Source organism: Litorimonas taeanensis, assembly GCF_003634015.1.
Lineage (GTDB): Bacteria > Pseudomonadota > Alphaproteobacteria > Caulobacterales > Maricaulaceae > Litorimonas > Litorimonas taeanensis.
The window spans coordinates 855,991-971,333 of the sequence record NZ_RBII01000002.1; the positions used below are offsets into that span (position 1 = coordinate 855,991).

102 protein-coding genes, 1 tRNA gene and 1 pseudogene (2 of these 104 only partly in view) are annotated in these 115,343 nt (G+C 48.1%); 55 read left to right on the plus strand and 49 right to left on the minus strand.

Annotated features, from left to right (window positions below; all coding sequences use genetic code 11):
* Both DES40_RS12030 and purE read right to left on the minus strand, forming a co-directional pair.
* Nucleotides 1–620: the 5' portion of a 5-(carboxyamino)imidazole ribonucleotide synthase gene (locus DES40_RS12030; RefSeq protein WP_121102495.1), read on the minus strand. Its footprint begins 454 nt before the window's first position; 620 of the gene's 1,074 nt are visible here — the first part of the coding sequence; the start codon lies at nt 618–620; the stop codon falls past the left edge of the window.
* A gap of 2 nt (nt 621–622) precedes the next feature.
* Nucleotides 623–1,132 carry a 5-(carboxyamino)imidazole ribonucleotide mutase gene (gene purE, locus DES40_RS12035; RefSeq protein ID WP_121102497.1) on the minus strand — a complete coding sequence of 170 codons (510 nt, stop codon included), beginning with the start codon at nt 1,130–1,132 and terminating at the stop codon, nt 623–625.
* Nucleotides 1,133–1,343: 211 nt separating this feature from the next.
* Here purE and DES40_RS12040 point away from each other — a divergent pair, with 211 nt between their 5' ends.
* Complete coding sequence (locus DES40_RS12040) at nt 1,344–1,979, plus strand: GGDEF domain-containing protein (RefSeq protein WP_121102499.1); 636 nt, start codon at nt 1,344–1,346, stop codon at nt 1,977–1,979.
* A 70-nt stretch (nt 1,980–2,049) separates the two neighbouring features.
* On the opposite strand, the gene DES40_RS12045 is transcribed toward DES40_RS12040, so the two are convergent.
* Entirely contained in the window at nt 2,050–2,304 is a 255-nt protein-coding gene (locus DES40_RS12045; RefSeq protein WP_121102501.1) for a YdcH family protein, read from the minus strand.
* Between the two features lie 136 nt (nt 2,305–2,440).
* On the opposite strand from DES40_RS12045, the gene DES40_RS12050 reads away from it, so the two are divergent.
* Together DES40_RS12050 and DES40_RS12055 are read left to right on the plus strand one after the other, a co-directional pair.
* Complete coding sequence (locus DES40_RS12050; RefSeq protein ID WP_121102503.1) at nt 2,441–2,605, plus strand: YdcH family protein; 165 nt, start codon at nt 2,441–2,443, stop codon at nt 2,603–2,605.
* 110 nt (nt 2,606–2,715) lie between these two features.
* Nucleotides 2,716–3,522, plus strand: a complete 807-nt coding sequence (locus tag DES40_RS12055) for an SDR family NAD(P)-dependent oxidoreductase (protein ID WP_121102505.1) — start codon at nt 2,716–2,718, stop codon at nt 3,520–3,522.
* A 52-nt stretch (nt 3,523–3,574) separates the two neighbouring features.
* On the opposite strand, the gene DES40_RS12060 is transcribed toward DES40_RS12055, so the two are convergent.
* Genes DES40_RS12060 through DES40_RS12090 form a run of 7 tightly spaced genes read right to left on the minus strand, consistent with a single transcriptional unit; the run spans nt 3,575 to nt 10,996 of the window.
* A complete protein-coding gene (locus DES40_RS12060; RefSeq protein WP_121102507.1) occupies nt 3,575–4,258 on the minus strand; it encodes a DUF1523 family protein in 684 nt (227 codons plus the stop codon).
* Between the two features lie 26 nt (nt 4,259–4,284).
* Complete coding sequence (locus DES40_RS12065; RefSeq protein WP_121102509.1) at nt 4,285–4,551, minus strand: hypothetical protein; 267 nt, start codon at nt 4,549–4,551, stop codon at nt 4,285–4,287.
* Nucleotides 4,551–6,059, minus strand: a complete 1,509-nt coding sequence (locus DES40_RS12070) for a DUF6638 family protein (protein ID WP_233345613.1) — start codon at nt 6,057–6,059, stop codon at nt 4,551–4,553. Before DES40_RS12070 ends, DES40_RS12065 begins: the two co-directional genes overlap by 1 nt.
* Nucleotides 6,056–6,817, minus strand: coding sequence for a hypothetical protein (locus tag DES40_RS12075; protein ID WP_121102511.1), 762 nt, complete (start codon nt 6,815–6,817; stop codon nt 6,056–6,058). The genes DES40_RS12070 and DES40_RS12075 overlap by 4 nt, the downstream gene beginning before the upstream one ends.
* On the minus strand, nt 6,810–8,765 hold the full coding sequence (locus DES40_RS12080; RefSeq protein ID WP_121102513.1) for an ATP-binding protein: 1,956 nt from the start codon (nt 8,763–8,765) through the stop codon (nt 6,810–6,812). The genes DES40_RS12075 and DES40_RS12080 overlap by 8 nt, the downstream gene beginning before the upstream one ends.
* 8 nt (nt 8,766–8,773) lie before the next feature.
* A complete protein-coding gene (locus DES40_RS12085) occupies nt 8,774–9,919 on the minus strand; it encodes a hypothetical protein (protein ID WP_121102515.1) in 1,146 nt (381 codons plus the stop codon).
* Nucleotides 9,920–10,996, minus strand: a complete 1,077-nt coding sequence (locus DES40_RS12090) for a coiled-coil domain-containing protein (RefSeq protein ID WP_121102517.1) — start codon at nt 10,994–10,996, stop codon at nt 9,920–9,922.
* A gap of 239 nt (nt 10,997–11,235) precedes the next feature.
* Here DES40_RS12090 and DES40_RS12095 point away from each other — a divergent pair, with 239 nt between their 5' ends.
* Nucleotides 11,236–11,910 (plus strand): glutathione S-transferase family protein, encoded by a 675-nt coding sequence (locus DES40_RS12095; RefSeq protein ID WP_121102519.1) that lies wholly within the window; start codon nt 11,236–11,238, stop codon nt 11,908–11,910.
* Here DES40_RS12095 and ybaK read toward each other — a convergent pair.
* From ybaK to aroA, 3 genes are read right to left on the minus strand one after another with little or no spacing between them, the layout of a single operon-like run.
* Entirely contained in the window at nt 11,907–12,374 is a 468-nt protein-coding gene (gene ybaK / locus DES40_RS12100) for a Cys-tRNA(Pro) deacylase (protein WP_121102521.1), read from the minus strand. The genes DES40_RS12095 and ybaK overlap by 4 nt on opposite strands.
* On the minus strand, nt 12,371–13,036 hold the full coding sequence (cmk, locus tag DES40_RS12105; RefSeq protein ID WP_121102523.1) for a (d)CMP kinase: 666 nt from the start codon (nt 13,034–13,036) through the stop codon (nt 12,371–12,373). Before cmk ends, ybaK begins: the two co-directional genes overlap by 4 nt.
* Before the next feature lie 8 nt (nt 13,037–13,044).
* Nucleotides 13,045–14,433: a 3-phosphoshikimate 1-carboxyvinyltransferase gene (gene aroA / locus DES40_RS12110; protein WP_121102525.1), complete on the minus strand. Its 1,389-nt coding sequence runs from the start codon at nt 14,431–14,433 to the stop codon at nt 13,045–13,047.
* 178 nt (nt 14,434–14,611) lie between these two features.
* On the opposite strand from aroA, the gene DES40_RS12115 reads away from it, so the two are divergent.
* Nucleotides 14,612–15,070, plus strand: a complete 459-nt coding sequence (locus DES40_RS12115; protein ID WP_121102527.1) for an FYDLN acid domain-containing protein — start codon at nt 14,612–14,614, stop codon at nt 15,068–15,070.
* Nucleotides 15,071–15,164: 94 nt separating this feature from the next.
* Nucleotides 15,165–15,240, plus strand: a tRNA-Ala gene (locus DES40_RS12120).
* Between the two features lie 76 nt (nt 15,241–15,316).
* Here DES40_RS12120 and DES40_RS12125 read toward each other — a convergent pair.
* The 3 genes from DES40_RS12125 to DES40_RS12135 all read right to left on the minus strand — a co-directional run bounded on the left by DES40_RS12125 (nt 15,317) and on the right by DES40_RS12135 (nt 19,213).
* Nucleotides 15,317–16,642, minus strand: a complete 1,326-nt coding sequence (locus tag DES40_RS12125) for an alkaline phosphatase PhoX (protein ID WP_121102529.1) — start codon at nt 16,640–16,642, stop codon at nt 15,317–15,319.
* 34 nt (nt 16,643–16,676) lie between these two features.
* The gene (locus DES40_RS12130) at nt 16,677–18,848 is read right to left on the minus strand and encodes a S46 family peptidase (protein WP_121102975.1); all 2,172 of its coding nucleotides are present in this window, start codon (nt 18,846–18,848) and stop codon (nt 16,677–16,679) included.
* Between the two features lie 113 nt (nt 18,849–18,961).
* Nucleotides 18,962–19,213, minus strand: coding sequence for a hypothetical protein (locus tag DES40_RS12135; protein WP_121102531.1), 252 nt, complete (start codon nt 19,211–19,213; stop codon nt 18,962–18,964).
* 201 nt (nt 19,214–19,414) lie between these two features.
* Between DES40_RS12135 and DES40_RS12140 the strand changes: the two genes are divergently transcribed.
* Genes DES40_RS12140 through DES40_RS12155 form a run of 4 tightly spaced genes read left to right on the plus strand, consistent with a single transcriptional unit; the run spans nt 19,415 to nt 27,595 of the window.
* Nucleotides 19,415–23,050: a TonB-dependent receptor gene (locus DES40_RS12140; protein ID WP_121102533.1), complete on the plus strand. Its 3,636-nt coding sequence runs from the start codon at nt 19,415–19,417 to the stop codon at nt 23,048–23,050.
* Nucleotides 23,051–23,083: 33 nt separating this feature from the next.
* Complete coding sequence (locus DES40_RS12145) at nt 23,084–23,614, plus strand: RNA polymerase sigma factor (protein WP_121102535.1); 531 nt, start codon at nt 23,084–23,086, stop codon at nt 23,612–23,614.
* A complete protein-coding gene (locus DES40_RS12150) occupies nt 23,611–24,708 on the plus strand; it encodes a FecR family protein (protein ID WP_121102536.1) in 1,098 nt (365 codons plus the stop codon). The genes DES40_RS12145 and DES40_RS12150 overlap by 4 nt, the downstream gene beginning before the upstream one ends.
* A gap of 1 nt (nt 24,709) precedes the next feature.
* Nucleotides 24,710–27,595, plus strand: a complete 2,886-nt coding sequence (locus tag DES40_RS12155; protein WP_170144985.1) for a M16 family metallopeptidase — start codon at nt 24,710–24,712, stop codon at nt 27,593–27,595.
* A 56-nt stretch (nt 27,596–27,651) separates the two neighbouring features.
* Here DES40_RS12155 and DES40_RS12160 read toward each other — a convergent pair whose 3' ends face one another.
* Together DES40_RS12160 and DES40_RS12165 are read right to left on the minus strand one after the other, a co-directional pair.
* Nucleotides 27,652–28,815: an AGE family epimerase/isomerase gene (locus tag DES40_RS12160; RefSeq protein ID WP_121102540.1), complete on the minus strand. Its 1,164-nt coding sequence runs from the start codon at nt 28,813–28,815 to the stop codon at nt 27,652–27,654.
* Nucleotides 28,815–29,897 carry a mannose-1-phosphate guanylyltransferase/mannose-6-phosphate isomerase gene (locus DES40_RS12165; protein WP_147405908.1) on the minus strand — a complete coding sequence of 361 codons (1,083 nt, stop codon included), beginning with the start codon at nt 29,895–29,897 and terminating at the stop codon, nt 28,815–28,817. Before DES40_RS12165 ends, DES40_RS12160 begins: the two co-directional genes overlap by 1 nt.
* Nucleotides 29,898–30,165: 268 nt before the next feature.
* Between DES40_RS12165 and DES40_RS12170 the strand changes: the two genes are divergently transcribed.
* Together DES40_RS12170 and DES40_RS12175 are read left to right on the plus strand one after the other, a co-directional pair.
* Nucleotides 30,166–30,966 (plus strand): metallophosphoesterase family protein, encoded by an 801-nt coding sequence (locus DES40_RS12170; RefSeq protein ID WP_121102544.1) that lies wholly within the window; start codon nt 30,166–30,168, stop codon nt 30,964–30,966.
* Nucleotides 30,967–30,972: 6 nt separating this feature from the next.
* Nucleotides 30,973–31,890 (plus strand): diacylglycerol/lipid kinase family protein, encoded by a 918-nt coding sequence (locus tag DES40_RS12175; protein WP_121102546.1) that lies wholly within the window; start codon nt 30,973–30,975, stop codon nt 31,888–31,890.
* Nucleotides 31,891–31,947: 57 nt separating this feature from the next.
* Here DES40_RS12175 and DES40_RS12180 read toward each other — a convergent pair whose 3' ends face one another.
* Nucleotides 31,948–32,817, minus strand: a complete 870-nt coding sequence (locus DES40_RS12180) for a DUF4198 domain-containing protein (RefSeq protein WP_121102548.1) — start codon at nt 32,815–32,817, stop codon at nt 31,948–31,950.
* A gap of 308 nt (nt 32,818–33,125) precedes the next feature.
* Between DES40_RS12180 and DES40_RS12185 the strand changes: the two genes are divergently transcribed.
* Together DES40_RS12185 and DES40_RS12190 are read left to right on the plus strand one after the other, a co-directional pair.
* Complete coding sequence (locus DES40_RS12185; protein WP_147405909.1) at nt 33,126–33,560, plus strand: hypothetical protein; 435 nt, start codon at nt 33,126–33,128, stop codon at nt 33,558–33,560.
* Complete coding sequence (locus DES40_RS12190) at nt 33,557–34,291, plus strand: anti-sigma factor (protein WP_121102553.1); 735 nt, start codon at nt 33,557–33,559, stop codon at nt 34,289–34,291. The genes DES40_RS12185 and DES40_RS12190 overlap by 4 nt, the downstream gene beginning before the upstream one ends.
* Nucleotides 34,292–34,310: 19 nt before the next feature.
* Here DES40_RS12190 and DES40_RS12195 read toward each other — a convergent pair whose 3' ends face one another.
* The gene (locus tag DES40_RS12195; RefSeq protein WP_233345617.1) at nt 34,311–34,886 is read right to left on the minus strand and encodes an RNA polymerase sigma factor; all 576 of its coding nucleotides are present in this window, start codon (nt 34,884–34,886) and stop codon (nt 34,311–34,313) included.
* Between the two features lie 203 nt (nt 34,887–35,089).
* Between DES40_RS12195 and DES40_RS12200 the strand changes: the two genes are divergently transcribed.
* Together DES40_RS12200 and DES40_RS13305 are read left to right on the plus strand one after the other, a co-directional pair.
* A complete protein-coding gene (locus DES40_RS12200) occupies nt 35,090–36,634 on the plus strand; it encodes a DUF4331 domain-containing protein (RefSeq protein WP_121102978.1) in 1,545 nt (514 codons plus the stop codon).
* 12 nt (nt 36,635–36,646) lie between these two features.
* Nucleotides 36,647–36,961: a hypothetical protein gene (locus tag DES40_RS13305; RefSeq protein ID WP_199288137.1), complete on the plus strand. Its 315-nt coding sequence runs from the start codon at nt 36,647–36,649 to the stop codon at nt 36,959–36,961.
* A 101-nt stretch (nt 36,962–37,062) separates the two neighbouring features.
* Here DES40_RS13305 and DES40_RS12210 read toward each other — a convergent pair whose 3' ends face one another.
* From DES40_RS12210 to DES40_RS12225, 4 genes are all read right to left on the minus strand, one after another.
* Nucleotides 37,063–37,596 carry a hypothetical protein gene (locus DES40_RS12210; RefSeq protein WP_147405910.1) on the minus strand — a complete coding sequence of 178 codons (534 nt, stop codon included), beginning with the start codon at nt 37,594–37,596 and terminating at the stop codon, nt 37,063–37,065.
* 232 nt (nt 37,597–37,828) lie between these two features.
* Nucleotides 37,829–39,616 (minus strand): YadA-like family protein, encoded by a 1,788-nt coding sequence (locus tag DES40_RS12215; protein ID WP_121102560.1) that lies wholly within the window; start codon nt 39,614–39,616, stop codon nt 37,829–37,831.
* A 106-nt stretch (nt 39,617–39,722) separates the two neighbouring features.
* On the minus strand, nt 39,723–43,946 hold the full coding sequence (locus DES40_RS12220) for a translocation/assembly module TamB domain-containing protein (protein WP_121102562.1): 4,224 nt from the start codon (nt 43,944–43,946) through the stop codon (nt 39,723–39,725).
* On the minus strand, nt 43,946–45,748 hold the full coding sequence (locus tag DES40_RS12225; protein ID WP_121102565.1) for an autotransporter assembly complex protein TamA: 1,803 nt from the start codon (nt 45,746–45,748) through the stop codon (nt 43,946–43,948). Before DES40_RS12225 ends, DES40_RS12220 begins: the two co-directional genes overlap by 1 nt.
* A 794-nt stretch (nt 45,749–46,542) precedes the next feature.
* Between DES40_RS12225 and DES40_RS12230 the strand changes: the two genes are divergently transcribed.
* Together DES40_RS12230 and DES40_RS12235 are read left to right on the plus strand one after the other, a co-directional pair.
* A complete protein-coding gene (locus tag DES40_RS12230; RefSeq protein ID WP_121102567.1) occupies nt 46,543–48,180 on the plus strand; it encodes a SulP family inorganic anion transporter in 1,638 nt (545 codons plus the stop codon).
* A 95-nt stretch (nt 48,181–48,275) separates the two neighbouring features.
* Entirely contained in the window at nt 48,276–49,157 is an 882-nt protein-coding gene (locus DES40_RS12235; RefSeq protein ID WP_121102569.1) for a dienelactone hydrolase family protein, read from the plus strand.
* 110 nt (nt 49,158–49,267) lie between these two features.
* On the opposite strand, the gene DES40_RS13270 is transcribed toward DES40_RS12235, so the two are convergent.
* Both DES40_RS13270 and mnmA read right to left on the minus strand, forming a co-directional pair.
* Nucleotides 49,268–49,444, minus strand: coding sequence for a hypothetical protein (locus DES40_RS13270; RefSeq protein ID WP_170144986.1), 177 nt, complete (start codon nt 49,442–49,444; stop codon nt 49,268–49,270).
* Nucleotides 49,445–49,555: 111 nt separating this feature from the next.
* Nucleotides 49,556–50,734: a tRNA 2-thiouridine(34) synthase MnmA gene (gene mnmA / locus DES40_RS12240; RefSeq protein ID WP_407656794.1), complete on the minus strand. Its 1,179-nt coding sequence runs from the start codon at nt 50,732–50,734 to the stop codon at nt 49,556–49,558.
* Between the two features lie 287 nt (nt 50,735–51,021).
* On the opposite strand from mnmA, the gene sciP reads away from it, so the two are divergent.
* Nucleotides 51,022–51,294, plus strand: a complete 273-nt coding sequence (gene sciP, locus DES40_RS12245; protein ID WP_121102571.1) for a CtrA inhibitor SciP — start codon at nt 51,022–51,024, stop codon at nt 51,292–51,294.
* Between the two features lie 178 nt (nt 51,295–51,472).
* Here sciP and DES40_RS12250 read toward each other — a convergent pair whose 3' ends face one another.
* On the minus strand, nt 51,473–51,832 hold the full coding sequence (locus DES40_RS12250; RefSeq protein WP_121102573.1) for a response regulator: 360 nt from the start codon (nt 51,830–51,832) through the stop codon (nt 51,473–51,475).
* 173 nt (nt 51,833–52,005) lie between these two features.
* Here DES40_RS12250 and DES40_RS12255 point away from each other — a divergent pair, with 173 nt between their 5' ends.
* The 3 genes from DES40_RS12255 (at nt 52,006) to DES40_RS12265 (ending at nt 54,443) form a co-directional block, all read left to right on the plus strand.
* Nucleotides 52,006–52,884, plus strand: coding sequence for an N-formylglutamate amidohydrolase (locus tag DES40_RS12255; protein WP_121102574.1), 879 nt, complete (start codon nt 52,006–52,008; stop codon nt 52,882–52,884).
* 259 nt (nt 52,885–53,143) lie between these two features.
* Nucleotides 53,144–53,548: a helix-turn-helix domain-containing protein gene (locus DES40_RS12260; protein WP_121102576.1), complete on the plus strand. Its 405-nt coding sequence runs from the start codon at nt 53,144–53,146 to the stop codon at nt 53,546–53,548.
* Between the two features lie 40 nt (nt 53,549–53,588).
* Entirely contained in the window at nt 53,589–54,443 is an 855-nt protein-coding gene (locus DES40_RS12265; protein ID WP_121102578.1) for an inositol monophosphatase family protein, read from the plus strand.
* Between the two features lie 22 nt (nt 54,444–54,465).
* On the opposite strand, the gene DES40_RS12270 is transcribed toward DES40_RS12265, so the two are convergent.
* From DES40_RS12270 to DES40_RS12280, 3 genes are all read right to left on the minus strand, one after another.
* Complete coding sequence (locus tag DES40_RS12270; protein ID WP_121102580.1) at nt 54,466–55,473, minus strand: alpha/beta fold hydrolase; 1,008 nt, start codon at nt 55,471–55,473, stop codon at nt 54,466–54,468.
* A gap of 1 nt (nt 55,474) precedes the next feature.
* The gene (locus tag DES40_RS12275) at nt 55,475–55,768 is read right to left on the minus strand and encodes an SCP2 sterol-binding domain-containing protein (protein ID WP_121102582.1); all 294 of its coding nucleotides are present in this window, start codon (nt 55,766–55,768) and stop codon (nt 55,475–55,477) included.
* 109 nt (nt 55,769–55,877) lie between these two features.
* Nucleotides 55,878–56,753, minus strand: coding sequence for a class I SAM-dependent methyltransferase (locus DES40_RS12280; protein ID WP_121102982.1), 876 nt, complete (start codon nt 56,751–56,753; stop codon nt 55,878–55,880).
* Between the two features lie 236 nt (nt 56,754–56,989).
* Here DES40_RS12280 and DES40_RS12285 point away from each other — a divergent pair, with 236 nt between their 5' ends.
* Entirely contained in the window at nt 56,990–57,469 is a 480-nt protein-coding gene (locus DES40_RS12285; protein ID WP_121102584.1) for an Hsp20 family protein, read from the plus strand.
* A gap of 71 nt (nt 57,470–57,540) precedes the next feature.
* On the opposite strand, the gene DES40_RS12290 is transcribed toward DES40_RS12285, so the two are convergent.
* Nucleotides 57,541–58,584 (minus strand): 2-dehydropantoate 2-reductase, encoded by a 1,044-nt coding sequence (locus DES40_RS12290; RefSeq protein WP_121102586.1) that lies wholly within the window; start codon nt 58,582–58,584, stop codon nt 57,541–57,543.
* Nucleotides 58,585–58,668: 84 nt separating this feature from the next.
* Between DES40_RS12290 and DES40_RS12295 the strand changes: the two genes are divergently transcribed.
* Entirely contained in the window at nt 58,669–59,487 is an 819-nt protein-coding gene (locus DES40_RS12295; protein ID WP_170144987.1) for a thioesterase family protein, read from the plus strand.
* A gap of 12 nt (nt 59,488–59,499) precedes the next feature.
* Here DES40_RS12295 and DES40_RS12300 read toward each other — a convergent pair whose 3' ends face one another.
* From DES40_RS12300 to DES40_RS12335, 8 genes are all read right to left on the minus strand, one after another.
* The gene (locus tag DES40_RS12300) at nt 59,500–59,877 is read right to left on the minus strand and encodes a hypothetical protein (protein ID WP_121102591.1); all 378 of its coding nucleotides are present in this window, start codon (nt 59,875–59,877) and stop codon (nt 59,500–59,502) included.
* Between the two features lie 13 nt (nt 59,878–59,890).
* Nucleotides 59,891–60,448, minus strand: a complete 558-nt coding sequence (locus tag DES40_RS12305) for a sigma-70 family RNA polymerase sigma factor (protein WP_121102594.1) — start codon at nt 60,446–60,448, stop codon at nt 59,891–59,893.
* A gap of 1 nt (nt 60,449) precedes the next feature.
* Nucleotides 60,450–61,145 carry an EF-hand domain-containing protein gene (locus DES40_RS12310; protein WP_170144988.1) on the minus strand — a complete coding sequence of 232 codons (696 nt, stop codon included), beginning with the start codon at nt 61,143–61,145 and terminating at the stop codon, nt 60,450–60,452.
* 91 nt (nt 61,146–61,236) lie between these two features.
* Nucleotides 61,237–61,941 (minus strand): MinD/ParA family ATP-binding protein, encoded by a 705-nt coding sequence (locus tag DES40_RS12315; protein ID WP_121102598.1) that lies wholly within the window; start codon nt 61,939–61,941, stop codon nt 61,237–61,239.
* Between the two features lie 133 nt (nt 61,942–62,074).
* On the minus strand, nt 62,075–62,539 hold the full coding sequence (locus tag DES40_RS12320; protein WP_121102600.1) for a MaoC family dehydratase: 465 nt from the start codon (nt 62,537–62,539) through the stop codon (nt 62,075–62,077).
* Nucleotides 62,539–63,708 (minus strand): isovaleryl-CoA dehydrogenase, encoded by a 1,170-nt coding sequence (locus DES40_RS12325; RefSeq protein WP_121102602.1) that lies wholly within the window; start codon nt 63,706–63,708, stop codon nt 62,539–62,541. Before DES40_RS12325 ends, DES40_RS12320 begins: the two co-directional genes overlap by 1 nt.
* Nucleotides 63,708–65,588: an acetyl-CoA carboxylase biotin carboxylase subunit gene (locus tag DES40_RS12330; RefSeq protein ID WP_121102604.1), complete on the minus strand. Its 1,881-nt coding sequence runs from the start codon at nt 65,586–65,588 to the stop codon at nt 63,708–63,710. The genes DES40_RS12325 and DES40_RS12330 overlap by 1 nt, the downstream gene beginning before the upstream one ends.
* Entirely contained in the window at nt 65,588–67,174 is a 1,587-nt protein-coding gene (locus DES40_RS12335) for a carboxyl transferase domain-containing protein (RefSeq protein WP_121102606.1), read from the minus strand. Before DES40_RS12335 ends, DES40_RS12330 begins: the two co-directional genes overlap by 1 nt.
* Nucleotides 67,175–67,252: 78 nt before the next feature.
* Between DES40_RS12335 and DES40_RS12340 the strand changes: the two genes are divergently transcribed.
* Genes DES40_RS12340 through DES40_RS12360 form a run of 6 tightly spaced genes read left to right on the plus strand, consistent with a single transcriptional unit; the run spans nt 67,253 to nt 71,391 of the window.
* Complete coding sequence (locus DES40_RS12340; protein ID WP_170144989.1) at nt 67,253–67,864, plus strand: TetR/AcrR family transcriptional regulator; 612 nt, start codon at nt 67,253–67,255, stop codon at nt 67,862–67,864.
* Entirely contained in the window at nt 67,861–68,556 is a 696-nt protein-coding gene (locus tag DES40_RS12345; protein ID WP_121102610.1) for a CoA transferase subunit A, read from the plus strand. The genes DES40_RS12340 and DES40_RS12345 overlap by 4 nt, the downstream gene beginning before the upstream one ends.
* A 1-nt stretch (nt 68,557) precedes the next feature.
* Nucleotides 68,558–69,211, plus strand: coding sequence for a CoA transferase subunit B (locus DES40_RS12350; protein ID WP_121102612.1), 654 nt, complete (start codon nt 68,558–68,560; stop codon nt 69,209–69,211).
* Nucleotides 69,212–69,221: 10 nt separating this feature from the next.
* Nucleotides 69,222–69,380: a hypothetical protein gene (locus DES40_RS13275; RefSeq protein ID WP_170144990.1), complete on the plus strand. Its 159-nt coding sequence runs from the start codon at nt 69,222–69,224 to the stop codon at nt 69,378–69,380.
* 2 nt (nt 69,381–69,382) lie between these two features.
* On the plus strand, nt 69,383–70,573 hold the full coding sequence (locus DES40_RS12355) for a thiolase family protein (protein ID WP_121102614.1): 1,191 nt from the start codon (nt 69,383–69,385) through the stop codon (nt 70,571–70,573).
* 8 nt (nt 70,574–70,581) lie between these two features.
* Nucleotides 70,582–71,391, plus strand: coding sequence for an HpcH/HpaI aldolase/citrate lyase family protein (locus tag DES40_RS12360; protein WP_121102616.1), 810 nt, complete (start codon nt 70,582–70,584; stop codon nt 71,389–71,391).
* Between the two features lie 6 nt (nt 71,392–71,397).
* Here DES40_RS12360 and DES40_RS12365 read toward each other — a convergent pair whose 3' ends face one another.
* A complete protein-coding gene (locus DES40_RS12365) occupies nt 71,398–71,859 on the minus strand; it encodes a MarR family winged helix-turn-helix transcriptional regulator (RefSeq protein ID WP_121102617.1) in 462 nt (153 codons plus the stop codon).
* Nucleotides 71,860–71,947: 88 nt separating this feature from the next.
* Between DES40_RS12365 and hppD the strand changes: the two genes are divergently transcribed.
* The 5 genes from hppD to DES40_RS12390 are packed head-to-tail and all read left to right on the plus strand — an operon-like array spanning nt 71,948 to nt 76,173.
* Nucleotides 71,948–73,042: a 4-hydroxyphenylpyruvate dioxygenase gene (hppD, locus tag DES40_RS12370; RefSeq protein ID WP_121102619.1), complete on the plus strand. Its 1,095-nt coding sequence runs from the start codon at nt 71,948–71,950 to the stop codon at nt 73,040–73,042.
* Nucleotides 73,042–73,590 carry a VOC family protein gene (locus tag DES40_RS12375; protein WP_121102621.1) on the plus strand — a complete coding sequence of 183 codons (549 nt, stop codon included), beginning with the start codon at nt 73,042–73,044 and terminating at the stop codon, nt 73,588–73,590. Before hppD ends, DES40_RS12375 begins: the two co-directional genes overlap by 1 nt.
* Nucleotides 73,591–73,605: 15 nt before the next feature.
* Nucleotides 73,606–74,619 carry a fumarylacetoacetate hydrolase family protein gene (locus DES40_RS12380; protein ID WP_121102623.1) on the plus strand — a complete coding sequence of 338 codons (1,014 nt, stop codon included), beginning with the start codon at nt 73,606–73,608 and terminating at the stop codon, nt 74,617–74,619.
* A gap of 3 nt (nt 74,620–74,622) precedes the next feature.
* On the plus strand, nt 74,623–75,261 hold the full coding sequence (gene maiA / locus DES40_RS12385; protein WP_233345622.1) for a maleylacetoacetate isomerase: 639 nt from the start codon (nt 74,623–74,625) through the stop codon (nt 75,259–75,261).
* A gap of 54 nt (nt 75,262–75,315) precedes the next feature.
* Nucleotides 75,316–76,173 (plus strand): DMT family transporter, encoded by an 858-nt coding sequence (locus DES40_RS12390; protein ID WP_121102625.1) that lies wholly within the window; start codon nt 75,316–75,318, stop codon nt 76,171–76,173.
* Here DES40_RS12390 and DES40_RS12395 read toward each other — a convergent pair.
* Both DES40_RS12395 and DES40_RS12400 read right to left on the minus strand, forming a co-directional pair.
* Complete coding sequence (locus tag DES40_RS12395) at nt 76,170–77,594, minus strand: NAD(P)/FAD-dependent oxidoreductase (protein WP_121102627.1); 1,425 nt, start codon at nt 77,592–77,594, stop codon at nt 76,170–76,172. The genes DES40_RS12390 and DES40_RS12395 overlap by 4 nt on opposite strands.
* A 128-nt stretch (nt 77,595–77,722) precedes the next feature.
* Nucleotides 77,723–78,628: an ATP-grasp domain-containing protein gene (locus DES40_RS12400; RefSeq protein WP_121102629.1), complete on the minus strand. Its 906-nt coding sequence runs from the start codon at nt 78,626–78,628 to the stop codon at nt 77,723–77,725.
* A gap of 35 nt (nt 78,629–78,663) precedes the next feature.
* Here DES40_RS12400 and DES40_RS12405 point away from each other — a divergent pair, with 35 nt between their 5' ends.
* From DES40_RS12405 to DES40_RS12415, 3 genes are all read left to right on the plus strand, one after another.
* A complete protein-coding gene (locus DES40_RS12405) occupies nt 78,664–79,713 on the plus strand; it encodes an adenosine kinase (RefSeq protein ID WP_233345624.1) in 1,050 nt (349 codons plus the stop codon).
* Between the two features lie 185 nt (nt 79,714–79,898).
* Nucleotides 79,899–80,552, plus strand: coding sequence for a LolA family protein (locus tag DES40_RS12410; protein ID WP_121102630.1), 654 nt, complete (start codon nt 79,899–79,901; stop codon nt 80,550–80,552).
* A 71-nt stretch (nt 80,553–80,623) separates the two neighbouring features.
* Nucleotides 80,624–82,048, plus strand: a complete 1,425-nt coding sequence (locus tag DES40_RS12415; protein WP_121102632.1) for a cryptochrome/photolyase family protein — start codon at nt 80,624–80,626, stop codon at nt 82,046–82,048.
* A gap of 10 nt (nt 82,049–82,058) precedes the next feature.
* Here the strand turns inward: DES40_RS12415 and DES40_RS12420 are convergent, their stop codons facing one another.
* Nucleotides 82,059–83,396: a metal-dependent hydrolase family protein gene (locus DES40_RS12420; RefSeq protein ID WP_121102634.1), complete on the minus strand. Its 1,338-nt coding sequence runs from the start codon at nt 83,394–83,396 to the stop codon at nt 82,059–82,061.
* 84 nt (nt 83,397–83,480) lie between these two features.
* The gene (gene purD, locus DES40_RS12425; protein WP_121102636.1) at nt 83,481–84,749 is read right to left on the minus strand and encodes a phosphoribosylamine--glycine ligase; all 1,269 of its coding nucleotides are present in this window, start codon (nt 84,747–84,749) and stop codon (nt 83,481–83,483) included.
* Nucleotides 84,750–84,820: 71 nt separating this feature from the next.
* Between purD and xseA the strand changes: the two genes are divergently transcribed.
* The 4 genes from xseA to DES40_RS12445 all read left to right on the plus strand — a co-directional run bounded on the left by xseA (nt 84,821) and on the right by DES40_RS12445 (nt 92,283).
* Nucleotides 84,821–86,293 carry an exodeoxyribonuclease VII large subunit gene (xseA, locus tag DES40_RS12430; RefSeq protein WP_121102638.1) on the plus strand — a complete coding sequence of 491 codons (1,473 nt, stop codon included), beginning with the start codon at nt 84,821–84,823 and terminating at the stop codon, nt 86,291–86,293.
* Between the two features lie 284 nt (nt 86,294–86,577).
* Nucleotides 86,578–87,717, plus strand: a complete 1,140-nt coding sequence (locus tag DES40_RS12435) for an efflux RND transporter periplasmic adaptor subunit (RefSeq protein WP_170144991.1) — start codon at nt 86,578–86,580, stop codon at nt 87,715–87,717.
* 3 nt (nt 87,718–87,720) lie between these two features.
* Entirely contained in the window at nt 87,721–90,885 is a 3,165-nt protein-coding gene (locus tag DES40_RS12440) for an efflux RND transporter permease subunit (protein WP_121102642.1), read from the plus strand.
* A gap of 3 nt (nt 90,886–90,888) precedes the next feature.
* On the plus strand, nt 90,889–92,283 hold the full coding sequence (locus tag DES40_RS12445) for an efflux transporter outer membrane subunit (protein ID WP_121102644.1): 1,395 nt from the start codon (nt 90,889–90,891) through the stop codon (nt 92,281–92,283).
* Between the two features lie 263 nt (nt 92,284–92,546).
* Here the strand turns inward: DES40_RS12445 and DES40_RS12450 are convergent, their stop codons facing one another.
* The 3 genes from DES40_RS12450 to DES40_RS12460 form a co-directional block, all read right to left on the minus strand.
* Nucleotides 92,547–93,410 carry a DUF4437 domain-containing protein gene (locus tag DES40_RS12450; RefSeq protein WP_121102646.1) on the minus strand — a complete coding sequence of 288 codons (864 nt, stop codon included), beginning with the start codon at nt 93,408–93,410 and terminating at the stop codon, nt 92,547–92,549.
* 17 nt (nt 93,411–93,427) lie between these two features.
* Nucleotides 93,428–94,417 (minus strand): zinc-dependent alcohol dehydrogenase family protein, encoded by a 990-nt coding sequence (locus DES40_RS12455; RefSeq protein ID WP_121102648.1) that lies wholly within the window; start codon nt 94,415–94,417, stop codon nt 93,428–93,430.
* A gap of 104 nt (nt 94,418–94,521) precedes the next feature.
* Nucleotides 94,522–95,424, minus strand: a complete 903-nt coding sequence (locus tag DES40_RS12460) for a LysR family transcriptional regulator (protein ID WP_121102650.1) — start codon at nt 95,422–95,424, stop codon at nt 94,522–94,524.
* A gap of 125 nt (nt 95,425–95,549) precedes the next feature.
* Here DES40_RS12460 and DES40_RS12465 point away from each other — a divergent pair, with 125 nt between their 5' ends.
* From DES40_RS12465 to DES40_RS12485, 5 genes are all read left to right on the plus strand, one after another.
* A complete protein-coding gene (locus tag DES40_RS12465; RefSeq protein ID WP_121102652.1) occupies nt 95,550–96,332 on the plus strand; it encodes a CmcJ/NvfI family oxidoreductase in 783 nt (260 codons plus the stop codon).
* A gap of 21 nt (nt 96,333–96,353) precedes the next feature.
* Nucleotides 96,354–97,268 (plus strand): phytanoyl-CoA dioxygenase family protein, encoded by a 915-nt coding sequence (locus DES40_RS12470; protein ID WP_121102654.1) that lies wholly within the window; start codon nt 96,354–96,356, stop codon nt 97,266–97,268.
* Between the two features lie 44 nt (nt 97,269–97,312).
* On the plus strand, nt 97,313–98,110 hold the full coding sequence (locus tag DES40_RS12475; protein WP_121102988.1) for an SDR family NAD(P)-dependent oxidoreductase: 798 nt from the start codon (nt 97,313–97,315) through the stop codon (nt 98,108–98,110).
* 109 nt (nt 98,111–98,219) lie between these two features.
* Entirely contained in the window at nt 98,220–99,065 is an 846-nt protein-coding gene (locus tag DES40_RS12480) for an enoyl-CoA hydratase/isomerase family protein (protein ID WP_121102656.1), read from the plus strand.
* A 332-nt stretch (nt 99,066–99,397) separates the two neighbouring features.
* Nucleotides 99,398–102,538: a PAN/Apple domain-containing protein gene (locus DES40_RS12485; RefSeq protein ID WP_121102658.1), complete on the plus strand. Its 3,141-nt coding sequence runs from the start codon at nt 99,398–99,400 to the stop codon at nt 102,536–102,538.
* A 143-nt stretch (nt 102,539–102,681) separates the two neighbouring features.
* Here DES40_RS12485 and DES40_RS12490 read toward each other — a convergent pair whose 3' ends face one another.
* Entirely contained in the window at nt 102,682–103,275 is a 594-nt protein-coding gene (locus tag DES40_RS12490; protein ID WP_121102990.1) for a TetR/AcrR family transcriptional regulator, read from the minus strand.
* 132 nt (nt 103,276–103,407) lie between these two features.
* Between DES40_RS12490 and DES40_RS12495 the strand changes: the two genes are divergently transcribed.
* Nucleotides 103,408–103,929 carry a YkgB family protein gene (locus tag DES40_RS12495; protein WP_121102660.1) on the plus strand — a complete coding sequence of 174 codons (522 nt, stop codon included), beginning with the start codon at nt 103,408–103,410 and terminating at the stop codon, nt 103,927–103,929.
* A 787-nt stretch (nt 103,930–104,716) separates the two neighbouring features.
* On the opposite strand, the pseudogene DES40_RS12505 reads toward DES40_RS12495, so the two are convergent.
* Nucleotides 104,717–105,418 (minus strand): annotated as a pseudogene (locus DES40_RS12505) (IS6 family transposase).
* 517 nt (nt 105,419–105,935) lie between these two features.
* Between DES40_RS12505 and DES40_RS12510 the strand changes: the two are divergent.
* The 7 genes from DES40_RS12510 to DES40_RS12540 all read left to right on the plus strand — a co-directional run.
* Nucleotides 105,936–107,069 (plus strand): site-specific integrase, encoded by a 1,134-nt coding sequence (locus tag DES40_RS12510; RefSeq protein ID WP_121102664.1) that lies wholly within the window; start codon nt 105,936–105,938, stop codon nt 107,067–107,069.
* A gap of 243 nt (nt 107,070–107,312) precedes the next feature.
* Nucleotides 107,313–107,969 (plus strand): HEPN domain-containing protein, encoded by a 657-nt coding sequence (locus DES40_RS12515; protein ID WP_121102991.1) that lies wholly within the window; start codon nt 107,313–107,315, stop codon nt 107,967–107,969.
* A 52-nt stretch (nt 107,970–108,021) separates the two neighbouring features.
* Complete coding sequence (locus DES40_RS12520) at nt 108,022–111,288, plus strand: helicase-related protein (protein ID WP_121102666.1); 3,267 nt, start codon at nt 108,022–108,024, stop codon at nt 111,286–111,288.
* Nucleotides 111,289–111,939: a DUF4391 domain-containing protein gene (locus DES40_RS12525; protein ID WP_147405911.1), complete on the plus strand. Its 651-nt coding sequence runs from the start codon at nt 111,289–111,291 to the stop codon at nt 111,937–111,939.
* A gap of 280 nt (nt 111,940–112,219) precedes the next feature.
* Complete coding sequence (locus tag DES40_RS12530; RefSeq protein WP_147405912.1) at nt 112,220–112,873, plus strand: hypothetical protein; 654 nt, start codon at nt 112,220–112,222, stop codon at nt 112,871–112,873.
* A gap of 9 nt (nt 112,874–112,882) precedes the next feature.
* Entirely contained in the window at nt 112,883–114,760 is a 1,878-nt protein-coding gene (locus DES40_RS12535; protein WP_233345628.1) for a site-specific DNA-methyltransferase, read from the plus strand.
* A 5-nt stretch (nt 114,761–114,765) separates the two neighbouring features.
* On the plus strand, nt 114,766–115,343 hold the 5' portion of the coding sequence (locus DES40_RS12540) for a type III restriction-modification system endonuclease (protein ID WP_121102671.1). 2,545 nt of this gene lie beyond the right edge of the window; 578 of the gene's 3,123 nt are visible here — the first part of the coding sequence; its start codon is at nt 114,766–114,768; the stop codon falls past the right edge of the window.

Consider the following 115,343-nt stretch of genomic DNA (forward strand, 5'->3'; position numbering starts at 1 on the left):
GATTGCCCCGCTTTACCGCGAGCGCAAATAACAGAGACTTCGCGTTCAAAAGGAATGAACGCTTCGGCAATAAGAGCTTTATCACCTAGTTGCGCCCAAGCCGCGTCTATGTCTTCTTGTGATTTAATGATAATTTGCCCTTTTCCATCATAGCCAAATCGGCGTGTTTTGACCACGCAGGCGCCGTTGATGGATTGCATAAAGCGTTTGATATCATCCGGAGATTTAATGTCTTCGAAAGGAGCCACAGCGACGCCGGCTTTCTCTGAGATAAACCGTTTCTCGCTCAGGCGGTCTTGGGCCACGTCCAAACAAGATGCGCTTGGAGACAAAGGTTTAAGGCTTTGGGCGAGGGCGGCTGTTTGGGCGGGAATATTTTCAAACTCATAGGTCAATGCATCGCAAGACTTTGCAAAGCGGGTAATGGCCGCTTCATCGGTATAATCGCCTGTGGTGAACTCTGTTGCGACCTGTGCAGCCGGGCTATCGGGTCCTGTCGGGGCATAAATATGCGTGTTCAATCCTAAACGCGCGGCGGCCAAGGCTAACATACGGCCGAGTTGGCCGCTCCCAAAAATGCCTATGGTTGAACCTGGGGCGAGGGGAAAGGGCGCTGTCATGATTAGTCTTTTTTATCCGATCCAAGAGGGTCAAGGCCGACAGAGGCTGTTTGCTCTGCGCGCCATGTCTCTAGTCTCTCAGCGAGGGCGCTGTCTTCTAGAGCCAAAATAGAGACGGCAAGTAGTCCTGCATTTTTGGCGCCGGCCTTACCGATGGCGAGTGTGCCGACGGGGACGCCGCCTGGCATTTGCGCAATGGATAAAAGACTGTCCATCCCAGAGAGCGCCGCGCTTTGCACAGGCACGCCTAAAACAGGCAGGCGCGTCAAAGACGCCACCATGCCGGGGAGGTGCGCTGCGCCGCCCGCGCCAGCTATAATCACTTTATGCCCTTTATCGGCTGCGGTTTTTGCGAATTCAAAAAGCCGTTCAGGCGTACGATGGGCGGAAACCACACTGGCTTCATAAGGGACGCCTAATGTGTCTAATATGCTAGCGGCATGCTCCATTGTCGGCCAATCAGAGGTCGACCCCATAATTATGGCGATAGGCGGTATAGTTTCGCGAGTCATGCTTTGGCCTTCCCAAATATGAAGCAGGAAAGCATGGGCTTTTAGACTAAGCTGGGGTGAAATCCAATATGAATCTGGTGGGATTCTCGGCAGATGATTTCCGCGCAGTTCTGTGCCGAGGCATAGCGGTACTGAAAAACCCGTGCGCTATTTCCCGTTTCTTAACTCTCGGCCCCTATACAACGCGATGTGGGGATGTTGGGGAATATAAATGAAGTTGAAATCGGTCTCTCAGGCCTTAAATCAAGGGGGTGATCGCCTATCTGATCACCAAAGCGTAATGGCGACCCGTTTAGCGCAGGAAAACCGTAATCTTTCTAATGAGATTGCGCGTCTTCGCTTTAAAGTATTGGAGCTTGAACAAGCGGCCGATAGCGACCCCTTATTGCCTGTCTATAATCGCCGTGCTTTTATGCGCGAAATGTCGCGCGCTCAGACCATGACGACCCGTTATAATATCATCAGCTCTGTCATCTTTTTCGATCTCAATGGGTTTAAGGCCATTAATGATAATCATGGCCATGCGGTAGGAGATTATCTTTTAAAGCAAGTCAGCGCCGTTTTGACTGAAGGCGTTCGCGATTGCGATATGGTTGCGCGTCTTGGTGGAGATGAATTTGGAGTTTTATTGTTCAAATCGGACATAGATATTGCCGCTGCAAAAGCCGCCGCTTTATCTTGCCGAATAGCTGAACAAGTCGTGGAAACCGAACGAGACAATGTGAGCGTCACTGCGGCTTGGGGCGTGGCCAAATGTGACCCGGACGAAGAAATTGACGAGGTTTTAGACCGCGCCGACCGAGAGATGTATAAGGCAAAAGCGGTTCAAAAAATCGCGCGCGGATAAAGGGTATTCCCTTTTGCCTCCACTTTGTTTTGGAATTGTGCGGTCGTTACCCCAGAGGAAACACGACTATTTAGGCGATAATGTCCGGCGTTAATTGATTTTCCAGATAAACAATTTGATCCTTCATAGAGAGTTTTATCTTTTTCATACGCCGTATCTTCAGAACGTCAGAGACGCCTGTTTCGATAAGCGCATCGATTTCAAGATCCACACGCCTGTGTTCAAGTCGTAATTTTTCCAGCAAAGCCTCTAATTCTTCGCGGCTTGGCTCGGCGGCCTCATCATTGGCCACATTTGGCAAATCGCTGGAGTGATCATCAGACATATATAACCTTTAATCAGATTGACCTCTCTATCATATTAACAGAGCTTAAGGGATGATGGCAGAATAAACTAGGACTCACGTTAATTATTATGGTATATATTCATTGTCTATAACTCACTCACTATAGGAGATGTGAATGGCATTATCTGCGCATTTAGAACAATTAACTTCAAAACACGCTTCATTAGAGCAAAAAATACAAAATGAAATGCGAAGTCCGCTGCCAGATCAATTCCGAATATCACAACTCAAAAAAGAAAAATTACACCTCAAAGAAGAGCTCTTGTCAAAACAGTCATAGCTTTCCTAGATTTTAAATCTTTAAACCGTTAAGCAAGCCCGTTCACGGATAGTTATCAGCGATAGTTATCTGAGAGCGGGTTTTTATTTAGATTAGGCAGAAAGTTTTCCATGTCAGATCAAGTTTTTATTGTCACGGGAGCGGCGCGCGGCATTGGCTATGCCTGCGCCCAAAGATTAGTCAAAGACGGCCATAAGGTTGTTTTGGCGGATATGGACACAGATCAAGGTTATCGCGCAGGCGAGGAGCTCGCGGCGGGTACCGACAAAGCTGTTTTTGTTGAATGTGATGTATCTAATAAATTAGAAGTACATAATTTGATTGCCGAAACCCTTGGGGCCTTTGGCCGTATTGATGGGTTAGTTAATAATGCGGGGATAGCAGTCAAAGGCGGCGCTCTTGATATGAGCGTCGAAGATTTTGATCGGAACTTAGCGGTGAATTTGCGCGGGGCTTTCTTAGTCTCAAAAGCGGTCGCAAAATATATGGTCAAAGAAATAGAAGCCAGAGATGATAGATCTCGGTTGACCGACCGCCCTTATGGCATCGTCAATATGTCGTCGATTAATGATACCGTCGCGATACCAGACTACATCGCCTATACCGTATCCAAAGGCGGGTTGTTGCAAATGACCCGCGCTATGGCGCTGGAGCTTGCGCCTTATGGTATTCGTGTGAACGCGATTGGCCCTGGTTCAGTAAAAACAGATATGCTGGCGGGCGTGGTCGGCGATGATAATGCGATGGATAAAATTCGTTCCCGTACGCCGCTTGGCCGCGTTGCCCAGCCTGATGAAATCGCCAGTGTCGCCGCATTCTTGCTCTCAGAAGATGCAAGCTATGTGACGGGGCAATGTATCTATGTCGATGGCGGGCGCTTGGCGCTTAACTATATGATGGAAGATAAACCCATTTAATTATTCAGCGCCTAAACCTGATAGTGTCTAAACACGATCATCCCTGTGAGCGTTAGGCTTTTGGCTTGGTGGTACCGAAAAGCTTACGCCAAAACCGGCCAATAGCCGAGCCTTGCTTGGCGAGACTATCACCCGCCGCATCCGCATGTTCACTGACGGTTTTGGCGGCTTCGCTAAGTTCTTCTTCGATTTTATCCGTAATTGGGTCGACATTCTTTGTCTTCCAGCGATTGATAACGCGCCAAATCGAAAACAGGATAAAGGCGAGGAGGCTGAGAAAGACGATGTTAAACCATGGAATTAAAAACACATCCGGCCCGCTCACCTTTTTAATCGAAGTGGCATTCGGGAATATTGAAAAGAGTTTGATGCGCCATCCATAATGGCGAACTGCCACCCATTGCTCGTCTTGTTTTGCCAGAGATTGTGCCTGTGCGTTGAGATCGCCGCTATCGAATTTGAAATAAAATGGGAATGACCATTCTGTGTCTTCATTACGATAAACCCGCGCCTTGCCATTGGCGCGTTCGGCATTGATAAAGCGGACATCGCGCGTGGCCTCGCGGTTCGTGCCGGCATCGGGTCTATCCCAAAAAGGCGAGCCTTTGGAAATATCCATCCGTTTTACATCTGTACCGTTAATTTTGACAATATCGCGCGACGGCAAGAAATAATTCAGCATAGTCGCGATGAGGATAAAGGCCACAAAGGCAAAGAACCATTTAACCGCTTTCATAACACGCTCCTATACTGTGTAATGCGTTACCCATATTGCGCCAGCCATATCAGCACAATGGCGATAGCGAAGGGTATGAGATAAACCCCTAAAATAAGTTTGGGACGAAGCGAACGGTTATATTTGCGTAGGCCGTCTTCGATGAAGTCTTCTTGGGATTCTGTTTTATTGTCTTGCTTATATTCAAGTCGCAGCTTTTGGGTTTGACGCATATTGGCAGTGACAACCAAAAGCGCATAGACGGCGCTGAGAACCGCGAAAATAATAACGATATTACGGATCCAACCGACCATTAATCCCTCTTATTCTTTTTCTTTCGATATGATTTTTTTCGGTAGTCCTTGTAAAGGACACGAAAGTCATCATTCTCAGATTGATTTTCTCTCAGGCGCGACAGCCGTTCATCGGCATAGGCTTCGCCCCAAGGGCTTTTAAAGGGTTTCTTTTCTTTGGACTTTGGACGGCTTTTCTGGCTTGGCTTCGCTGCGGGTTTGGCCGGAGTTGGCAAGGGAGTGGGTTCGGGTTCAACCATCATCGGCTCATCACCAAACAGGGCCTCACGCGCGCCGACCTTATCCATGACATATTCATCGGAGAGAAAGCTAACGACATAGTCTTTCTTTGCGTCTGACCATGTACGATAGGTCTGATAGAATAAATTCTTATGGCAAATATAAAGCTGACGGAAATCCAGACGCGAAAGATCAGAGAGCATCATATTCACAAGGTCTCTGTCTTTGTGCTGGCTAGAGCGCAGCGCATAGAAAAAGGCGGGATGGTCAGGTTTTAATTTTGGAACGCGGCCGCCCATACTGGCCCAGCGCCAGACTTCCATCAGGCCATGATATTCTGCGGGCATGGAATCGGCAAAGCGGCGCTCTAGCAAGCGCACATTCTGGCGCGTTAATCCCGCAAGGTTATGCCCCTGCGCGGCGGCAGTGCTGATGATAATGAAATCAATTTTCTGTTTGATGATGGCGGCGGTGCTTTGATTTTGGGCTTGGACAATTAATTGCGTGAGGCCTTCATCGCGTAGGAAATTGGCAATGGCTTCGCGGTCATCAAAGGTCAGGATTTGGTCGATTAGAATATCCTCTAATCCCTCGACCTTTTCACGCGCGATAAGGGTTGGTGTGCTGGCATCGCGAAAGACATAAATTCCGCCAAAATGGCTCGTGTAATAATTGCCTTGGCGATAGGTTTTACTGTCCAGCTTGACGGGGTTGCGGTGAATATTCCCTGTGCGTTTGGCTAGTTCTATCATGTCCGCAATAAGAACATCATCCCACCACGCATCGTCTTGGGTCATGAATTGGTCGATTTTTTCGCCCAGATGATTGGCCTCGGCGACATGTTCTTGGATGGTGTCAGCCTCAATTTCGATCTGGTTGATTTGCAAAAGGTCAGATGGGGACGAAATATCAAAGACAGAATTCATCAACTCCCCTGCCACGGCTTCGCGCGCGGTCAGGGCGAAAAGCTGATCTTCATTCTCTTCGATATATTCGCGGATGATAGAGCGAGAGGTCGAAAAATTAGATTGCAATAAAGGCGCGGTCTTTTGATCTGTCGTCAGAAGGATAAACATCTGATTACAGCCCTTGGGATTCAGATAAAGGTCATCGCCCAGCTCATCCCCAATCTCAGGGGAATAACCCGCAATATCAATATGGAATTCCGTCAGGGCCGTTTCTTTGTCAATCAAATGCTTAAGCGCGCGATTATACCGCTCCACCAAAGCCGGCGACGTCACCGCCACCAAATTGCCAAACATAAGGCCAGCTTTAACGAGACGCATCATGATTGTATCTCACTAGTTGACTTTTCCCATATGATTTCATTTCGCAAAGCATCATTTAAGGCTTTCGCGAGTTTTTCAATTTGATGTTCGTTTATCACTTCTTCATACTTCGCTCTCGAACCTTTTACTAAATCATCACAAATCTCTTTCGCTAACTGACTACACTTAAACCAGCTTTTTGGTCTTGTAGGGTCATCAACCACCCATCCGTTTTCAACCATATTCATTATCGTTCTTTCAACACTAATTATGGCATTGGTGTAATGGGACGTGTGGGTATCCAATGAAAGGTTCTCTTTTGTTAAAAAGGTGACCCTTTTAAGTTCAGTTTCATTACCCTGCTGTTTGACTAGTAGAAACCTATCGAAAGCAACCTCAGGCAATTCTTTTAATAATGATTTTAGTTTCGCGTTTATTGTTTCATCTGTCTCCTTTGTCTTTCTATCTTCGTCTTGATTTGCAAGAAAAAGTGTCTGTTTTTCCAAGGTCGTTCTCGTACGTTCAAGTTCTTCTCGTTGCAGGGCGAGTTCCTTCGATTGCAGGAGAACTGTTGTAATTATCCAAAGAAAAGCCAAGCTACCTGCTAATCCAGCAAGAGTATCGCCCTTTTCATTTGGTGGCGATTGTAAAAAGGCAGCAAAATTGGATATACATATCCCATTCGGCTCACAGTATTTCGTAAAGCCAATGGCAACCGTAACAGCAGTCAACAATATGGTAAGTAAAATGGCTAGCCCGATTATCGCTCTACTACTCACTCCTTACCCCCAAATACCGCTTCTTCGCTTCCTCCTGGCGGCCATAATCGCGCACCATATTTTCGATGGCGATTTCGTCGCTCTTATCGGCGTAGCGGAATTCTGAGTCCGCATAGCGGTTAATTTCTTGGATGAGCATTTCGACCGTGATGGGCTGGGCCATATCGGCGATCATTTTCTTTTTCGTGTCGTAATCTTTGGACAGGAATAAATCCGTGTTTTCCATCCACTCATCAGGCAGTTCAAAATCCATAGCGCGGACTTTTACGGCGTCGGTAATGTTTTTAATCGCGCGGCCTGTGAACCGCGCATCCGCCATTTGAATGCCTTTGAGGTAAGTGCCGATTTTTGCAATCGTGTCGAGCTTGCCAATCTCTTTGGACACTTTGTCGAACACTTCTATCAAGCCGTCTTCTTTGGGTCGGGAATAGCTGTCATAGCTCGCGGCGACGGCTTTTTTAATTTGCTGGGCTTCAAATAATTTATGATTACCGACAGGGATGTCGTGGTTCTTACCCATCAATAAATGCAGAATATCAATATAGTCTTCGCGCGTTTGGGGCCCGTCGACAAGGAACCTTGCCCCCGCCCGTTGCCGCAGCGCATCGTCTACATTTTCGGGGTAATTAGAAAACATGCCAAAGGTACAATTGCCGCGCACAACGGTATTGGCGCCCGCAAAACTTTCCATCAACACGGCCGTAATTTCAAGTTGCCCCGCAGAAGATTGCCTGTCCCCGCGTTTCCCTGCGAGCTGATCAATATCATCAATCGTGCCAAATCCGATAACATTCGGGTCAATAACATTATTGATAAAGGCCTTGGCGTTTTGTGCGGATTTCCCCTGATAGCTATCAATGGAATCGGTGGAGAGGTTTTGGAAGCGGAATGGATAGCCTGCATTATTGCAATATTCCGACACCATCCCCGCCATCATTTGGATAAGGGTCGTCTTGCCCGTTCCCGGCGCGCCGTCGCCCATAAAGGTAAAGATAAATCCGCCCAGTTCGGCAAAGGGATTTAGTTTACGCTCAAAATCATAGGCCATGAGCATTTTGGACAGTTTCATCGCTTGGTATTTGGCGATGTGATTGCCGACGACTTCATTCGGCTTTTTAAATGTCATCGTTAGTTTTGTGCTTTTCCCGCGAGAGAAAGGCGCGAAACCATTAATGTCAAAATCATCCGCTTCGACGCGGTAACTCACCGAGGTAAAGGGTTTCAGGCGCGGCATATTAGAGGCGCGCAGCGCCGTTTTATCCATAAGCTTTTCAAGAAAGGCCGTCACAATGGGGACGAGCTTGTCTTCTTCGTCGCCAAACAAGGCGATGTCTTGATCAAGCTCCCAGAGCGCGCCCGTGAGGGCGAGCTGCGGATTATCCGTGAGGACTTCTTCGACTTCGCCGATTTCGACATTTAAATCCGCCCCGTCAGCATGGGCCGAGGAGAGCAGATGGCTCGCCATATTGGCAAAGACATGCACACTTATAACCGCAGAGGCGGCCAGACCTTCGCTGAATTCGCTTTTCTTTCCTGCCGATAAATTCCCGCCGAGATTATCTTTCTTCAGCGCCGACAGCCCTGTTTGGTCACTATATTGATCTGACACGACCATAGCGGTTGCAAGAGAGCGGCGCAGCGCGTGGACCACATTGGCCTGTTTCGGCGTGACGAGGGCGTCGCCTTCATCTGCGGCATAGATACGGTCAATAAGGTGCACGCCGTCAGGGCGGGCTGTGGACTGCGTCACAAGGCCTGGCGTTGTTGAGCGAAAGCGGCGACGCGTCCCGATACCCGGAGAGCGCTCGCTCGACGCAGAGAGTTTTGTGTCCTGTTTTTTCGCGAGGCGCGGCGTATGGTCAAACCCGCTAAGAAGCGCCTCAGCCGCGCTATATTTTTCGCGGATTTGGGCCTCTTTCAACGCCATTAAATTTCCGGAATCAGACATAGACTTCCCTAATTATAACTCAGTATTTTTTTATTATGCCCGACAACATATTTACGCGTGTTCCTGAAATGCGCGGCTTGCTTTTCTTCGAGAACTTGGAAGGCAGGATGCGGCAGGATAAGCGAGCGCTGTGTATCGGTTGCGCCTGATTCCTTGCCGGCTGGCCCCGCATCTAATTTATAAACTTGGCGCTCGGATTTTTTGAAAATCCCTGTTTTCTCTTGCACTGTGTCCTCAGATAAAAGCGATTCAACGGTCCAAGCCAGCGCCCAGTCTTCGCCTGCTTCGCCGTGGGCTTCGGACAATACATCTCGGATAGGGCCATGTTGTTCTGTATAGGCGTGGCTATACATCGGCCCTAAATGAAAGCGCCGCAAAAGCTTGGGGTGCAAAGAGTCAAAATCAGAATCAAACCCTTTTGCAATCGTCAAAAGCTTTAGGCTCGAAACCGCTTGCGCCATCAGATGTGACTGCACTTGGGGCCATCGCCGTTCATCATGGACGAGAGCGCGCGAGGCTGTATCTTCGAGTTCCATTAAATACACGGCCGGTAGGTTGGTTTGGCTGTCATAGGCCGCCCAATGCACCAGATACCGCCGCCGTCCGCCATTTTTTCCATCCCGCATTTCTTTGCCGACCCAGACAAGCTGCGGATGATTTTGCGTCAGGAATAGATTTTCTTGATCCAAATATTCGTAATAGAGCCGCTGACTCATGGCATATTGTAGCGGGGTCGGTGAAGATTTTTCGGTCAAAATATGTGTGACCATATCTTTCTTCAAACGCTCTTGTGTTGGCAAAGATTTCAGATGCTTCTTGGCCTGAGTCGCGTCAGACGCCATTTGCATCAGCTCTTGAAAGATCGGAAAACCGCTCTCAGTTTTGTCGATGCTCATAGAGGCGCTTTCGCGGTCTCCAATACGGTGCGTCATCAGGAATTTATAAGATAGCGCTGTGAAAGTATTCGTGAGCGCCCCCAGATAGCCCGCCAAAATACGGGCTTCTGCGGTCGTGATAAGTTTTTCTTTATTCGATAACGCCGCGACCTCTGACAGATGCATCATGATGCGCTCGAACTTGGCGAAATATCGCCGTGTCGCCCGAGCGCTATCAAGGGCTTTGTGGTCGTATTGTAGCTGGTCGATGACCGTCATCTATTGACCATAAGCATTGGCATCGTGCTTCTCGACAATTTTTTCAAACCGCCGGGCAAAGCGCTCATCGGCCTTGGCTTTTTCTTCCAAAACCTTACGGGCGAACACAATGTGATCTTCATGCGCTTCCATCATTTCAGCCATTTTATTATTGGTCGCCGCACCGATAGCCGACATAGCGACTTGGGCTTCTTTATCTGTGGCCACACCAATCTCGTTTATTTTATGAGCCACATCTTGCTGCTGTGCTGTTTTCAAAGATTTCGACAAGGCATCATAAAGGATAACACGTTGCTTTGTGTCGGTCTGTAGCTTGTTAATCAGCACCATTTGTGTGGCAGCTTGGTTTTGCAAACTATCGACCCAGGTTTTACCCTTTTCAATATAGCGTTCTAGCGTTTGCGACTCGGCCAGCTTGACCTGCTCTTGTTGGGCCAGCTCGTTATATTGTGCATTAATATTGGCAAGCTCGGATTCGATCTTGGCGCGCTTTCTAGGGCCTGTTTCAACGGATAGTTTGTTCTCAAGTTCAATAATCTGAGGGTCTAAAGCCAGCAAATCGACTTTAATTTGCTCTAGCGCGCTAACGGCGGCTTCACGATTAGTGAGGGTCACGCCAAGATTGGCTTGCACTTGGTCTTTGTGCATTTGCAATTGGTTTAGCTGGTCTTGGAGCATGGTCTGGATCGTGTTGGATTTGGAAATCAGATCCTGCAGCTTATCTTCAATCGAGGCGGTGCGAATACGCTCGGACCGTAAAGACTCGGCGCGCTGTTTAGAGAATATGCCGATAAATTTTTCCCAACCTGTACGGTCGCGCATTTTATCAAAATCTTTGGAAAAGCCAGCGGTCACATCATCAAGCCCTAGGATAAGCTCGGCGATATTCGCGTTCATTGTGTCGGCATGTGCATGCACATCATCTAATGAGGCATTTTCAATGTCGATTGTGATATCAGAGCCCATTTCCATTTTCTGGCGGGCGCTCTCAATTTGTGATGACAAGGCCTGAATTTTTGCCTGTGCTTCGGCCACTTCTTTTTTAGACGTCTCTATTTGAGACTCAAAATTAGACATATACTCCCCTTTCGTTGAAAAACTTCTTCCCCTTAGACATAGGTGCGATTTCAGAAATTTCAATTAGAATCGTATCGAAATATCGTCGGTCTTATGGGGGTTTGCGGCGATTTCCCGTGGCGGCACACGGGAAAAGTCATCTCTTAAAAAAAGCAAAAAAATTGCTTTATTTGCGTTTTGAGAGACAGAATAATATTCGTCATTGACGCGGACGACCAGAATAAGGCACCTCTCACTCTATGATAACCGTTCACCATCTCGAATATTCACAATCCTTTCGGGTTCTTTGGCTGATGGAAGCGTTGGGCGTACCTTATACGCTTAAATTATATGCCCGAGACAAGACCACTAATCTGGCGCCCGCCGACTATAAGGCGATATCGCCTTTGGGGACGTCGCCTGTCATCACAATAGGGGATATGGCGCTCTCGGAAACAAATGCCATTATCGATTATATCTTGGATATGCATGATGATGGTCGCTTAAGGCCGGAAAAAGGCAATGCCGCCCGCGAAGATTATTTATTCTGGTATCACGCTTCCCAAGGCAGCCTTATGCCCATGCTCACCTTTGAGGCCGTTTTTGGTGTTTTAAAAAAACGTGTGCCCGCCTTATTGCGGCCGCTCATCAAAACGGTTTTGGGCAAAGCCGAAGACAGCTTTGTTAAGCCACGTCTGAAATTATTGATGGATAAGGCCGAAGCAGACCTTTCGCGTCATAAATGGTTCGCGGGCGATTCCCTTACGGCCGCCGATATTGTCATGAGCTATTGCATGGAATCGGCCAAGAGCCGCGGCTATGTGACGGAGGCTCATATCAATTGCCAAAGATGGCTAGATCAAATGCATAGTGATCCTGCCTATCAAGCCGCGATGGCTAAGGACGGAAAGTCAACGATGGTCTTTTCGCTTTAGGCCGTAAGCTCACTGAATTTTGCGTTTAGACATTGTGCCAAGGCTTCGGGGGGCATTTCTATTTCTAACCCCCTTTTTCCCCCGCTGATGAAAATTGTGCTGTGGTTTTGGGCGCTCTTATCAATCACAGTTTGCAATCGTTTTTTTTGTCCCAATGGGCTGACCCCGCCAAGAACATATCCTGTCATTCGCTCTACATCAGCCCCGTCAGCCATTTGTGCTTTTTTCACGCCGACAGATTTCGCAATGCGTTTCATGCTCAACATTTGCGAGACGGGTAAAATGGCTACGGCATAAGCGTCGCCGCTCAGAGACACGACCAAAGTTTTAAAGACTTGTTCTGGCGGGAGGTTGAGGGCGCTTGCGGCTTCTAGACCATAAGAGTCTGCCGCTGGGTCAGCCGCATATTCATGTAATGAAAAAGGAATTTTTCGGGCTGTTAAAAATTTAACGCCAGGTGTCATTGGCTTTGTCGTTGAATGACCGCCTCAATAATTTGACAGGCCCGGTCAAAGGCGTCTTCGACAGATAGGTCAGAGCTATCTAAAAAATGTGCGTCCTCGGCAGGTTTCAGCGGTGCGTCCTTGCGGCCCATATCGCGGCTGTCGCGTTCTTTTAATTGTGCCAAAACCGTTTTAAAGCTGATGTCTTCACCATAACCCACAAGTTCAGCATGGCGGCGAGCGGCGCGAATTTCAGCCTTGGCATCGACATAAAGCTTCACATCAGCATCAGGGCAAATAACGGTCCCGATATCGCGCCCGTCTAAAACTGCGCCTTGTTTGGCGAAGTCCCGCTGTAATTGAAAGAGAGCTTGTCTAACAACGGGATGCACAGCCACTTTGGAGGCCGCCGCGCCAATGCCGCCGCTTTTTAAAGTGGGGTCTGATAAAAAGCTATCAATGTCCATTTCGTTTAAGGCGCGCGCCGCTTTTTCGGCATCGACCGCTGAGTCAGGATCGCCCTTTGCGTCGATGACTAATTTGGCTGTTGCGCGGTAAAGCTTTCCCGTGTCGAGATAAGACAAGCCATAATGGGCGGCGAGGCGTTTGGCGAGCGTGCCTTTGCCAGAGGCAAAGGTGCCGTCAATGGCAATTACTTTGGGCTTTGCAGTCTTTAACGCCATGAAACGCCTTATAGAGCGTCTGCCGGGGGTGTGTAATCAATTATCGCGCCGAGTGTGTGCATAAGCGCGAAAAAACTTGGGAAGCTTGTGGCAATCATAGAGGCATCATCAATCGTCACGGGGTTTTCCGCGCCGAGACCTAAAATCAGTGCGCTCATGGCGATGCGGTGATCATGATGCGTTTTGACAATGCCGCCGCCTTTGACAAGTCCGCCGCCATTTCCTGTAACCGTCAGTCCGTCTTCGCGTTCAGCCACTTTGACTCCATTTGCCGAAAGTAGCGCGGCTGTGGCCGCGATGCGGTCGCTCTCTTTGACGCGTAGTTCTCCGATACCGTTCATGATTGTGGTGCCGCTGGCAAAGGCCGCCGCGACGGCCAAGATAGGATATTCATCAATCATAGAGGCTGCGCGGTTCTCTGGCACATTAATGCCAACCAATTTGGAATGTTTCACTTCGATATCTGCGATGGTTTCTCCGCCTGATTTGCGGAAGTTATCTGCGCGAAGGTAAGCGCCCATGGCGGTCAGGGCTTCGAACAAGCCCGTACGTGTTGGGTTCATCATAACATTTTCAATGATGATGCTTGACCCTGGCGTAATCAGCGCCGCAACGATTAAGAATGCCGCCGAGGATGGATCTCCGGGGACATTGATTTTTGCAGCCTTAAGCGGGGTAGGGCCGGTGACGCTTATGTGAGTCGCATCTTTGCGAGATTTTGTTTCAACCACGGCGCCAAATGCGCGAAGCATATTTTCTGTATGGTCACGGGTAAGGGTCGGTTCAACAACAGTGGTCGTGCCTTTAGTATTGATTCCCGCCAAAAGAATCGCAGATTTCACCTGAGCCGAGGCATGGGGCGGTGTGTATTCAATCGGGATTAAGGCGCCATTGCTTTTTAAGGTGACAGGCAATCGGCCTTCTTCGCCTTTGTCGGTTGTCCGAGCTTTGGCGGAAACGCCCATTTCCCGCAAGGGATTAAGGATACGGTTCATTGGCCGCGAGGAGAGCGAAGCATCCCCTGTGAAAGTTGCACTGAGCGGGTATCCGGCGGCGGCGCCCATGATAAGGCGTACACCTGTGCCCGCATTGCCGCAATCAATGTCAGTCTTTGGCGATTGCAAGCCTGACTTGCCAACGCCCTTAACAAACCATGTGCCGTCTTGTTCTGTAATCTCTGCGCCTAAGCCTCGCATCGCCCCGACGGTCGATAGGATGTCATCCCCCGTCAACAGACCTGTGACCTCGGTTGTGCCTTCTGCCATGGCGCCAAAAATGATCGAACGATGAGATATGGATTTGTCACCAGGGGCTCTGACTACCCCTGTTAAAGCGGCGCTTTTGACACTTTTTGCGGGGGGAGGTGTGCCGGCTGGCTGCTTTTTAGAACTGGACATATTTAAGGCCTGACACCCATTGAAGGTTGACTTGATTAAACCAGACGCTAAGACGCGGTTTGATTAGCGGGATGCGGGTTTTACAACGCCCATAAATTCACGCAACACAAAAAATATTTTCGCGCAGTACCTATTGAACAAAGTGTGCTTCGCGCCATTCGCAAAGGACGCGACCCATATGGCAAAGAAGGTTGACCTCGGCACAAAACGTGTATGCCCTGAATGTGAAGCTAAATTTTACGATTTAGGTAAAGACCCCGCGCTCTGTCCTATGTGTGGGACTGAAACCGCTTGGGACCAATTCAATGTTGTTCCAATCCTTCCTTCATCACAGCTCCCACCTGAGCCTAAAGACGATGATGACGATGATGAGGATGAAGACGCCAAAGCTGAGATCGATGAAGATGATATCGATGAAGAAGAAGAAGCGGCGAAAGAACTCGAGCTTGATGGCGACGATGTTCAAGTTATCGGCGGCGCAAAAGGCGGCGATGACGAACAGCCAGGCTATGACGGCTATTCAGAGGACGAAGACGAAGACGAAGATGCAGCTCTTGTTGCCGATGATGACGACAATGAAATGCCGCCGCCTGATGATGCGGATGACCTTGATGACGATGAAGAAATCGAAATCTAGTCTTTGTAAAATATGAACTTAAATTGTCAGGACGGCAAAAGTCGTCTTGACCGCTCCGGCGTCGGAGACTAAACCGCGCAAACTTATCCTGAAAGGGGCCTTAGCTCAGTTGGTAGAGCGCTTGCATGGCATGCAAGAGGTCAGGGGTTCGACTCCCCTAGGCTCCACCAGGGATTTTCCTTCAGACCACGTTCTATCCGTGACCTATTCCGTTCATCATTGGTTTCGACATTGACTGTAAGGCGTTTATGTGTGCCAAGGGCCCGTGATGGCTAATGTTCGTGTGGGGGCATAGGCATTGACAAAGAACCATTTTCCATCAGGCGAGAAACATCCCCCCGCGAGTTCAGATTGCATATGTAACCGTCCGAAATCATAGGGACGCCCCTCGGGTGTGATACCGCGAAGATGATTGTCAACAATATCGGTATATTGATCCTCGCAAATGACAAGATGGCCATTGGGCGCAACACAAAGATTGTCACCATAATTAAATTGGCTTTCGCTCTCGCTTTCAAAGAATAACTCTACCTTATCGGGCCCAAGGCCGCGTCCGGGCTGTAAGCAGAAGATTTGACCGAGTGTCTTTGCGCCGCCATTGGTTGAACAGAAATAGAGTGCATTTTCTCCCATATGTATGCCTTCACCGCGGGCAATCAGGGCAGCACCTTTGGCTTTGGCGCGCAGACGCAAGTCATCTTTTGGGGCTTCGACATTATCCAAATCAACCCAGCTGACGGTAAATTGTTTTCTGGCGGTCATGCTGATGGCGTCCCAATTACGAGTATCTGTAATCCCATCAATAACCATGGCTTGTAATTGGCCGCCTTTGGCGAGTTGTCCCGGGGTGTTAGGCTTGAAACGGTATAAAACGCCATCGTCCCTATCTTCGGTCATGTAAACAAAGCCTGTCTCGGGGTCGACGCAGGCAGCTTCGTGATTAAAGCGGCCCATCGCGCGCAGCGGCACAGCGTCTATCAGCCCTGTTGCATTGGCAGGAACGTCAAAGACCCAGCCGTGATTAAGGGCCAGTCCATCCCCGTATTTTTGGCCGGGCCCTGTGGGGGCTTCCTCACAGGTCAGCCAACTTTGCCAAGGCGTGATGCCGCCAGAACAATTGCGTATCGTCCCGCCAAGCGAGCGAAATTGCCGCTTTATCTCTAGGGTCGTGGCATCCAGAACTATGTTCGTCGTGCCGCCTGGCAAAATGGAGCCATTATGCGTGCCAAAGCCTTTTGCTATCGGCCCGCCGCTATCATCCGAAGCGACAAGCTCGTGATTGCGAATTAAGACAATCTCATTATTGCCGATATCGATACAGCCCATGCCATCGGCTTTATCAGGTACGGTGCCGCCGTCATCCATCGCATCGCCAAGGCTTGAAATTAAGCGATAGGAAAAACCTTCGGGCAAGTCGAGCAACCCTTTCGGGTCAGTTTTGAGGGGACCATAGCCTGCCATATTCAAGCGCTGTCCAGAGGGGGCAGAGCCGCGTAATGACACACAACCGCTCGCCATAAGCGCCGCAAATGCACTGCCGGTTGCGGCTAAAAACTGTCTACGATTTGACATGGTCTAGGGTCTCCTCAGTTATGTTTGCGCGGATTTATTTTACCGCGCGCCCACGGGCATTAACGATGTGCATTTCTTTCAAGAGGTGGTCTGCTTTGTCCACTTTCTCCATGACCCAGAGCATATAGCGGCTATCCACATGGATAGAGCGCGTTGTCCGTGGGTCGAAATCCCAATCTGAATTTACGCTTTCGATTGTTCCGTCAAAGAGCAAGCCAACCAATTCCCCGCGCGCGTTCAAGGTCGCAGACCCAGAATTACCGCCCGTAGAATCAAGGTCAGTCAGAAAGTTTACAGGAACAGAGTTGATAGACCCCAACGCATAGCGCCCATAATCTTTGGCCTGAATTAAATCCAGTTGTGATTGCGGCGAATTAAAGGGGTCTTCACCCGTATCTTTTTCAGTTATGCCTTGCAGCGTTGTAAAGGGGTCATAACGCATACCGTCTTTGGGCGAGCCGCCCAAAACATTGCCATAAGTCACACGCAATGTTGAGTTAGCATCAGGATAGGCTGTGAAACCTTGGTCCTTTTGCCATGCGATAATGGCTTCCATATATTTAGGCTGGAGCGCGGCGCGTCGACCCGCGCGGTCTTTGCTCTCGGCTTCCATGGCGCGTTCATGATCGTAAAGCGCCACAGCCAAACGCATGAAGGGGTCAGACTTTGCCTCTAGCGATGCAGGGGTGGCCTCCATCAGGCTGAGCCGCGTCTCAAGCTTGTCCAGATCAGAGCCAGAATAGTAACTGTCTAATTTCGCTGAGAGCGCGGCGTCGCTCATGCCATCGCGCAATCCCAAGGCCGTATCTAGGGCTTTGACGCGCTCGCTCGCGGGTTGCTCCAGATAACCTTTCAAGAACACCATCCATTCCGCTTTATCAACAGATGGGTCATAGCGGCGATCCATAGCCGTTAGCCCTTGTTTCATGCGGTCCATATCGCGTTCTTGATAACCGCTCTCACGTTCGGCGTCTGGTTTCTGGCGTTCATGAGAGAGACGATATAAACGCTGTGCGGTACCCAGTAATTGGGGCCTCGTGGCGTTATTATACCAATAGCTTGATCGTGCGGCCGTGGCGGTTTCCGCGCTTAAGGCATCAAGCTTCTCAATCGCTTCGGCATAGCCTGCATTAGGGGCCTTAGAGGCAATCCAATCATTCAGAGCAGCTTCGCGCTGCGCCCGGCGATCGACGAGGCCAACGCGGCGCGCGCCTTCAATTTGTCCGCCAAGGTTTTTATTAAAGTTATTGAGACCCGCAAGGCGCGATTCATATTTGATACGGGCATCACTTCCAGGTTCAGAAGCCTTATTAATCGCTCCAATCCAGTTATCCAGCAAGGTCTGCCAAGTTGGATATTGCCAATCAAATGTATTTTTCACTTCGGCCAAGCGCGTATAACGTGAGGTACTGCCCGGATAGCCTGCAACCATAACGAAATCTTCGTCATCCAACCCGCCGGCGGAAACTTTCAAATGATGTTCCGGAGAAAATGGGACGTTGTCTTCGCTATAATCTGCGGATTTTCCATCCGGAGATACATAAGCCCGATAAAAGGCAAAATCACCCGTGTGACGGGGCCACTGCCAGTTATCAATGTCGCCGCCATATTTACCGATCGGGCCCGCAGGGGCATATGTCAGACGAACATCTTTGATCTCTAGCTGTTTAATAAGCTTATATTGCAGGCCGCCATAGAAAGAGGCGACGCGGCATCGATGGCCCTCATCGGCTTCGCAGTCAGACACGAGGGATTTACGGTTGCTATCAATTGCAGCAAAGCGCGCTTCGCCAGATAAATCCTCTGAAAGCGCGCCGGTCACTTTGTTGGTGACGTCTGTTAAGTCGACGGTCACATAAATGCGAGACCCTGGCGCTGCGGGTAATTCTGCTTCGAGGTTTTCAGCCAGAAAACCATCCTCTAAATAATTTTGGGCTTCTGTCGAATTATACTGGATAGACCCATAAGCGCAGTGATGATTTGTCACCACGAGACCTTGGGGTGATACGAAAGAGGCTGTGCACCCCCCCAATGAAACAACAGCCCCCATTGGAAACCCAGTTAGATCAGAAATTTGATTAGGCTTCATTTTCAGGCCTTTAGCGCGAAGGTCTTTGGCAATTTCCGGTAATTGATCTGGTGTAAACATCCCCTCTACTGCGTTCGATGGTGAGGCCACCGCGAAGGCTAAAATCGTACTCGTCATTAAAATGTGTCGGGGGGAGGGTTTATACATATGGGTTTCCTTTATTTCCTTTTTCCTAGCTGGTCCTATGGGTTTCTTAGGACTGATTTTTAAAGCGTAATGTATTCATTTTCTTACGCGGCTGATATCAAGCTCTTGTATTGTTGATGTCTTGTCAATCCATCTTGCACGGGCAGACTATCGCTCGCATCCGAGCAGAGCGTCGCGGCTAGATTTTTCCAACCCTCTATATGTCGCACGGCTTTCTGGGCTTTTTCTGTGTAAGGGGGACCTTCTGATACAAGCTGGGTTCGCGAATGGGCTTTAGGGTACAGCTTTGATGTATCAAACGCCTCAGCCGGCAAAGAATGTGTAGAGGTCGTCATAGTCGAATATGTTATAAAATATCATTACAAACACAATAGGAAAAACAAAGGAATGTATAAAGTTTTTGCGACCATAGATTATCTGATGATGAATGAAAGATCGCGCCCAAATATGAAGCATGAAAAATAAAATCGATTATTATATGAGGAAAACTCTCTTGGCTGCGTCTTATAATATATAAGCGAAAAAAAGGGACACATATGACTTCAGTGAAAAATCGCTCACTAAAATCGGGCTTGATATGCGGGGCGGCATTATTTGTATTGGCTATGCCTGTTTATGCGCAACCTTCGGTGACTGTGCAAAAAGATTTAAGTGAAGTTTTGAATAATTTCGCAACGGAGTCCAATGTCGAAATTTTATTCTCTCCTGGCCTCGTAAAGAAACGTATTGCGGCAGAAGAGAGCTATACAGGGCAGCCAAGAGAGAGCCTGTCTAAAATCCTTTCGGGTACAGGTTTGTCATTTGAAGAACCAAGCCCTGATGTTTTTATTATCACAGAAGCGGCGACCCAACCGACTCCTAGACAGACAATCAAGGAATCGAAAACAGCAACTAAATCAGCAACGGTGACAAAAAGCGCCCAAGTTCAAGACGGCGGCGCTGAGCCAACTGTTGTCAGTACAGACGTCCCTTATCGTGTTGACTTGGAGGCCACGCCCGGCGTGATTTCAGGGCAAGTCAAAGACAGAATTTCAGGGCAGTCACTCGCAGGCGCGATTGTCTTGCTCGAAGGTTCGGGCCGAACAACGTCTACTGATAGCCGCGGATTTTACCGTTTCGCGACGGCGCCTGTGGGCGAGTATAAAATTTCAGTGAACTATTTGGGTTCAGAATTTCAAGCGCGTCAAATCGCTGTGCAGCCAGGTCAGGCGGTGACGCAAAATTTTTCATTGGGAAACGCCCTTGAAGAGTTGGTTGTGTATGGGAACCGCTCTTCACTACAGCAGGCTTTGAACCAACAGCGTTCAGCGTCTAACAGCTCTACAGTCGTTTCATCTGACCTTATGGGTAGTTTTCCTGCGGAGACAATTTCCGAAGCGCTGCGCCGCGTATCGGGCGTTACCTTTACCCGAGACGCAGAGTCAGGTGAGGGTGACCGTATCTCTGTTAGAGGGTTTAATTCGCAAGCCATTAACGTCCAGCTTAACGGCATTGATTTGCAAGGCACAGGTACAGACAGATCTATCGATCTGAGTGGTTTCTTGACGGATAATATTAAACAAGTCACCATTCAGAAATCACTCCTCCCAAGCCAAGAAGCCACAGGGTCTGGCGGACTGGTTGAAATTGAGACACGCTCTGGTCTTGATTATGGTGAGAAATATTTCAGTGTTGGCCTGGAGCGCGAACAAAGTTTCGCCGGAGGTTTTGGTGATGAATTTGAAATCAGCGGCACTGGGGCTTATCAACTGACGGATAATTTTGGCGTGTCGGCCACGGTGCAATATCGTGACACGAATGCGCAAAATTACGACCTTAATACTTTGCAGACCATCACGCCGGTTCTACCTGCGGGATTCACCTCTGCTTTCACTCTGCCCGAAAGTTTTAACTATCCTTTTGATGCAGCTATTGATCAGCCGCTTTACACGGGGGGAAATTATTTCTCGCGCGTGCGTGACGAATCAAACCTGACAATGTCTTTGAACTTTGCATATGACTGGGCTGATCATACACGTCTAAGATTGGATTTGCAGAACATTGAAAGCGATGCAGAATTTTCAACATCCAGAACAACAGCTAGCTATTTAACCTCGGCGACAGATATGCCTGTGCCAGAGCTTGGGGATGAAGTACGGCGCCGAACATATATTCGCGCATTCCGGCCAACGCTGGGGATAGCGGATACCGCTGAAAACCTAAAAAACCGCACGCTTAGCTTTCGCGGCGAAACAGATATAGATGATTGGGAATTCGATTATAAATTCGGCATTTCCAAAGTTGAAAAAGATAGACTCTCGATTTCATCGACTTTCCTCTCGGATATCAACAGCGATATTGATAATTTGGTCGACCCAAATTTTGCGATTTACACGCCGGATGATAATGCAGCGATGACTCCACGTTTAGTGGGCGGCGGTGTTGGTTTTGCTTCCAATGGCGCGCCGTTATTGAACTTATCAAGCGCAGGGCAAAGCTATCTCGTCGATCCTGCATCTTATTATATGACATTTGCAAGCTTGGCAGATGCCAAAGATACAACAGACAGCTATGTGCTAGAGCTTGATGCCCGCAAATATTTCAATAACAGCGTCTTGGATTATATAGAGGTTGGCGGAAAATATGATGACCGGAAGCGGTCAAATTCAGACGACGTCTTGTCGACGACAAACCTAACAAACTATCAAACTTACTCACGCATTATCGGCCGGAATACATATTTGGCGGATATCAATGCGAACGCTTTCGGTATCGGAGATTTATCTGATATCGGAGTAGCCGGTGCAGGGGTTCCCTTTATCACACCCGGCACCGGTTCGACTTTCATCGACGGTATAGCCAATCTTATTGAGGACGATCCGAACACGGCTGAGAATGAAGCGCGGTTTACTTTTACAGACCGCCGTGATGCGAGCCCTATCGATGTCGCCGGAGCGCAAAGCCCTGCGCTCATCACAGAAAAGATCTTTGCGGGTTATGTAGAAAGTAAGGCTATTGTCGGAGATTTTGAACTGGTTGGCGGCGTACGCTATCAGCGGGAAGAACGCACAGGCACAGCGATTTCCACGCCGTCAATTCGCCTCGACGAACCTGGGTTTAGCAATGTGCCACGCGAAACTTTCATTGCCGCTGGTTTGATTGATTTTGTGGATACAGCCAGCGTCCAAGAAACATGGACGCCCAGTGTGATTGCAAATTACCGCCCATCAGATGAGATGGTTGTCCGCGGCGCTTATTTCAGATCGACCGTGCATCCGGGGATTGAAAAAATCGCGCGTCCGCAAACTGTGCTTTTGGACCTGCGACCTGATTTTGCACGGGCTACAATTAGAGAGCCAAATCCCAATCTGGATCCTTCAACAACGGATAACTTTGACTTAGACTTCTCTTACTACTTCCAAGACAATCCTGGTCTTATTCGATTGGGCGTATTCTATAAAAAGATATCAAACAATTTTACCAGCACGCTCTTAGCGGATGAGGCAACAGGTGATGATTTAAGGCAACGGGTCTTGGATATTCTTTCGCCTTTGACAGCCATTGATCCCGCGCTGACGGCTCTGCCAGAGAATGCGGAATATTTCTTGCAACAACCGCGTAACGGTGAGGGCGGAGACATTTATGGTTTCGAAGCCGAACTTATTCGCCAGCTTGATTTCATGCCGCAATCTTGGCCGTCATTTATCGAAAACTTCAGCGTTTTGGGCAATGTAACCTATACGAAAAGCTCGTTCAACGAACTCGAATCGGCGCGCGATGATGACGGAAATATCTTTACCCTCACCTTGGAAGACCGTCCGATGATCGGCCAATCGGAATGGGCGGGTAATGCGTCATTGCGCTACGAAGATGGCCCTTTCTCGGGCAGCGTTATTTATACTTATCAATCAGCCTCAGCGACGAGCTATGATGAGTTTAACCTCAACGGTATCACTCCTGAATTTGATACGCTTGATTTACGGCTTTCTTATACGTTGCAAGCGAGTGGAAACCGTCCAATGATGGTCTTCTTCGCCGAAGGTGATGATTTGTTAACGAGCGCAGATGAAGCCGATATCCGCGCGGGTATTGGTTCTCAATTTGGCGATGGTGATGTGGATTATTTCTTCCCAACATCAAGGCAGTTTAATGGCGGCCGACGCTTTACGGTCGGGGCCCGCATGACATTTTAACTTTGATGGATATGCACCGGGGAAATAAATAGAATGAGTGGTGAGTCTGACAAATTAACACCAGAAAACAAACTCTCGATAGAGAGTTTGATTGGGGTTTATCAGCGCCCACTCTTGCGGTATTTTTTACGGCAAGGGTTGAGCGCCAGTGACTCTAATGATTGCGTTCAAGAGGTCTTTGCGCGCGTGATAAAGAAAGATGACCTTGAAGGGCTTAAAAACCCACAAGGATACATCTTCACCATCGCGAGCAATCTCCTTAAAGATCGTTCTCGTCGGCAACGCACGTCAAAGGCCGACAAACATCAAGATTCGAGTGACACACCAATATTTTGTGAGCGCCCATCACAAGATAGAATATTGGCAGGTCGCCAAGAACTTGAGCTTGTTAAAAAAGCCATTCTAGCAATGCCTCCCAAAACACAGAGCGTCTTTGTTCTGAATCGATTTGAGGGGCTGAAATATAGAGAAATCGCTGATGTGACAGGGATGTCTATCAGTTCTGTTGAAAAGCACATGATGTCTGCTTTGAAGCGATTAAATACTCTGAAGGAATTGCTATGACTTCGCAGACTTATAATCATTCGGATTTGAGTTATCCTGAAAACGATGCTTTTGCGGAAGCGGCGTATTGGTTCACAATATTGCAAAACGAAAATTGTGCCGAAGCCGAGCGCCGCGCCTTCTCTCTTTGGCTGTCTAAATCACCTTTGCATGAAGAAGCCTATGACCAAATGGTGATGCTTTATGAAGGCGCTGGTGCGCTGCAAGATGATGAAGATATTTTGGCCCTACGCCGAGAATATCTGGGCCTCGGTAAAACCAGAGCGCGCGTACACATCCTTAAACGGGCCTCTTTTGTCGTGGCCGCCATGGCGGCAATGTTCATTGCGATGATTGCGATTTGGCCTGACCTCTCGTCACACCTTCAACAAGACAATACAGAGCAATATGCAGACAAGCTAGAGCCCCAAGATCAACAGGCTGATACAAACAGCTTGTTGCTGACAACGGCCGTTGGAGAGCAATTAACGCGGACTCTGAATGACGGGTCTTTGATTGAGCTGAATACGGATAGCGAAGTTCGAGTGCATTTAAGCGCGGACCAACGCTCGATTTATCTCTTAAAGGGCCAAGCCGTCTTTAGTGTTGCACATGACGAAAGCCGACCTTTTGTTGTCTTTGCAGGATCGCGCCGCGTGACGGCCCTCGGGACATTATTCGAAGTCCGCCTCGATCTTGCCGATGCCCAAGTCACTTTGCTTGAAGGCAAGGTCAAAGTCGACGAAGTAAATCTGTCTGACAAAGCGCAGAAGAAACCAACAGCAAAACCTGTCGAGCTCTTACCCGGAGATAGATATCTGTCCGCGACCAATGAAATGACACGTGTCGATCCCACTCGAATTCAATCGGATTTAAGTTGGCGAAATGGACGTCATATCTTTGTCGATGAAAAGATATCAGTCATTGTTGCCGAATTAAATCGATATACAGAGAGAAAAATAATTATAAATGACCCCAAAATTGGAGACCTAAAGGCCAGTGCCAACTTCAAAATGGGGTCAACGCAATCTCTTTCTATGGCGCTTGAAGCCACCTTTAATCTGTCATTACGTAATGACACGACTGCCAATACTATCATTATTGATTGGAAATAATATGCCCCGTTTACACTCTATGCCGCGCCGTTTTATGACGGTCGTGGGCGCGCTCTCTATTGCCAGTTCACCGCTCGTATTGGCGGCCTGTACATCGCAAACAAATGAAGCCAGTTCTGTGCAAACCCAAGAGCAAAACGCCCTAAAGCCAGACCCTGCATTAGTCACGGGAACACTAGAAAACGGCGTTCGATATGCGGTTTTGCGAAACCAAACACCGCCCGGAACCGGGGCCTTACGGGTTCAATTCGAAACGGGTTCATTAAATGAAAAGCCAGGGACAGAAGGATTAGCGCATTACCTAGAGCATATGGCGTTTAACGGCTCAAAGAATGTGCCAGAGGGCGAAATGATTCAAATCCTTGAACGCCTAGGCTTAAGCTTTGGCGCCGACACGAATGCCAGTACGGGTCTTGATAGAACGGTTTACAAGCTCAATTTACCAAGCTTGGGCGAAGAGGTTTTGGACGCCGCCTTTATGTTGATGAAGGAAACAGCCCAAAACCTGACATTGGATCAAGATGCTATTGAGCGTGAATTAGGGATTATCCTTTCAGAAAAACGTACGCGGGATAGTGCGGCCTACCGCGCCTGGGAAGCGCGCTTGTCTTTTTTGGCAAAGGGAAGCGATCTGATTGACCGGTTGCCCATCGGTACAGAAGCGAGCTTGAACTCAATTAATTCTGATGATTTCAAAGCCTATTACAAAGAATATTATCACCCAGAAAAAACAATCGTGGCTTTCGTTGGTGACAAAGATCCTCAAGAAATTGTGGATTACATCAAGGCGACGTTTGGCGACTGGGCGGTCGATACAGCCCCCGGTAAAGACCGCCCAGCAAGCCCTGCAAAAATTCCGTCTGGCGACGTTATGTTTTATGCAGAAGAGGGTTTGCCAACGAATATAAGCCTCATGTCATTACGGCCTTATGAAAAAAGAGACGACACGCCGGCTCTTCGGAAGCAGCGCTTAATTGAAAGTTTAGCCACGGGCATGATGGGCTATAGAATGAGCGCGATTGCTGAGAAATCCGACCGCCCTTTCATCAATGCAGGCATGAGCAGAATGTCTAATTTTGAACTGACGGAAGGCATGTCATTTTCGGCCTATACACAAGCTGATAATTGGGAAACGGCCCTTGCCGGTATAGATTATGAACTCCGCAAAGTCCTGAAATATGGATTTAGCGAACAAGAGCTAAAGGCGCAGCTTGCCCGTGTTGAAAGCTCTTACAAAGCCATAGCCGAAGGGGCGGATACGCGCCCAACCACGGCGCGGCGCGGCGGTCTTATCGACCGGGTAATGTCCTCTTATGATAATGACAGAGTCTTTACGCATCCCCAGCAAGACCTTGAACGCTTTCTCGCTCAGAAGGACTCCATCACAGTAGAAGATGTCAATGCGGCTCTGCGAAACCAATGGGGTGATTTAGAGGATGTATCTGTATTTATGACGACAGAGACGCCCTTTGAAGACGCAGAATCTTTGATTCAACAAGCCTTAGAAAATAGCCGTTCTATCGAAGTGGCGGCGCCTGATGCATCAGATATGTCTGCGACAGAATTTGCCTATTCAGATTTTGGGCCAGCAGGCAAAATTACCTCTGATGTGTATAACGAAGCCGTCGATGCACATCTGATTAAATTTGAAAATAATGTGCGTTTGAACTTTAAACAAACGGATTATGAAGATGACCGTGTGCTCGTTCAGGTGAATTTTGGCGAGGGCAATATGTCCAGCCCGCGCAAAAATGAAGGCCTACGCCGAATGGCTTATGCCCTTATGTCCCAAAGCGGATTTGAAGCGCATAGTTTGTCTGAGACCAAGCAATTAATGGCGGGAAAATTAGTAAACCCAGCCGCGTTTAACTTCAGAGATGGCGGCGATAATTTCTTTATGACGTCTGTCACTGTGCCCGATGATTTCAGAGAGCAGTTAAATGTTTTCGCCGCAACGCTTACGGCGCCAGGCTTTCGCGAAGATGTGCGTACAAACCATATTGATAAATTAAAGGCATGGTATCCACGTCACGACACAACTGTTAGCGGCGTCATTTCAAGAGAGGTGCCGCGGATTATACGGTCAGGTGATACGCGTTTTGGATTTGATGATGAGGCCGATTTTTACTCCCCAACAACAGAGGAAGTAAAGTCTTGGATGTTGCCGCAACTTAAAGAGGGTTTAATTGAGATTACGATTGTTGGAGACATCACCAAAGAAGAGGCCGTGAAAGAAGTCGCGGCGACATTTGGCGCTCTACCGAAACGTAAGGATGTGAAAGATCCTTATCCAGAGATGCATGAACTTAAATTCCCGGAAGGCATGATAGAACCTTATAAAATCTATCACAGAGGGGATGATAATCAGGCACAGCTTAGGGTCTATTGGCCTGCCTCTGATGGGTTGGACGCACGCTATTCCAGAGAACTCTCTGTCTTAAGAGCCATATTGAGAAACCGTTTGGTCAAAGAGATTAGAGAAGGTGAAGCGACGACATATTCTCCGGGCGCGGGATCACATGCGAGTCAAATTTTCCCCGGCTATGGTTATGTCACGGCGGTTTTGACGCTGAAACCCGAAGATGTCACGCGCATGGCAGATAAAGTCCAGTCTATCGCCAATGATATGACGAAAGATACATTGACTGAGGATGAGTTTAATCGCGCCATCAAACCGATGATTGAACGGCTGGAGAGCACAGCAAAGCGCAATCCATATTGGGCAGCGGTTCTGTCAGACGCGCAAACGGATGGGCTTGGCTTAACCGCGCATCAAACACGCGAAAGCGATCTGAAGGACATGACGGTTGCAGATGTTCAAGCTCTCGCCAAAGAGGTGTTTAAGCTTGGGAATTCTATTGAAATTCACGCTCTGCCAAACCCTTAAACGAGTTTAAATTTACTGGGGCACGTAAAAGAATGGCTCGCTTTCTAAGCGGGCCATTATGTTAAATGGGTTTGAAGGCGGCTCACTTCTGCGGCGGCGCAGATTATGTGATAAAATGTACTGGATTGCATATCCGCTTGAATGATCTGGCCGTCATGGTCCAATTGATCATGCCAACCGCTCGGCACGTCGGTTTGAAAATAGGTGTCAAACATACGGTCAATTGTTTTGGATATAATAGGTAAGCTTTCCATGTCTCCTTTAAGGGCAAGGCTGACATGGGCTTTTATAAGCTCTGTCTGCGGCCAGCTTCTGAAACGCTCGGATGTTTGTTTCCCTTGGGGCACGCAGCTATCAATTATAAATCCGACTTTAGGACGATAACCCATTTCCATGGCGGCTTGTTTTAGCTTCAATATTTCTGCTGACATATTAACGGCGCGAAGGCGTTCATATTCCGAGAGTAGCCAAGCCCATTCCATCATATGACCGGGTTCATAGGGGCCGCCGCCCTTATATTTGGTAAAGTCTGAGTTGAAGAATTCATAAATAGCGCCAGTGTTTTTATCGAAAAAATGCGCTTTGAATAATCCATAGAGGGCATCAATACGGGCTTTGTATTTTTTATCGCCTGTCGCTTCGAATAGCGCGAGTAAGGCCTCGAATAAATGCATATGAGGGTTTTGACGCCTTGGCCCGCCGCGAAGGGGGAAGCCTTCTTCATAGCCGCCATATTCGGATGTCAAATGGCTGTCTAAGAACGCTAAAGTCGATTCTGTGATGTTTAAGCTCTGAATGTCGCCAAAGGCCCGGTAACGCCATGCGCCTGCCAGAATGACAAAGGCTTGCGCATAGCTATCGCGATAGGGATCGACCAATGCGCCCCCGCCGCCAATTAAATGCGCGCAGCCGCCTTTGCCGCTCTCTAGGTCGAGCGCCCCAGATTGAAACCCCGATGTCGTTGCAAAATCCCAAGCCTGATCGCTCGCCATTTGGGCATGGTCATACCATCCTAAATGTCCAGCGAGGGCATAGACATAGGCCAAACGAAATTGCACGCGCACACGGCGAACCGCGTCAAAATTGGGGGCGCCTGTTATATCTCTGAATTCAGCAAATCCGCCGCGTGGATCGGCGGCGACCCTGTGCCAATCTTTTAGCGCGCCTTGGCACCAAGAGGTAAAGCGTTCAGACTGTGTGATGAATTCAGAAAGCGACATTACAATATGTCAGTCTTGTCGCGGGATTTAAGCGTATCGACGACATCTTTCACTTTTTGACTGTCTCCGGCTTTCGTTATCAACACGGCATCATCCGTGGCGACGATTATAATGTCTTCAAGGCCAATGGCCGCAATGGTGAGCGTATCAGACCGGATGAGCGTATTTTTACAGTCAATATCGACGATGTCACCCGCGCCGGCGTTAAGCGCGCCCTGTTCAATGGCGCGTTCACGGATAGAATCCCAAGAGCCAATATCGCTCCATCCAATATTGACGGGACTTATCACATTCACATTCTCTGCTTTTTCCATGATGGCATAATCAATTGAATTACTTTCACAGGCCGCAAAGCTTTCATAATCAAGGAATAAAGAGGGTTGGCTATAGGTGCCAGATTTAATAGCGGTTTCGCAGGACTTTAAAATCTGAGGCGCATGTTTTTGAAAGCTCGATATCATGGTCTCGGCCGTGAACAGAAACATGCCAGAATTCCAGCTGTAATTTCCGGCCCTTAAATAGGACTTGGCCGTGTCTAGGTCAGGTTTCTCGACGAAAGCCTCGACCTCATAACTGTCCGTTCCAACATTTTTCCCTGCGCGAATATATCCATATCCCGTCTCAGGGCCTGTGGGTTGAATGCCAAATGTGACTAAGGCTCCGTCTAAGGCTCGCGTGACGCCAGATTGGATTGAGTCCCAAAATTTCGTCGCCGCTTCTATATGATGGTCGGCAGGCAGTAATAATATCAGCGCATCAGAATCGTCTTCCCCTAATATGAGCGCTGTACAGGCGGCCACAGGCGCGGTGTTCTTCGCACAAGGTTCAAGGATGATTTTATGCGGCGTAACCCCTTCAGCGTCGCAGGCTTGTAAAATGTGCTTTTGATGATGTTCGGCGCATACAAAACTGGGCGGCATAAACTTTAATGGCGCTGTGCTGGGAAAGCGCCGCATCGTCTCTCTTAACATCGATTTGTCGGTTACAATCGGCTGATATTGCTTTGGCAACGCTTTGCGCGACAATGGCCAAAGGCGGGTTCCCGAACCGCCGCACATGATAACGGGGTATATTTTCTGCACTCTAATCTCCCAGCGGCATAAGGATTGGGCCCCTACTTTAGATCATGGAGGTTAACGTAACGCCTATTGCCAACGTAAAATTTCACTTTTTACAATGCCCCGTGGGGATAGTCCTCATTTGGGCTAGGGGCGGCTATTGCCGTGAATGGAACGAATACTGACTTCAAGCATTTTGAGTAAGATGGCTTATGTCTAAGCCGCGGCGGAACCAAAGGCCATAATAGCTTCGTGCCGCCTCTCATAATTGCTCAAAGGCGCTGAACCCAGAATGACCTCTATCCTTCAATTTTCTGATATCCATTTTGGGGTCGAAGATAGAGAGGCTATGGCGGCTGTGAAAGACTATAGCGATAGCCTCGCGCCTGATGTCGTCGTGATATGCGGGGACATTACACAAGACGGAAAAACGTCAGAGTTCAAATCCGCCCGAGATTGGATTGCCCGATTTTCAGGGCCCAAAGTGATTACCCCCGGTAATCATGACATCCCCGTTTACGGGGTTTTTCAGCGGCTCTTTGATCCATTTGGTCGTTATAATAAATATATCGCGCCGCTTTCAGATGGTGTCTATATTGATGAGAGTGTAGCGATTTTCCCTTACAACACATCAAGAGGCATACAGGCTAAGCTAGATTGGTCATTGGGGGTTGTTGATGTGGCTGACCTAAAGCGCGTGACGGATGCGTTTTCTTATCTTCCGCCGCGAGTTTTGAAACTGCTCGCCGTGCATCACCCTTTGATTTATCCACCCAATACGCCGCTTAGTGGGGACACTAAAAACGGACACGCCGCGATGGACATGTTGGGGACAGCCGATATTGGCGGAATTCTAAGTGGTCATGTGCACACGCCCTTTGTGATTGAAAGAACGCCCAAAAAATCTGAGATTTTATCGATTGGTTCGGGAACATTATCGACACGGATTCGCGGCAAACCTGCGAGCTTCAATCATGTTGAAGTCTCTAAGGATGACGTAAAAGTGACAGCAATTGATTGGATAAATGGCCATTTTGTGCGGCAAGAAACTTGGCGCAAAGACAGAGCGCCATTACAAAAAACAGGGCCGTAAAACAACATGATGTCATATAAAAAACCCGTCGTGATTATTAATACGGCCTCAGGCAGTAGTTCAGATATTCGCGAAGAAATTTCCGAAATTTTTCAAAAAGACTATGGCGTGTCGCCTCGCTGTTATCTCATTCAAAGTCAGGATTTAGATGAGACCTTAGAGACGGTTTTATCTTCGGGGTGCGATTTACTGATTACATATGGCGGCGATGGGACAGCCTTGGCTGCCGCCAATAGGGCCCAAGACTTCATGGCCAATGACGTCGCGGTACCCGTTGTACCTCTGCCGGGCGGTACAATGAATGTCCTGCCAAAAGCGCTCTATGGCACAGAAGATTGGGAAGCGGCCCTGCGCTTGGCTCTATCGCAAAGTCAGCCCTGTTGGCGCCCTGTCGGGGTCATCAATGATTGTATCTTTATTGTCGCTGCGATGATTGGCACGATTGTCAGAATGGGCGTGACGCGAGAGCTTGTTCGTGAAGGCGACATTATTGCAGCGTCTAAAAATCTGACAGAAACAATCAAAGAGAGCCTTCAAGAGGTTCGCCAAGATAATGCCAAAAACCGCTCTGCCGCTCATTTTGATTATATTTTAAATCATGATGGCCGGCGAGTTATTCAAAGCGCAAATTTACTTCTCTTTACCTGTCCGAATATGAACGAATTTTCTATTCAACCCGAAGCCTTTGAAGCGGTTGGTGTGGATGTTCACTCTTTCTCAGATTTGTCTTCACTGGGCCTATCTGCCTTTTTTAATAAATGGCGAGAGGATGAAGCGACGCATTTGGCCTTTACAGACAGAGCAAAAGTTCTCGGAGACGGGGAAATCGATGTGCTGCTCGACGGGGAGCATAGAATGATGCAGTTTCCCTTGACGATTGCGTTGAAACAAAAGGGCGCGCTGTTCTTATGCCCGCCGCTTTGATAAAGATTTCGGTCTGCAATCTTGCAGCAAAAGAGCCGTCTCTTTCACCCCGATTATTCAATCAACCGAAAAGCTCAGGCTTGAAAAAATAGTATCATAATCCGCTTGGGTTTTATCTTCCAGAGGATCAGACCAAACGACATGTTGCATCCAGCTGCCTCTTTCAGGGCGCTTAAATTCAACAAACCCATTAGCATCTGATTTTTGCGAGTCGATACGTCCGCGCTCTCCGTCTAAATCTATCAATCCGACCTGCGCGCCTTTAAGAGGGGCGCCGCGATAAAATATTTGAGAGCGAATTCTGCCGCCTGCCTCTATGCGGGCAGGGTTTTCCATAGGGACAATTTCAAGCGTAAGCCCAAGAGGTTTTGAGAGATAAACAGGGTCTGACTTTGGCAAAGGCCCAACTTGGATGATCGTTTTCCCCCGCCGTGAATAGATTTCTTTTCCTGGCTTATGTGCAGACTTTTTCAAGAGCCGATCAATCTTGATGGGTAACAGCCCTTCTTCTTCTACATAGTCATTGAATTTTTCACTCTCTAATTCACTAAAGGCATGGGTGGTTTCAATGGATAGAATATGCAGCCCTGTATCTGAGAGCCGTATGGGTAAGGCTTTTGACGTCTTGGCAGCAGACAATGCGCCCTGATGATCTGTCAGACCTGTTGCGCCAAGCGAGCGAAAAGAAATGATACGATGGGGATCAACAGGCCAAGCCATTTTATCGACGGGGTGCCCTACCATGACAGAAATATTGAGCGCCGAATTGGCAGGCGTAGAATAAGCATCAGGTGACAGCCAAAAATCATGAGCCTGTGAAGAAAAGGGTAAGGCAGAGATAAACAAAACTGAGGCTAGTATGTCGGTGCGTAGATATGAGAAGAGAGACTTGCGGCGCCTTTTTCTAGTGAATTGCATCATAGTCATATTAAGGCTCCGGATTTTATCATTCAGAATAGATACGTTTCAGGCTGGTCTGTGGGTGCAGCCGAAAGGAAAAAGTTCGCCGTGCACGTTAAGCTCTGCTGTGTTCGCAGAGCTTTGGTGGGTATGATAAAATAAATTGCACCAATCTATGCTATCTTAACGTATTTACTATATTGCGATGGTGAAGGTGTTCAGGCACATGTAAACCAGAAAGGGCGCAGTGAAATGATGTGTAAACAGACCAAATAACAATGCGGGATAGGCTCACTTTTTTATTTGCTCGCTTAGAAACGGGAGGAGCAGAGATTATGTCAGAAATCTATACTCTGACCTCGGCTCATCTTTATGGTATTATACATCGTATATTACCCGAAGACCCAATGGCGTCTCGCGTTTTGAAATCTGTTTATGCCAGAGTGTGGGAGCGCCGCCACGAAATCGCCAAACAAGTCGCAGACCCTGTTGTCTATCTCAGAACGCTGGCTCATCGCTATGCAATTGATTATAAGTTTACGCATAATATCAAATCGGTTCTGGAGCAAAAATCAGCCATTGAATCGAATGGCAAGATAGAAAGTTTAAAGGGGTTAAACATTAAACCTGCTGATATAAAATTGTTAAGGCGTGCCTATCTCGATGGTTTGTCTTGCGAAGATTTGGCGGACCTAGAGGGCACGACGGCGAATGATGTGAGAACGCGCCTTGCCCAGCTGTCTCATAAACTTAATCAGGAGGTATTATGACTTTTGATACGCCTGAATATGAAAGCCTCGCTATCGCTTATTTAACGGGGCAGGCGACACAGGAACAAGTCGCGACTTATCGACGGCTTTATGCCACCAATGATCAGTTCAAGGCTGTGGTACGAAATATAGAAACTTGGCTTGCACCGTTAAACGAAGACGTGCCTGATCGTCTTGCGCCAGAGGGTCTCTTAGAGAGCCTACTTGAAGATATTGAAAAAGACGCGGTTGAAGCGGGCGAGGCGTCTCTGAATGCAGTCGCTGTAAATGATAATAGCGTCAAGAAATGGAAATTTGCCGCGATGGCCGCTTCGGCTTTGGCGGTGCTGGCCATAGGATCGCACTTTATACCTTTGGGGAGTAAACCCGCCGCGCCGAGTGAAGAAACCCAAACGCTCATGGCGCTTTTGTCTGATAATACACAGCCAGAGCTGATGGCTATTATTTATGAACCCAAAACGGGCCGTGTTATTGCGCGTTTGTCAAATGTGGAAATTCCGCCCGAGAAAGATCTGCAATTATGGTTGATCCGAGAGGGCGAAGCCGCCCCGCGTTCATTAGGCGTGCTTAATCCGGCAAAGACAAGCAATCAGATTGATTTTGATATTCCAATTCTTTTGCAAAATGAAACAGATACATTGGCGATCAGTTTGGAAAATCTGGGCGGGTCAAAATCCGCAGGCCCAGAAGGGCCCGTGCTTTACACAGGCGCAGTATCCGCTTTGCATTAAGCGCGGTAATAAAGGGAGCTTAGAGGAGCGTTTTAATATCTTCTACGCCGAGGTCTTTTTTCAGTTTTGAAAGACCGCGCCGTACCCAGCTTTTGGCTGTGTTTGTGGGGACCCCAATTTTTACGCCAATTTCTTTGGAGGTCAGGCCATAGACCGCGCTAAGAACCACAGCGTCGCGCGTATTCGCGGTTAAAGCTTGTAAATGCGGGGCTATTAAGCGCCGCAACAGCAAGCGTTTCGCGCTCATATCCGATTGCATTTTTTCGTCTTCTAGCGTTTCAGATAATTGTTCTGTTGTTGAAAAGCGTTTCCGCTTTCTCATTAAATCAAGCGCTTTGTTTCGCGTGATAACAAGTATCCACGTAAAAGCTTTGCCCTTCTTTGGGTCAAAAGACCCCGCATTTCGCCAAACGGATAAATAGGCTTGTTGCAGAATATCAAAGGTCAAAGCTTCATCTTTTATCATTGATAAAATGATGGCGTTTAATTTGGGCGCCGTAATTTTGTATAATTCCTCAAAGGCTTTTCGGTCACCTTGCGACATAGAGTGCAGGCATTTTGCTAATTTAGCATTCGAAATATCAAAAGCTGACAATATGCGCCCTCCCAAGCCCGTTAGTTCAAATACGCTATAGCGCGCTATAGGTTCCAAAATAAAGTCAGTTCTTTTGCACCAAAACCTATCCCCCCTTCGTAACTGAAATACCCGGCGGCTGTTTTAGGCCGAGCCGGGGCATGTTCTTCGGAAAATGGGCGGGATTTCTACAGCGCCATTCAAAATTGAAACAGGATCGACATATGACTAAAAATACCCTTTTGCCTCCCGGGCGTTTTACAAAGGCCTTGCTCGCCACAAGCGCCATTTTAGCGGCAACCGCTGTGACCCTCCCATCTTGGGCTTCAAGCCACAGAGAAGCGCCAGCCATTACTGAAACGCCCAAAGTGGATGGGACTGACTTTTACATGTTCCGCTCTTATGAACCGGGCCGCGAAGGCTTTGTGACATTTATTGCCAATTATCAGCCTATCCAGTCACCTTATGGTGGGCCAAATTATTTCACGATGGATCCTGACGCGCTTTATGAAATTCATATCGATAATGATGGGGACGCCATAGAAGACATCACTTATTCTTTTGATTTTGATAATAACCTGGTCAACGGTACGGGCGTGACATTAGAGATCGGAGATAAAACTCTGCCTATTCCATTGCGCGCTGCCGGCGTTATTTCTGCGGGCGATAGTTCTGCATTGGGCGAAACTGAAACCTATAAATTGCGCGTTATTGAGGGCGACCGCCGCTCAGGTAGTGCCACAGAGGTTTCAACTACATTTACCAAGCCGCTTGATAATGTCGGGAATAAAACCATCCCGGATTATAAGGCCTATGCCGACCAATATATTTATGATGTGACCCTGCCGGGCTGTACTGTGCCGGGTAAGGTGTTTGTGGGTCAGCGCGCCGAAGCGTTCGCCGTGAACCTTGGCGAGATATTTGATTTGGTCAATTTGGTGCCATTAGAAGGCGCTATTGAACAAGATCGGGCCAATGATGACTTGGTAGGCAAAGCCAATGTGACCTCTATCGCTATGGAAGTGCCAATCACATGCCTTACAGGTAATGGTAACGGAACAATCGGGGCGTGGACGACGGCAAGCTTGCCGCAAGCCAGCTTGAAAGACCCAACGCCAACATATGAACAGCCTGCTTTGCAAGGCGGTGCTTATGTTCAGGTGTCGCGTCTCTCTGCGCCTTTGGTCAATGAGGTCGTCATCGGCATGCCCTTTAAAGATCTGTTTAATGGATCTGAGCCAAAAGACGACGCGCAAGCCGCCGACTTTGTGACACATCCAACGCTGCCCGCTTTGATTGATATTCTATTCAGAGACGCTTTGGGCGCAGAAGATAATATCGCCCCATCAAACCTGCCGCGTACAGATTTGGTCGCCGCTTTTCTGACAGGCTTTCCGGGTGTAAATCAACAAAGCACAGTGACGGCGTCTGAAATGATGCGGTTAAATACAGCCATTACGGCAACGCCGCAGGCTACGCAAAGCCCTCTAGGCGTCGCAGGCAATGACCTTGCAGGTTTCCCGAATGGCCGCCGCCCCGGTGATGATACAGTCGACATTGCGCTGCGTGTTGTCATGGGCGCGCTATGTCATGACATCCCCGTCAATGGCGTCCCAACGAATTTGGGATATTGCTCACCAGAGGATGCGCCGGTCGGAGACCAGCCCTTTACAGATGGCGCGCCCCTCTCGGCGATGGATGTGATGAATGCGTTTCCATATCTGAACACACCGCTCAGAGGTTCACCCAATAATGAAGACCAAAACTAGGAGGTTAATTGAATGAAAAAACCATTTTCTATTAAAAACGGCCTCTTAATGGCGACGGCGGCAATTGCCCTCGTCGCTTGCGGCGGCGGCGGTGATAATAACTATACAGCGCCCCCTGTTGGTATGTTGCCACCGCCTCCACCGCCGCCTCCGCCGCCTCCGCCACCGCCGCCACCGCCGCCAACTGGGACGGCGCCGCAGCAGGCTGGTGCCGGTTTTGCGGCCGCCTTTAACTTGACGGCAACAGACGAGCCTGTTGATCCGATGCAAGGTGATATCATCCCCTTGGATAAGACAGCGGAGCCTATAATTATTCCTGATGCTTAAATTTTAAAGTGTCTGAAATTAAATGAAAAGCCGCCCTGTCTTGGGCGGCTTTTTAATGTCTCGTATAATGACGCGCGATAGGTTCATCGCGCCACACATCCTTAGCGTTTGGGCGCGGCGGCATCCATCTCTACGACAGACAGCGCATTAATGCGCCATCCCCCTCCAATATTAGAATAAATAATATCAAACCGAATGGATTTTGGACGGAAGTCAAAACCGCCCCTAAGCCGTAATGTCCCATCTGATAAAATCTCTGGAGGTCTATAATAATTAGGGGTTGAGAGAATGCTGCGCCCGATATCAATCCGATTACGCCTTAGCTCTGAAAATAATTCAGAAAGCTGCGAGGGGGTGTTCACTTGCTGAAATTGCGGCGATCCCAATTGATTTAGGACGGTATAATTATTTGTCCGATTGGCATTATCTAAGGCAATCATGGTCGACCAAACGAGGCGGGCCAATGTGTTTTCATCTGGCAAAGCGGGTCGTATCTGAGCGGGGCTTTGTCCTTGGGCCCTTGCAGGACTTTGGACGCTATTTTGCGCAAAGGCCGCCTCATACCCACTGCAGGATAAAATAATCGCCGCGCAAAGAGCGCCAGAGCGTTTAAGGGGAAACTTTATCAAAGGCATGTCGGACTTTCCTTTTATCGTAAAATTTTTGAGAGCTCTTTGAACGCTTTCTACATGAATCAAGGCCGTCATGTGTAGAGCCCGTGAGCTATAAGGGTTAAAGGGAGGGTGCTTGAAATCAGGCATGAAGACTAGCGAAAATTAAATAAAAAATCCCAGGCAAGAGGGCTCGCCTGGGATACCAATCAACACCGTTGTAAAAACAGACGGGTGAAGATGATTTTTGTTAAGCCTACCAGCTGGCTTGGAAACCAGCGCGGGCGCCTGTGCTGCCATTATCCACGCCTGTTGTGACAGAGCCGTTGAACTGGAAGGAGTCATTGAGGCGATAGGCTACGCTACCTGCAAAGGCTGTCTCGTCATCATAATAACCAAAACCACCCGACACAGCATAGGTATGACCCAGCGGTACATAAGCATTATCAAGGGCAAGAGCCGCTGCAATACCCGCACGGTTATCGATGATGTCATCAATGTTTGTGCTGATTTGATCCGAGTTGCTCTGGATAGAGGCTGAGTTCAAAGCGATGGCCGCACTCGCAGAAGCCAGGCCTGCTGTGTTTTGATTAATGGCCGTCGCATTGGCATTCACAGCGGCTGTATTTTGCGCAATACCGGCTGAGTTGTTGGAAATCGCCGCAGAGTTAGAGGCTTGTCCATTTTGCAATGTAAAGTCAGCCGCAATATTGCCGTCTCTATCTGTGGTCACAAGACCAATATCACCAGTTTGCGCGGCTGTGCTTGTTGCCGAGGTTAAACCTGCAAATGTGTAGGTGTTGGTCAGTGTCCCGACAGAGACTTGGTTTGTCCGCGTTGTTGCCGCGCCATTACCAATGGCAGTCGAGTTACTGAACGCCGCACTGGCTTCGTTACCAATGGCTGTGGCATTATCTGCGCTGGCTGTTGCGGCTTCACCTACGGCAAGGGAGCGAACGCCCGAAGCATTGGCCAAATGACCAAAGGCTTGAGCGCGTTCGGCTGTTGCCATTGAACGCCAACCAATTGCAGTTGCGCCTGGACCCATGGCCATAGCCTCGCCGCCGAGAACCGTCGTAGAATTACCATCAGCAACGGACTGCGTACCAATGGCGATGGCATCTACACCTGTTGCAGAGGCGACATTACCCATAGCGGTGGCTTGTTCGCCAACCGCGCTGGCGCCTTCGCCAACGGCAAGCGTTCTATCACCTTCTGCATTTGCAAGATGGCCTAAGGCATGGGCGCGTTCACCCACGGCGCTGGCTCTCCAACCAAATGATGTGGCGGCAATACCTGTGGCTCTGGACTCACCACCAATAGCCGTTGTCGAGTTACCGACGGCTTGGGCCTGCGTACCAAAAGCTGTCGCGTCGATGCCATTTGCAATGGATTGATTACCCACCGCTGTTGTTTGGTATCCTGTTGCAGCTGCGGCTTCACCGACCGCTAAAGCGCGTCCACCCATTGCTTGGGCATTATGACCAATAGCATGCGCGAAATCACCCACGGCGTCTGCGCTCCAGCCAAAAGCTGTGGCGGCTAAACCAGAGGCCAAGGCCTCTCCGCCCACGGCGGTTGTAGATTGGCCAAAAGCCGTGGATTGTGTGCCAATAGCGGTGGCGTCTAGGCCTGTGGCCCATGACTGGTTACCGATAGCTGTTGTTTGCTCGCCAATGGCTCTAGCGCCTTCACCGACGGCGAGGGCTCTTACGCCTTCTGCGCGGGCGATATGTCCAAAGGCCTGTGCGCGTTCACCAATGGCCATAGCTTGCCAACCAATAGCTGTAGCGGCTAATCCGTCCGCATTACTTTCTCCGCCAACAGCTGTTGTCGAATTACCATTCGCCGTTGAATCTGTACCGACGGCCAAGGCGTCTACGCCTGTCGCAGACGCATTCACGCCGCATTCTAGCGCTGTAAGCTCGCTGACATTCGCATTACAATCTGGTGTTGGATCTGCCAAAGCCGGTGTCGCCGTTAGCAAAGCCATCGCCATCGCGCCGCCGGAAATGGTGCCGAATAAAGTTTTCTGTGAATTCATTATACCCTCTTTTATGATGTTATAGCACTGGTGCTAAAACAGTTACGGAAGAGGGATGGAATTTGGTGCAGGGGCTTGGAAGTTTTTTTAAACCCTGACTCAAGGATTAAAAATCACGTTCCCATTTCAGGGATAACGCTTGTTCATTATCCGCGCGAATACGGGAACTAAGAGAGATATTTTTTCGGATTTCCCAATCAATTATAGCGCCCGTTTGATCGGGGCCCGCTCCTGAGAAAACCTGTAAATAAACATCTTTGGCCAAATATCGCCCACCCACCAATTGGGCGCTGCCGTCTGGGCTGAAACTTACGCTTAATTGCGCGATGCCAAAAGCCGAGCGTAATCCGCCGAGCAAATCAAACCCTCCACCAGCGCCTGAAAATTGCGCTAAGGCCCCAGCAAGCTGCGCGGCTTCTATGGTTGATAGTTCCGTCGCGGAGCGGCCAAATAAGAGGGCAGAAAGTATTTCGTCTTGTGGGCGTTCTGGCGTGCTAGAAAGTTCGATTTCAGGTTTGCTCACCGTTCCCCCAATTGTAACGCTCGCATCTAGATTCTGAGTTTCAGTGACGGCCGTAAAGTCCACACGGGCATCAGCGAGGTCCCCATCAAAGGTGATCGTGCCATCTTCAAAATCGAGCGTTTTCCCGGCAATTTTATATCCGCCGCGAATAACGGTGGCTTCACCTGTAAATAACGGATCCACTAATGTGCCTTTAATTGTGGCTTTTATGCCCATCTCTACATCCAATCCGCGGCTGCGGATATAAATGCGGCGAGGCGCATCAATATTGATATCAAGATCAATGGGCGTGGCGGGGTTGCGCGCCACAACGACATCATCTTGGTCAGGACGATTAATTTCTTCTACATCGATTTCAATGACGCTCATATTTCCACTGACAAATTGCTTTACCTCGGCTCGGTTTATCGTGATGTCGCCCGAGAGCTTTGCGCTCTTAGCTTCGCTTAGAAACTCAAGGGCGCCGCTCACTTTGGCTTCGACGTCACGGCGGTCTAGGCCGCGAAAGTTCTCTGCTGCAATGTCAAGTTTGCCAAGGGGTCGTCCGAGCTCCCCGAGTTTAAATTCACCCGCGCCTGAAAGCGTGCCATCTTCGGAATCTCTGACAAAGACATCTTGGACAGATACATTATCATTGGTGAAATTTGCGGTGAAGCGGCCTTCTCTTATGCGCGTGCCTAGCTCAGGTGCCTCAAAACGAATATCACGCCCACTGGCTTGTCCTTCTACGCGTGGGGTTTGGGCTGTCCCGCTAACAATTATCTTAGCCGACAGACTGCCGTCGAGTTCCGCTTGGCTTGGTGTGACCAAACCAAAAATGGCCGCCGCGGCCCCCGAAGCGGTGAAATTGCCCGTAAGAGGGCGCTCCATATCAAGCCGTGTTTGCTGAAGTTCGGATTGGATAATCAGCGGTAAACGTAAATCGCCATTTGCATTGAAGCCGTTCGGCGCGCTTGCTTCGAGCGTAAAATCGGCCTCTTGATTTTCAATGGCGAAACGTATGGCAGAGGTAAGTCCGTCGCCTTTATCGACATCAAATCCGCGCCAATCGGTCAAGTTCATCACGCCGCCGCCTTGTATGCCGGCCTGTGCATTAGAGGATAACTCTATTTCCGCGCTGGCCCGCCCGCGTGTATCCGCAAGGTTGCCGGGAAGGGCCAATAATGTGATGGGCAGGTTTTTCGCGACAAGCGAAAACTCTTCATCGGCGGCCTCACGCAAATAGCTTATATCAATATCGCCATCGGATAGGCTTAGCGGCGCTTTTATATCGAAACGGCCTGCCTCATATGTTGAGAGGATAGGGCCGCGGCTCGTTATTTTGATGTCACCATAAAAAGCCTCTGGAGATATTGAAGCGCTGTAAACAGACCCATCTTTTCGGTCTAGGCTAAAGGGGGCTTCAAATTTAAATTGCCGTGAAATTAAATCATCACCGCGTTGGCCTTGTGTCTCTATCGTCCCGTTTAATCCCGCAAGCGTCCCTTGGGCTTCGGCTTGTAAATTATCGAAACGAAATTCGCCCAAAGCGATTTCCTTTGCGTCTATTGTAAACCCAAGCCCTTGTTCACCTGAGGCATCAGAGAGGGTGAGTGCGGCGCGTGCATATTGTCCATCTTGTTCCGGCAGTCGCAAATTGAGCTGCCCAGATATAAGGCCCGTCTTGGCGCGTTTCAGAGCGCCGTTCACGGTTTGGCGGCCGAGGGTGATGTTGATGTCTTCGGCGATATAGCTATCTGTTGTCGAGGCGAATTGCGCACTGGCCATAAACGCACCTTGCGGCGTTTCAGCATCAATTTGCACAGGGCCTTTTGGCGCTTTTAAAATGTCAGAAATCTCTGTTCGCAGACGAATATTTTGCGCCGCATAATTTTGAAACGAGAGCCTATCTGTTTCCGCATCAAGACGAAGGGCAGGATTGTCAATTGGCCCTGTTACGGTAAAGCGGGCTTCATTCTCTTGACCTTCACGGCCCAGTGACACGCCTTTATACGCAAGGGGGCCAGAGAGCAGGGCTTCACCTGATATATTGAGGGTTTGGCCAATCGTCCCTGTCATGGCCGCTTTGGCTTTACCCGCCATGAGGCTTGCCTCGGAAAGTTGAACCCCGCCCGTCACTGGGTTCATTTTAATATTAAAGACGAGCTGTTCTCCAATAAGGTCGTCCAAAGGCGGGGTTAACTCTGCGCTTGGCCGAAAGGCCCCATTGGTTGAAATGGCCAATAAAGATTTAGGCGTTTTGCGCAGGGCAAATTCCGCCTTTAAAGCGCCAGATGTCAAGGTGTCAGAGGTTAAGGCGCCAGAGGCTTGGGCGTCATTTGAAATTATATCAAACGCGCCTTGCCCCGTAAGGTTTAAGGCCTGACCATCTGTTGTCAGGGACCCTTTGCCCTGCACTGTATTTGCGCCAGACGATAATGAAAGATTGGCCAAGGTCAGGCGGGTTGTTTCTGAATTATACTGCCCCGAAATTGAGAGCGATGTTTTCGGTGCGAGTTTAACAGGCAGACGCGTGTCTGTGTGTAAATTTCTAATATTGAGGTCAGTCTTGAAACTATAGTTGTCTTGTGTGTTTTGCTCCGCATTGAGTGGGCCTGTAATTGATTGTGCCTTACCATAGGGGGTGGAAAGAGTGTTGACCGTCAGCTTGCCATTAAACTTATAAGGCGCGCGTAGGTTCAATGTGCCATTGGCTTCAGCGCTGCCTGCCGCATAGCCTTCGGGCAGAGGGTAAAAGGCTGAGAGCTTATTGACCTTGGCATCAATAACGGCGGAATGCGGGCGGTACTCATCTTTGGGTAAGACGCCATTCATGCGCACAGAAAGACCGGGAACATTTATATCAGCTGAAAAAGGATACGGCGCCGTCCGGCGGTCAATATTTAATTCAGAGTCTAATTTAGGGCCTAATCTTTGCTTCACGGCCTCAAATGCAGGCCAGTCTTCAAGATTAATGACGGCGTTCCCTTTCAGCGCCTCAGGCGTCCAGAGCGTTTGCATCGCCACGGCCTCGGCGCCGCCGAAATAAACCGAAAGCACGCCTTCTCCATTTTCGGGTGTGCCTTTCAGCGTGCCATGGCCCTTCACCACCGACCCGATTGGCGCTTTTAATAGCTCCGCTATCGGGCCCTTATCTTGGCCTTCTAAATCAAAGACTCCAGACATGACGCCCACATCTGTGCGCGAGAAATCTAGGGCCAAGCTATCGCCTTCTCGGTCAAGGCGCTCGGCTTTTAATTTTACATTCACGGCGCCACTGGGCTGGGCAATAAATTGCCCTTGGGTTTCTAGGCTTACAAATTGTCCTGCCAATGCCGCGTTCAGGTCTATGGTTTTTATATTAAAACTTTCAATCGTGACCTTTGGTATGTCTCCCTCTGAATTTGATGGGTTTAAGTTAGGGCGTCTGAGAATTTGAGTGTTTTCAACGGCAAATTTTTGCACCCAGATATGGCCTTTGAAATAAGCAAAGGGCTTCCAGCTTAGCTCTATGTTTTGGGCTTCTAACCAGAGGCCTTCTTTATCTTTGAGTTTTATGGACTCAACATAGAGCGTATCAAGAGGGTCGCCCGACAGCCCCGAAATTTGGAGGCTTTCAATAGGGCCAAAACTGCGTTTATTGATTTGCTCTGCAATGAAATTTCCACCCGCCGCCGTGGTGATAAAAAGGCGCAGCGCAATAAGAAAAAGAATAAGAAGGCCGATGAGAGCCAACACCCCCCAATAGAGGCGCTTCACCCATCGCCTTTGTTTAGGCTTGATGTCGGGCTCTGTTTGCGGCTTGGCTTGCGGCGTTGACGTTTCCATTAAAAAGCCTGCCCGATGGAAAGGTATATTTGGAAATCATTATCCCCATCCCGCTTGTTTAGCGGTATCGCAATATCGGCGCGCAGCGGTGCAAAGCTGGTATAATAACGAATACCTAGGCCTGCGCCGTAACGCACATCTTCTAGGTTCGGTAAGTCATTGGGCACAACACTGCCGGCATCAATAAAGGCCACGGCGCCAAAAGGGCTGTCGCCGTGATAACGAATTTCGGCGCTGGCTTCGGATATAGAGCGTCCTCCAATCACATCATCATTTTCATCAATAGGCGAAATGGTTTGATAACCAAAGCCTCTGACAGACCCGCCGCCGCCGCCATAAAACCGCCGATTCAGAGGGATTGTGTCGAGGTCAGCGCCGAAAATAGTGCCCGTTTTCACGCGGCCTGCAATGACAAGGCTATCTGATATTTTTTTATAGTGACTGGCAGAGATTTGCGCGGTTGTGAAAAGTCCATCGCGATTACCAAAATTATAAGTCGGCGTGACATTGGCTTCGACAAGCACGCCTTTCACCGGATCAAGCAAGGAATTACGCGAGTCATAGCTCGCTGTCCCTAAACCGTCCAACAGATAGGCCGTCACATCTGTGCCGTCTTCTTCGTAACGAGAGGCTTCGAGTCCTACACCCAGACCGAGCTTAAAGCGTTCCGAAAATTTTTGTGTAATCAGGGCATTCCCAGACACCCTCTCTCCGGTGAATGCGTCTGTGTCTTCTTTGGCAATTTCAGACGAAAGATCCAAAGCGCGGTCAACACGAAACATATAAGGTATGTTATAATCAACGCCAAAACGGATTTGATTGGTTTTAACGCCTGCATTCAGCGTCAAAGTTTGGGCATATCCAATGAAATTGCGCCTTTCATAGGAAAGCTCGACCCCGCTGCCATCTGTTGTTGAATAGCCTATTTCGCCCGTGACAGTATTGATGTCACCTTGTTCCACATTCAATAAAATATTGCGTGTTACGGTGCCGTCTGCATTGGGCGTTTTGTCTGTGTTTAAGGTCGCGGTAGCGCTGTCAAATGCGCCTGTGGCAATGACGCGGCTTGAGAGCTTGTTTAATTTCGTGTCGCTAAAGACTTCGCCCGTTTCAAAAGGAGAAATCATTTCAGGCCAAGATTTAATTAAATAGGCAGACCCGCTCGTTTCAATTCCGCCAAAGCGCGTTTTGTCGCCAATTGAAAAGTTAAATGTCAGAGCCATGGTTTGGCTGTCATGGTCTACAATGGCTTTGCGCGGCTGCGTTTTCGTTTCAGGATATCCATGCGCTTTGAGATAATTCACCGCGCGAATTTCGGCGGCGACAATTTCCGCGGAAAGGGCCGGGGCGCCTTCGGCTAGCAAAGCCGTTTTATTGACGGCGTCGACAACGTCAGGCTGATTGTCGTCATACAAAATTTTGACAGAGCCAAAAGTAAATTGCGGGCCAGGTTTAATAACCAGAATAGGTTGAGGCGCTTTGCGAACCGATGTGTCTCCATCGGATGTGAATTCTTCGATGCGTGCTTTTATTTCGGCACCATAATAGCCTTGAGACCGCATAACGATGCGGCCTTGCTCTGCCGCTTTTTCAACACGTCTTCGGGCCTGCGCCAAAGAGCGCGGCGGCGCTCCAGCTTCGCCAATGACGCCAGCTAAAAGGGTGCGAAGCTCAGAAGGCAGCTCCCCTTCGATCTTCACCAATGGTGTTGCGGCCTGCGCTTGGACAGCCCATAGACTCGCGCCCATGCCAATCGTCAACATCAAGACATATCGTGTTGGAGAGGTCAATTTTGGCGTCAAATCCTATTCTTAAATTCAATACGCATTAGTCCCAATGACGTTCCAAAAATATTTCGCGTCCAAAAACACTTCACGGCGCGCGGGATGGGCGTTTCGAGATAGCCCAAGGGCGATAGGCTGTATAGCAGAGACTGCAGAGCAAAGGGCCTTGCAATCGCTCTGCGGTTATCGGTTTTGCGCCGTTCTTTTATTTACATCCACACAAGGAAAAGGATGCGCCATGAACAGGCCTCATAAATCTAAGGCCTTAGAGATATTTTGCAAAATTACATCCACGGTGGTTTGAGTGGCCATAGATTAAATCTGTTCTTTATGGCGGGCCTGATCGTACGTTGGATTGGCATAAAGATGATGTGCGTCGTTGAACGCTTTGGGCTGTAACGGGCCGAAAGCTATTAGGCGGCCTGATGCGTGCTATCAACGCCTTGTAATGAGGGGTCTTTTGGCCATCAGTGGAAAAACATGTCACCGTGTGGCCGTAGGGTTACAAAAATACTTTTCGCGAACCAGGGTTTCCCAGCCCGTAACCTAATGACCACACGGACGCCCTTTTCCATTCAGAGTAAAACATTAAAGAGAAAGATAGAGAGCAATTAGACAGAAGAATGAAACAGAGACATGCAATAAACAAAATTAAGTCAGCCAGATAATACCATATAAAGGTAAGCTGGATTGTAAAATGGCCAAGGCTTTTGCGGGGCGGGCGCCCGCCTGACCGTTTTATAACCTTGATAATTTGTCATGAACGCGCTAACCGCCGCGCCAATTACTTATGACGCCATGTCAGGAATCCCATGTTACGTTCTAGTCTCTCAGCCTTTGCTGATCGCATCTCTATTCCCGCGCGTCGCCGGTCTGGCCCGCTAACCTTTACGCCCAACCGGATTAAGGTCGAGATATTGGCAGGTTTAACCGTGGCCCTAGCGCTCGTGCCCGAGGCTGTGGCCTTTGCTTTTGTGGCCGGCGTTGAACCCTTAGTGGGCTTATATGCGGCCTTTATTGTCGGATTAATTACAGCCTGCTTTGGCGGACGTCCCGGCATGATTTCAGGCGCAACAGGGGCGCTGGCCGTGGTTATGGTGGCGCTTGTGGCCCAACACGGCGTTGAATATTTATTTGCGACAGTTGTTTTGATGGGCCTCATGCAAATTGCGGCAGGCGTCTTTAAACTTGGGAAATTTATCCGCCTTGTGCCTCACCCCGTGATGCTGGGTTTTGTGAATGGTCTCGCCATTGTTATTTTCCTTGCCCAAATGACACAGTTCCAAACGGCGCCAGCCCCTGCCGGGGAAAGTCACGGCCCTTTTAATATGCTACATGGTACATGGATGAGCGGTGCTACGCTCTATATGATGCTCGGACTTGTTGCGCTGACGATGTTTTTAATTTGGGCGACACCCAAAGTGACCAAAATTATTCCTGCGCCTTTGGCGGGTATCGGCATTGTGTCCATTTTGGTTATTGCGCTGAATATTCCTGTCCCAAATGTCGGTGATATGAGCTCTATTAAAGGCGGGCTTCCGCCATTCCATATGCCGCAAGTCCCTTTGAATATGGAAACCTTTGAAATTATCTTTCCTTACGCCTTAATTCTGGCGGCGATTGGTTTGATAGAAAGCCTACTGACATTGAACTTGGTCGGGGAGATCAAAGAAGAGCGCGGCGGAGCCTCACAAGAATGTGTGGCCCAAGGCGTAGCCAATACGGTCACGGGATTTTTTGGCGGCATGGGCGGTTGCGCTATGATTGGCCAATCTATGATTAATATTAAATCGGGCGCTCGCACGCGGCTTTCTGGCATTGCGGCGGCTCTATTCTTATTGGCGTTTATTTTGTTTGGGTCTTCAATCATTGAACAAATTCCTTTGGCGGCTTTGGTTGGCGTCATGTTCATGGTGGTTATCGGCACTTTTGCTTGGCAGTCTTTGACCATTATGCGCCGTATCCCGCTGACAGATGCTTTGGTGATTGTGATTGTGACCCTTGTAACGGTTTGGCATGATTTGGCTGTGGCGGTTGTCGTCGGTGTCATAATTTCTGCGCTGACATATGCGTGGAATAATGCGCGCCGTATCGATGCCGATATCGAAGAAACGGATGACCAAAAAATTTACAAAATTGAAGGGCCATTATTCTTTGGTTCTGCCGAAGGGTTTTCAGAGCTTTTCACACCGAACACAGACCCTGATAATGTTATCGTTGATTTCAGCCGTTCTCGTGTGGTTGATCAATCTGCCTTACAAGCGATTGAAAATCTTGCTGCTAAATATGAATCCGTGGGGAAAACGCTACAATTACGTCACTTAACCCATGATTGTCATAGGCTCTTGAATAAAGCAGGGCAGTTGATTGTCGATTCAGATGATGACCCGGATTATGGGCTGGCAGTCAATTACAATGTCAAAACAGGTGCCTTTGGCGGCGGTCATTAAATCCATCCTCGCCTATCACATTGATGTTAGCTTTGGTTTTCGGCCTTGATGGCACATCCCTTGGGGACTAGCCTAAGCTATAGGAGGAGGCATTTATGTGTGATGACATTACAGAAATTGAAAATCAGGGATTTTACGAAAAGCAAATAACGCGGCGCGACTTCAGCCTTATGGCAGGCGGGGCGGCGATTTCCGTTGCGTTTGCAGGCTGCGTGCCGGGCGAAGCCAAGGCGGGTGTGGCAGAACAAGACGTCATGATTGAAACGCCTGATGGCGTGGCGGATGCATATTTCGCCCATCCTTCGAGCGGGGCGCATGCCGCGGTTCTGATTTGGCCAGATATTGTGGGGCTTCGCCCTGCTTTTAAAATGATGGCGAAACGTCTGGCTGATGATGGTTATGCGGCGCTTGTCATCAATCCATATTACAGACAGGTCAAAGGGGCTCTGGTCGAAGTGGGCCAGACATTTAAAGACCCTGCCGTCAGAGAAAAAATTATTCCTTATGCGCGCGCCCTCACTCAAGAGACAAACCGCACAGATGCCCGCGCCTTTGTGGCGTGGCTGGATGCGCAAGCGGCCGTTGATACGTCGCGTAAAATTGGCACAACGGGTTATTGCATGGGCGGCCCCATGACGATGATTGCGGCGGCCGAAGTACCAAATCGTATTGGTGCGGGGGCTTCCTTCCATGGCGGCGGTTTGGCCACAGATAAAGAGAATAGCCCGCATCTGTTAATTCCGAAAATGCAGGCAGATTATTTAATTGCGATTGCGGAAAATGATGATGCGCGAGACCCTGAATCCAAAACGGTTTTGGCATCGGCTTTTGCGGATGCGGGATTAGACGCAGAAATCGAAGTTTATGAAGGGACGCAGCATGGCTGGTGTCCGCCAGACTCGGCTGTTTATGATGAAGCCGCGGCCAATAAAGCTTGGGCGAGAAAACTTGCTCTGTTCGAAAAGGCTTTAGCCTAGACAGCTATGCCCGTCACTTTGCAGGCATGAAGTCTACAGGCTGGAGTTAGTGACAGCGAGAATAGAAATTTAAAACGGCAAAGGGACAATCGCCCTTCATTGTTAAAGGGCTAGTCCTCTGGTGTTTCATTTCGCGCGGCGGCTTTGGCTTTCAGAGCCGCCAAGTCACGTTTGCGTGCCCGTCTTTCTTCCTCGAACTTACGTTTTTGTTTTGTATTAATACGCCATAAGCCAAAGAATAAGACAGCGGCCACGACTGTGATTAAGATTAGGGTGTTTTCACTCACACAAAGCTCCAATGGAATTGCTCATCTTTTAAAGATAGATGTATTTCAACGGGGTTCAAGTTGAAACGCTGTTATCTCTTTTGCGAATGCGGCGTTAGGCTAGCAGGGGCGCTACTCTGTGCGGGTGATCCAGCCCCCACCGAGTGTCCGCGCGGCTTGGTCGTCATTGGCATAGAACACGCAGGCTTGCCCCGGAGACAGGCCCATATCCGGAGTATCCAATTCAACAATGATATGATTACCAGACAGGCGCAAATGCGCAGGGGCAGGGGGACGCGTTGAACGGACTTTGACCTTGATAGCCATACCATCCAATTCGGGGCCAAATTCACCTTGGCCAATCCAATTAATATCTGTGAGCCAGAGTTGAGAGCGCTCCAGTGCTTTACGAGGCCCGACTATGACTTCACCTTTATCGGCGTCAATGCGAACGACGAAGAGAGGATCGGCGCCAGAGCCATCTGGCAGGCCGAGCCCGCGTCTTTGTCCAATAGTGTAATACATAACGCCGCGATGCGTGCCCAATACTGTACCGTCCATATGGACAATATTGCCTGGGGTGGCGGCCTCAGGGCGGAGCTTTTCTATCACATCTGTATATTTTCCTGTGGGAACGAAGCAGATATCTTGGCTGTCTGGTTTAGAGGCGACATTCAATCCCATTTCAGAGGCGAGCTTACGGGTTTCGGATTTATCCATAGCGCCCAAGGGGAAGCGCAAGAAGTCCAATTGTGCCTTGGTCGTCGCGAAGAGGAAATAGCTTTGGTCTTTGCCGCCGTCATGCGCGCGGTGCAGTTCTGGGCCATTTGGGCCTTCTACGCGGCGGATATAATGCCCCGTCGCCATGCAATCGGCATCAAGATCTTTGGCGACCTGCAAGAGGTCACGGAATTTAACGGTTTGGTTGCAGCGCACACAAGGAATAGGCGTGGCCCCTTGGAGATAGGTATCTGCAAAGTCGTCAATGACGCTTTCTTTGAAATTACTTTCATAGTCGAGGACATAATGGGGGAAGCCCATCATCTCTGCCACGCGCTGAGCATCATAGATATCTTGGCCCGCGCAACAGGCTTTGGCCTTTTGTATCGCTTCACCGTGGTCATAGAGCTGTAAGGTGACACCGACCACATCATATCCTTGTTGCGCCAATAAGGCCGCGCAGACAGAACTGTCCACGCCGCCGCTCATGGCAACAACGACCCGTGTTTCGGATTCTGGCTTGGCAAATCCAAGCGAATTCAGCTTGGATTTTTCGCCCGATTTCAACTTATTTGCGAGAGGAGAAGTAATTACGCGTTACCTTTTCAAAAAAATATCAATTAATTTTAGGTCTTTCAGAGGCCCATATAGTGAGGAGTTTGTTTCAAGTCGACACAAAGGCGCAGAAATATGCGCCAGAATCTCCTTTATGAATCAATATGTTGCCTGTTCTGTAAACCTTTCTTAACCGTAATGTCGATTCTGTTAACCTTCGTAAACAACTGATTTTGTTCGGTTTTTCCGAATCAATTTAAACTCTTTTTAACATCCGCGCGCTAGATAAATTTCATAATAAGAAGTCATATAAGGGCAGTAAAATGACTGACCAACGCGTGAAAAGAGAAAATGTTGTTATTGGACCCGAAGGGACGCCTTTAACATTAGCCGACCTTCCTAAGCCTGATACGGTAAGATGGGTCATTCGCCGCAAGGCCGAAGTTGTCGCCGCCGTTCGCGGGGGGCTTCTCACTTTGGACGGTGCCTTAGATCGATATGGATTATCGAGCGAAGAATTTATGGCGTGGCAGAGATCTATTGAGAGCCATGGCATTGCAGGGCTTCGTACAACACGGGTTCAGCAATATCGCTAATTTCTAATGCCTCTTAATTTAAAGCCGTCAATCGGGCTGCGAATAGTTGATAAGAGCGCTCCAAATATGATGAAAGCCGCTTCAATTTGAAGGCGGCTTTTTTATTGTCTGAATGTCAGGCCCAATATTCACCTATCCCAAGTTTCACCCATAATGAGGTGAAGAGGGGGCTTGAATTTTAGGCGGCGATAAGGCGATCCACTTCGTCAACCAATTGTCTGAGATGGACAGGTTTTGAGAGAACGGTGGTGTCAGCGGCGGCGGCATCCGACATGGCGACAGCGGCAAATCCCGTAATGAACATAATTTTGATGCCTGGTGAGAGCACTTCAGCTTGCTTCGCTAATTCAATCCCATCAAGGCCTGGCATCATAATGTCGGTTAAGAGCATATCGAAGGCGCCATCTGCAAATTTTAGAGCCCGTAAGGCGCGTTCGCCATCTTGGCACGCAATGACTTGATGCCCAGCTTTTTCCAAGGCCTTTTCAAAGAAACGGCGCATCGCATCATCGTCTTCTGCGTAAAGTATAGTAGCCATATTGCGTCCAGAGTTTATATATGTTCGATATTAGGTCAGTTTCGGCGGAATACTAGAATATATGCAGGTTTCCCGCCAAGTTTTATCTGATGCTCTATTGGAACTGTGATAGAGTTTATCCGTTAATGTTTATATAAGTCACACGTCATTTAGAAAGTTTGGATCCATCCTCAATGTCAAAAACGGCTTTAGAACAGGAACTGGAAAGTTTGCGGGTGTTATCCCCTGCCTTTACCCTTTCACAGCCTGCGCAATGGCGGGCAGGTCTTATTTTTTCATCCCCTCATTCCGGTCATATTTATCCGCAAAGCTTTATTGACCGTTCGGGTCTTAGCGTTGCCCAGTTACGCCGCAATGAAGATATTTTTATTCATAAATTGTTTAGTCCATGCGTTACAGCAGGCGCACCGCTTTTGGCGGCCCGGTTCCCGCGTTGTTATGTTGATGTGAATAGAGGAGAAGATGAGCTGCCGAGTGCTTGGGTGAAAGGCCCCTCCAAGCCGAGTGTGCGCGCGCAAGCGGGATTAGGGGTAATCCCAACCCATATGAGCGAATCCGTGGAGATTTATCGCCGTCCTTTGAATCTTGAAATTGCCGAATTGCGATTGGAACATCTTTACCGCCCCTATCACCAAGCTCTACAAGACTTGATTGACGATAGCGTTTCACGATTTGGACAGGCCTTATTAATTGACTGTCATTCTATGCCGGGCTTCTCGCCTATGGGGGCGCGCCGCCCTGATATTATTTTAGGGGATCGTTTTGGTAAATCCTGTCACCCCGATACGCTTGCCCGTATACAGGGTATTTTTCGTTCAGCAGGCTATACAGTCTCAACAAATTATCCTTATGCGGGAGGGTTCGTAACCACCCATTATGGCCGGCCAGAAACGGGTGTTGAAGCGCTCCAAATAGAAATAAATCGAGATTTATATTTGAATCCCGTCACTTTAGCCCCGAAACGGGGCTATGACCGCTTGGCAAATGACCTCGCGCGCATAATTCAAACAATAATCTATCAATCTATCCCTGATAGCCGTGCGGCCCAATAGAGAGACCTTAGCTTTGCACGAGTGAGCATTAGCAGGGCGATTGTCCCATTACGGTACAGAGAACTTAGGATTTCTCATATGTCAGGCGAGTAGTTGAAAATCTTTCGGTCATTTCTAAGGGGAAAAGGGAATTTTTCGGCCTTTTTTCACGCGAACAACCCTCAGGAGAATTAATTTAGTCAAATTTCGCCTAATTCCTGCTCTCTGGCACAAGGATTGCTGAGTAAGGAGCGTAATAAAAATAGATAGGGTGACTAAAATGACCAGTGAAATCGATCTTTATGTAGGGAAACGCCTTCGTCGTCGCCGTCGTCTTTTAGGCCTGACGCAGCAAAGTTTGGCCGAGCAGGTGGGCATTCGTTTTCAGCAAATTCAAAAATATGAATGTGGCGCAAATCGTGTGTCAGCGGCGCGGCTTTTTGAATTATCCGAAGCACTGTCGGTGCCAATTCAGTATTTCTATGAAGGTCTATCCTCTCATGACCCGCTTTTCCATGATCCAGATCCAGATGTTATCGCGCCTGATGTCTTGTCAAAGAAAGAAACTATGGATCTTGTGCGGGCTTATTACTCTATGGGTGAAGCGCCGCGTAAGCACCTTTTAGATTTAGCAAAATCTCTAGAAGCCAATACAAAGCCGAATTTACGGCTTGTATCGACTTAATCTATTTCCTCTCTTTTTAAGGTCATGTTAGGCTTGCCTTATGACCTTATCACCCCAAGCATTAGAGCTAGACATTAATGCGCGTCTTGAATTTATGGGCGCGCTTTCAAATGCGGCGCGGGCCATTACTTTGCCGCTCTTTCAAAGTCCCGAAGGTATAGTCAATAAGGCAGAAAAAACGGGTGTGACAGGCGAGGCCTATGACCCTGTAACTAAGGCTGACATAGAAGCGGAAATCGCCCTGCGCAAAATGATAACAGCGCAGTTCCCTCAAGATAGTATCGAAGGGGAAGAGTGCCCTGATTATGTCGGCGAGAACGATTTTTCTTGGACCCTAGACCCGATTGATGGCACGCGTGCCTTTGTCGCCGGTGTACCGGTCTGGAGCACGTTAATCGCCTTATCTTATAAGGGGCAGCCAGTCCTTGGGTTAATCGATGTCGCCGCGCTTGATAAATGTTATTTCGGCCGCACAGATGCCGCGAATAAATCGGCTTGGTGTATCCATAAAGGAGAGGCCGTGTCTCTCAAAACATCGCCTTGTGATGATTTAAGAGACGCTATTTTAGGCTGTACAGAACCTTTATCTATGTTGAAGCCCGGAGAATTAGCCGCCTATAATATTATTCGGCGCGGCGTGAAATTTTCTCGATTAGGTCTGGATGCACTCGGCTATGCGCTGATTGCTGAGGGACGAATGAATATTGTAATAGAAGCCCTTCTTAAACCGTGCGACGTCAGAGCGCTTATGCCTGTGATTGAAGGCGCGGGCGGGAAAATGACGAATTGGTATGGCGGTTCCCCTGTCGATGGGGGACGCGTGGTGGCGGTTAGTGATGCGGCTTTATTGCCAGAACTGTATACTTATTTACAGCGGGCTATGGACCCGAGGTAAAGCCATATTAGGCCGCGAAAATTTAAAGGGCTTGTTCTTCGAGGAATTTATCTATCAACGCCAAGAAGTGATTGCGATACGCATCTTTTTCTAAGAAGAGCTCATGTAATGCGCCAGGGATAACATCATAAGCCACCCCCGCATTTTTCGCGAATTCTTCGACCGAGCTAGGGTCCACAATCGGGTCGGCCCCCGCCGCGACCAAGAGGCCGGGGACGCGAAGGTTTTCAGCATTACGGTTTACATAGGCCATTGAAGAGAGCGCTGCGCTTATCCAGCCAAATGTAGGTTGCCCTACGCGTAGACGCGGGACACTTAAAAAATAGCTCGACCAAATCTTGTAACGATCTTTATCCGTCGTGAGTTTATTGGCCGTGAAGGAAACAGGCATGCCGTTTCGCTGTGATTGGAAAGGTAGGTTTTTCTCGCCTAATCCAACTTTTGCTAGCCCTGCAATGACCCAGCGCATAAGCGGCGTTTCAAGGTCGAAAAGGCCAAGCATGGGCGCGCTACAGATGACCGCAGACGGCGCTAGAACCCCGCTTAATATGGATTGTAGAACAATGGTTCCGCCCATTGAATGCCCCATGGCAATATGGGGACGCGGTAGATAGGCATCGAATTGTTTTGTCATATCAGACAAATCATCCGCATAGGTTTGGAAACTGTCGATATAGCTTTTTAATTTATCAGGTAATACGCGATCAGATAAACCTTGACCGCGAGGGTCAACCATAAATACACAAAATCCACGTGCAGTTAAATCGTGTATGGTTTCCCAGTATTTTTCAATAAATTCGGTTCGCCCCGGCGAGAATATAATAGTACCGCGTGGTGATTTTGTCTCGGGTTGAGCTAATAACACACGAAGCGTTATGCCGTCCTTTGTCGGGACGAAATAAGTCTTAGCTCGCTCATCAAGTCCGGTGGGGAGTGGGCGTCCGCCGGGTTGAATGATCTCAGCGGCGTCAAATGGCGGCACTACGCTTTGCATCATGAATGTGGCCGCGCCAAAGGCACGGCCAATCAAATTACATGTTTGAAAAGAGGCTTTGAAGGCCCATTGCAACTGACATATCGCCAGTGACTTTGAGTTTTCCTGACATGAACGCCATCATAGGGTCCAAATTGCCAGAGGCCAAAGCTACGAAATCGTCCTTAGAAACATTAATGACACAATCTGCATCATCATCAGAAACTTTGGCTTCTGTACCTTGTGCCCAAACAGCGCCTTCGCCGTCAAAATCAAATTTTACAGATTTATCAATGCCGCCGGCCTTGCCGAGCGCTTCTGTCATTTTTGCTGCGATTTCTGAATTTTCCATAAGGGTATCCTCTACTAAGTATTAGGTCTTATCTAGGGTTATGCCGAAAAATCGCAAGGGGGCTAGTCCTTTTTGCCCTATAGACGCGCATGATGACTATAAAGGCTTGCTATAAGGGTTTGCGGAATTTCAATGTTGCACGATCACTTTCACCGATATTTTTGTAAAGTTCCGCATTAAAATCAACGGCTTCGGGTGACCCAGCTTTTGGCGTAGCGGAACGCGGCGGCAAAGTCCAAACGCCCATTGGGTGGTCGGCCGTGTCTTTTGGATTTGCATTGATTTCGCTTGAGGCCACAAATTCAAATCCTGCTCGTATGGCAGCGTCTTTCATATAGCTTTCTTGCACATAGCCCGTGCGGCCATTGGGATCTTGTACGGCAGCTTCTGGCAGACGATGCTCAACTATACCCAGCGTACCACCGGGTTTCAGAGCCGCATAAAATTGGTTCATCGCTTGTTCGTAATATCCGCCGCCCATCCAATTGTGGACGTTCCGGAATGTCAGAATAACATCAATAGAGGCATCTGGTAAAATTGGCCCGTGATCTTTGTAAAAAGCTCCATACTCGATGTCGCCATATACGGATGTATCACTATAGGCCTCTTTATAGGCGGCAATGCGTTCGTCTAGACGCTCACTTTTCCCTTTAGGGTATAATACAGCAACGTAAGTGCCGTCATTTTCTGCGTAATAAGGGGCAAGAATTTTTGAATACCAACCGGGCCAGATTTCTGCGACTTTTTTGCCAGGCTCCACGCCAAAGAACTCCAAGGTTGGAAGAGGGTTCCGGAAAGCGTCGCGAGGGCGATCAGAATCACGGCGGGGGTTAGCGATAACCTCTGCGAGAGTGACAGGCGCAAGCGCTTGCGTTTCGGTTTCTGTGTCCACTGTTTCTGTTGAGACTGTTTCGCCAGAACAGGCAATGAGGGCTAATGTCGCCGCGCCTATGGCTGTTAGCTTAAGCAAAGAAGTCAATTTCATATTCGTCTCCGATAGATAGCCCATGAAAGGGAGCGTAAGTCCGCCTGTCAGTAGTTGAAGGCTTTTGTGACGGAAAGAGCGGAAGGGCACAATGACAAAAATTTCACACTTAGTTGACTTGAACCTTAGGATTTTAATCCCACCTTTCTCTTGCAAGTCGCCAATCGGGGCTTGTTAACTGAAACCAAGCCGCTTGAAAAAGGGCTTACATTTACATCGCTTTGAAAGGATGTCTCATGAGAACTTATGATTTTTCTCCCCTCTATCGCAATTTTGTTGGATTTGATCGCATGGCTAATTTAATCGACGCCGCTAGCCAAGCGAGCGCGAATACAGCCAGCTACCCCCCTTATAATGTCGCTCGTTTAGATGAAGACAGCTATCGTATTGAACTGGCCGTTGCAGGATTTGACACGGATAGTTTGGAAATACAGACCCATGAAAATGTGCTTACAATTTCAGGGAGTAATGCTTCTGACACGGCGAATGATGAGGTTGAATACCTCCACCGCGGCATTGCGGAACGCGGATTTGAGCGTCGTTTCCAGCTTGCCGATCATGTGCGTGTAACGGGGGCTAATTTGAATAATGGCCTATTGGTTATCACCTTACAGCGAGAAGTTCCGGAGGCATTAAAGCCAAGAACTGTCGCGATTACCAATTCTGACCAAAAATTAATTACACCGAAGCCTAGCGGTAAGGCTAAGGCTGCTTAAATAAAGTACACGCGACTACGTTAAGGCTTTCCCCTTAAGCGAGACGTAGCGTAAGAATGCGGTGTCATGTGTTAACCCCCCCTCCCAGTACGCATGGCACCGCTATTTCCTATCAAATCCCATATATCTTTACCGGACAGTTTTGGTGAGTAGCCTTTTTCAAAGGCAAGGTTTACGGCTTGTAAAATCGCTTGATTATGCGGGGCTGTCAGACCAATCGCCTCTGCTTGCCGAATAATTTCTCCTTGTAGATAGTCAATTTCAGAGACGCGGCCAGATTCAAGATCATCAAGCATAGACGACCGTGCTTTGGCATCCATTTTAACGATAAGCCGCATAATCAATTGATACCCCCAATTTGGAAGGCGCAATGTCTTCAGCAGAGCTGACGGTGTGCGGCCATTATAATGGCCAATCTCTATATTGTGGGCATTGGCAATTTTTAAGCCTTCTTCGACAATTGCGGCAAAGGCAAAACGATAGTGTTTTTGGGCAAAACATTCGCGTAAAGTCCCGCCATTAAGTGTGTTCAGGGCATTGTTTAAATTCACTAATAATTTGGCCCATTGATCTCCTTTAAAATTTCCACCGCAAAGATAGGCTTGGTTTGCCTCTGCAAAGGCCAGTTGCATATCGTGTGGGATATCCTGTTCAAATCGTATCGCGCCATCAGTTCCGCAATGATATTGCGCAGGGGCAGTGCGCGTGACGTTGAAGGGAATAATTGCGCCGGAAATGCGTTGAATTTTCTCACCCAATAGCTCTTGCAGAATGGGGACGTTACTGATGCCGTTCTGACAGCTTATAATATGGGCTTCGGGGAGAATGACCTGATTAAGTGACTTGGCCGCTAATTCTGTGTCTTGGCTCTTTGTACACAGTAAGATCACTGTGCGGTCTGACAGAGCCTCAACCGAGGTTTCAACGCGAAGCTGGTTTGGAGATAGGGTCAGTGCGTCACGGCTAAAATGCGAGAGTGTGAGTCCGTGATTTTGGGTGTCCTGTTGCAAAGCTTCGCGTCCGATAAAGACAACATCACAGCCCTTTGCCGCCAACATTCCCCCCAAATAACAGCCAATAGAGCCTGCGCCCAAAATACCAATTCGTGTTTTCATACTATGCAGGCTTGTTTCTAGTTGCGGGCCATAATTTCAGGCAGTTTAACGACGTGTATAAAGCCAGACCTAGGAAGTATGAACATGCCTGTCAAAGATACAGATAAACCCCTGGGTTTTCGAGACATTGCCGAAAGCCTGACCTTAACATCCGAGGGGTGGAAAGCTGAAATATGCGAAGGGTGGAAACAAGGCCGGACGGTGTATGGGGGATTGAGCGCTGCCTTAGCTTTAGAGGCCGTTTTTAGAAACCATAGTGATTTACCGCCGCTACGGTCTGCGAATATTGGTTTTATTGGCCCTGTTACCGATAACCCCGTTTATAAAACAGAAGTCTTACGCCAAGGCCGAAATGTCGTGACTATTGAAGCCAAAGGTTATGTCGACGAAGCTGTTGTCATCACTGTGACTTTTGCTTTTGGCGCGTCACGTGAATCAATTTTAGATGTGAATTGCCCCATGCCAGAGGCAAAAAGCCCTGCTCTATATGAGGCTTATACCCCAGAGCAAATACGAGCTTTCGTTCCTAATTTTTTCCATAACTTTGATACACGGCTAGTCGAAGGTAGCCGGCCTGTAACAGGGGCGGATAAAGGCTATATCCGTACATGGAGTCGCCATTTTGATACGGCCTCACGCGAGGGCATTTCTAGCCTGTTTTGTATCGCGGATGTGTTGCCGCCAGCGGCGATGCCAGTATTAACGCAGCCTGGGCCTGTCAGCTCTATGACGTGGATGTTTAACGTCCTAAGCGATAACCCCGAGACAGAAGACGGGTGGTGGCAGATTGAATCAGACTTAACCGCGGCGAAAAATGGCTATTCATCCCAGATCATGCGCATTTGGAATAGCCAAGGCGAATTAGTCGTTGAGGGGGTTCAAAGCGTCACGGTGTTTGTTTAATTAAATAGGAACTTAAATTGGAAGCGTTCCCGTGCCCAAGGCTGATTCATCATAAGATTCTTGTGTGTCCGTATTTTCAACCTCGTCGTCATAATGCACCCAAGCATATAAGGTCTCATACCCTAATTCGTCGGCGGCATCGGCAAGAAGTTCGGCTTCAACGCTATCAGTATCCGTGTTGAAGTTTTGCAGCGTTGAAAATCCTGCAAATCCCATAATCAGTGCCATTGCGGCCACTGCGCTCCATTTCTTCCAACGATTATCATTGGCCGCCGGGAGGGCCGTTTGTGCGGGACGCATAGCGGCCGCTTCGCGTAAGATACGGGCTTTTAATAGATCGCTAGGGGCTGGGGCCTGTAAGGTATTGAGGGTTTTATCGAGCGTGTTCATCTTTATCCCTTTTCTAAATCACTTCATTTTCAACGAATGGGCTCAGCGCCGTTTTTAAATTTTTACGCCCGCGAGATAGTAGGCTTTCATAAGCTTTTACATTTTGACCTAAAATCTCTGCGCCTTCTTTTTGCGAAACCCCTTGATAATAAGAGAGAGTTATCGCGGCGCGTTGTGTTTCGGGTAATTGTGCTAACGCTTGTTGTACATGTTTGGCAATGTCGGCTTGTTCTAAAGCGTCTAAACCATTGGGCGAAGTGTCATTTTGTTCCGGTACTTTATTCGTATAGATGGGGCCTTTTTTACGAAGCCGATCCAGGCAGTCATTTGTCGCGACGCGGCGCATCCACGTCAATAGATTTGCATTTCCAGATTGCCATTCAGGCGCTTTTTGCCAGAGCTTGAGAAAGGTGGATTGTGCCACATCTTCGGCCAAGGCAAGGTCGCCCAACATGTAAAATCCTATGGCATTGATAGTCTTCAAATGCCGATCCATCATGGTCGATAGGGCTGTCTCTTGCCCAGCCATAAGGCCAGGCAAGAGATCTGCATCTGGGTCAACTCTACCCATATTAACGCTGCGGCTTACCTTTGCGATCACCACCGCGCTTGCCCTTTTTATGGCCCTCGCCTTTGGTCAAAATGCCGTCACCATTAGCATCCATGCGTAAGAAGAGAGCATCAGACGCCGCCATATATTCGGCTAGGCTTACGAGGCCATCTTTATTCGCGTCCAGTTGGATGCGTTGTCCACGTTTGCGGTTCATTTTTTTGCGTTCACCGTCTTCGCTTCTTTCAGCTTTTTTCTCTGCCCGTTTAGCTTGGCGCGCCTCTTTGGCAGCCTGCTTTTCCGCATCACTGATAGTGCCGTCGCCATTTGTGTCTAAGCGCGCTTTGATTTTGTCTTTCATCGCTTCGCGGCGCTCGGTACGTTTTTCGCCTCGGGCTGCTGCAGCGGCTTCGGCCTCAGCTTCGGTCACAGAGCCATCGCCATTTAGATCCATTTTCTTAAATGTTTCAGAGCGGCGTTCTGCACGGCGAAGTTCACTGAGAGCTTTTAGCTCTTCCTTATCCAACATACCGTCAAAATTTGTGTCGGCTTGTGTGAAACGGGATTGTGCTTCGGCTCTGAATTCAGCCTGAGTAATCTGACCGTCTTGGTTTAGGTCCGCTTTGGGCGCAGCAAGAGCTGGCGCGATCAAAAGGCCCAAAGACGCTGCTGTGGCAAGAGACAAGACCTTAAAGCTTGTTTTACTTGTATTACGCATGAGAAGTCTCCTTATTGTTGCGTTCATAAACACAAACGGACTGGAAACCAAAATCCTTCGTTACATTACTGTAAGATATGTAAAGGCGTGATTAGGCGGCTTTCTCTGCGATCGCTTCACGTAATTGGCCGAGTAATCTGACGTCGAGGTGAGCGTCTGCGATATGGCCAGCATAGGGCGGCGGGGCGCCAAGATGGTCCCGCACCGTTTCAGAGAGCATTAACGCGGTTTCAACGGATTCAAGACGGTTCCCACAAGAAAGTATATGCGGATCAAATTCTGGGGCCCGTCTTCGGACGGCTTCTATCATCCAATAGGCTCTCATAAAGGCGTCAGACTTGGTGTCATAACCAATAAGGCAATTATCCCCTGCCGCGGCCAAGCGAATATGTGCATTGGTACAGCCGGGTTTGGCGACAACAAAAACCCAATCGAAATCCAAGGATAACGCCGCCAAACTGCCCAAGGCTTCATCAAGCGCAATATTACCAAGGCAAGCGACGTTATAATGCTCGTTCGCCGTGATATAAAGAGCGTCACGAAGCTGGGCTTCGCCCGATAGAACGTCTGCGAGTGTTTTATTGAAGACAACACCTGCACGGCTCATGGCATTGCCGCCCGTACAATCAAGGATAAGAACTGTTTCGCCATAGCTCGCGGCTTTTCGCCCTAAAGCAATGGCTGTATCAATGATTTGATCGCCAACTGGATTGGCCGATAATACTGGAATAAGGCGCCCGGCAGGTTGATATACATCCGACGCCGAAGGCGCATTTTTATTACTTAATTGGGCCACGATATAGTCCTCTATTCACCTAAAGACGGCTCTTTTGAGCTCTATCATTGTGGCGTTTATAGAGGCGGGGTGTTTAAGTTTCGCAAAGAGGCGTGGTAAATTTGGCTTAAGAGGTATGACCAGAAATTAACGCCTAGCGCGAATTTTCTGGCTTTTTATGTTGCAAACCTTTGCGCCGTAATGAGCAAACAAGTTCATTATTTTGATTATAAGCGCGGTGTTCAAATGTCACGATTCCTTGCATGGGGCGGGACTTAGATTCGCGCAGGGCGATGATTTCTGTCTCAACATGTATTGTGTCCCCAGCGAATAATGGCTTAGGGAATTTCACATCATCCATCCCAAGATTGGCCACGGCCGTACCCATTGTCGTTTCATGAACGGAAATACCAACAATGAGGCCAAGGGTGAAAAGACTATTTATAAGAGGCTTTCCAAACTCTGTTTCCTTGGCACAATAATCCGCATCAAGATGCAATTGAGCGGGGTTATGAGTCATAGATGTAAACAGAATATTGTCTGTTTCCGTCAGGGTTCGACGAATAGCATGTTGAAAAACCTGCCCGACTTCGAGTTCATCAAACCATTTGCCCGCCATTAAGCTGTCTCTCCAAAGAGTTCGCGGCCAATAAGCCAGCGGCGAATTTCTGATGTCCCTGCGCCGATTTCCATCAGCTTGGCATCACGCCACATTCGCCCTGTGGGTGTTTCGTTCATATAGCCCATGCCGCCCATCATTTGTATGGCATCGCTGGCGACCTGCGTAGATTTTTCGGCGGCGTAAAGAATACAGCCTGCCGCGTCCTTGCGGGTTGTTTCGCCGCGGTCACAAGCGGCGGCAACAGCATAGACATAAGAGCGCGCCGTTGAGAGCGTCACATACATATCGGCGAGCTTGCCTTGCATGAGTTGGAACTCGCCAATGGATTTACCGAATTGCTTACGCTCATGGATATAGGGAAGAACCACATCAAGACAGCCTTGCATAATGCCGACGGAAATCCCCGCGAGGGTCACGCGTTCATAGTCTAGGCCGCTCATCAAAATTTTAATGCCCTGACCCACTTCGCCCATGACGTTTTCGTCTGAAACGAAACAGTCTTCGAATACAAGCTCACACGTATCAGAACCGCGCATGCCCAGCTTGTCGAGTTTCTGCGCGGTTGAGAACCCTTCCATATCGGGCGTGATGAGGAAAGCCGTTACGCCTTTGGAGCCCGCGCTTGGGTCAGTCTTAGCGTAAACGATAAGGACGTTCGCTGTCGGGGCATTGGTGATCCACATTTTATTACCGTTGAGGAGGTAGCCGCCTTGTTGTTTTTCGGCTTTGAGTTTCATCGAGACAACATCCGACCCCGCCGAGGGTTCGGACATGGCGAGAGAGCCCAGATGTTCACCTGAAATTAATTTAGGCAGGAACTTGGCTTTTTGTTCAGCATTTCCCCAGCGGCGCAGTTGGTTGACGCAGAGATTTGAATGCGCGCCGTAAGACAGACCAATAGAGGCCGAAGCGCGGCTGACTTCTTCGATCGCTATAGTGTGGGCCAGATAGCCCAAATCAGAGCCGCCATCGGCCTCTTCGACGGTAATGCCGTGTAAGCCCAGCTCGCCCATCATCGGCCAGAGGTGACGCGGGAATTCATTTTTACTGTCAACGTCTGCAGCGATGGGCGCAATGTGATCGCGCGCAAAATCGGCTACCATTTGGCGCAGCATTTTAATTTCATCAGAATGGTCAAAGCCAAGTGTGGGGTAGGTTGTGGTCATTACTTTGTCTCTTTTTCATCTTCGAGGGTCAGCAAAATTTCGCCGTCACTGACAAGGGCCCCCATTTCGAAATTCACTTCGGCGACGATACCGTCTCGCGGGGCCTCTAATGTCATTTCCATTTTCATCGCTTCCATAACGATAAGCGGATCGCCCGCTTTAACGGCGTCGCCCGCTTTGGTGTTAACAGCGATAATTTTCCCGGGCATGGAGGCCGTAAGCGTATTGCCGCCTATAGCGCCGCTAGAGGTCGCCGCCATGTTTTCTAGCAGGTAAGTGAGCCCATCGATGAAGACGACGTCCCCTTTAGGAACGCGGCGGCGTTTGATGTGGCTTTTCAGCGTTTGAGAGCTAGGCTTGAAATTTAAGGCAATTTCTTCCCCGTTCAGCATACGATAAAAGGTCGTACGGAAAGGTTGGTTGAGACGCCAGCCATCACTTGCGGCAAAGTCTGTGCTTTCAACAGATGGGGCCATGGCAAAGGAGAGGCTCTCAAGGTCTTCACTTATGGCGTTTTCATAAAACAATGTTTCAGACTCTTGGGAAATGAAATTTGTCGAGACCTCACCTGCCACAAAGCTCGGATGTGACAGACAGTTCGCGAGAAAGCGGGCGTTGGTCTTAATGGGGTAAACGCCTGTACCTCGACACATATCTTCTAACGCAGAAATTGCCTGAACACGGTTGTCTGCAAGCGCTATAAGTTTGGCAATCATCGGGTCGTAATAAATGGAAACCTCACCGCCTTGTTCAACTCCAGTGTCAACGCGGTTAGCCTTAGGCATGTTCAAAAGAACTAAATCTCCGACACTCGGCAAGAAATCATTGGCTGGGTCTTCGGCATAAAGTCTGGCTTCGACGGCATGACCTTTTAATGTGATTTTGTCTTGATCTGGCAAGGCTTCACCCTGCGCCACGCGGATTTGCCACTCGACCAAATCGAGGCCCGTAATCATTTCAGTGACAGGATGCTCAACCTGTAAACGGGTATTCATTTCCATGAACCAGAATCCGTCCGTGCGGAGTTTTCCTGACCCGTCGACGATAAATTCCACTGTGCCTGCGCCGACATAATTTACGGCTTGAGCGGCCTCAATCGCGGCTTTGGTCATAGCGGCGCGTACGTCCTCGGTCATGCCGGGGGCGGGGGCTTCTTCTATCACTTTTTGGTGGCGGCGCTGGAGTGAGCAATCGCGCTCGAACATATGGACGACATTACCATGGGTATCGCCAAAGACTTGCACTTCGATATGGCGCGGGCTTTGGATGTATTTTTCAATTAGGACATCGTCATTGCCAAAGCTAGACTTGGCTTCGCGTTGACAAGAGGCGAGGGCGGCTTCGAAATCGTTCTCAGCTTCGACCTTGCGCATGCCTTTCCCGCCGCCGCCTGCGACGGCTTTAATTAAAACGGGATAGCCAATCATACTCGCTTTGGCTTTCAGCAGTTTCGGGCTCTGGTCTTCGCCGTGATAGCCGGGCGTCGTTGGTACGCCTGCTTTGTCCATTAACTTTTTGGCTGCGTCTTTCAGGCCCATGGCTTCCATAGATTCGGCTTTGGGGCCGATGAAATTAAGCCCCGCTTTTTCGCAGGCGCGCACAAATTCGGGGTTTTCAGACAAAAAGCCATAACCCGGATGGACAGCGTCTGCGCCTGTCTCCGTGGCGGCGGCAATGATTTTATCTATCACTAAATAGCTTTCATTGGCGGGAGAGGGGCCGATATGCACGGCTTCATCCGCCATGCGGACATGCAGAGCTTTGCGGTCAGCATCGGAATAAACGGCGACAGTGGCAATGCCCATTTTACGCGCCGTCTTCATCACGCGGCAGGCAATTTCCCCGCGATTAGCAATCAAGATTTTTTTGATACTGTTCATTACATACGGAACACGCCAAAGCGTGTCTCCTCTAACGGCGCATTGGCCGCCATAGCGAGCCCAAGCCCCAAAACGCGGCGCGTATCGCTGGGGGCGATGATGCCGTCATCCCAGATTCGGGCGCTGGCAAAATAAGGGTGTCCTTCGCGCTCAAACATTTCACGAATGGGCGCTTTAAAGGCCTCGCGTTCTTCGTCGCTCCAGTTTTTAGCATCGCGGTTCACTGTGGCCAAAACATCCGCGGCCTGTTCGCCGCCCATGATAGAGATACGGGCATTAGGCCACATGAAAAGAAGGTTCGGATCATAGGCGCGTCCGCACATACCATAATTGCCTGCCCCATAAGAGCCGCCAACAATAATCGTGAATTTCGGCACTTTGGCACAGGCCACAGCATGGACCATTTTCGCGCCATGTTTGGCGATGCCGCCCGCTTCAGCTTTCGAACCGACCATGAAACCCGTAATGTTCTGAAGGAATATGAGTGGGATTTTACGTTGGCAACATAGCTCGACGAAATGTGCGCCTTTGACGGCGGACTCGCTAAACAGCACGCCATTGTTTCCGAGTATACCCACTTTATAGCCATGAATTTCTGCAAAGCCGCAGACAAGCGTTTCGCCATATTCTTTCTTGAACTCGTGGAACTTTGACCCGTCTGTAATGCGCGCGATAATCTCGCGGCAATCATAGGGCTGGCGCAAGTCCGTAGGCACAATCCCGTTTAATTCATCAATGTCATAAGCCGGAGGTGTATGTGTTTCGTCGGGGACATAAGCATAATTCGCTTTTCCTAAAGTCGCGACGCTATCTCGTGCCATTTGTAGCGCATGCGCATCATTCGCGGCGAGGTGATCTACCACGCCTGATGTGCGGGCGTGAAGCGCGCCGCCGCCGAGGCTCTCTGCATCAATATCCTCGCCTGTTGCTGCTTTTACGAGGGGCGGGCCTGCGAGGAAAATCGTGCCTTGGTCAGCGACGATAATGCTCTCATCCGCCATTGACGGTACATAAGCTCCGCCGGCTGTACAGCTCCCCATAACAACAGCAATTTGCGCAATGCCTTCGGCGCTCATATTGGCTTGGTTGAAAAAGCACCGTCCAAAATCATCTTTCCCGGGAAAAATTTCCGCTTGATTAGGGAGGTTTCCCCCGCCGCTATCCACGAGATAAATACAGGGCAATTTGTTCTTTTGCGCTATCTCTTGTGCCCGGGCTTGTTTTTGACACGTAATGGGGAAATATGTGCCGCCCTTCACCGTTGCGTCATTGCAAATGATCATGACCTCGCGGCCAGAGACGCGCCCAATTCCTGTAATCAGTCCTGCGCTCGGCACTTCGTCATTATACATGCCATAAGCTGCCATTTGGGAAAGCTCTAGGAATGGCGTGCCTGGATCAAGCAAGCGTTCCACGCGCTCCCTTGGGAGTAATTTGCCTCTGTCTATGTGTTTTTTCCGCGCGCGTTCAGATCCGCCTTCGGCAATTTTTCCAACCTTTTCTTGCAGGTCGGCAATCAGAGCTTCCATCGCTTCGCGATTGGCGCGGAAGGCTTCGCTATCGGTGTTGATTTTAGATTTAATCATGGCAGCCTATCATTCTTTTGACTTTGTGTATATAAATTTGAACCTTGAGTCAAATTTATTTCTATGGTAGAAAAGCGTGTGAATATAAAGGCCGACATAAAAGAACCGTTTGACCGTGAGCGGCAATATGCTGCAAAGCGCCGCGCTGTTATTCTGGCTGCAGGGAGTGCTTTTCGTAGAAAGGGCTACCACAACACCTCAATGGTTGAGATTGCGAAGACTTTGGGCCTCACCAAGGCCGCCCTTTATTATTACGTAAAAAACAAAGAAGAGATTTTGTTTGAATCTCATATCATGGCTTATGATTCTATGGATGATATTCTCAGTCGTCCTGTCGAGGCTGGCGTGAGCGGCCTTACACATTTAGAATTAATCTATCGAGAGTTTGTGAACCTTCTCACCCAATCTGGCGTATCGCTTTTGACCGATGTCGCCAGCTTATCAGGTGAGCGACAAGCGCAAATCCTCGCACGACGAGAACATATCGAAAAGCGAGTGACGCATTATGTTGTCATAGGGCAAGACGATGGCTCGATAAAAAAAGGTGATCCCAAATTGCAGGTTTTCTTCTTTATGGGGGCCTTGAACTGGTTGAACGCATGGTATGACAGTGAAGGGCGATTAAAGGGTATCGATATTGCCAATCATTTTGTTGAGCAAATGAAACGGGGAATTGAGGAACGAAAATGAAAAAGGTTTTTAAGACAGCCGATGAGGCTTTATCGGGGCTCTGTGTCGATGGCATGACGGTGATGAGCGGAGGATTTGGACTTTGCGGTATTCCAGAAAACCTTATTGCCGCTTTGCGTGATAGCGGTGCGCAGGATTTGACGGTTATATCAAATAATGCGGGTGTTGACGGATTTGGTCTGGGGCAATTGCTTGAGACAAAACAAATCAAAAAGATGGTTAGCTCTTATGTTGGAGAGAACAAAGAGTTTGAACGTCAATATCTGGGCGGTGAGCTTGAGCTGGAATTTAATCCACAAGGTACCTTGGCTGAACGTATCCGTGCGGGCGGGGCAGGTATCCCGGGCTTTTATACAAAGACCGGCGTGGGGACGCTGATTGCCGAAGGCAAAGAGCATAAAGATTTTGATGGAGCGACTTATATTATGGAGACAGGCCTTAAGGCAGATGTTTCTATCATCAAAGCGTGGAAAGGCGACGCAGAAGGCAATCTCATTTATAAAGCCACGGCACGCAACTTTTCGCCCATGATGGCAATGGCGGGAAAGATAACAGTAGCCGAAGTAGATGAAATCGTGCCGGTTGGTTCTATTGATCCCAACTTCATTCATACACCGGGCGTGTTTGTGCAGCGCATAATCGAAGCGCAATGCGAAAAGCGTATTGAACAGCGCACTGTACGGGAGGCATAAAATGGCGGATTTGAAAACAGGTTGGACGAGAGACCAAATGGCAGCGCGGGCTGCACAGGAGCTTGAAGATGGATTTTATGTTAATCTGGGGATTGGCATTCCGACATTAGTTGCGAACCATATTCCTGACGGCGTCAATGTGACGTTGCAATCAGAAAACGGCATGTTGGGCATGGGGCCATTCCCCACCGAAGAAGAGATTGATGCAGATCTTATAAATGCCGGCAAGCAAACTATTACCACCCTTCCGAAATCCAGTTTCTTTGACAGCGCCACAAGTTTTGCAATGATACGGGGCGGTCATATTGACCTCTCTATTTTAGGAGCGATGGAAATTTCAGAAGAGGGCGATATCGCCAATTGGATGATCCCCGGGAAAATGGTCAAGGGCATGGGCGGAGCTATGGACCTTGTGGCCGGAGTTAAGAAATGTATTGCTCTGTTTGACCACACGAATAAGCGCGGAGAGAGTAAATTCATTAAAACATGCTCTCTCCCTTTAACCGGTCAAAAATGTATCCATATGGTTATTACAGATTTGGGCGTATTTGATCGCGCCGAAGGGCAAACACGCTTCCGACTTCGCGAGCTAGCGCCCCACGTAACGCTTGAAGAGATTAAGGCGAAAACCGAAGCTGAGGTCATCTGGGAATAATGAGGTCAGAATGCTCTGGTTTTTAATTTTATTCGGAATGGGTTTGGTGGCTGCGGCCGCTTATAAGGCGCGGAATGACACGAAAGACCGCAAAGATAAATTAAATCGAATACAGGCTGAAATTGCCCGCCGAGAGGCGCTTGAACACTTTAAATCTAAAGAAGGTTAAATATGTCAAATTCTAAAAATGATCCGGTTGTAATTGTTGGGATGGCGCGAACGCCTATGGGTGCGTTCCAAGGCGCGTTTTCATCTGTTTCTGCGCCTGAACTTGGCGCTGCGGCTATCAAAGCGGCAATGACGGAATCTGGCGTAAAGGCCGAGGCAGTCGAACAAACTCTTATGGGCTGCGTTCTACCTGCTGGACAGGGCCAAGCGCCAGCCCGTCAGGCCGCGATTAAGGCTGGATTAGGTGAACATGCAGAGGCAACAACTGTCAATAAAATGTGTGGTTCAGGTATGCAGGCTGCAATTATGGCTCATGACGCTATCAAAGCGGGTTCTATAAATGTAGCGGTTGCGGGCGGCATGGAAAGCATGACCAATGCGCCTTATCTTTTGCCAAAAGCGCGCGGCGGCATGCGTATGGGCGACCAGCAAGTCGTGGACAGCATGATGTATGATGGCCTAACGGATGCTTATCAAGGGAACGCCATGGGCGTTTTCGCAGATATGATTGCCAGTGAATATCAATTCACCCGCGAGCAGCAAGATGCCTATGCTATTGAATCCGTGAACCGCGCACAAACCGCGGCGAAGGCAGGAAAATTTGATAGAGAAATCGTGCCTGTGACTGTAAAAAACAGAAAAGGCGATATTGTCGTGAAAGAGGATGAGGGCCCGAATAATGCGCGTCCTGAAAAAATTCCAAGTCTACGACCTGTCTTCAATAAAGAAGGCACAGTGACCGCCGCCAATGCGAGTTCAATTAATGACGGCGCGGCTGCGCTGGTCTTAATGCGCAAATCACAGGCTGAAAAAGGCGGGCATAAGGTCTTGGCCGAAATCGTTTCTCATGCTGCCCATGCGCATGCACCCGCATATTTCACAACGGCTCCTGTTCATGCCATGAAAAAGGCCTTGGCTAAGGCGGATTGGAAAGCCGAAGACGTAGACCTTTGGGAAATCAATGAAGCCTTTGCTGTGGTCCCTATGATTGCGATGCAAGAATTGGGGTTAGACCACGCCAAGGTCAATGTGAATGGCGGCGGCTGTGTGTTAGGGCATCCTATTGGGGCGTCTGGCGCACGTATAATGGCCACCTTGATTGCTGAAATGGAAAAGCGCGATGCGAAAACTGGTGTGGCTTCTCTGTGTATTGGCGGCGGTGAAGCTACGGCTGTTTGTCTACAGCGTAGCTAGGCTATATTATGGCGCTTCGCTCTCAGCTTTTTGTTCCCGGTAACCGTCCTGACAGATTTGAAAAAGCGTGTCAGACAGAGGCGGATTTAATTTGCATCGATTTAGAAGATGCGGTTGGGCCAGGAGATAAAGAGAGCGCTCGCGCGGAAACTTTGGCGTGGCTCGCGGCCACGCCTCATAAACATGTCGCCTTGCGCATTAATCCCGTCGATACAGATTTTGGTCAGGCCGATATAAAAGCCTTAGCTGATAGCGGATTGTCCCTGCCTTTTGTGATGATACCCAAACTTGGGTCTGCCGAAGATGTGGCCGTATTAGACTCTGCCCTGCCAAAGGCGCTGGGTGTTTTCTTTGCTATCATTGAATCCGCAAAAGGCGTGGTGAATTGCGGCGAAATTTTTAGGCACCCGCGGGTGAAAATGGCAATTTATGGGGCCATAGATTATGCAGGGGATGTGGGCTGTGATAGGTCTTGGGAGACCCATCTTTTTGCCCGTTCGAAACTGGTGGCCCATGCGGCCGTCAATGATGTCATTTTATTTGATACGCCGCATACGGATATAAAAAATCTAGAAGATTGCGAGGCCACGACACGGAAGGCCAAGGCTTTGGGGATTTTCGCGAGAAGCGCGATACATCCTATGCAAATCGGCGCTATTCATAATGCGCTGCGTCCATCCGAAGAAGAGTTGAGTTATGCCAATCGAGTTATGGACGCTTTCGAGGCTGCCGACGGCAATGTGGTCGTGCTTGATGGTAAAATGATTGAAGAGCCAATTGTGAAGTCGGCACGACGAATTTTGGCCTTTAAAGGCTAGAGGGCTTTATCCCCCATTAGGGATTAATTCTGTCATCTGAGCGGAATATCGTTCTAGGGTCTGGATGAATTTTTCGGGCATGGGGCCAGTGTCAAACAGTTCTATCATCGTTCTATTCAAATGCCCGGCTATGTCGGTGTAAACGCTTTGCCCTTTATCTGTGGTATCCAGACGAGATCGTCGTTTATCCTCTGTGTCCGCCGTTTTGACAATCATTTCCAAAGTAATGAGCGAGCTAACGGCGCGGCTGACAATTGTTTTATCCATTGGCGTAATGGCGGTGACTTCGGCGGCGCTGCGTCCCGATTTCTCAGCCACGGCGGCTAAGACACGCCATTGGCTTAGGTTTAACCCGGCTTTGGTTTTGGCGACGCTAAGTGTGTGGCGGCTAATTTGGTCGGCGAGTACAGCGACCTGATATGGCCAGAAGGTTGAAAGCTCGATGTGAGGGGGCGCAACAATATCCATAAGGCATATTTGCAAGATAATGGTTGCAATTGCAACAAAAAAGGATTAGTTGTTATCGCAACAATAATTTCATGGGAAAGAGACAATTATGGCCGACCTATTTGAAAACCCCGCAGGATTAGATGGTTTTGAATTCATCGAGTTTTCTGCCCCTGAAAAGGGTATGTTAGAACCAATTTTTGAAACTATGGGATTTACGAAAGTTGCCCGTCATCGTTCTAAAGATGTCGAATTATGGCGTCAGGGCGGCATTAATTTAATTACGAATTACGAAATCAATAGCCCCGCTTTTTTCTTTGCTCGTGAACATGGGCCAAGCGCTTGTGGTATGGGTTTCCGCGTTAAAGACGCGCGAAAAGCCTATGACCATTTAATTGAGCAAGGCGCTGAGCCTGTGAAAATGAAGACAGGCCCAATGGAACTTTGTATCCCCGGTATTCGCGGCATTGGTAATTCAATCATCTATCTGATTGACCGCTATGATAGCGGTAAGGATGAACTCTCTATTTATGATATTGATTTTGAATATATTGACGGTGTTGGTCGTCATCCCGAAGGCTGCGGTTTTAAACTTATCGATCATTTGACGCATAATGTTTATGGCGGCCGTATGAAATATTGGGCCGATTATTATGAGAAGCTCTTTAACTTCCAAGAAATCCGCTATTTCGATATTAAAGGGGAATATACAGGCCTGACGTCAAAAGCGCTTACGGCGCCAGATGGCAAAATTCGTATTCCGCTGAACGAAGAAGGTAAAAGCGGCGGCGGCCAAATCGAAGAATTCCTCCGTGAATTTAACGGGGAAGGGATTCAGCATATTGCTCTGATATGTGATGACCTTGTGGCATGTTGGGACAAATTAAAAGCCAAGGGCGTGCCCTTTATGACAGCGCCTCCAGAAACATATTACAAAATGCTTTCTGAGCGTTTGCCTGGACATGGCCGAGATGAAGCGGCCTTAAAAACACGCGGTATCTTGCTGGACGGCACGACTGAAAATGATAGTCCAAGGCTTCTATTGCAAATTTTTGCAGAGCCCCAGATTGGCCCTGTCTTCTTTGAATTTATTCAACGTGTCGGGGATTATAAAGACGGTTTTGGTGAAGGTAATTTCAAAGCTTTATTTGAATCTATCGAGCGTGATCAAGTAGAACGAGGCGTCTTAGAGGCGGCTCACTAATGGCTATTCAAACAGACGGGTTTCATCATGTTGCCTATCGGTGTCGAGACGCCAAAGAAACGGTTGAATTTTATCACAATCATTTAGGGATGGAATTTCAGCTCGCCATTGCCGAGGATCATGTACCCTCAACAGGGGCTTATGACCCTTATATGCATATTTTTCTTGAGGCTGGAAATAATAACGTTTTGGCGTTTTTTGAACTCCCAGAACAGCCAGATATGGACCGTGATCGCAACACGCCTGAATGGGTACAGCATATTGCTTTGCGTGTTGAGAGTATGGAGGCTCTATTATCCGCCAAAGAGAGTTTAGAGGCGGCCGGAATCGATGTATTGGGCCCCACCCATCACGGTATATTTAAATCGATTTATTTCTTTGACCCCAATGGCCATAGGCTTGAACTTGCCGCCGATATTGGGACAAAGGAACAAATGGCGAGCCTACGCGCTGTAGCCCCTGATATGCTTGAAGAATGGTCAAAGACGAAAAAGGCCCCTCGCCATGCGGCTTGGCTTCATAAAAAAATCGCAGAAGAAACGAAATAGATAAAAGAAAATATTATGAAACTTGCTTCCCTTAAAGATGGCCGTGATGGTCAACTCGTTATTGTCTCTCGCGATTTAACGACGGCGACTGATGCGGCCGATATTGCGCTAACACTTCAGGCCGCCTTGGATGAATGGGATGTTGTCTCGCCGCAGCTTGCCGCGCGCTATGAGCTCTTAAACGCGGGCTCTATCGAAGCGACATTTCCATTTGATCAAACGGATTGCGACTCTCCACTGCCGCGCGCTTATACATGGATGGATGGTTCGGCTTATTTGAATCACGTTGAGCTTGTACGTAAAGCCCGCAATGCAGAAGTGCCAGAAAGTTTCTATTCTGATCCGCTTATGTATCAAGGCGGCTCTGACACATTCATTGGGCCGCGGGATGCTATTCTTGCCATTGATGAATCGCACGGCATCGATATGGAGGCCGAAATTACGGTGATTACGGATGATGTGCCTATGGGCGTTACGCCCAAAGACGCCGAATCGCACATCAAACTTGTTATGCTTGTAAATGACGTATCCTTGCGCGGCCTTATCCCAAATGAACTCCGCAAAGGCTTTGGCTTTGTGAATGGCAAGGCCTCTTCGGCTTTCTCTCCAGTGGCCGTCACGCCTGATGAACTCGGTGAGGCTTGGTGTGATAACACCATCGATTTACCCTTATTGGTCGATTATAATGGCAAGCCATTTGGTAAGGCGAATGCCAAAACCGACATGACCTTCAATATGGCTGAACTTGTCGCGCATGCCGCGAAGACACGGGATTTATGTGCGGGCTCCATTATAGGGTCTGGTACGGTATCGAATAAATTCGAAGGCGGTGAAGGTAAGAAAATAGAACATGGCGGTGTTGGCTATAGTTGTATCGCTGAAATCCGTATGATTGAGAAAATTCAAACCGGTGAATTTATTACGCCCTTTATGCGCTTTGGCGACACGGTTGGTATCGAAATGAATGATGCCAAAGGGCAGTCAATATTCGGGCGTATTGAAAACAAAGTCGAAAGATACGAAGATTAAGCCATGATGACACTGCATGGATATTGGCGTTCCTCAGCCAGCTACCGCGTAAGGATTGCCTTTGCGCTAAAGGGGGTAGAGGTCAATCACCATGCGGTGAATTTGCGAACCGGCGAACAATCAAAAGACACGCATCTCGCGCGTAATGTGCAAGGCTATGTCCCTGTGCTAGAGCTCGAAGACGGAACACAGCTAACGCAGTCTCTCGCCATAATGGATTACCTTGATGCGACCTATCCAGAGCCGCGATTAATGCCGCCAGAACCCATTTTGCGCTCCAAAATATTAGCGGCGTCATTGATTATTGCTTCTGATATTTCGCCCATTCAAAATCTCTCGGTTTTAAAGTTCATTCGCGCAGAACATGGTCAAGATGATGTGGGCGTTACAAAATGGGCGGCGCATTGGATAGCAAAAGGGTTCAAAGCCTTGGAGCTAATCGCTCAGGCGCATGAGACAGAGTTTTTAATGACTGACGCTCCGGGGTTTTTTGAATGTTGCCTCATTCCGCAAGCGTATAATGCCAAGCGGTTTGGCGTGGACATGACACAATTTCCCAAACTCTCTGCGATTAATGCGGCCTGCCTACAGCGCCCTGAATTTGAAAAAGCGCGGCCAGAAAATCAGCTGGATGCCGTGTAAGCGTTCTCAATAAAGTGATGGGGTGAAAACGCGGATGTCTGCTAATGGGGCGGAATGACCCCAGCCTATAAAATATTTGCATATACAATATTGGCGCTTCTTGCCTTTGCGGCCAACTCAATCCTGACGCGACTGGCTTTGATAGAAGGTGAAGCAGGGCCGTGGGCTTTCACTCTGATCCGTATTTTAGCCGGGGCATTAATATTAGCTTTGCTTATTGGCCCGCATAAGGCTCTGCAAGAAGGGAGCTGGAAAGGCGCCATAGCCTTACTCATTTATGCTCTCTTCTTCTCTCTGGCATATCTTATGCTTTCTACGGGAACGGGCGCACTCATATTGTTTGCAGCCGTTCAATTCGCCATGTTGGGCTGGGGCTATGCCAAAGGAGAGAGGCTCTCTCATTTGCAGTGGGTGGGTTTTATCTTGGCGATGGCGGGGTTAATTTATCTCTTAAGCCCCGGCTTAGAAGCGCCGCCCTTAATAGGTAGTGTTCTGATGATACTCGCCGGATTTGGATGGGGCGCATATTCCATTATTGGTAAAGGCGCTGGCAATCCATCTGCGCAAACCGCTGGAAACTTCATTCGGGCCGCCTTGTTAATCACGGTCGTGGTGATACCCGTTTTACTGTTATATGAAGAACCCAATATATCTGTGAAGGGATGGGCTTTAGCCCTCGCATCTGGCGCGATTACCTCTGGGCTTGGATATGTTATTTGGTATAGCGCTTTGAAAGGCCTTTCCGCCACGCGGGCCGGCTTGGCGCAACTCAGTGTCCCCGCCCTAGCGGCGCTCGGCGGGGTGTTATTTGTATCAGAACCTCTTACGTTCCGTTTTGTCATGGCCTGTGCGATTATTTTGTGCGGGGTGGCTTTGTCCACTTTGCCGCGCGCAAAGATTAAATCACCCTAGTCCAGAGCTGCAATTAACTGGTTGAGCTTCATAGCGGCAGGCATGGCGTTATGTTTAAGGCGTTTCATTACGGCTTTTTTCTCTGCGTCTTCGGGTTTTATGCCCGCGACCATACGCGAAAATCCGTCTAAGCGATTATTAAATAGCCAGTCCCGGATGAGCGGCGTTTGGCCCCATGTGTACTGATTCATCATAAAGGCGGCTGTTAAACGCATGAAATCGTCTTCGCCATTTGGTAAGGGCACCACGCCGCAAAATTTATTTTTCTCAGCGTCTTCACCATAGGAAGATTCAACCATAGCGATAAAGGCGGCGCTGAAAACAGGTTGGTATGATCGAACGGTTTGGGGCGTAATCAGGCGGCCATTAAATATGGGTTTTATCTCTAGATTAGAAATAGCCGAAGCCGAACAGTCAAGATGAATGTGCTGTGGGCTGGTTGGGATTGCGCCTTTGTTCAATGTAATCGTGTCAGAGCTAATATGCTCAATACGGCCTAGGCGCACAACATTCTTAACCCGGCGAAGCTCTTCAAGTTCTAATGGGCTTACGGTGGCGCCGTGAAACATAGTAGGGCGAACCTCTGGATCAAAACGCAAAAAATATCCACATTCATTAAGACGGTCGAACATATTGTCTTTGTCCGTGGCTGCCGCAATGGCTTCGAATTGCGCGGCTTGTGCTTCCATCGTGTTGAAGAAGAAATCTTCTGATGGCTGTGTGTTCTCTCGATTAAGGAGCCAGCCATCTCGTGATTTCACCCATGTAATTTTGTCGGGGTCCACATGATTTTCAAGTAAGAATAAAACGCAATCAATACCTGTTTTACCACCGCCTATGACAACGAAACCTTCTGGAGGTGTATCAATTTTAGGGACATCATTAAGCGGCATGAAGCGCACATCTTCATCATAAGTAAAGTTAGGCGTATGGGTGGAGGGTACGGTCGTTTTCAAATAGGTGGCATCGACGATTTTCTCGGCTTGAACTTGGTAGATATCACCGTTTAGGCAATGCCTAAATTCGACAAGGCCGTTTTGGGTTTGTGCAGAGTCAATTTCGCCTTCGACTGAACAAAGCGGAAAATACCGAACACGCCCAGAGGGTAAGAAAGTGTGACGCATGACATCGTCAAAATAGGCTAAAATGGCCGACCCTGAAGCTAAATCACCTAGCCCTTTGTTCAGGCCAACTTGATCGCGAAGACCTTGGCTAAGCTCCTTGGAACTAACGCCATAAAACTGAGAGGGTTGATGAAGCGTAACAAATGGATAGGCATTATTCCAATGCCCGCCGGGCTTTGCAAAACGGTCTACGATTATGATATCAGTGTCATCAGATTGTAAGAGAAGCTCATCGGCAAAGGCCATGCCTACCGCTCCGCTACCGATAATTAAATAGTCCGTTTTAAGTGTTTTCATCAAAGCTCTCCCTTAAATAATCTATAGAGAAGCCTTTCATAAATTAAAGTCGGCGGGATATGACGTTCGTGTTTAGCTTATATGCAAAGGCTTATATTGCGCCTTTGACGGGCTTAGTTCAGCGCGGCCTATCCCAGTCGTTTCTTAACAGCGGAAGCGAGTTTCTTTGCGCCTTCATTCTCGCCGCCTTCGCCATTTGCAAAAGTTAAATAGAGATAAGGCTCTAACATTTCGAGCTCGATGAGCTTTAATTGTCCATCATCCCCCCGTAGTAAATCAACGCGTGCGTAAAGCGGATTAAAGTCAAGAGAGTCTAATACTCGGCGCGCCGTTTCGCGTTCCTGCGCTGTCGGCTCATAAGGTGCTTCGCTTCCGCCATAGAGAGATTGAATGCGATAATCGCCTTTTTTGGGGGTTTTGTTCACTGCATGTGAAAACTGCCCTCCAAAATATAGAAAACTATATTCGCCTTCGGTTTGAACGCTGGGTAAAAAGGCTTGGATGAGAGCCGCCTCTGGGGGTAGTGTGTCTTTGCTAGGGAAGGGTTCGCCTTTATTATAAAGAACTTGTCGCCAAGCTCCTCCGCCGACTTGCGGTTTGATAACCAAGGTTTGCGTGTTCAATGTTTCAAAGGCTGCTGCAACATTGCGTTCTGTCACACGCTCTACCGTGAGTGTGCGAATGACAGGGGCGCCTAAACGCTCGAGCCCTTCTAGATAGTCTTTAACGGCATTCCACTTTAATATTTTATAACTATTAAAGAGTTTGGTTTTGGCATCAACCTTGGCCATTTCGCTCAGGAATTGGGCTTCGTTACCTTCAAAGTAATCCCAAACAAATAATGGGAGCATGGCGGCATAATTTTCAGCTTCTTTGGCGGCATCGCGCCAGCGCACAAGAGATAATTCCATGCCTTGTGCCGCAAATGCGGGGACGAGTTTGCCCATTTGCTCATCAAGTTCAAAACGGTCCAACCGTGCGCCCTCAGCATCAGGCAACATATTATCAGAAACTAAAATTGCGACAGAAATCATATTAATCCAGTCAAAACGCGAATGGGAATTGAGTTTTGCTCTTTTATCTAATAACGGCAGGGCCTCAAGCAAATATAGCCGTTATTAAAGGTGTAACTGTGAAGACAGATTTTGATGTTCTAGGAATCGGTAATGCATTGATGGATGTTATCTTGCCCGTCGATTACGCCTTTCTTGCCGATTATAGCCTGCAAAAAGGCAGTATGGCATTAATAGATAATGACCGTGTTGCCGTTCTTGGGCAGGCCTTTCGCGATGTTGAAGCTACGCCTCGAGAGATTGCGGGCGGCTCTGCGGCGAACACGATGGTCGGCATTGCCGAATTGGGCGTCCGCGCGGCCTATTTGGGTAAAATTGGAACCGATGGTGTGGGGCGCCGTTTGGCCAAAGGCTATCAAGAGGCAGGGGTTTATTTCCAATCAACGCCGTCTCGTTCTGGGGCGCCGAGTGGTCAATGTTTGATTGCCGTCACCCCTGATAGCGAACGGACAATGAGCACGTGTCTGGGTACTTCTGCTGAATTTTCAAAAGCTGATGTTTTAGAGGCAGATATAAAGCGTGCCCGTATCGTATATATGGAAGGATATTTGTTTGATAAAGTTGAGGCTAAGGCCGCTTTCATCAAAGCCGCTGAGATTGCCAAAGCGCATGGCCGAGAGGTCTCTCTGACTTTATCTGACAGTTTTTGTGTTGAACGTCATCATGAGAGCTTTGTGCATCTTGTACGAAATCACATCAATATTCTTTTTGCAAATGAGGCCGAGATGTTGGCCTTGGCGAAAACAGAGGATCTAGATGCGGCAATTGATGCCTTTACACATGAAAATTTGACGATGTGCATTACGCGAAGCGAAAAAGGCTCTCTTATTGTTGACGGGAAAACACGTCATGCCGTGCCGGCTATTCCCGTGACGAGTATTGTAGATACAACAGGGGCGGGCGATCAATATGCGGCGGGTGTTTTGGCTGGCCGAGCTTTAGGCCTAAGCTGGCCTGACGCCGGTTATTTAGGCTCGAAAGCCGCCGCCGAAGTCATCACACATTATGGCGCAAGACCTGAAACTTCGGTGATTCCGCTTTATTAGCGTCAACGCCTTTGGCGGTCTTCTTTCGGTGAATATTAAGAGCAGAGAGCCTTAACGAATGTTTTGGCCTTACCACGCATTAAGGCTAACCAATTTGTAATTTAAAAACACTGCTTTGTTCAGCTTGGATTTAAAGCCTTGCAGCTATAGAGGTCTCATGCAAACGCCCTTTATGGAGACGTAGAATGAAAAAATTATGGTTAGCCGCAGCGGTCTTAGCGATTTCCGTTCCCGTTTTTGCGCAAACATCACTTACTAACGCGCCGTCAGTTCAAATGGCCGCCTTTACAGACCCTTCAAATGTGCGGGCTGATTTAGCCCGAATAGACGCGGCTATGAACGCGACAAAAAGCTTCTCGGGCCGATTTGTACAGTATTATTCTGATGGCTCTGTGACAGGCGGTAAGGTTTATTTAAGCCGCCCTGAAAATTTACGTTTTGAATATGATGACCCAAACCCGCTTTTGATTGTCGTAGATAATGGCATGATGGTTTATCATGATAAGAAACTGGAAACCTACGACCGAGGTCCCTTATCGGCCACGCCGCTTTCATATTTTTTGAAAGAGGATTTGAATCTTGCAGAGGATACCGAAGTCGTGGCTCTGCAAAAAACAAATGCGGATTGGCGCGTTACGGCGCGCGATGGTTCGGGCAATATGGAGGGCGCCATTACGATGGTATTAGACGCGCAAACTCTGGCTTTGAAAGAGTGGATTATAACTGACGACTTTGGCGGAGAGACACGTGTTGTGCTTTCTGACCTCAGTTATAATGCTCGGCTTGACCCGCGCTTGTTTATTTTGCGCGAAGACAGCAACCGACGCGACCGCCGATAAATCATAGCTGTCCATTATTTTTGGGCACTTTTTATCAGTTCAGGTGTAGAGTGACTTAGAAGAGGAAGTCTATGCCTGAAAAACCCGTTATTATTTGGTTCCGACGCGACCTCCGTCTGTCTGATAACCCTGCGTTATCTGCTGCGATAGAGACGGGGCGGCCGCTTATTTTACTTTACATTGATGAGACAGATATTGCTCGAAAAGATGGGAGCGCGAAACGTGTCTGGCTGCATCATAGCCTGAAGGCCCTTTCACGCTCTATCAAAGAGAAAGGGGCTTCTCTGACAATACGCCAAGGCGAAGCTATGGCTATCTTAAATGATATAGTTGCAGAGACACAATCCACTGCCATATTCTGGAACCGACGATATGAAGCCGATAGAATAGAGGCGGACAAAAATATCAAGTCCGAACTCAAAGCCAAGGGCCTACACGTAGAGACGTTTAACGGGGCATTGTTAACCGAGCCCTGGGAGGTGTCTCCGAAATCTGGGGGTGATTATTATAAGGTGTTTACGCCTTATTGGCGGGCGGCTTGTCAAATAATTGAACCCAATATGATTGACTATGTACCGTATCCTGCGCCCGAAACCTTACGTGGCCATTCTTCTGTGCTGCGATCTGATGCTTTATCTTTGTTGCCAAAAGATCTGGATTGGGACGATAAAGTCATGCAAGGCTGGGAGGCAGGAGAGGCCGCCGCATGGGATCGCCTTGAGGATTTCTTAGCGTCATCGGTCGCTGATTATCCAGAGGCCAGAGATATTCCATCTAATAAAAGCGGCACATCACGGCTGTCACCCCATTTATCTGCGGGAGAAATCTCTCCGCGCCAAATTTGGCATGCTGCGCGGGCTTCGAATAAGAATGTCGATAAGTTTTTATCAGAAATTGGTTGGCGTGAATTCTCTTATGTCCTGCTCTATCACAATCCGAAACTAGCCAGTGAGAATTATAAGGTGGAGTTTAATGCTTTTCATTGGAGGGTTGATGAGACGGCGCTGAAAGCATGGCAAACAGGAAAAACAGGATACCCATTTGTTGATGCTGGATTACGGCAACTCTATCAAACTGGGTGGATGCATAATCGTGTTAGAATGGTTGTGGCCAGTTTTCTGATTAAGCATCTACTGATTGACTGGCGAGAGGGAGAGGCGTGGTTTTGGGACTGCCTCGTTGAGGCCGACCCCGCATCCAATGCAGCGAGCTGGCAATGGGTCGCTGGAAGCGGGGCTGATGCCTCGCCTTATTTCAGGATATTCAATCCTTTCACACAGGGGCAAAAATTTGATCCGCAGGGAGACTATGTAAAGGCGTTTGTTCCTGAGCTTAAATCTTTGCCGAATAAATATATTCACACCCCTTGGACAGCGCCTAGCTCGGTTTTAGACGACGCCAATATTTGCCTTGATACGGATTACCCAAGGCCGATGGTCGACCATAAAAGCGCACGAGAAAGGGCTTTGGCGACCTATAAACAAAGCCGCCAATAATTAAGGGCTATTACTTATTCTTATAAATGATGCCGCCTTTCATCACGAAATCAACATCTAAAAGTTCTTCAATATTGTTGAGCGGGTTTCCATACACACCAATCACATCAGCATATTTTCCGCCCTCTAGCGTACCGATTACGTCGCCAAGGCCAATATGTTTGGACGCTATCGTGGTCGCCGAAGCAATCGCTTCTTGCTCGCTCATGCCCGCCTTGATGAGATATTTAAATTCTTGGGCATTATCGCCATGTTTAGACACGCCTGTATCCGTTCCGAAGGCGATTTTAATGCCATTTTGATAGGCGATACTGGCCATTTCTTGCATTTGCGGGCCAACCTCAAGGGCTTTTTTCGCTGAATTTGGGGGCAACCAATCAGAATTATTGGCCCAGTCCACGACTGTCATGCCTGCCATAATGGTTGGAACGAGAGTGGCATCATAACGCTTGAAAAGGCGGGCGGTTGTCGCATCTAGATAGGTTCCATGTTCTATGGATTGTACGCCTGCTTTTAATGCCGATTCTATACCCGTCTTACCATGCGCATGGGCTGTGACTTTACGGCCCATCTTGGTGGCGGCTTCAACGATTGCTTTTAATTCATCATCGAAAAACTGCTGCCCTGTGCCGGCATTTGTATTGGATAGCACGCCGCCTGTTGCTGTGATTTTAATGACATCTGCCCCGTTTTTAACAGCTTGTCTTACAGCGCGGCGGCAATCGCTCGGCCCATCGCAAACGGTTTCAGAGCGCATCATGTGAAGGAGGTCATCCTTAAAGCCATGCGCGTCCCCATGTCCGCCAGATACGGAAATGGCGGAACCTGCCGCTTGGATATGCGGCCCCGGAACAAGCCCCGCATTAATAGCGCGTTTCAACGCAAATATCTCTTTTGGGCCGCCCACGTCTTGGACGGCGGTGAAGCCCGCCATTAGCGTCGTTTTAGCATGTTTGGCCGCTTGGAAAGCTCTGTCTCCAGCTTCCATTGTAACGGGTTCCCAGCGTGAGGTTGGTGACCATTCACTACGTAGGTGAACATGGCTGTCGATGAGGCCGGGCAGAAAAAACATATCCCGTTTATCAAGAATTGTAGCGTCTTCGTCGTCTAAAAATCCTTTTTCAACACCGACGATTTTTCCCTTATGGATGATGATAGTCGCGTCTTGAATAGGCGCCTGACCCGGCACGGCCAAAACATGCCCTGCGTGTATGAGGGTGTAATCCTCATAGTTTTCTTCGTATTTAGCCTGAGTATCATTTTGGGCAAAGGCGTTAAACGCGACGCCTATCCCCCCAATGAAAAAGGCGATAGCGGCGGCAGAGGTCAAAAGCGTACGATAGGTCATGATTGACCTTTAACACATTCTTAACCTTTGCGAAGGGGCTTCCCCTGAAAGGTGATTATTGTCCCCAAATTTAAAACGAGTGAACTACAGAGCGTGATGGGCAATGTCGCGTCTGTAAAATCCATCTGGCCAATCAATGGCTTCATCAATGGCTTTATAAGCTTGCTCCACAGCTTTTTCCAACGTCTCGGCTTGGGCGGTTACAGATAAGACGCGCCCACCAACGGCCTGAAGATCGTCTTCTTTACGTTTTGTACCCGCATGAAAAACTACGACGCCGTCCATTTCATTGGCAGTTTCAAGCCCTTTGATAGAGGTGCCTTTCTTATAGCTTCCGGGATAACCCTTGGCAGCCAAAACGACGTTGACTGTGGGTTCATCAAACCAAGCTGGAGCTTGGGCTTTGTCAAGCGTGCCAGATTCAGCCGCGACAAGAATTTCCATCAAATCACTTTGTAGGCGGCGCATTAAGACCTGACATTCAGGATCGCCAAATCGCGCATTATATTCAATGAGCTTTGGGCCTTCATCCGTCATCATCAGGCCGGCAAATAAAACGCCAATGAAAGGGTTTCCGTCTTTAGCCATGCCGTAAACTGTCGGTTGGATAATTTTATCCATGACGGTTTTCATAGCGGCATCATCAAAAATTGGAGCAGGGGAGTAAGCGCCCATCCCGCCCGTATTTGGGCCTTTGTCTCCGTCAAAAGCGCGCTTATGATCTTGCGCGGCGATGAGAGGCATAGCGGTCGTGCCGTCTGAAATCGCAAAGAAACTGGCCTCTTGCCCTTGCATAAATTCTTCAATGACAACTTTGGTGGAGGCGTCTCCAAATTTACCTGAGAAAAATTCATCAAGTTCGGCTTCGGCGGCCTTTAAGGTTTCAGGGATGACGACGCCTTTACCTGCGGCCAACCCGTCTGCCTTCAAAACATAGGGCGCTTTCATTGTTTTCAAATAGGCCTTGGCCTCATCAATATCCGTAAAGACGCCATACCCTGCGGTGGGAATGTTATATCGCGTGCAGAACTCTTTGGTGAAGGATTTGGAGGATTCTAATTGGGCGGCGGCTTGGGTGGGGCCAAAGACTTTTATGCCATTCGCTTGTAATTCATCAACAAGACCCAATGCGAGAGGTTGTTCTGGTCCCACGACGACAAAATCATATTCACCGCGTTGAATAAGACCTAGTAATCCAACAATGTCATCGGCGGCAATATCAACAATATTGGCAATTTCTGCCATGCCGGCATTGCCGGGGGCACAGGTCAAATCTGAGACCAATGGGCTTTGCGCTAATTTCCAAGCAAGTGCGTGCTCGCGTCCGCCTGAACCAATAAGAAGTACATTCATGTCTAACCCTCGAAATTCGGGCGCTCTCTACCCTATACAGACGATGAAATCCATTCTATTTCCCAACTCTTATGACCTCAAACACGCCAGAATATTCCGTCTCTGAACTCGCTTATTCTTTGAAGCGTAGTATCGAAGAACAATTTGGGCATGTGCGCGTACGTGGAGAGTTAGGCCGCGTGACCATCGCACGGTCTGGGCATTGTTATTTGGATGTCAAAGACGACAAGGCCGTGATTAACTCCATTATATGGAAGGGGGTCATGGGGCGATTGTCTATGCAGCCCGAAGAAGGCATGGAAGTTGTCTGCGAAGGCAAACTCTCGACCTATCCGGGGCGTTCAAATTATCAACTTATCATAGATAAAATGGAACTCGCAGGGGCGGGAGCCTTGATGGCGCTCTATGAAAAGCGGAAAAAAGCCCTCGCCGCAGAAGGCCTGTTTGATGCAGGCCGTAAAGTGCCTCTCCCTTTCATGCCCAAAACGATTGGGGTTGTGACCTCACAAACTGGGGCTGTTATCCGAGACATTTTACACCGTATTTCAGATCGCTTCCCGAGCCATGTCTTGGTGTGGCCAGTTCTTGTGCAGGGCGATAAAGCCGCAGAGCAAATCGCTGCCGCTATCACAGGGTTTAACCATGCCGCGGGGTTTCCAAAACCTGATGTATTGATTGTAGCGCGGGGCGGTGGCTCCATGGAGGATTTGTGGTGCTTTAACGAAGAGGTCGTCGCGCGGGCGGCAGCGGCGTCTACTATTCCTCTGATTTCTGCGGTTGGACATGAAACCGATTGGACATTGATTGATTATGTTGCGGATTACCGCGCGCCCACCCCAACTGGGGCGGCGGAGGTCGCCGTCCCTGTAATGGCTGATTGGGTCGAAACTTTAGCGGATTACGGTCTTCGCCTCAGCAGAGGTTTACGGCGTTCGGTGACAGAGCGTCAAAACCGTCTAAAGGCGGCCCGATTGCCGCGTCTTGAAACAGTTTTGGCCCCGGCTCAGCAAAGATTAGATTTAGCCTCCGCACGGCTTCCATCTGCTCAGCGATTATATGAGCCACAGCGAAATGCCCTCGCCCTGCAGCGGCTCCCGTCTATGACGCAAATCCTAGCGCGGGCTTCTGAACGCTTAATTCAAAGAGAAAAAGCGCTGCAGTCAGCCATGCGTTTTGCGAAAACTCGATATGAGACAAAACTCAAACAGGACGCCGTCACTGTGTCTCGGTTAGGGGAGGAGACAAACCGTTCCATCTCGCGTTATTTTGAGAGCCAATCTCAACGCCTTAGCCGCGCGAGTAAATTGCTAGAGGCTTATAGCTATCAAGGCGTTCTTGAACGCGGATATGCCTTGGTTCAGGATGAGAATGGCAAAGTGGTTCGCAGCAAAGAGAGCGTGAGTGCGGGGCAATCCATAAATCTGACATTTGCAGATGGCAGACGACAAGCCGTAATTGCTGGCGGAGAGGTAGTTGAGACAGTGAAACCCAAGCCTTTAAAAGCAAGAAAACCCAAACCCACGACCCAGCAAGATTTGTTCTAAATCACGGCTGGCTCATAAATCCTCCCTAAATGCATTTTTGCAGCTTGGTCATATAATTATGTCTGATGGTTGAAATAGGGAAACCGCCTTCCTACTTGCCGCTGATGTTATTTATTTTCCATGTGTCGTTCTTATAGGGTGTGACCAAGATAGAGCATTGATGCAAGTCTGATATGCAAATCCTCATCTGGTTATTTTTCATCCGCTAAGTAAGGACACATTTGGCGCACACGTGTTTAAAGAATGGTCGGATACTCATGCCTTTTTCCCCTAAGCAGATTTCATTGAAAAAACTACTACCGAGCAGCGCTGCTGTTCTGTTTTTGGCGGCTTGCGGCACGGAGAGCGTTACCGCCCCGCCGCCCGCGCCAGCGCCTTTGTCGGTGCAGGTTCATACAGTAAAGCTTGAGCCTATTGATAATATCGTAAGCTTGTCTGGTCGAGCGCGTGCTTATCGCGAGGCTGAAATTCGTCCAGAAGTCTCTGGTCTTATTGTCGACCGTTTATTCGAAGAAGGGCAAGAAGTCTCAAGAGGGACAGCGCTTTATAAAATTGATGATGCGCGATATTCAGCCGAAGTTCAAAGCGCCAAAGCTGCATTGGAGCGGTCGAAATCGGCGTCTCAACTCGCGGATGAGACCTTGGCAAGGTTTGAACGCTTGGCCAGTATTCGCGCGGTGAGCCAACAAGAATATGAACAAGCTCTTGCAACAGCAAATCAAGCAAAGGCCGATATTAATATTCAACGGGCTGCGGTTGACCGCACGACAATTGATTATGAGAAAACAGTCATTCGGGCACCTATTAGCGGTCAAATTGGTCGGTCATCTGTAACAACAGGTGCGCTTGTTACCGCTAATCAGTCACAATCTTTGGCGCGTATTCTACAGCTTGATCCGATTTATGTGGACATGGCTATCCCAAGTGTGCGTGTGGTGGACTTTAACAGAAAAATAAAGAACGGCGAAATAGAGCTGGACGATAAAGACACAGTCGAAGTCGGGATCATCATGGAAGATGGTCAGCCTTATGACTATCCGGGAAAAATTGCCTTTGCTGAGGTTAGTGTGGATGAAAATGCCGGCTCAGTCACATTGCGGACTACCGTGCCAAATCCAGACGGAACTCTTTTGCCAGGTATGTATCTTCAAGCAGAGGTTCCAGCCGGTCGATTTGAAGCGGCTGCCACTGTCCCCCAAGAGGCTGTGACAAGAACGGCCCGCGGCGAGGTTGCTGTGTTCGTTTCAAATGCTGACAATATCGTTGAGCGTAAGAGCATTCAAACTGTCGGTAATTTAGGCAATTCATGGATTGTTACGTCGGGTCTTAAGACGGGCGATAAAATTATCACATCAAATTTACAGGGAATTAAAGAAGGCATGGCGGTTACGCCAATGACGACATTTAATTCTGGGGCTCAGTAAATCATGGCGCGTTATTTTATTGATAGACCCGTTTTCGCGTGGGTAATCGCGATTGGTATTATGCTCATGGGCTTGTTGGCTTTTCGGAGTTTGCCTGTTGCGCAATACCCAGAAATAGCCCCGCCGACTATTACTGTTACGGCAACATATCCTGGCGCTTCGGGTAAAGCGGTTGAAGATTCGGTCACGCAAGTCATCGAACAACAAATGACAGGTCTGGATGGACTTGATTATATGTCATCGACCTCAAGCTCATCAGGGGTTGGTACGACGACTTTGACGTTTAAATCCAATGTTGATGCGGATATCGCACAGGTTCAGGTTCAAAATAAACTCTCTTTGGCGACGCCGCTCTTACCGCAAGATGTGCAGCGTCAGGGTGTGACGGTGACAAAGGCTGGCGCAGGTTTCCTTATGGTTGTGTCGCTCTATTCTCCAAATGCGCAATATAATCAGTTTGATCTTGGGGATTATATTAAGAGTAACATTTTGGATACGGTGAACCGAATTCCAGGGGTCGGTAGTTCCCAGTTATTTGGTTCTGGTTACGCCATGCGAATTTGGTTGAACCCCAGTAAATTAGATCAATTTGGCCTTATGCCCAGCGATGTCATTGCGGCTATTCAGGCGCAAAACTCTCAAGTTTCCGCTGGGTCACTGGGGGATGCGCCAACATCAAAGGATCAGAAATATACAGCCACAGTCACATTGCAGTCTTTGATGCAAACTCCCGAAGAATTCCGCGCACTCGTGCTCCGCACAACAGCGGGGGGGCGTACTTTGACCTTGGGCGAAGTGGCTGATGTTGAGATTGGCGCTGAACAATATTCATTTGGGGCTACATATAATGGGCACCCTGCGGCTGGCTTTGCAGTGTCTCTTGCATCAGGAGCTAATGCTCTTGAAACGGCTGAAGCCGTTCGTGAGCTTGTCCATGAATTAGAGAGTTCGCTCCCAGACGGCATGTCGATTGAGGTGCCTTATGATACGACCCCCTTTGTGGAAGAGTCTATTCATGAGGTTCAAAAGACATTGGTTGAAGCCGTGATCTTGGTCTTCATTGTTATTTTTGTTTTCTTACAATCCTTACGCGCGACCTTCGTACCTATGGTGGCGATCCCCGTGGTATTATTAGGGACGTTGGCCATTATGTCTGTGGCAGGGTTTTCGTTAAATATGTTGACCTTATTTGCCATGGTGCTTGCTATTGGTCTTTTGGTTGATGACGCGATTGTTGTCGTTGAAAATGTCGAACGCGTTATGGAAGAAGACGGGCTAGGCCCACGCGAAGCCGCCAAAAAGTCAATGGATCAGATTTCAGGCGCGCTTGTGGGTATCGTTGTTGTGTTATCAGCGGTTTATATCCCTATGGCCTTCTTCCCCGGTATTACGGGCGTTATTTATCGTCAGTTCTCTGTGACGATTGTCTCGGCAATGGTATTGTCAGTGATTGTGGCGATTGTTTTATCACCTGCAATCGCAGCGAATTTCTTACGGCCCAAAGCCGAAGTAAGAGGCCCTCTCCACAAACCGGGTGATCTTTTCAATAAAGGGTTCGACCGCCTTAGAAACGGATATGAAGGTATCGTTGCGCGTATTTTGCGCCGCCGCTGGATATTTATGGGCGTTTTTGCCGTGATTACAGTCGTGATGGGATTGGGCTTTCAATCCCTACCCAATGGATTTTTGCCTGATGAAGACCAAGGCGCTGTTATTACTATGGCGACATTGCCGGGTGATGCCTCAAAAGCGCGAACAGAAGCGACTATGGCGGATGTTGCCAATCATTATATGCAAAATGAAGCTGAGAATGTGAAAGGTGTTTTCGCTGTTTCAGGTTTTAGTTTCGCAGGAGCAGGGGCCAATCAGGGGCTATCATTTGCGCCGCTTAACCCTTGGGATGAACGAACAGATCCAAGTCAGGCTGCGGCGGCAATTGCGATGCGAACGACAATGGCGATGCATAATCACCCAGATGGTTTTATCTTTGCTTTGACGCCGCCGGCACTTCCTGCCCTTGGTCAGGTGAGTGGGTTTAACCTCTATCTTAAGGATGAAGCGCAATTAGGACGCGAAGCGTTGATGAACGCACGAAATATGCTGCTTGGACAAGCGGCGCAAAGTTCGCTCCTGGCCAATGTCCGCCCAAATGGGCGTGAGGATGGGCCGCAATATAATCTAGAGATGGATTATAAAAAGGCGCAAGCTTTGGGCGTACAAACTAGCGACCTAGCTTCTGTTCTATCCTCTGCAATGGGGTCTAATTACGTAAATGATTTCCTAGATCGTGGCCGCATTAAACGTGTCATTTTAGGCGGTGAAATGTCAGCGCGGATGCAGCCTGATGATATTTCAAAATGGCGTGTGCGAAATAGCAATGGAGACATGATTCCCGTCGATGAATTGCTTAGCGCGGAATGGGGTTTTGGCTCTCCGCAGCTCGAACGATATAACGGTGTTCCGGCCTTTAACATTCAAGGTGCGGCTGCCACTGGGTTGAGTTCAGGTGTTGCTATGGATGAAATGGAGCGCCTGATAAATGCGCTTCCAGAAGGTATAGGTTTTGAGTGGACAGGCGTGAGTGCTGAAGAACGGCAATCTGGCAACCAAGCCTCAATACTATATGCTTTATCCATTCTCTTTATTTTCCTCTGTTTGGCGGCACTCTATGAAAGTTGGACTGTCCCCGTTGCTGTATTGCTCGTGGCGCCCTTGGGTGTTGCTGGCGCCGTTGCGGCCGCGCATTTCCGTGGATTATCAAATGATGTGTTCTTCCAAGTGGGGCTTTTAACGACCGTTGGTCTGGCCGCTAAGAATGCAATTTTGATTGTCGAATTTGCAAAAGATCTTGAAGAAGAAGGTAAAGAATTAATTGCGGCAACCCTAGAGGCGGTTCGCATGAGATTACGTCCTATCTTGATGACATCTTTGGCGTTTGGATTTGGTGTTTTGCCTTTGGCGCTAGGCACAGGCGCAGGGGCAGGTGCCCGTGTGGCAATTGGTACGGCTGTTCTCGGGGGGATGATTTTCTCGACCGCTTTCGGGATTTTCTTTGCTCCGCTATTTTATGTCTTCGTAAGACGTTTAACTGGCAAGAAAACCGAGAAGCAAATTGAAGTCGAGCAAAGCGCCGCGTCTCAGCCTAATTTACCTCAACAGGAGGCGTAAGAAATGACGTATAAACATGTAATTTTGACGCTTTTATCTGGTAGTGTTTTGACGGGGTGCGCGAGTCTCTCTGAAGTGTATTCGCCGCCTAGCTCTAGCGTAGAGACGGCTCTGAGAATGACAGATGATTCCGTTCCCTCAAAGCCTCTATATTGGGATGAACTGGTCACTTCGCCTGAGCTTAAGGCCTTGATTGAAATGGGGCTCGATGAAAATAGAGATCTTAAAGTCTCGGCGGCTAATGTCCAATTAGCGCGCGCGCAATTAAGGCTCTCACAGGCTGACCGCTTGCCCACATTATCCGTAACAGGGAGCGCAACAGAAGGCGGCAGAATTGCCGGCAATAGAACAACAGCTTCGGCTTTCTTTTCTGATAGTACAGTCGCTCAAATTGGGGCTTCATCCTATGAGCTTGATTTCTTTGGGCGGCTTGAAAGCCGAGAAGAATCCGCTTTCCAGCAATATTTAGCTACAGAAGCTGGTGAACGCAGCGTGCGTATTTCGGTCGTTGCAGCCATTATGGACGCATGGATGCAGTTGGGCGCGGATCAGGCCTTACTTAATCTTGCCCAAGAAACAGCAAGCAATCAAAAGGTTAGTTTAGAGCTTACCCAAGGTCTGTTGGATGCCGGCGCCGCGAATGAGCTGGATGTGCGCCGTGCCTCCGCCTCTATGCAATCTGCCTTGGCAGATGTTGCGCAATCACAAGCGCTGATCATGCAAGACAAAAACACGCTTGAGCTATTGGTGGGTAGTAAAATTCCAGAATCAATTTTTACCGCGGTGCAGCTTACGCCCTATCCTGTAAAAACTGATATTCCTGTTGAATTGTCTTCCTCAGTTTTACTTAACCGCCCTGATATTATTGCGGCTGAGGCCTCTTTGAAGGCCGCGAGTGCTGATATCATTGCAGCGCGGGCCGCATATTTTCCAACGATTTCTTTGACGGGGTCTGTCGGAGAGGCAAGCTTAGGGTTGAAGAATTTGTTTGATGGTGGCGGCGCTTTGGGATGGAGTTTTGGCCCAACTCTTTCATTGCCTATATTTGACGGTGGCCGCCGTGATGCGAATTTAGAGGGGGCAAAGGCCTCTGAAGCACTGGCCTTGGCGCAATATGAACAAGCCATCCAAACGGCCTTTAAAGAAGCCTCTGACGCCTTGGCCGTTGCGAGTACGATTGATGCACGCCTTTCCGCTTTAGACCAATTTACCGAAGATACAGGGGTGACCCTCTATTTGTCTCGAGAACGGTTTAAAGAAGGTCTTGATGATTATTTATCTGTCTTGGATGCGCAGCGCCAAGATTTCACTGGGCGTCAACAACATATACTTGTTCAGCTTCTGAAAGGGCAAAATACAACGGCCCTTTATAGAGCGCTGGGCAGTTGGTCTGAATAAGCCTGTTTAAAGAGTTTGCAGAGTATTGTTGCGACAATCGCGACATATTATTTAAATACAGAGCCAAACGGCTCTGTAAGTGAAAAATATGAGTCCGCTAGACTATGGCCTCTATTTTTCTCATTCATGAAATAAGTAATCATAGCCTTACACCTGATATTCGCATTAATTCAGAACGGAGATTATGATTATATCTATTGATTGTTAAAGGCAGGAACCAAAAAAGGCCGAAGATGTACCACGGCCTAAATGTGCCTATCGCACTATTTAATTTGAAAACGCCCTTCCGTTCTTATGTAAACCAAGCAAGCCGTTTCGATATTACAGCTAAGGGTGTGGGGTATGTTCTCTGCTGATGCGAAATAGCTTCCTGCATTGATGTCGGTGGGCGCTGTAACTCCAGCGACAGTATGGGTAACATTACCCTGTATGATGACGGACTTAAGCTCTCCGCCATGTGTAGAAAGATTAGCTTGGTAGCCGGGTGGCAACCTAATCATTGAGCCGCTTAAGGCGCTCTCAGATAAATTACCCCAGAGCAAAGTAACCTCAGGCCCGTCCTCTATATCATCAACCTTAATCCAATTCATTTGGTCTGCGTTCATCCAAACCATGTTTGAACTTTCTAGATTAAGAGGATGCTCGCCACTTTCGAATGCGAGCTCACCGGGCTGTACCAAATAAGGCCCTTCTAATATTTCAAGGAATCCTGTCCCGCCTACACCAGACTGCGCAGAGGTTATATGCACTTCGCCCGCGGGCTGTGTCCAAAATGTTCCCGGCCCCATCCACATATTTGCGGCGTCAGGGTCATCATTGTGGATTGCCCCGCTGATAACTATAGCCCGATAGGTGATGTTGTGAATATGGGGCGGGGACGAAAACCCGTCAGAGAATTTCAAAACCATACCAGACGCGACATCTTTGGAGATATCTCCCCAAAGCACGCCCGCCTGCGGACTGGCATCACCTCTGGCTGGATTGAGCGGTTGATATGAGACATCCTCTGCCGTCATAAGGGTGATGCTGTCTTTTTGTGTCTGGGTATAAGTTGTGGGTTCTGCCCCAGAGCAAGCGCCAATGACGACAAAGAAGGGCGCAATAATTCGTGATTTTAAATTTTTCATTTTTTGCTCCTCTGCTTTTAAATTGATACGACAACTTTGCCAATGGCTTGGCCACTCGTAAGGCGATCATAGGCTGCGTTAATATCTTCTAATGTAAACGCCTCATCATCAAGCCGCGGCGTTAGCGCGCCCGCATCAATAATTTTGGCAAGTTCAGCAAGAATCTGGCCATGGACTTCGCGCTCATGATTGTGAAGCATCGGAATAAGCATAAATATAACATGAAGCGAGAGACCTTTAAAATGGGCAGGACTTAGGTCTAGCTCGAGCAAAGACACTGTCGTTGCAATATGGGCATTGAGCGCTGCGGCTTCGAATGAGTTTGTAAGGTTTTGTCCGCCCACAGAGTCAAAAATAATATCAAACCCAGCACCATCGGTATATTGGGCCACATAATCACTCACGGCTTGACGTTTAAAGTCGATAGCTGTTGCGCCGTAACTTTCAATGAGTTCCATGCGTTTGTCGCCTGTATCCGTTGCGAAGACTTCAGCGCCCATATGTTTGGCGAGTTGTACGGCAAGGTGGCCGACGCCGCCAGAGCCGCCTTGAACCAAGATTTTTTGTCCAGACCTTGCGCCCGCGCGTTTTAAGCCTTCATAAGCGGTAATGCCTACCAGTGGAATTGCGGCGGCTTCGCGCATAGAAAGTGTTTTCGGTTTATGCGCAATGAGCTTTGCATCAGCGTTAATTAGCTCTGTTAATGTGCCCTGCAAACCAATGAGGCCGCCTGCGCAGCCATAGACTTCATCACCAGGAGCAAAGTTTGTCACGCCTTCGCCAAAAGCCTCGACCGTACCAGCAAAGTCCATGCCGAGAATGGCCGGCAGGTCAGGCGAAAGCGGTAATTGTTCCTGACCCATCTGGCGGATCATCGTATCTACTGTATTCACGCTACTCGCAGCGATGCGGACTAAGACGTGACCATTGGTAACTGTGGGTTCGTCAATATCAGCCAGTTCGAACTTTGCAGTCTCACCATATGATTTTAGGGACATTGCTTTCATGGGGTAACCTCAATTATTGTTTGTGTTGAGGTTAATTAGATTGTGCTCCTTTTAATGATAAGCGAGCTAAAAGGATAATCAGTTTTTAGAATTTCTATATAAAACTATTGTGTCCAGACGGGCGGTGTTCCGATTTTCTCTATAAGAAAATCTATCATCACTCTTACTTTGGCCGTCAGAACATTTGATTTTGGATAGACGAGCCAAATGGCCGAGCCATCATCGACTCTATATTCAGGTAAGACTCTGAGGAGTGAACCCTTTCGCAATTCCTGATGGATACTCCACATGGAACTCATAGAGATGCCGACCCCTGCCAAGGTGGCAAGGCGTGTGCTTGCCCCGTCATCACATTGCACGCGGGTTTTGGCTTGGCTTGGTGGAAATTGGTGAACTTCACCTTTCGGACTTGTCAGATCGCGCTTTAACCCGCCAAAAACGACAAGGCGGTGATGGGCAAGGTCTTCTGGTCTTTGTGGCGTTCCATGTTCTGCTAGATAATCAGGTGAGGCACATAGCACACGTTTATCATCTGCGAGTTTTCGTCCCATCATTGCGCTATCTTCAAGGGCAAAGTTACGCAAAGCGAGGTCATACCCTCCTTCAATCAATTTGGCTTGGGTATCTGAGAACCGCAAATCAAGGCTTATCTCTGGGTAACGGGTTAAAAATTCTGGTAATATAGGGGCGACATAAAGCTGGGCGAAAGTACTGGAGCAGGCAAAGCGGAGCGTTCCCGATACTTCGGGATTTCCTTTGCCAAGGGCGACGAGCCCTGCCTCTTCTTGTGCAATTATTTCTTTGGCAAAAGGCAGGAATTCTGCGCCTTCCAATGACAAAGAGACTTTCCGTGTTGAACGGTGCAAAAGATCGGCGCCAAGCTGATTTTCTAATTTAGCGAGGCGCGCGCCGGCGACAGCTGGCGCCAGACCTAATTGTCGGCCAGCTGCGCTGATATTCAACATTTCAGCGGCCATAACAAATAATCTAAGGGCTTCCGTATCCATAGCTTTATTATATCCAAAAACTAAAAACTGTTTCAAAATATAGCGCGTTTATTTTCATAATTCAATAAATTATCTCTAAATCAACAAAACGGCCATGACGGCTTAAATTGAATTGGAGTTGGAAAATGCAAACCAAAGCCCGTGTAAATTACCACGTCAAAAAGAATATTCCGCAGGCTTTTGTCCTAGATGGAGATGGCATGTCAGGTCAGCTGATTGCGCCTGAGCTTGCATCGACTGAAGTGCAAGTCGATGATTTGCGCTCAAGTCATAAACCTCTAAATTTCAATGATGATGGCGTATCATTTGTAACATCTCCTACCAAGGTGTCTCGCTTTAGTGAGGGTGAAAACTGGCGTGAGCCATATGAGGCAGAGCTCATCAATCTTTTGAAGCAGACCATAGGCGCAAAAGAGGTGATAGTTTTTGACCATACTGTTCGTGTCGATGAGCCAGAAGCGACGCGGCGCCCCGCGCGTAATGTTCATAATGATTTCACCCATGCCAGCGCAGAGCAGCGATTAGATGAGCTCTTGGGGGAAGCCCGTGCTGAAGACTTCCGTAAAGGTAAATTCGGATTTGTGAATGTGTGGCGGCCCATTGAGACTGTCGTTAAATCTTCCCCTCTTGGATTCATTAAACCCGCTTCTATGCAGGCAGGAGATTGGATGGACATTAATGTCGTTTACCCCGATCGTGTGGGCCAAGTGCTTGGTGTTGCAGCCAATGATAGACATGAGTGGTTCTATCAATCTGAGATGACACCCGAAGAAGCCATAATCTTTAACATCTACGATAATCAAGATCGTCCTCACATCGCGCATAGCGCCCTCGATATTTTGAGTGAGAGCGACGTTTCCACACCGCGTAAAAGCATCGAGAGCCGTTCTCTTGTGCGATACGAGTAATTCCTGAAAGGAATGAAAACCATGTCGACAACTTTATTGACACAAGCCCGCACAGTTTCCCGTCCAACGCGGCAAGCCATGTTGCAACGTGACCCTAGCGTTCATGAATTTTGGCATGAAAACGCAAAAATTTTCGAGGCAGCCTGGGCAGAGTGGGAGGAGAAAGAAGGGAACAAGCAATTCGTTTTGGATGCCTCTTTGTATGCGCCCGCGCTTCGGCGCGCGATTGAGCAAAGCTGGAAAAACCCAAATAAAGAAATCGCCGTCAAAGACCTATGGACAGAAGTGTTTCCAAATGTGTTTGAAGCGCAATTCTTTGACCCAGAAAAACTCCATATTTTAAGAGCTTATCTCGACAAAGTATTTGAAGCCGATATTCCCCTACGACCTCCTTATGGCATTGTCCTTAATCGAAGAGGCGCGATGCTTGACCCAAGATCCGAAGGTTATCTGGCGACTCCAACTTTTCAAACATTCTATCATGAATTGATCAACCAATATATGCGGCCCGTCTCTCGGTTATTACTCCCGGATACCTATGGGTATGATAGTCAAAGTTTTGGTTTTTCAATTGCCTGGCAAGCAGGAAAAGATACGACCTTGCGACCACATACCGATGCATCAAGCGTGACGCTCAATATTAATTTGAACCTACCAGAAGAATCCTTTGGAGGGTCCGCTGTACGATTTATTGATCCGGTAAACCGAAAAGTAGAGAGCCTGAGCTTTAAACCAGGGACGGCTTTAATCCACCATGGCAATGTCGCGCACGCATCGGAGCCTATCACAGAGGGAGAGCGGCATAATTTCATTTTATGGCTTTACGGGGAAGGGGGACAGACGCCTTATCCGCACGGACCAGCCTCGATGCCCATCAGCGCGAAGGAAAGATGGACAATACCCGATAACCGCCCAGATGGTTTTGCGCCCTTTTAATGACTGAGACAATTGAAACCGATATACGCTTAAGGACAAATATCATGACAAAGACGATATTAATTACAGGGGCCACTGATGGCATTGGCCTTGAGACTGCCAAGATGATGGCCCCAGAAGGGCATACACTTTTGCTACATGGCCGAAACACAGACAAGCTGAAGTCGGTCAAAAATGTCATCGCCTCCGTGAAAGGAGCCGGCGAAATTAAAACCTACAGAGCGGATCTTTCGGTGCTGACCGAGGTTGAGGCTTTGGCCCGCAAGGTGAAGGATGATTTTGATACACTTGATATCCTAATTAATAATGCCGGCGTCTTCAAAATGTCGAACCCCGTCACTGAGAGTGGATATGATGCGCGCTTCATCGTCAATGTTGTGGCGCCGTATCAATTAACGAAAGCCTTACTCCCTATTTTTAATAAAAATGGACGGGTTGTGAATTTAGCCTCAGCAGCTCAAGCGCCTGTTAATGTGAAAGGCTTCCTAGATAAGCAGGCCTTCTCTGCTGGTGAGGCTTATGCTCAGAGCAAGCTCGCACTGATTATGTGGTCATATGAGATGGCCAAAGCGCTTGGCAAGAATGGGCCCGCCATAATTGCCGTTAATCCTGCATCATTTTTAGGCAGTAAAATGGTCAAAGAGGCTTATGGTCGTATCGGTCAGGACTTACGCATTGGCGCAGATATATTAACGCGCGCGTCATTAAGCGATGCTTTTGCGGATGCGTCTGGTCGCTATTATGACAATGATCGCAAGGCCTTCACAGAGCCACACCCTGATGCTCTAGATTCCGCAAAAAACAAACGCCTCATCAAAGCCATTGAAGGCGTGATTAGCTAATCCGTTAATCTCTCTACATCCCTGCATTCCAGATTGATTTTATCCATCTGGTTTAACCCCGCGCTTTCGAGCGTGCTCTCTCACTGTGTCCAAAACAAAGGAAAATAAAATGAAATATGAAGGCTTTACAACATTCGCGGTCGATCAAGTCGACGCCATCATGACGGTGACTTTTGACTTCGGAACTGTCAATCTTCAAGGGCAGGAAATGCTTGCCGATTTGAACAGCTTAGCCATGCGTCTCGAACGCGACAGACAGACAAAGGTCGTTATCTTTCAATCTGCCAATCCTGAAATCTGGGTTTGCCATTATGATACCGAACTCCTTAAGGATATGTCCAATGAAGCGGTCTCTAGAGCGGATGCAAAGTTATTGGACCTGCAAACCATTTGTGAGCGAATAAGCAAAGTGCCACAGGCCACAATTGCTAAACTCGAAGGATTCGCCAGAGGTGGTGGTCATGAGCTAGCACTTGCGCTCGACATGCGTTTTGCCGCGCGCGGTAAGTACAAGTTTATGCAAATGGAAGTCGGTATGGGTATCTTGCCGTGCGGCGGCGGAGCCTCACGTATGGCGCGACAAACGGGACTTGGGAAAGCTCTAGAGATTATCCTTAGTGCACAAGACTATGATGCTGATGATGCCGAACGTCTTGGCACAATTAATAAAGCATTAGAGCCCGATGAAATCGGTGACTATGTCGATGCTCTTGCAAAGCGCATCGCGCAATTTCCAGCCGAGTCCATTAATGCCTGTAAGCAGATGGTTTATGAGAGCATAGATAAACCCATTGAAGAGGCATTAAAAGCCGAAGCCTACTGGTTGTATCAGGCCACAAGCAAGACGCCTGCCCTCAAACGCTTTCGTTTAGCGGATGAACAAAGTCTTGAGCATGACATTGAAAACCAGCGTAATTGGGGCAAACTTGTTATGGATGTTCAAGATATCAATTAATTACGATTGAAATTTAGCAGATTCATGAGCTTGCAAGCAGAGAGATTGTAATCTTCATGGGCACTGAGTCGGGCATAGGCCTGTGAAGATTACGCAAGTCAAATCACTGCGTAATAAATTTATAAATTAAATCATGGCTTCGTATATTCATGTGGCATGGTCTCCTTAAATTTAGTGGTGTTCCCTAATGATGACAAAGATGCTATAAGAACTGAGATTGTTTATCTGTTGTGGTGGTCAGTGGGGCCCGCCAAAGTATACGCACAAGCCCTTTTGAGCTCTGCGAGGCATTTGGCATATTCAATACGGATTGCAATCGGGGGCGATCCATCATGCTAAAGTTTCTATCAAGACGTAAAAAGTTATCACTGAGCACAGCGGGGGTGTCGCTAATGGCGGCAGGCATGGCCTTTGGCTATGCGGGCGAGGACATATTAAGCGGAGCCCCCTTTCATCATTTCGATATTTCCCTTCGAGCGCTAGCGGGCGATAATGCCATTAAAGGCCGCACTGGTGGTGATACATTTCCGGGAATAGGCTTTAGTCCAGCAGCCGCAACAGCGATTGGTTGGCACGCAGATTACATTGATAGCTATCTATATAGTCCTATTTGGTGGGCGGAAGGTTTTTCAGATGCGGGTGGTTTGGCAGACAAGGACAACCGATTAAAAGCCTCATTGGCTCAGTTTCATCACCTAGAACGCTTGCATTTTGATGACCTTTTTACCGTCAGTGGTGTCGAAGATACTTGGAGACGCTATGGAGGGGGCACATTGGCCGGACTCGAATGGGCGGCTTCGCAAAATGACGTAGCGGCTGCCTATAATATTTTGGGGGTTTCGGTTCACGCTGTACAGGATTTCTATTCGCATTCGAGTTTTATTTCGACAGAGGCCAATCGAAATAAAACTTGGCAATGTTCAACGCCCTCTCAACGCCGTAATAATCTCTATACAGGGGCCTATGAGACACCAGAACGGGCGGCGCAGCACCATCATGGGAAGGTGTCTTTAGAGTGTTCTGTCTTCAGGACAGCGCAATATAAGCAGATGGAAGATTTTGCTGATATCGCCTGTAGTGGTGTCTCTCCTTATAATCAGTCAACCTTTTGTATTTCATATAGGCAATGCCCCACGGGGAACACAAACCTCGATGTTCAATCCGTTGCGGGAAGAATACCTAGTGCGCTGGTCCTTAATCCAAAAGGCATTGCGCTCGATTCATCATACCTTGCAAAGCCTGGTGGGATTACGCGTGGACTTTTGAATGATAACGGTCGTTTTATTACGGGGAAATCAAATAATTTTGTTAGTTTAGAACAGTGTGACCTAATCTCTAATTTTGGCGTGTCCTGTGATGAAGGCGCTGCGCATGCACAGTCTTGTCCTGTTGAGACCACGCGAAGTTGTGCATCAGACCATGAGCGTATCTTTGCAACATCAAAATTATTAGCCACTGAATCCACAGCGCAATGGGTTAAGTCCATTGATGGATATATGTCCGTTCAACATCCCTCTTTTTGGAACAGAGTTAGATCGGGCCAAACGAAGGATGTCAGTTTGAAAAGCCGTACCCAGCAATTTGAAGATTTCTCCCAAATGCCTTTTCAGTTTCTTTCGGCGGGGCCTTACCCCGTCAATAACCCAAGGCTTGGGACTCACACATTTGAGAAAAGCGCGGATGGTTGGTATTTACGTCTCCGTCTAAAAACGGCTGATAAGCAAGGGGCGGGGACAGACGCGGATATTATCGCCTCGGTCAAATCCTCTGCTGGGACTCAAGATTTCACTTTAGATTATATGCCCATAGGGTCGAATGCCTCGACATCTTTGGCGCTTACGTCTGTGCAAAGTGACACTCCAATGGGGCGCGCCCTAGCATATAATGATTTCGAGCGCGGTGATAATGATGTTTATACTATTGGTCCGATTAAGGGGGCGCCCATATCACTGACATTGAAAAGTAAGGCGGCCACAACGGGCGATGCCGTCGAGGCCGTGTTTAATGATGTCGGCGAAAAAATTAAAAATTTTTTCGACCCTTCAAAACTTGCCGTAAATTTTGGGTCAATAGAAGATGTCGTGGGTAATGATGTCAAAACTATCAATTTTTCTGAGCTGAGAGGGGCGTCGAATAAAACCTATACGCTGGTTGGTGATGGAAAAAGTGAAGGCAAATATAGCATATCCGTGAAGATAACGGATAAAGGCACATCTGGATTAGATAATCAGACTAAGGCTGCTGGCCATAGAAATTTCGAAATTGTGCCCCAATCTCTTAAAGTCATCAGAGAATCTGATGTGGACGGGTTTCTGAGCGACAGTGATGAACCTTTTGCATTTGGATCATTCACCGCATTCAATGGGAGTTTGACTCAGCAAGAACAATTCGTTCATTTTCCTGTGAAAATCAGGGTGCGGCCACAGCTTAAAGATCAATCTTTTTCTTATAAAATGGACCCCGTAAATGACGGGATGGATAGCGGTGATGTGAAATCACTGACTTGGCCAACATTGACTGCGACGTTGGCGCCAAACGGAGCCGTCGTTCTGGCCGCTGCGTTTTTTGAGAGTGACGAAGAAACGGATGCGGATAGAAACCGAAGCTTCAATAATTTTGTTACAGGTGTCGAAAAGGCAGAGCCTGCGCCTTTTTCAAAAAGCTTATCGACAATTGGCAGCGCAGCTGGCTCTGAATGGGCATTGGCTGAAATTGATGTTTATGGGTTTTATCGTAGTGATGTGGTCAAAACCAAATCACTTTATTCGTCGCGCCAAGGCTGGACAATTCCAGGCAATGGCACACGAACTTTTCGGTTAAATACATCCGCCCCACGGACGATAGGACGTGTTGATGATATCTTTAAGTGGACAAAGGGTTCTATCAGTACTTTGTCTGGCGGGGCAGAAATTTGCGGAGGGCCACAAAGCGCCCAATTTAGTCAGAATGAGAACACTGTATCCGATCAATTTTCTCGTACAGAGAATGCAGCCCTGAGCGGTTACAACGACAAAACATTTAACAATTACACAGTTGCTCAGTGTCAATCCGCCTGTCTGAATGAAAAGAGTTTCTATTGTAAATCTTTTGATTACGGCAAGGAGACAGGTCGTTGTGATTTGAGCAAGAATGACGCTTCTGGAAAGACCTCTCTAAAAAGAGATTATCCTGGAAACCCTTATGATCATTATAAAAGAGTTTCTAAGGCGTCTCAGGCAGCCATAGCGGAGAAATTCTCTCATACGCGAAATGCTGCTTTAAGCGGATATAATCATAAATCCTTCTCAAATTATACAGTCGCGCAATGTCAAAGCGCATGTGTGAATGAAGACAGTTTTTATTGCAAATCTATCGATTACAATAAGAATACGGGACAGTGCGACCTAAGTAAAAATGATGCGTCGGCTGGTCTTAGTTTAAGCACAGACTATCCTGGGAACCCTTATGACCATTATAAGAGACTATCAAAATAGACGGGGTTGTCTTTCATTTGGCTGAAAGGCGCGCATATGATGGGTTCAGACTCGGTTATCAGAATGCGTACTCTGCTCAGTGTCTGTGCTCTCCGTTCTGTGCTCAGAGTTCTGTGTTCAGTGCTCTGTGCGGTTTCCACGGCCTATTTTATCAACGCTAAGGCGCCGTCTTTGGCGTCTTTCATTATATCAATATCTTCACGTGATCGCGACATGATCCGAAGGCCCGAATAAACCGACAGCATCATTTGCGCTGTTTGTTGAATACGTTTTTCTGGCCATTCTGGCCGAATTTCATATATCGCGCTTGATAAGGCCGCACTGAGTTTTCTAAAACTTCTTTGTACCAAAGCCCGCGTTTCTTCATCTGAGGAAGCGCGATCTGCAGATGAGTTGCAGAGGAAGCAGCCTTTATTGGGGGCGTTCACAGACATGTTCTTTATGGGGGCTGAGAGAAACTCATCTAGCCGCGAGATAGGGTCATCTGTTGATTTCAAAGAAGTAACAGCGGAGTCCACATAAATTTTCTCATATCTTTCGAGTGATTTTAGATAAAGATTATGTTTGCTTTCAAAGGCTTTATATATGCTCCCTTTGGTGAGGCCAGTTGCTGTCAGAATGTCTTTCAATCCTGTGCCTTCATAACCTTGCTTCCAGAACAATTTCATGACGGCATCAAGTACGTCTTCTTCAACAAATTCTCGGGGCCGCCCGACCGGTTGCGAGGGTTTTTTCATATCACGCGTTTGTGAATTCATAATTATTGACCAATCGGTTCCTATTGTCTATATCAACTTCACCGCAGCCAGAAGGCTGCTTAATTTATAACTAAATATAGACCAGTTGGTCTATAAATCAAGGACTACATCATGACTTCGACTGCAACACTTTCTAATAATAAAATTGCTGGATATTCTGCTGGCCAAATTAATGCGCTTGGAGACCGTATAAGTAAAATCGGTTTGCACTCACTTCGTTTTACTGGTGCCGCTGTCTTAGGTTGGATTGGCGCAATGAAATTTACGGCCTATGAAGCGGGTGCTATAGAAGGCCTCGTCGCCTCTAGCCCGCTTACTTCTTGGCTCTATAGTGTGTTCAGTCTTCAAGGGGCGTCTAATTTAATCGGCACGATTGAAATTTCTTTGGCAATTATAATCGCCTTAGGGGCAAAATTCCCAAAATTGGCCCTTGTCGGTGCACTCGGGGCGTTAGCGACTTTCCTTGTCACATCGAGCTACCTTCTGACAGCCCCTGTTTGGGAAGCCAGTCTTGGCGGGTTTCCTGCGCTCTCTGTCGTGCCCGGGCAGTTTTTGCTCAAAGATATTGTTTTATTGGCAAGCGCGATTTTTCTCACGGGTGACGCGCTTAAGCGAGTGGCGCGCTCTGCGTAATTAAACTTTTGATCAAACTCATATGGCTAGCTTGATACTATTCGGGTGTCAGGTCGGATGTCAGGCGATGCGCCTGCCTAAGCTCGCTACACAAGCGGAGGCAGGCGCGTTAGGCCCGCCTCTGGCCGACGAGGGAAAAGGCAGAGCTTTCATTAATTGTGATGTCAATGCCGCCTTTTGGGAATGACTGAGAACGCATACTTATGGGATTAGTAGGACGGCATGTGCATACAATTAGTATTAGGCACATTTTCATCAGTAAGCATTATGCTGGACGCGTGATAAGACATTGGGGCGGTATTCTAGAACGGCCCGATAGGGCTGGTAGATAGATTGATTACCTGCCTCTGTGGATAGTCAATGTCTAGATAGAAATGGCTGTTAATATGACGAATGAATCTACCTTGCAAAAGTTGGAAAGTATTAATCAACGGATATGGGATATCATTTCAGATCTACATGATGATGTAAGTATCGAAAAAAAATCTATTAAGAATAGCCTAATAAGGACAAGCGGCGACCTCTGTGTAGAGTTAATAATACCTCTAGAAAAAGCTATTACTAAAGACAAAGTTGACTGATAACATTTGGAAATGTGACGAATGTCTTGATGCGGAAACCGTGATTAGTGGCGCTTTAGGATCTGCCGTCGGATTTTCGGCCCATTTGAAAGAAAAGATGGAAAGCTTGGTTTGCGGGCGGAGGCCCTTCAGGGGATAAGACATCTCAGTTTAGTAGACTTTGTCACGTTAACTGTGTCGAATGAGTTCTTCCGCATTCTGCATTCTTACGAGCACAATGATGCCATCGCTAAGTTCCATTCTAAGTTTGCCTGATGTTTGAACTTTCGAAGTGTTGATCGGGAGATGAGGTGGCGTCGGTGATTGAATAGGTTGTAGATTTGACCGTGGGCCGAGAGTAGTTTTTGAGCGTTCTTCACCGACCTGAATTTTTGTGATTTTCGTTATCTTCGCCGGATAGGAACGTGTGAGTATTCTGCGCGATTATTGTTTCTTCCTCCCACGTCTTGCAAATGTTTCATGCCCAGTTCCTTTAGTGCTGCGTCATATGATCCGAGTTTATCTGTAACGATGCGCTCTGGCTAGACGCCTTGGTTTCTAAGGAGTTTCCGTAGCAAACGTGTAGCTGCTTTTGCATTACTCCTTCGTTGAACAACAACATCCAGAACCGTTCCCTCGTTATCGACGGCTCGCCAAAGGTAAACCATCTTTCCACCAATCTTTGCATAGACTTCGTCCAAATGCCAAACAGGAGAGGGGTCTTCAGACCGACACTTTATGCGCTTTGCATAAGTCGACCCAAACTTATCGACCCATCTACGTATCGTTTCGTAAGATAATTCAACTCCGCGTTCGGCCATGAGTTCTTCCACGTCCCGGAAGCTGAGGTTGAACCGGAAATACATCCAAACAGCACGTCGAATAATGTCCGAATGGAAGCGATGGCGAGAATAGATTGAGGTTGTCATCGCGTATGCTTAGCAGAATGTCTGAAAATTGATATTAATGTGACAAAGCCAATCAATGTGCGGTCGTCTATTTGCCTGACTGCTTTGGGCACGCGCCGCACATAATGCCATATATCACCGCGTAACCGTAGGTATTGGTCGGGCCGTCTAATCGCTTTCATCCTGCCATCTCCTGCGTCCGCCTTTTGTAAGGCAAGAAGTGAGGCAAATCACGCGAGTTACCGTGTGGAAAGTACAGGGAAGAGGGATTTTCCGAGACTTTTCAGAGGCATACGCAACTTGCTATGATAGGAAAATGGTGCCCCCACACGGACTCGAACCGCGGACCCCCTGATTACAAATCAAAAAAAACAGTTCTCTCCACATCACTCATTTTCACTGCGCGTCACTAAGTGACTGTATTCATTATATAAAATTAGTGCTATTGTTCATCCGCGTACACAGGGGTTCTTTCTGAAACCTCTGCAATTGGTCCCTATTTGGACCCTTGAATTTGAGAGTGGAGGGTGGAGCTATTATGGCGAAGGGCAAAATTACATCTCGGAGTGTCAGTGCTTTCAAGGGTGAAGCAGGTAAAGATCTGTATCTTTGGGACACAGAAGTCAAAGGTTTTGGATTGCGGGTGCAGCCTTCCGGTCGTCGATCTTATATCTATAAGTTCAGAACGCCAGACGGCCGCAGACGAAACAGGAAGATAGGTTCCCCTGAGACACTTACAGCCGAGGCCGCTCGTAAAACGGTTCAGGGTATGGTAGCGAATGTCACTCTTGGAAAAACAATTGTAGAAGACCGCCCCAAGAAAAAAGCGATCACGATGCGAAAGCTATGTGATATGTATCTAGAGGATTATGCTCGGTTACACAAAAAGCCACGCAGTATTGAAGATGACGCGCGATATATCGAAAAGGAGATTAAGCCGCTACTGGGCTCAAAGAGTCTCTCGGAAATTCGCAGTAAGGATATTGTGAGAATTCACAGCTCAATGAGCGCAAAACCCGTGAAGGCAAATCGCTTGCTCGCCTTGCTATCTAAAATGTTCAACCTTGCTGAAGAGTGGGAGCTAAGAGATGCAAATACGAACCCCACTCAGCATATCAGAAAGTATAAAGAAACGCCTAGGGAAAGGTATCTGTCACAGGACGAAATAGTCTCTCTTGAGCAGACTTTGTCAAAAGCACAAAAAGAACACTTGGTGTCTCATTCGGTTATTCATGCGATAAGAGTTTTACTGATGACAGGAGCAAGACTTCAAGAAGTTTTGACCATGAAGTGGGAATATGTCGATATCGAAAATGGCAAGATCAATTTACCGGATTCCAAGTCGGGAAAGAAAACAATATGGTTGAGTGACAAAGCGCGGGATTATATCGAGGCCATTCCGTACAAGCGTGGTAACCCATATATATTTGTCGGACAAAGAAGTGGCTCGCCTTTGGTAAATTTGCAAAAGCCGTGGAGAAAGCTACGTGCAATGGCGGGCATTGACGATGTGAGAATTCATGATTTGCGTCATACCTATGCAAGTTTAGCGGTATCACAAAACTTGTCACTTCCGATTGTTGGGAAGCTTCTGGGTCATAAGAGCATCAAGTCAACTGAACGATATGCCCATCTCTATGACGACGTTATGCGGGATGCAGCGAATTTTTAGTTTAAGATTCGTTCAAAGAAATATGAATTTAGTGGTCTCGTACAAATCCATGTAAGTTGTATTTTTTACTATGCAATTTAACTGGGCAGACTAACTCTCACAAGCTAAACTCACTTTATGGATGAGTCGCAAGCTTATTTTTAAGCCCTTTAAAGTTGAGTGCGTGTTCAGTAATCATTCATTAACTAAGACTATATCCTACAATCTTGCTTTTGGGAGGGAGTTCAATTGGTGGGGCAAACATTGACATTTAGTGTTCTTAAAGCTCGGCATAGAGAAATACGAACTTCAAAGGATTATCCCGAAGCTCTCTCTTTAAGGGTGCATCGCGCTTTATCCTGGCTCAAACCTGCTGAAATTGAAGATGACTGCGATATAAAATTCATTCTCTATTGGATTGCATTTAACGCGGCATACGCCAAAACTGTACCCGAGCACGACGCTTCATCTGAGAAAGACCAAATGAAATCATTCTTCGACCGACTGGTGAAGCTAGATGCAAGCAAGGTTATCTATAAATCAATTTGGTCCGAATTTTCGGGGTCGGTTCGCATTCTCCTCGAAAACAAATACGTCTTTGCTCCGTTCTGGCGCTATCAGCAAGAAGTGGTATCGAAGAGCGAATGGGAGATGTGGTTTGCTGCATCCAGAAAGCTCACGCAAAAATCGTTCATGAAACAAGATACAGTCAGCGTGCTATCCAGCTTGTTTCCACGTATATACACGCTCAGAAATCAAATTATTCACGGCGGTGCAACATGGCAAAGTGGAGTTAACCGTGACCAAGTCCGAGATTGCATGCGAATATTGGAAACACTCGTTCCCGTTTTCATTAGCCTGATGATGGAAGACATTCATGGTGATTGGGATATGCCTGCCTATCCTGTAGTGAGCGCGTGAGGTGTTGTTGCATTCAGCTCTTGTATTCAGTCATTTTTATTGAGGGAGCATTTTGCGAACGCTTGACAACATAAACGATCTCTTTGGGGACGATCTCAAAGGCAGAATAAAAAAAGGTTCCAAACTGCAAATCGCGGCGTCCTGCTTTTCTATCTATGCTTATGAGGCCTTGAAAAAGGAGCTAGAGAAGGTCGACGCGTTGGAGTTTATTTTTACGGCTCCAACTTTCGTTCCAAATGAGCAATCCGACAAAATCAGGAAAGAACGACGGGAATTTTCTATTCCAAAACGCGACCGCGAACGTGGCCTTTACGGGACGGAGTTTGAAATCAGGCTCAAAAACCAGCTTACCCAAAAAGCTATCGCCAAGGAATGCGCAGACTGGATAAGGCGGAAAGCGCGATTTAAATCCAATACAACCTCTGCGCCTATGCAACAATTCGCGTGCATACCTGGAAATGATGCGATGGCTTATATGCCAATTCAGGGCTTCACGGCTGTAGACCTTGGGTATGAGCAAGGCAATGCGGTTTCTAACATGGTCAACTGCTTGAATGAGCCGACTATGGCGAAAACATTTCTCGATTTGTTCGAGAATATCTGGCGTGACCCTACAAAGCTTCAGGATGTCACGGAACAGCTCTGCAATCACATTGAAAATATCTATCAGGAAAACGCGCCAGATAAAGTCTATTTCCTAATCTTATATAATATTTTCAATGAGTTTCTTGAAGACTTAAGTGAAGACGTCCTTCCCAATGACCTGACTGGATATCAAGACAGCGTGGTTTGGAATACACTTTACAATTTTCAGAAAGACGCGGCTGTTGGTCTCATCAATAAGCTTGAGACTTATAATGGCTGTATACTCGCCGACAGTGTTGGTCTGGGTAAAACTTTTACTGCTCTTGGAGTTATCAAATATTACGAGCTACGTAACAAGGCTGTACTTGTCCTTTGCCCGAAAAAACTCGCGGGAAATTGGCAGACCTATAACAGCAATCTAAAAACAAATATTCTAGCCAAGGACCGCCTAAATTACGACATCCTTTGCCACACGGACCTTAGCCGAACGAGTGGTGAAAGTCTTGGACTTCCGCTCAATCAGGTCAATTGGGGTAATTACGATCTGGTCGTTATCGATGAGTCTCATAATTTCAGGAATAATGAAGCGCTCAAAGAGAAAGAGACACGATATCAAAAACTGATGCGTATGGTTATTCGAGAAGGCGTCATGACCAAAGTCCTTATGCTCTCAGCTACACCGGTGAATAATCGTTTCACGGATCTACGCAATCAATTGGCTCTGGCCTATGAAGGAGAATCCTCCACGCTTTCTAAAAAGCTCGGAACTGAACGACCCATTGAAGACATTTTCAAACGGGCGCAGGCCGTTTTTAATGACTGGTCAAAACTGCCTACAGAAGAGCGCACGGCGGAACTTATCCTAGAGCGCCTTGATTTTGATTTTTTCAAACTTCTCGATAGCGTCACTATCGCTCGGTCTCGCAAACACATCACAACGTATTATGATACGGCAGATATTGGCGATTTCCCGAATAGACGACAGCCTGTTTCACATCGTTGTAAGCTGACCAGCCGCACGGATGTCATGAGCTTCAACGAAATCTACACGGACCTCAGGCAGGTCAAAATGTCAGTCTACGCGCCAATCAGCTATGTCCTGCCGAGCCGTCTCAAAAAATATGAAGAGATGTACGACACTGAAGTTCGCGAAGGCAAAGGCCGCCTCACGCAAATGGACCGCGAAAAGGCTTTGCAAAGCTTGATGACTGTAAATTTGCTTAAGCGTCTTGAGAGTTCTGTCCACGCGTTTCGGCTGACACTCGAAAAGCTCAATAACTTTTATCTCTCAACGCTTGAGAAAATTGCCGCTTACGAAGCCACTGGTAAAATGGAGTCTATCGATAATATAATCGATGACCTTGATCCAGATGATGATGAGCTCCCGACACCTGAAGAACAATTGATTGGTGGAAAAATTAAAATAGATCTTGCCGATATCGACCTGCCGAGCTGGAAACACGAGCTCCAAGGCGACCAGCATCTTCTTTCACATCTCTTGCTGGAAATGGAAAAGGTCAGCCCTGAAGACGACTTCAAACTTCAGCACTTGATTCAAAGCGTTAAAGACAAAATCTTGGACCCGTTCAATCCGGGCAATAAAAAGGCGCTTATATTTACGGCCTTCTCTGACACTGCAGATTATCTGTATAAACATCTCTCTGCAGAAGTGACGGATCAGTTCCAGCTCCATTCAGCCTGCGTAACCGGCGGATCAGGCAATCCGAAATCGACATTGGGAACATCTTATGACTTTCAGGAAGTCATGACATTATTTTCGCCGCGTTCCAAAAAGAAAGACCTTATACTTGAAAATGAACCGCGCGAGATTGACGTACTGGTCGGTACGGATTGCATCTCCGAAGGACAAAATCTTCAAGATTGCGACATCGTCATCAACTACGATATTCATTGGAACCCTGTGCGAATTATCCAACGCTTTGGTCGGGTTGACCGAATAGGTTCCACAAATACGGATATACAGCTGGTCAATTACTGGCCGGATATTTCACTTGATGAATATATCAATCTTAAAGACCGTGTAGAGTCGCGCATGGTTATCGCCGATGTCTCAGCGACGGGGGATGATAATGTCCTCTCTGCTAAAGCCAATGACACAGAATACCGTAAAGAACAGCTTCGCCGCCTTCAGGACGAAGTCATTGAGCTAGAAGATTTGAAGACTGGCGTATCAATCACTGATCTCGGTCTAAATGACTTTCGAATGGACCTGGTCCGCTATCTCAAAGATCATCCCGATATTCCTAAACTACCCAATGGAATTCATACAGTTGTCACTGCGGCACCCGAAAAAGGGCTCGTCCCGGGCGTTATTTTCGCTATGAAAAACATCAAGGCGACAACACCGGATATTGGTGGCCATAACAGGCTCCATCCATTTTATCTGGTCTATATCGGGCATGATGGAGAAATCATCGCCGAGCACTCTCGGGCAAAACACTTACTCGATTTGGCCAGAGCGGCATGTAAACCTTATCCAGAGCCGATTGCAAAGGTCGTGGAGCATTTCAACAAAAACACCAAAGATGGCCGTAATATGCAGGCCTATTCAGACCTTCTAGATAGTGCCATCAAGTCTATGATCAATGTCAAAGAGGACAAGGACATTGACAGCCTCTTTACTGGAGCGCGCACAACCGCGCTTCTCGACTCCATAGCTGGTCTGGATGACTTTGAACTGTTGGGTTTTATTGTTGTATATGGTGAGACTTAATTGAGTGCCCTCTTCGCATATCCAAAGCGAGCGAAGTTTGACCGTATGGTCTCCAAGACCAAGCTGTTTTCATATGAGAAAGCAACACCGCGTATTCGAGACCTATTCTCCGACCAAGTGGAGCAAGTGCGTTGGATTTATAAACTAGCCCCTGAAACGATCAATCTAATGGCCTCAAAAAATGTGCCTGAAATTCAAATTTTTAACCTTAGGCTTAAAGGTGAAGAATTGGATGATGATGTTCTCAGACATATAGACAAAGCCATTGCCTTTCCGATAATTTTTGAATTGGCATATGGCGACAATCGTAAAGCTGTCGCTTCGCCAAAATGGCAGGGCGGCAAGCCAGGCAAACATTATTATGCCTCTAACTGGGTGGCTGAACAGAGCGAGAGGCAAGTCTTACCCGTCGCCACAAATCTAGAGGGACTTTACAGCCAGCTATTACAAAGCTTGATGCCCTATAAGGGACGTGACTATGAAGGTCTATTCGAGCTTAATGCCCGCATTGAAGAGATAAGATCACTCGAGAAAAGATGCGAGTCCCTTCGCTCTAAGATAGGCAAAGAGAAACAATTTAATCGTCGAGTGGAATTTAATCGGGAACTTAAGAAAACGTCCGAACATCTTTCGGAGTTGATCCATGGTTAGATATGTATGGTGGTGCGAACATGAACGGCTTTGTGCTTCGGGTGTTATAACGAGCGTACGGGGTCACTTTAAAGGTCTACAGAATGCTCTTCCTGATATCCGAAAGCGCTATGATTTTGCTAAGCTGGTTGCTGAAAAAGGATCCAATTGGGGCGATCAATTCATAACACGTGGCGCCCCGTGCCCACAATGTGACAGGCCAACTTATTATTATTCACGAGAGAAACATGAGCATGCATGGTTTGATAGGGTTGGCTATAAATGGGTTACGCATAAATGCATGTCGGATATCATTACGGAATGCCAACCCGCAAAAGCTGCCCAAAAATACACCCCAAGGGCTATCCCTGAGAGACGTCCTTTAATATTAGTGCGCAAGAAGAAAAAAGCACATATAGCGCAAAATTTGAAAATCATTGAAGAGCAAAAGCGCAGCCCAATTCAGACCAATTATATTTGTCCTGACTGCAATAGTGCGGTTTATAAGTTTCAGTCTTCAAATGGCAGACAAGCTTTATTTGATACTTTGGAACCAACTTGGTCAAAGCATGCTTGCCTTACTTCCAATACGGAGCCAGTAGGAGCATCGTCAGAACAAACAAATATAAAACTTGCCGATTTAAAGAGCATTTTTGAAAAACCCGGCACCACTCCAGAGATTGGCTCGACCCTAGAAAATATGACGCAGCTTGGCCTACCTCATGTCTTGTGCAAGGTAATGAAAATTACGCGCTATCAGAAAGGTTTTCGAATACGCCTAAACCCTCTGGCTCTCCCCAAGGTTGACATCGTTATTTTTGGTCGTTTTTTAGAAAACCAGATAAATGGTTTGAATTTCGTGTATCTTAAAGAGAATCATATCAAGTTTCTTTCGCTTCACAGCCTTTTGCCAATTGAAGCTGAAATAGAATATCATGACGTCAGACAAATGTAGGACCCTCCCGTGGACAATAAACAAAATATAGAAAAACTGGATATGACGACGCCCAATATCACTGATGCCAATGTCGCGCGGATTGCAGAACTGTTTCCGAATGTCGTGACCGAGGGCCGGGATGAAAATGGCAAGCTCACCCATGTCGTCGATTTTGATGCGCTGAAGCAGGAGCTCTCTGATTCTATCGTTGAAGGACCGCAAGAACGCTATCGTCTGGATTGGCCCGGCAAACGCGAAGCTATGCTGGCGGCCAATACGCCGATTACGAAAACTTTGCGCCCGGTCCGCGAGGAGAGTGTGGATTTCGACACCACCAAAAACCTGTTTATCGAAGGCGATAATCTGGACGCGCTCAAACTCTTGCAGGAAACCTATTTGGGCAAGGTCAAGATGATCTATATCGATCCGCCCTATAATACGGGTAAGGATTTTATCTATAAGGATAATTTTACAGGCGATAAGCAGGACTATCTTGAGGATAGCGGACAGGTGGATGAAGAGGGCGGGAAATTAGTCGCCAACCCTGAAAGCAATGGTCGCTATCACTCTGATTGGCTTTCAATGATGTATCCGCGTTTGAAGCTTGCGCGGAACTTACTAAGGGATGATGGCAATTTCTTGATTAGCCTAGATGAAAATGAAATAAACAACGCCAGAATTATTCTTGACGAAATATTTGGAAAAACTAATTTTGTAGGAACAATAGCTTGGGAGTCAAAAACTAAGTCTCAAAATACCCAAGGCGCATATAATAAGCTACAGCCAAAAGTAGAGTATATTCTCCTCTATACTAGGGCATCGGGAAGAAGATTTAATCTGAGAGTTGCAGGGGAGAAGGCTTATCCCGAAATTGATGAAAAAGGTAAATATCGACTGCACAGACAGGAAGCAATGAGCGCCCAAGGAATACGAGGTCGCGAAACGATGATATACGACATGCTAGAGATATCTCCCCCAGAAGGACGACAATGGCAAGTCGGGAAAGAAACCTATGAGAAGTTTTTATCACGCGATGATGTTTTTTTAGATGGACAAACACCGGTGTTTAAGATGCGCCCCGGTGACGAAAGAGGCTCTATAACAGAACCGTTTTGGGGTTTTTTTTCAAAAGATTGCGGAACAGCGGAAAGTGCGAAAAAAGAACTCTCAGGTCTCTTAGATGGAAAAATTCATGCATTTGATACTGTGAAACCGACTCAAATCCTTAGCGACTTAATCTTTCACTGCACCAAACAAGGAGACATAGTTTTAGATTTCTTTGCGGGTTCGGGATCAACTCACAATGCATCGTTTGTCGAGTCTACGCGATCTGGAGAAAGAACAGTAATTAGTGTTCAGCTTGGGAATGCATCAACAAATGTTGAATTAAAAGAGGCCAGCGATTTTGACGACGTTTCTCAATTATCCAAAGAACGCATTCGCCAAGCGGGTAAGAAAGTTTTGGAAGAAAATTCTGACCAAGCTGGGACGTTGGACGTAGGTTTCCGTGTCCTAAAAATCGACAGTTCTAATATGAATGATGTCTATTATGCGCCGGGCGAGCTTGAACAAGGCAGTCTCTTGGATGCTGTGGAACACATTAAGCCTGACCGTACAGCTGAAGATCTTTTGTTTCAGGTCATGTTAGATTGGGGTGTGGATTTGGCACTGCCCATTACACTAGAGGTGATTGACGGTAAAACCGTTTATTGGGTGGGCGAGGATAATCTGGCCGCCTGTTTTGATCTGAAAATCACCGAAAACATCATAAAAGCTATGGCAGAACGAAAGCCTCTTAGGGCTGTTTTCCGAGATGATGGGTTTGGATCTGATGATATGAAAATCAATGCCGGACAGCTTTTTGCGCAAATGACAGATGGTCATACGGACATGAAAGTTATCTAGGCCTTATGACCCGTCAGATATTCAAACATATGGCCTATCAGGGCGAGGCGGTGGACGCTGTCGTCGACTGCTTTGAAGGCCAGCCACGCGAGAGCGGGTTTCGTTATCGCATGGATCCGGGCCTCATAAAAAAGGGCGAGCGCCTGCGGCAAGACTATGAGCTGGAAGCTTTGCGGAACACTGAAATCCGCCTCACTGAAGGCGATGTATTAAAAAACATCAATGGGGTTCAACAACGCGGCATTGCCAAAAACCGCGCTATGACCCGCGAGGGCGCTCTACGCGATGCCTATGGTAAGGACTGGTTTAATGGCGGGAAGCTCGCCGCGCCTAAAATCTGCGGGATTAATCTGGATGTAGAGATGGAGACAGGCACGGGTAAAACCTATGTCTATATTAAAACCATTTTTGAGCTGAATAAGCGCTATGGCTGGAGCAAATTCATCGTCATGGTGCCGAGCATCGCTATTCGTGAGGGCGTCTATAAAACCTTCTCTGACACGGCTGATCACTTCCAAAGCGATTATGAGACGAAAGCCAATGTCTTTATCTATAATTCGCGGCATCTGGATAAGCTGGAAAG

Bases quoted from the DNA above. Each gene is read 5' to 3' on its own strand.
- purE (WP_121102497.1), bottom strand. From the start codon at position 1,132: ATGACTCGCGAAACTATACCGCCTATCGCCATAATTATGGGGTCGACC.
- DES40_RS12040 (WP_121102499.1), top strand. From the start codon at position 1,344: ATGAAGTTGAAATCGGTCTCTCAGGCCTTAAATCAAGGGGGTGATCGC.
- DES40_RS12045 (WP_121102501.1), bottom strand. From the start codon at position 2,304: ATGTCTGATGATCACTCCAGCGATTTGCCAAATGTGGCCAATGATGAG.
- DES40_RS12050 (WP_121102503.1), top strand. From the start codon at position 2,441: ATGGCATTATCTGCGCATTTAGAACAATTAACTTCAAAACACGCTTCA.
- DES40_RS12055 (WP_121102505.1), top strand. From the start codon at position 2,716: ATGTCAGATCAAGTTTTTATTGTCACGGGAGCGGCGCGCGGCATTGGC.
- DES40_RS12060 (WP_121102507.1), bottom strand. From the start codon at position 4,258: ATGAAAGCGGTTAAATGGTTCTTTGCCTTTGTGGCCTTTATCCTCATC.
- DES40_RS12065 (WP_121102509.1), bottom strand. From the start codon at position 4,551: ATGGTCGGTTGGATCCGTAATATCGTTATTATTTTCGCGGTTCTCAGC.
- DES40_RS12070 (WP_233345613.1), bottom strand. From the start codon at position 6,059: ATGATGCGTCTCGTTAAAGCTGGCCTTATGTTTGGCAATTTGGTGGCG.
- DES40_RS12080 (WP_121102513.1), bottom strand. From the start codon at position 8,765: ATGTCTGATTCCGGAAATTTAATGGCGTTGAAAGAGGCCCAAATCCGC.
- DES40_RS12085 (WP_121102515.1), bottom strand. From the start codon at position 9,919: ATGACGGTCATCGACCAGCTACAATACGACCACAAAGCCCTTGATAGC.
- DES40_RS12090 (WP_121102517.1), bottom strand. From the start codon at position 10,996: ATGTCTAATTTTGAGTCTCAAATAGAGACGTCTAAAAAAGAAGTGGCC.
- DES40_RS12095 (WP_121102519.1), top strand. From the start codon at position 11,236: ATGATAACCGTTCACCATCTCGAATATTCACAATCCTTTCGGGTTCTT.
- ybaK (WP_121102521.1), bottom strand. From the start codon at position 12,374: ATGACACCTGGCGTTAAATTTTTAACAGCCCGAAAAATTCCTTTTTCA.
- cmk (WP_121102523.1), bottom strand. From the start codon at position 13,036: ATGGCGTTAAAGACTGCAAAGCCCAAAGTAATTGCCATTGACGGCACC.
- aroA (WP_121102525.1), bottom strand. From the start codon at position 14,433: ATGTCCAGTTCTAAAAAGCAGCCAGCCGGCACACCTCCCCCCGCAAAA.
- DES40_RS12115 (WP_121102527.1), top strand. From the start codon at position 14,612: ATGGCAAAGAAGGTTGACCTCGGCACAAAACGTGTATGCCCTGAATGT.
- DES40_RS12125 (WP_121102529.1), bottom strand. From the start codon at position 16,642: ATGTCAAATCGTAGACAGTTTTTAGCCGCAACCGGCAGTGCATTTGCG.
- DES40_RS12130 (WP_121102975.1), bottom strand. From the start codon at position 18,848: ATGACGAGTACGATTTTAGCCTTCGCGGTGGCCTCACCATCGAACGCA.
- DES40_RS12135 (WP_121102531.1), bottom strand. From the start codon at position 19,213: ATGACGACCTCTACACATTCTTTGCCGGCTGAGGCGTTTGATACATCA.
- DES40_RS12140 (WP_121102533.1), top strand. From the start codon at position 19,415: ATGACTTCAGTGAAAAATCGCTCACTAAAATCGGGCTTGATATGCGGG.
- DES40_RS12145 (WP_121102535.1), top strand. From the start codon at position 23,084: ATGAGTGGTGAGTCTGACAAATTAACACCAGAAAACAAACTCTCGATA.
- DES40_RS12150 (WP_121102536.1), top strand. From the start codon at position 23,611: ATGACTTCGCAGACTTATAATCATTCGGATTTGAGTTATCCTGAAAAC.
- DES40_RS12155 (WP_170144985.1), top strand. From the start codon at position 24,710: ATGCCCCGTTTACACTCTATGCCGCGCCGTTTTATGACGGTCGTGGGC.
- DES40_RS12160 (WP_121102540.1), bottom strand. From the start codon at position 28,815: ATGTCGCTTTCTGAATTCATCACACAGTCTGAACGCTTTACCTCTTGG.
- DES40_RS12170 (WP_121102544.1), top strand. From the start codon at position 30,166: ATGACCTCTATCCTTCAATTTTCTGATATCCATTTTGGGGTCGAAGAT.
- DES40_RS12175 (WP_121102546.1), top strand. From the start codon at position 30,973: ATGATGTCATATAAAAAACCCGTCGTGATTATTAATACGGCCTCAGGC.
- DES40_RS12180 (WP_121102548.1), bottom strand. From the start codon at position 32,817: ATGACTATGATGCAATTCACTAGAAAAAGGCGCCGCAAGTCTCTCTTC.
- DES40_RS12185 (WP_147405909.1), top strand. From the start codon at position 33,126: ATGTCAGAAATCTATACTCTGACCTCGGCTCATCTTTATGGTATTATA.
- DES40_RS12190 (WP_121102553.1), top strand. From the start codon at position 33,557: ATGACTTTTGATACGCCTGAATATGAAAGCCTCGCTATCGCTTATTTA.
- DES40_RS12200 (WP_121102978.1), top strand. From the start codon at position 35,090: ATGACTAAAAATACCCTTTTGCCTCCCGGGCGTTTTACAAAGGCCTTG.
- DES40_RS13305 (WP_199288137.1), top strand. From the start codon at position 36,647: ATGAAAAAACCATTTTCTATTAAAAACGGCCTCTTAATGGCGACGGCG.
- DES40_RS12210 (WP_147405910.1), bottom strand. From the start codon at position 37,596: ATGCCTTTGATAAAGTTTCCCCTTAAACGCTCTGGCGCTCTTTGCGCG.
- DES40_RS12215 (WP_121102560.1), bottom strand. From the start codon at position 39,616: ATGAATTCACAGAAAACTTTATTCGGCACCATTTCCGGCGGCGCGATG.
- DES40_RS12220 (WP_121102562.1), bottom strand. From the start codon at position 43,946: ATGGAAACGTCAACGCCGCAAGCCAAGCCGCAAACAGAGCCCGACATC.
- DES40_RS12230 (WP_121102567.1), top strand. From the start codon at position 46,543: ATGTTACGTTCTAGTCTCTCAGCCTTTGCTGATCGCATCTCTATTCCC.
- DES40_RS12235 (WP_121102569.1), top strand. From the start codon at position 48,276: ATGTGTGATGACATTACAGAAATTGAAAATCAGGGATTTTACGAAAAG.
- sciP (WP_121102571.1), top strand. From the start codon at position 51,022: ATGACTGACCAACGCGTGAAAAGAGAAAATGTTGTTATTGGACCCGAA.
- DES40_RS12250 (WP_121102573.1), bottom strand. From the start codon at position 51,832: ATGGCTACTATACTTTACGCAGAAGACGATGATGCGATGCGCCGTTTC.
- DES40_RS12255 (WP_121102574.1), top strand. From the start codon at position 52,006: ATGTCAAAAACGGCTTTAGAACAGGAACTGGAAAGTTTGCGGGTGTTA.
- DES40_RS12260 (WP_121102576.1), top strand. From the start codon at position 53,144: ATGACCAGTGAAATCGATCTTTATGTAGGGAAACGCCTTCGTCGTCGC.
- DES40_RS12265 (WP_121102578.1), top strand. From the start codon at position 53,589: ATGACCTTATCACCCCAAGCATTAGAGCTAGACATTAATGCGCGTCTT.
- DES40_RS12275 (WP_121102582.1), bottom strand. From the start codon at position 55,768: ATGGAAAATTCAGAAATCGCAGCAAAAATGACAGAAGCGCTCGGCAAG.
- DES40_RS12280 (WP_121102982.1), bottom strand. From the start codon at position 56,753: ATGAAATTGACTTCTTTGCTTAAGCTAACAGCCATAGGCGCGGCGACA.
- DES40_RS12285 (WP_121102584.1), top strand. From the start codon at position 56,990: ATGAGAACTTATGATTTTTCTCCCCTCTATCGCAATTTTGTTGGATTT.
- DES40_RS12290 (WP_121102586.1), bottom strand. From the start codon at position 58,584: ATGAAAACACGAATTGGTATTTTGGGCGCAGGCTCTATTGGCTGTTAT.
- DES40_RS12295 (WP_170144987.1), top strand. From the start codon at position 58,669: ATGCCTGTCAAAGATACAGATAAACCCCTGGGTTTTCGAGACATTGCC.
- DES40_RS12300 (WP_121102591.1), bottom strand. From the start codon at position 59,877: ATGAACACGCTCGATAAAACCCTCAATACCTTACAGGCCCCAGCCCCT.
- DES40_RS12305 (WP_121102594.1), bottom strand. From the start codon at position 60,448: ATGGGTAGAGTTGACCCAGATGCAGATCTCTTGCCTGGCCTTATGGCT.
- DES40_RS12310 (WP_170144988.1), bottom strand. From the start codon at position 61,145: ATGCGTAATACAAGTAAAACAAGCTTTAAGGTCTTGTCTCTTGCCACA.
- DES40_RS12320 (WP_121102600.1), bottom strand. From the start codon at position 62,539: ATGGCGGGCAAATGGTTTGATGAACTCGAAGTCGGGCAGGTTTTTCAA.
- DES40_RS12325 (WP_121102602.1), bottom strand. From the start codon at position 63,708: ATGACCACAACCTACCCCACACTTGGCTTTGACCATTCTGATGAAATT.
- DES40_RS12330 (WP_121102604.1), bottom strand. From the start codon at position 65,588: ATGAACAGTATCAAAAAAATCTTGATTGCTAATCGCGGGGAAATTGCC.
- DES40_RS12335 (WP_121102606.1), bottom strand. From the start codon at position 67,174: ATGATTAAATCTAAAATCAACACCGATAGCGAAGCCTTCCGCGCCAAT.
- DES40_RS12345 (WP_121102610.1), top strand. From the start codon at position 67,861: ATGAAAAAGGTTTTTAAGACAGCCGATGAGGCTTTATCGGGGCTCTGT.
- DES40_RS12350 (WP_121102612.1), top strand. From the start codon at position 68,558: ATGGCGGATTTGAAAACAGGTTGGACGAGAGACCAAATGGCAGCGCGG.
- DES40_RS13275 (WP_170144990.1), top strand. From the start codon at position 69,222: ATGCTCTGGTTTTTAATTTTATTCGGAATGGGTTTGGTGGCTGCGGCC.
- DES40_RS12355 (WP_121102614.1), top strand. From the start codon at position 69,383: ATGTCAAATTCTAAAAATGATCCGGTTGTAATTGTTGGGATGGCGCGA.
- DES40_RS12360 (WP_121102616.1), top strand. From the start codon at position 70,582: ATGGCGCTTCGCTCTCAGCTTTTTGTTCCCGGTAACCGTCCTGACAGA.
- DES40_RS12365 (WP_121102617.1), bottom strand. From the start codon at position 71,859: ATGGATATTGTTGCGCCCCCTCACATCGAGCTTTCAACCTTCTGGCCA.
- hppD (WP_121102619.1), top strand. From the start codon at position 71,948: ATGGCCGACCTATTTGAAAACCCCGCAGGATTAGATGGTTTTGAATTC.
- DES40_RS12375 (WP_121102621.1), top strand. From the start codon at position 73,042: ATGGCTATTCAAACAGACGGGTTTCATCATGTTGCCTATCGGTGTCGA.
- DES40_RS12380 (WP_121102623.1), top strand. From the start codon at position 73,606: ATGAAACTTGCTTCCCTTAAAGATGGCCGTGATGGTCAACTCGTTATT.
- maiA (WP_233345622.1), top strand. From the start codon at position 74,623: ATGATGACACTGCATGGATATTGGCGTTCCTCAGCCAGCTACCGCGTA.
- DES40_RS12390 (WP_121102625.1), top strand. From the start codon at position 75,316: ATGACCCCAGCCTATAAAATATTTGCATATACAATATTGGCGCTTCTT.
- DES40_RS12395 (WP_121102627.1), bottom strand. From the start codon at position 77,594: ATGAAAACACTTAAAACGGACTATTTAATTATCGGTAGCGGAGCGGTA.
- DES40_RS12400 (WP_121102629.1), bottom strand. From the start codon at position 78,628: ATGATTTCTGTCGCAATTTTAGTTTCTGATAATATGTTGCCTGATGCT.
- DES40_RS12410 (WP_121102630.1), top strand. From the start codon at position 79,899: ATGAAAAAATTATGGTTAGCCGCAGCGGTCTTAGCGATTTCCGTTCCC.
- DES40_RS12415 (WP_121102632.1), top strand. From the start codon at position 80,624: ATGCCTGAAAAACCCGTTATTATTTGGTTCCGACGCGACCTCCGTCTG.
- DES40_RS12420 (WP_121102634.1), bottom strand. From the start codon at position 83,396: ATGACCTATCGTACGCTTTTGACCTCTGCCGCCGCTATCGCCTTTTTC.
- purD (WP_121102636.1), bottom strand. From the start codon at position 84,749: ATGAATGTACTTCTTATTGGTTCAGGCGGACGCGAGCACGCACTTGCT.
- xseA (WP_121102638.1), top strand. From the start codon at position 84,821: ATGACCTCAAACACGCCAGAATATTCCGTCTCTGAACTCGCTTATTCT.
- DES40_RS12440 (WP_121102642.1), top strand. From the start codon at position 87,721: ATGGCGCGTTATTTTATTGATAGACCCGTTTTCGCGTGGGTAATCGCG.
- DES40_RS12445 (WP_121102644.1), top strand. From the start codon at position 90,889: ATGACGTATAAACATGTAATTTTGACGCTTTTATCTGGTAGTGTTTTG.
- DES40_RS12450 (WP_121102646.1), bottom strand. From the start codon at position 93,410: ATGAAAAATTTAAAATCACGAATTATTGCGCCCTTCTTTGTCGTCATT.
- DES40_RS12455 (WP_121102648.1), bottom strand. From the start codon at position 94,417: ATGAAAGCAATGTCCCTAAAATCATATGGTGAGACTGCAAAGTTCGAA.
- DES40_RS12460 (WP_121102650.1), bottom strand. From the start codon at position 95,424: ATGGATACGGAAGCCCTTAGATTATTTGTTATGGCCGCTGAAATGTTG.
- DES40_RS12465 (WP_121102652.1), top strand. From the start codon at position 95,550: ATGCAAACCAAAGCCCGTGTAAATTACCACGTCAAAAAGAATATTCCG.
- DES40_RS12470 (WP_121102654.1), top strand. From the start codon at position 96,354: ATGTCGACAACTTTATTGACACAAGCCCGCACAGTTTCCCGTCCAACG.
- DES40_RS12475 (WP_121102988.1), top strand. From the start codon at position 97,313: ATGACAAAGACGATATTAATTACAGGGGCCACTGATGGCATTGGCCTT.
- DES40_RS12480 (WP_121102656.1), top strand. From the start codon at position 98,220: ATGAAATATGAAGGCTTTACAACATTCGCGGTCGATCAAGTCGACGCC.
- DES40_RS12485 (WP_121102658.1), top strand. From the start codon at position 99,398: ATGCTAAAGTTTCTATCAAGACGTAAAAAGTTATCACTGAGCACAGCG.
- DES40_RS12490 (WP_121102990.1), bottom strand. From the start codon at position 103,275: ATGAAAAAACCCTCGCAACCGGTCGGGCGGCCCCGAGAATTTGTTGAA.
- DES40_RS12495 (WP_121102660.1), top strand. From the start codon at position 103,408: ATGACTTCGACTGCAACACTTTCTAATAATAAAATTGCTGGATATTCT.
- DES40_RS12510 (WP_121102664.1), top strand. From the start codon at position 105,936: ATGGCGAAGGGCAAAATTACATCTCGGAGTGTCAGTGCTTTCAAGGGT.
- DES40_RS12530 (WP_147405912.1), top strand. From the start codon at position 112,220: ATGTCGGATATCATTACGGAATGCCAACCCGCAAAAGCTGCCCAAAAA.